The 115,343-nt window shown below is 37.7% G+C and carries 105 protein-coding genes and 2 tRNA genes (2 of these 107 only partly in view); 51 read left to right on the plus strand and 56 right to left on the minus strand.

Going from position 1 to position 115,343, the window contains the following annotated elements; genetic code table 11:
* Positions 1-245, plus strand: partial view of a sensor histidine kinase gene (locus KIM67_RS00735; RefSeq protein ID WP_213829465.1) — the end only. 880 nt of this gene lie to the left of the window's left edge; only the last 245 of its 1,125 coding nucleotides appear in the window; its start codon lies beyond the left edge, outside the window; its stop codon occupies positions 243-245.
* The gene (locus KIM67_RS00740; protein ID WP_213829466.1) at positions 242-970 is read left to right on the plus strand and encodes a LytTR family DNA-binding domain-containing protein; all 729 of its coding nucleotides are present in this window, start codon (positions 242-244) and stop codon (positions 968-970) included. The genes KIM67_RS00735 and KIM67_RS00740 overlap by 4 nt, the downstream gene beginning before the upstream one ends.
* A 733-nt stretch (positions 971-1,703) precedes the next feature.
* Here the strand turns inward: KIM67_RS00740 and KIM67_RS18545 are convergent.
* The 5 genes from KIM67_RS18545 to KIM67_RS00765 all read right to left on the minus strand — a co-directional run bounded on the left by KIM67_RS18545 (position 1,704) and on the right by KIM67_RS00765 (position 4,691).
* A complete protein-coding gene (locus tag KIM67_RS18545; RefSeq protein WP_250149109.1) occupies positions 1,704-2,378 on the minus strand; it encodes a YIP1 family protein in 675 nt (224 codons plus the stop codon).
* A gap of 174 nt (positions 2,379-2,552) precedes the next feature.
* Positions 2,553-2,954 carry a JAB domain-containing protein gene (locus tag KIM67_RS00750; protein WP_213829468.1) on the minus strand — a complete coding sequence of 134 codons (402 nt, stop codon included), beginning with the start codon at positions 2,952-2,954 and terminating at the stop codon, positions 2,553-2,555.
* A 3-nt stretch (positions 2,955-2,957) separates the two neighbouring features.
* On the minus strand, positions 2,958-3,104 hold the full coding sequence (locus tag KIM67_RS00755) for a hypothetical protein (protein ID WP_213829469.1): 147 nt from the start codon (positions 3,102-3,104) through the stop codon (positions 2,958-2,960).
* A gap of 107 nt (positions 3,105-3,211) precedes the next feature.
* A complete protein-coding gene (locus tag KIM67_RS00760; protein ID WP_213829470.1) occupies positions 3,212-3,652 on the minus strand; it encodes a hypothetical protein in 441 nt (146 codons plus the stop codon).
* A 418-nt stretch (positions 3,653-4,070) separates the two neighbouring features.
* Entirely contained in the window at positions 4,071-4,691 is a 621-nt protein-coding gene (locus KIM67_RS00765) for a TetR/AcrR family transcriptional regulator (RefSeq protein ID WP_213829471.1), read from the minus strand.
* A gap of 108 nt (positions 4,692-4,799) precedes the next feature.
* On the opposite strand from KIM67_RS00765, the gene KIM67_RS00770 reads away from it, so the two are divergent.
* The 7 genes from KIM67_RS00770 to KIM67_RS00800 all read left to right on the plus strand — a co-directional run bounded on the left by KIM67_RS00770 (position 4,800) and on the right by KIM67_RS00800 (position 12,163).
* Positions 4,800-5,576 (plus strand): sterol desaturase family protein, encoded by a 777-nt coding sequence (locus KIM67_RS00770; protein ID WP_213829472.1) that lies wholly within the window; start codon positions 4,800-4,802, stop codon positions 5,574-5,576.
* A 64-nt stretch (positions 5,577-5,640) separates the two neighbouring features.
* Complete coding sequence (locus KIM67_RS00775) at positions 5,641-6,198, plus strand: hypothetical protein (RefSeq protein WP_213829473.1); 558 nt, start codon at positions 5,641-5,643, stop codon at positions 6,196-6,198.
* A gap of 134 nt (positions 6,199-6,332) precedes the next feature.
* Entirely contained in the window at positions 6,333-6,881 is a 549-nt protein-coding gene (locus KIM67_RS00780; protein WP_213829474.1) for a hypothetical protein, read from the plus strand.
* Between the two features lie 94 nt (positions 6,882-6,975).
* The gene (locus tag KIM67_RS00785; RefSeq protein ID WP_213829475.1) at positions 6,976-9,381 is read left to right on the plus strand and encodes a TonB-dependent receptor; all 2,406 of its coding nucleotides are present in this window, start codon (positions 6,976-6,978) and stop codon (positions 9,379-9,381) included.
* Positions 9,382-9,446: 65 nt separating this feature from the next.
* Positions 9,447-10,085 carry a class I SAM-dependent methyltransferase gene (locus KIM67_RS00790; RefSeq protein WP_213829476.1) on the plus strand — a complete coding sequence of 213 codons (639 nt, stop codon included), beginning with the start codon at positions 9,447-9,449 and terminating at the stop codon, positions 10,083-10,085.
* Positions 10,086-10,106: 21 nt separating this feature from the next.
* The gene (locus tag KIM67_RS00795; RefSeq protein ID WP_213829477.1) at positions 10,107-11,024 is read left to right on the plus strand and encodes a phosphate/phosphite/phosphonate ABC transporter substrate-binding protein; all 918 of its coding nucleotides are present in this window, start codon (positions 10,107-10,109) and stop codon (positions 11,022-11,024) included.
* An 11-nt stretch (positions 11,025-11,035) separates the two neighbouring features.
* Positions 11,036-12,163: a DUF5700 domain-containing putative Zn-dependent protease gene (locus KIM67_RS00800; RefSeq protein ID WP_213829478.1), complete on the plus strand. Its 1,128-nt coding sequence runs from the start codon at positions 11,036-11,038 to the stop codon at positions 12,161-12,163.
* Positions 12,164-12,357: 194 nt separating this feature from the next.
* On the opposite strand, the gene KIM67_RS00805 is transcribed toward KIM67_RS00800, so the two are convergent.
* Positions 12,358-12,439 (minus strand) — tRNA-Leu (locus KIM67_RS00805).
* A 110-nt stretch (positions 12,440-12,549) separates the two neighbouring features.
* On the opposite strand from KIM67_RS00805, the gene KIM67_RS00810 reads away from it, so the two are divergent.
* From KIM67_RS00810 to KIM67_RS00830, 5 genes are all read left to right on the plus strand, one after another.
* Positions 12,550-13,944, plus strand: a complete 1,395-nt coding sequence (locus KIM67_RS00810; RefSeq protein ID WP_213829479.1) for a dipeptidase — start codon at positions 12,550-12,552, stop codon at positions 13,942-13,944.
* A gap of 22 nt (positions 13,945-13,966) precedes the next feature.
* Positions 13,967-14,443, plus strand: coding sequence for a hypothetical protein (locus tag KIM67_RS00815; RefSeq protein ID WP_213829480.1), 477 nt, complete (start codon positions 13,967-13,969; stop codon positions 14,441-14,443).
* A gap of 151 nt (positions 14,444-14,594) precedes the next feature.
* On the plus strand, positions 14,595-14,960 hold the full coding sequence (locus KIM67_RS00820) for a BlaI/MecI/CopY family transcriptional regulator (protein WP_213829481.1): 366 nt from the start codon (positions 14,595-14,597) through the stop codon (positions 14,958-14,960).
* Positions 14,961-14,962: 2 nt separating this feature from the next.
* On the plus strand, positions 14,963-16,693 hold the full coding sequence (locus KIM67_RS00825) for a M56 family metallopeptidase (RefSeq protein ID WP_213829482.1): 1,731 nt from the start codon (positions 14,963-14,965) through the stop codon (positions 16,691-16,693).
* Positions 16,694-16,835: 142 nt separating this feature from the next.
* On the plus strand, positions 16,836-17,936 hold the full coding sequence (locus KIM67_RS00830; RefSeq protein WP_213829483.1) for a DUF4407 domain-containing protein: 1,101 nt from the start codon (positions 16,836-16,838) through the stop codon (positions 17,934-17,936).
* Positions 17,937-17,994: 58 nt separating this feature from the next.
* Here the strand turns inward: KIM67_RS00830 and KIM67_RS00835 are convergent, their stop codons facing one another.
* The 5 genes from KIM67_RS00835 to rfbB all read right to left on the minus strand — a co-directional run bounded on the left by KIM67_RS00835 (position 17,995) and on the right by rfbB (position 21,675).
* Complete coding sequence (locus tag KIM67_RS00835; protein WP_163416619.1) at positions 17,995-18,132, minus strand: hypothetical protein; 138 nt, start codon at positions 18,130-18,132, stop codon at positions 17,995-17,997.
* Positions 18,133-18,293: 161 nt separating this feature from the next.
* Complete coding sequence (gene rfbD / locus KIM67_RS00840; RefSeq protein WP_213829484.1) at positions 18,294-19,166, minus strand: dTDP-4-dehydrorhamnose reductase; 873 nt, start codon at positions 19,164-19,166, stop codon at positions 18,294-18,296.
* Between the two features lie 15 nt (positions 19,167-19,181).
* Complete coding sequence (gene rfbC / locus KIM67_RS00845; RefSeq protein WP_213829485.1) at positions 19,182-19,730, minus strand: dTDP-4-dehydrorhamnose 3,5-epimerase; 549 nt, start codon at positions 19,728-19,730, stop codon at positions 19,182-19,184.
* 3 nt (positions 19,731-19,733) lie between these two features.
* Positions 19,734-20,594, minus strand: coding sequence for a glucose-1-phosphate thymidylyltransferase RfbA (rfbA, locus tag KIM67_RS00850; RefSeq protein ID WP_163416622.1), 861 nt, complete (start codon positions 20,592-20,594; stop codon positions 19,734-19,736).
* 40 nt (positions 20,595-20,634) lie between these two features.
* A complete protein-coding gene (gene rfbB / locus KIM67_RS00855; protein WP_213829486.1) occupies positions 20,635-21,675 on the minus strand; it encodes a dTDP-glucose 4,6-dehydratase in 1,041 nt (346 codons plus the stop codon).
* Positions 21,676-21,896: 221 nt separating this feature from the next.
* On the opposite strand from rfbB, the gene KIM67_RS00860 reads away from it, so the two are divergent.
* Positions 21,897-23,030, plus strand: a complete 1,134-nt coding sequence (locus KIM67_RS00860; RefSeq protein ID WP_213829487.1) for a hybrid sensor histidine kinase/response regulator — start codon at positions 21,897-21,899, stop codon at positions 23,028-23,030.
* Here the strand turns inward: KIM67_RS00860 and KIM67_RS00865 are convergent.
* The 32 genes from KIM67_RS00865 to KIM67_RS01020 form a co-directional block, all read right to left on the minus strand.
* The gene (locus tag KIM67_RS00865; protein ID WP_213829488.1) at positions 23,027-24,235 is read right to left on the minus strand and encodes a glycosyltransferase family 2 protein; all 1,209 of its coding nucleotides are present in this window, start codon (positions 24,233-24,235) and stop codon (positions 23,027-23,029) included. The genes KIM67_RS00860 and KIM67_RS00865 overlap by 4 nt on opposite strands.
* A gap of 26 nt (positions 24,236-24,261) precedes the next feature.
* Positions 24,262-24,900: a DapH/DapD/GlmU-related protein gene (locus tag KIM67_RS18675; RefSeq protein ID WP_213829489.1), complete on the minus strand. Its 639-nt coding sequence runs from the start codon at positions 24,898-24,900 to the stop codon at positions 24,262-24,264.
* A 10-nt stretch (positions 24,901-24,910) separates the two neighbouring features.
* Entirely contained in the window at positions 24,911-26,104 is a 1,194-nt protein-coding gene (locus tag KIM67_RS00875) for a glycosyltransferase (protein WP_213829490.1), read from the minus strand.
* Position 26,105: 1 nt separating this feature from the next.
* The gene (locus KIM67_RS00880) at positions 26,106-27,263 is read right to left on the minus strand and encodes a glycosyltransferase family 1 protein (RefSeq protein ID WP_213829491.1); all 1,158 of its coding nucleotides are present in this window, start codon (positions 27,261-27,263) and stop codon (positions 26,106-26,108) included.
* 9 nt (positions 27,264-27,272) lie between these two features.
* Positions 27,273-28,478 (minus strand): glycosyltransferase family 2 protein, encoded by a 1,206-nt coding sequence (locus tag KIM67_RS00885; protein WP_213829492.1) that lies wholly within the window; start codon positions 28,476-28,478, stop codon positions 27,273-27,275.
* A 20-nt stretch (positions 28,479-28,498) separates the two neighbouring features.
* Positions 28,499-29,467 carry a UDP-glucuronic acid decarboxylase family protein gene (locus KIM67_RS00890; protein ID WP_213829493.1) on the minus strand — a complete coding sequence of 323 codons (969 nt, stop codon included), beginning with the start codon at positions 29,465-29,467 and terminating at the stop codon, positions 28,499-28,501.
* Positions 29,468-29,475: 8 nt separating this feature from the next.
* Positions 29,476-30,828, minus strand: coding sequence for a UDP-glucose/GDP-mannose dehydrogenase family protein (locus tag KIM67_RS00895; RefSeq protein ID WP_213829494.1), 1,353 nt, complete (start codon positions 30,826-30,828; stop codon positions 29,476-29,478).
* 315 nt (positions 30,829-31,143) lie between these two features.
* Entirely contained in the window at positions 31,144-32,034 is an 891-nt protein-coding gene (locus tag KIM67_RS00900) for a glycosyltransferase family 2 protein (RefSeq protein ID WP_213829495.1), read from the minus strand.
* Between the two features lie 17 nt (positions 32,035-32,051).
* Positions 32,052-33,527: an O-antigen ligase gene (locus tag KIM67_RS00905; protein WP_213829496.1), complete on the minus strand. Its 1,476-nt coding sequence runs from the start codon at positions 33,525-33,527 to the stop codon at positions 32,052-32,054.
* The gene (locus tag KIM67_RS00910; protein ID WP_213829497.1) at positions 33,527-34,870 is read right to left on the minus strand and encodes an oligosaccharide flippase family protein; all 1,344 of its coding nucleotides are present in this window, start codon (positions 34,868-34,870) and stop codon (positions 33,527-33,529) included. The genes KIM67_RS00905 and KIM67_RS00910 overlap by 1 nt, the downstream gene beginning before the upstream one ends.
* Positions 34,870-37,038 (minus strand): hypothetical protein, encoded by a 2,169-nt coding sequence (locus tag KIM67_RS00915; RefSeq protein ID WP_213829498.1) that lies wholly within the window; start codon positions 37,036-37,038, stop codon positions 34,870-34,872. The genes KIM67_RS00910 and KIM67_RS00915 overlap by 1 nt, the downstream gene beginning before the upstream one ends.
* Before the next feature lie 65 nt (positions 37,039-37,103).
* Entirely contained in the window at positions 37,104-37,844 is a 741-nt protein-coding gene (locus tag KIM67_RS00920) for a TolC family protein (protein ID WP_163416636.1), read from the minus strand.
* The gene (locus tag KIM67_RS00925; RefSeq protein WP_213829499.1) at positions 37,844-39,040 is read right to left on the minus strand and encodes a sugar transferase; all 1,197 of its coding nucleotides are present in this window, start codon (positions 39,038-39,040) and stop codon (positions 37,844-37,846) included. Before KIM67_RS00925 ends, KIM67_RS00920 begins: the two co-directional genes overlap by 1 nt.
* Before the next feature lie 4 nt (positions 39,041-39,044).
* Positions 39,045-39,410: a response regulator transcription factor gene (locus KIM67_RS00930; RefSeq protein WP_213829500.1), complete on the minus strand. Its 366-nt coding sequence runs from the start codon at positions 39,408-39,410 to the stop codon at positions 39,045-39,047.
* Positions 39,411-39,692: 282 nt separating this feature from the next.
* Positions 39,693-40,538, minus strand: a complete 846-nt coding sequence (locus KIM67_RS00935; RefSeq protein WP_213829501.1) for a glycosyltransferase family 2 protein — start codon at positions 40,536-40,538, stop codon at positions 39,693-39,695.
* Between the two features lie 25 nt (positions 40,539-40,563).
* On the minus strand, positions 40,564-40,866 hold the full coding sequence (locus KIM67_RS00940) for an STAS domain-containing protein (RefSeq protein WP_213829502.1): 303 nt from the start codon (positions 40,864-40,866) through the stop codon (positions 40,564-40,566).
* A 106-nt stretch (positions 40,867-40,972) separates the two neighbouring features.
* On the minus strand, positions 40,973-41,683 hold the full coding sequence (locus KIM67_RS00945; RefSeq protein WP_213829503.1) for a LytTR family DNA-binding domain-containing protein: 711 nt from the start codon (positions 41,681-41,683) through the stop codon (positions 40,973-40,975).
* Position 41,684: 1 nt separating this feature from the next.
* Positions 41,685-42,008 (minus strand): Hpt domain-containing protein, encoded by a 324-nt coding sequence (locus KIM67_RS00950; protein WP_163416642.1) that lies wholly within the window; start codon positions 42,006-42,008, stop codon positions 41,685-41,687.
* Positions 42,001-42,972: an ATP-binding protein gene (locus KIM67_RS00955; protein ID WP_250149110.1), complete on the minus strand. Its 972-nt coding sequence runs from the start codon at positions 42,970-42,972 to the stop codon at positions 42,001-42,003. Before KIM67_RS00955 ends, KIM67_RS00950 begins: the two co-directional genes overlap by 8 nt.
* A gap of 78 nt (positions 42,973-43,050) precedes the next feature.
* Complete coding sequence (locus KIM67_RS00960) at positions 43,051-45,468, minus strand: PAS domain-containing sensor histidine kinase (RefSeq protein WP_213829505.1); 2,418 nt, start codon at positions 45,466-45,468, stop codon at positions 43,051-43,053.
* Positions 45,422-45,964: a heme NO-binding domain-containing protein gene (locus KIM67_RS00965; RefSeq protein ID WP_213829506.1), complete on the minus strand. Its 543-nt coding sequence runs from the start codon at positions 45,962-45,964 to the stop codon at positions 45,422-45,424. The genes KIM67_RS00960 and KIM67_RS00965 overlap by 47 nt, the downstream gene beginning before the upstream one ends.
* Before the next feature lie 76 nt (positions 45,965-46,040).
* Positions 46,041-46,439 (minus strand): response regulator, encoded by a 399-nt coding sequence (locus KIM67_RS00970; protein ID WP_163416646.1) that lies wholly within the window; start codon positions 46,437-46,439, stop codon positions 46,041-46,043.
* A 133-nt stretch (positions 46,440-46,572) separates the two neighbouring features.
* Positions 46,573-46,929, minus strand: coding sequence for an MmcQ/YjbR family DNA-binding protein (locus KIM67_RS00975; RefSeq protein ID WP_213829507.1), 357 nt, complete (start codon positions 46,927-46,929; stop codon positions 46,573-46,575).
* A gap of 1 nt (position 46,930) precedes the next feature.
* Positions 46,931-47,329 (minus strand): Dabb family protein, encoded by a 399-nt coding sequence (locus KIM67_RS00980; RefSeq protein WP_213829508.1) that lies wholly within the window; start codon positions 47,327-47,329, stop codon positions 46,931-46,933.
* Between the two features lie 7 nt (positions 47,330-47,336).
* The gene (locus KIM67_RS00985; protein ID WP_213829509.1) at positions 47,337-47,960 is read right to left on the minus strand and encodes a DUF4230 domain-containing protein; all 624 of its coding nucleotides are present in this window, start codon (positions 47,958-47,960) and stop codon (positions 47,337-47,339) included.
* Positions 47,961-47,992: 32 nt separating this feature from the next.
* Positions 47,993-48,742, minus strand: coding sequence for a cyclase family protein (locus KIM67_RS00990; RefSeq protein WP_213829510.1), 750 nt, complete (start codon positions 48,740-48,742; stop codon positions 47,993-47,995).
* Entirely contained in the window at positions 48,739-49,875 is a 1,137-nt protein-coding gene (gene hemW, locus KIM67_RS00995) for a radical SAM family heme chaperone HemW (protein WP_213829511.1), read from the minus strand. The genes KIM67_RS00990 and hemW overlap by 4 nt, the downstream gene beginning before the upstream one ends.
* Positions 49,876-49,919: 44 nt before the next feature.
* The gene (locus tag KIM67_RS01000; RefSeq protein ID WP_213829512.1) at positions 49,920-50,273 is read right to left on the minus strand and encodes a four helix bundle protein; all 354 of its coding nucleotides are present in this window, start codon (positions 50,271-50,273) and stop codon (positions 49,920-49,922) included.
* Between the two features lie 136 nt (positions 50,274-50,409).
* Positions 50,410-50,961 (minus strand): crossover junction endodeoxyribonuclease RuvC, encoded by a 552-nt coding sequence (gene ruvC / locus KIM67_RS01005; protein ID WP_213829629.1) that lies wholly within the window; start codon positions 50,959-50,961, stop codon positions 50,410-50,412.
* 5 nt (positions 50,962-50,966) lie between these two features.
* Positions 50,967-51,443 (minus strand): hypothetical protein, encoded by a 477-nt coding sequence (locus tag KIM67_RS01010; RefSeq protein ID WP_213829513.1) that lies wholly within the window; start codon positions 51,441-51,443, stop codon positions 50,967-50,969.
* Positions 51,444-51,579: 136 nt separating this feature from the next.
* Positions 51,580-53,052, minus strand: coding sequence for a M56 family metallopeptidase (locus KIM67_RS01015; protein ID WP_213829514.1), 1,473 nt, complete (start codon positions 53,050-53,052; stop codon positions 51,580-51,582).
* Positions 53,049-53,411, minus strand: a complete 363-nt coding sequence (locus KIM67_RS01020; protein WP_213829515.1) for a BlaI/MecI/CopY family transcriptional regulator — start codon at positions 53,409-53,411, stop codon at positions 53,049-53,051. The genes KIM67_RS01015 and KIM67_RS01020 overlap by 4 nt, the downstream gene beginning before the upstream one ends.
* A 145-nt stretch (positions 53,412-53,556) precedes the next feature.
* On the opposite strand from KIM67_RS01020, the gene KIM67_RS01025 reads away from it, so the two are divergent.
* Positions 53,557-54,066 (plus strand): DUF456 domain-containing protein, encoded by a 510-nt coding sequence (locus KIM67_RS01025; RefSeq protein ID WP_213829516.1) that lies wholly within the window; start codon positions 53,557-53,559, stop codon positions 54,064-54,066.
* A gap of 131 nt (positions 54,067-54,197) precedes the next feature.
* Positions 54,198-55,235 (plus strand): hypothetical protein, encoded by a 1,038-nt coding sequence (locus KIM67_RS01030; protein WP_213829517.1) that lies wholly within the window; start codon positions 54,198-54,200, stop codon positions 55,233-55,235.
* Between the two features lie 58 nt (positions 55,236-55,293).
* On the opposite strand, the gene KIM67_RS01035 is transcribed toward KIM67_RS01030, so the two are convergent.
* On the minus strand, positions 55,294-55,845 hold the full coding sequence (locus tag KIM67_RS01035) for a nitroreductase (RefSeq protein WP_213829518.1): 552 nt from the start codon (positions 55,843-55,845) through the stop codon (positions 55,294-55,296).
* A 50-nt stretch (positions 55,846-55,895) separates the two neighbouring features.
* Positions 55,896-56,783: a LysR family transcriptional regulator gene (locus tag KIM67_RS01040; protein WP_213829519.1), complete on the minus strand. Its 888-nt coding sequence runs from the start codon at positions 56,781-56,783 to the stop codon at positions 55,896-55,898.
* 78 nt (positions 56,784-56,861) lie between these two features.
* On the opposite strand from KIM67_RS01040, the gene hutH reads away from it, so the two are divergent.
* Genes hutH through hutG form a run of 4 tightly spaced genes read left to right on the plus strand, consistent with a single transcriptional unit; the run spans position 56,862 to position 62,667 of the window.
* The gene (hutH, locus tag KIM67_RS01045; RefSeq protein ID WP_213829520.1) at positions 56,862-58,439 is read left to right on the plus strand and encodes a histidine ammonia-lyase; all 1,578 of its coding nucleotides are present in this window, start codon (positions 56,862-56,864) and stop codon (positions 58,437-58,439) included.
* A gap of 3 nt (positions 58,440-58,442) precedes the next feature.
* Positions 58,443-59,678 (plus strand): imidazolonepropionase, encoded by a 1,236-nt coding sequence (gene hutI, locus KIM67_RS01050; RefSeq protein WP_213829521.1) that lies wholly within the window; start codon positions 58,443-58,445, stop codon positions 59,676-59,678.
* A 1-nt stretch (position 59,679) separates the two neighbouring features.
* Complete coding sequence (locus tag KIM67_RS01055) at positions 59,680-61,689, plus strand: urocanate hydratase (protein ID WP_213829522.1); 2,010 nt, start codon at positions 59,680-59,682, stop codon at positions 61,687-61,689.
* A gap of 6 nt (positions 61,690-61,695) precedes the next feature.
* The gene (gene hutG, locus KIM67_RS01060; RefSeq protein WP_213829523.1) at positions 61,696-62,667 is read left to right on the plus strand and encodes a formimidoylglutamase; all 972 of its coding nucleotides are present in this window, start codon (positions 61,696-61,698) and stop codon (positions 62,665-62,667) included.
* A gap of 166 nt (positions 62,668-62,833) precedes the next feature.
* Here hutG and KIM67_RS01065 read toward each other — a convergent pair whose 3' ends face one another.
* Positions 62,834-63,283, minus strand: coding sequence for a LexA family transcriptional regulator (locus KIM67_RS01065; RefSeq protein ID WP_213829524.1), 450 nt, complete (start codon positions 63,281-63,283; stop codon positions 62,834-62,836).
* Entirely contained in the window at positions 63,280-64,536 is a 1,257-nt protein-coding gene (locus KIM67_RS01070) for a Y-family DNA polymerase (protein WP_213829525.1), read from the minus strand. Before KIM67_RS01070 ends, KIM67_RS01065 begins: the two co-directional genes overlap by 4 nt.
* An 83-nt stretch (positions 64,537-64,619) precedes the next feature.
* Here KIM67_RS01070 and KIM67_RS01075 point away from each other — a divergent pair, with 83 nt between their 5' ends.
* Positions 64,620-64,865: a hypothetical protein gene (locus KIM67_RS01075; protein WP_213829526.1), complete on the plus strand. Its 246-nt coding sequence runs from the start codon at positions 64,620-64,622 to the stop codon at positions 64,863-64,865.
* The gene (locus tag KIM67_RS01080; protein ID WP_213829527.1) at positions 64,855-65,124 is read left to right on the plus strand and encodes a hypothetical protein; all 270 of its coding nucleotides are present in this window, start codon (positions 64,855-64,857) and stop codon (positions 65,122-65,124) included. The genes KIM67_RS01075 and KIM67_RS01080 overlap by 11 nt, the downstream gene beginning before the upstream one ends.
* 25 nt (positions 65,125-65,149) lie before the next feature.
* Here the strand turns inward: KIM67_RS01080 and KIM67_RS01085 are convergent, their stop codons facing one another.
* Positions 65,150-66,427, minus strand: a complete 1,278-nt coding sequence (locus tag KIM67_RS01085; protein WP_213829528.1) for an aminotransferase class V-fold PLP-dependent enzyme — start codon at positions 66,425-66,427, stop codon at positions 65,150-65,152.
* Positions 66,428-66,652: 225 nt separating this feature from the next.
* On the opposite strand from KIM67_RS01085, the gene KIM67_RS01090 reads away from it, so the two are divergent.
* Positions 66,653-68,038: a hypothetical protein gene (locus tag KIM67_RS01090; protein ID WP_213829529.1), complete on the plus strand. Its 1,386-nt coding sequence runs from the start codon at positions 66,653-66,655 to the stop codon at positions 68,036-68,038.
* A 17-nt stretch (positions 68,039-68,055) separates the two neighbouring features.
* On the opposite strand, the gene KIM67_RS01095 is transcribed toward KIM67_RS01090, so the two are convergent.
* Genes KIM67_RS01095 through KIM67_RS01110 form a run of 4 tightly spaced genes read right to left on the minus strand, consistent with a single transcriptional unit; the run spans position 68,056 to position 71,169 of the window.
* On the minus strand, positions 68,056-69,234 hold the full coding sequence (locus KIM67_RS01095; RefSeq protein ID WP_213829530.1) for an acyl-CoA dehydrogenase family protein: 1,179 nt from the start codon (positions 69,232-69,234) through the stop codon (positions 68,056-68,058).
* 55 nt (positions 69,235-69,289) lie between these two features.
* Entirely contained in the window at positions 69,290-70,003 is a 714-nt protein-coding gene (locus KIM67_RS01100; protein WP_213829531.1) for a tRNA1(Val) (adenine(37)-N6)-methyltransferase, read from the minus strand.
* A gap of 3 nt (positions 70,004-70,006) precedes the next feature.
* On the minus strand, positions 70,007-70,534 hold the full coding sequence (gene rimM / locus KIM67_RS01105) for a ribosome maturation factor RimM (protein ID WP_213829532.1): 528 nt from the start codon (positions 70,532-70,534) through the stop codon (positions 70,007-70,009).
* 11 nt (positions 70,535-70,545) lie between these two features.
* The gene (locus KIM67_RS01110) at positions 70,546-71,169 is read right to left on the minus strand and encodes a 30S ribosomal protein S16 (RefSeq protein ID WP_213829533.1); all 624 of its coding nucleotides are present in this window, start codon (positions 71,167-71,169) and stop codon (positions 70,546-70,548) included.
* 265 nt (positions 71,170-71,434) lie between these two features.
* Here KIM67_RS01110 and KIM67_RS01115 point away from each other — a divergent pair, with 265 nt between their 5' ends.
* From KIM67_RS01115 to KIM67_RS01165, 11 genes are all read left to right on the plus strand, one after another.
* The gene (locus KIM67_RS01115) at positions 71,435-71,890 is read left to right on the plus strand and encodes a PA2169 family four-helix-bundle protein (RefSeq protein ID WP_213829534.1); all 456 of its coding nucleotides are present in this window, start codon (positions 71,435-71,437) and stop codon (positions 71,888-71,890) included.
* Positions 71,891-72,053: 163 nt separating this feature from the next.
* Positions 72,054-76,439, plus strand: a complete 4,386-nt coding sequence (gene dnaE / locus KIM67_RS01120) for a DNA polymerase III subunit alpha (RefSeq protein ID WP_213829535.1) — start codon at positions 72,054-72,056, stop codon at positions 76,437-76,439.
* Between the two features lies 1 nt (position 76,440).
* Positions 76,441-76,959: a hypothetical protein gene (locus tag KIM67_RS01125; RefSeq protein ID WP_213829536.1), complete on the plus strand. Its 519-nt coding sequence runs from the start codon at positions 76,441-76,443 to the stop codon at positions 76,957-76,959.
* A gap of 94 nt (positions 76,960-77,053) precedes the next feature.
* Positions 77,054-77,371: a thioredoxin gene (trxA, locus tag KIM67_RS01130; protein ID WP_213829537.1), complete on the plus strand. Its 318-nt coding sequence runs from the start codon at positions 77,054-77,056 to the stop codon at positions 77,369-77,371.
* 75 nt (positions 77,372-77,446) lie between these two features.
* Positions 77,447-78,376 carry a DUF58 domain-containing protein gene (locus KIM67_RS01135; RefSeq protein ID WP_213829538.1) on the plus strand — a complete coding sequence of 310 codons (930 nt, stop codon included), beginning with the start codon at positions 77,447-77,449 and terminating at the stop codon, positions 78,374-78,376.
* Between the two features lie 135 nt (positions 78,377-78,511).
* Positions 78,512-78,585: transfer RNA gene (locus KIM67_RS01140), tRNA-Asp, on the plus strand.
* Between the two features lie 253 nt (positions 78,586-78,838).
* The gene (locus KIM67_RS01145; RefSeq protein WP_213829539.1) at positions 78,839-80,074 is read left to right on the plus strand and encodes a site-specific integrase; all 1,236 of its coding nucleotides are present in this window, start codon (positions 78,839-78,841) and stop codon (positions 80,072-80,074) included.
* Positions 80,075-80,490: 416 nt separating this feature from the next.
* Positions 80,491-81,600 (plus strand): Fic family protein, encoded by a 1,110-nt coding sequence (locus tag KIM67_RS01150; RefSeq protein WP_213829540.1) that lies wholly within the window; start codon positions 80,491-80,493, stop codon positions 81,598-81,600.
* Between the two features lie 509 nt (positions 81,601-82,109).
* Entirely contained in the window at positions 82,110-83,177 is a 1,068-nt protein-coding gene (locus tag KIM67_RS01155) for a DNA cytosine methyltransferase (protein WP_213829541.1), read from the plus strand.
* Positions 83,167-86,070, plus strand: coding sequence for an ATP-binding protein (locus tag KIM67_RS01160; protein WP_213829542.1), 2,904 nt, complete (start codon positions 83,167-83,169; stop codon positions 86,068-86,070). The genes KIM67_RS01155 and KIM67_RS01160 overlap by 11 nt, the downstream gene beginning before the upstream one ends.
* Positions 86,063-87,754: a response regulator receiver domain gene (locus tag KIM67_RS01165; protein ID WP_213829543.1), complete on the plus strand. Its 1,692-nt coding sequence runs from the start codon at positions 86,063-86,065 to the stop codon at positions 87,752-87,754. Before KIM67_RS01160 ends, KIM67_RS01165 begins: the two co-directional genes overlap by 8 nt.
* A 308-nt stretch (positions 87,755-88,062) precedes the next feature.
* Here the strand turns inward: KIM67_RS01165 and KIM67_RS01170 are convergent, their stop codons facing one another.
* Entirely contained in the window at positions 88,063-88,410 is a 348-nt protein-coding gene (locus tag KIM67_RS01170; protein ID WP_213829544.1) for a hypothetical protein, read from the minus strand.
* Between the two features lie 9 nt (positions 88,411-88,419).
* Positions 88,420-89,631 (minus strand): HEPN domain-containing protein, encoded by a 1,212-nt coding sequence (locus KIM67_RS01175; RefSeq protein ID WP_213829545.1) that lies wholly within the window; start codon positions 89,629-89,631, stop codon positions 88,420-88,422.
* 144 nt (positions 89,632-89,775) lie between these two features.
* Between KIM67_RS01175 and KIM67_RS01180 the strand changes: the two genes are divergently transcribed.
* A complete protein-coding gene (locus tag KIM67_RS01180) occupies positions 89,776-90,162 on the plus strand; it encodes a helix-turn-helix domain-containing protein (RefSeq protein WP_213829546.1) in 387 nt (128 codons plus the stop codon).
* Positions 90,163-90,176: 14 nt separating this feature from the next.
* Here KIM67_RS01180 and KIM67_RS01185 read toward each other — a convergent pair whose 3' ends face one another.
* Together KIM67_RS01185 and KIM67_RS01190 are read right to left on the minus strand one after the other, a co-directional pair.
* Entirely contained in the window at positions 90,177-91,784 is a 1,608-nt protein-coding gene (locus KIM67_RS01185; protein ID WP_213829547.1) for a caspase family protein, read from the minus strand.
* Between the two features lie 274 nt (positions 91,785-92,058).
* Positions 92,059-92,628: a BfmA/BtgA family mobilization protein gene (locus tag KIM67_RS01190; protein WP_213829548.1), complete on the minus strand. Its 570-nt coding sequence runs from the start codon at positions 92,626-92,628 to the stop codon at positions 92,059-92,061.
* An 890-nt stretch (positions 92,629-93,518) separates the two neighbouring features.
* On the opposite strand from KIM67_RS01190, the gene KIM67_RS01195 reads away from it, so the two are divergent.
* The 15 genes from KIM67_RS01195 to KIM67_RS01260 all read left to right on the plus strand — a co-directional run.
* A complete protein-coding gene (locus tag KIM67_RS01195; protein ID WP_213829549.1) occupies positions 93,519-93,776 on the plus strand; it encodes a VOC family protein in 258 nt (85 codons plus the stop codon).
* 376 nt (positions 93,777-94,152) lie between these two features.
* Complete coding sequence (locus tag KIM67_RS01200) at positions 94,153-94,878, plus strand: DUF5677 domain-containing protein (RefSeq protein WP_213829550.1); 726 nt, start codon at positions 94,153-94,155, stop codon at positions 94,876-94,878.
* 156 nt (positions 94,879-95,034) lie between these two features.
* The gene (locus KIM67_RS01205; RefSeq protein ID WP_213829551.1) at positions 95,035-95,730 is read left to right on the plus strand and encodes a hypothetical protein; all 696 of its coding nucleotides are present in this window, start codon (positions 95,035-95,037) and stop codon (positions 95,728-95,730) included.
* A gap of 866 nt (positions 95,731-96,596) precedes the next feature.
* A complete protein-coding gene (locus KIM67_RS01210; RefSeq protein ID WP_140591903.1) occupies positions 96,597-97,841 on the plus strand; it encodes a site-specific integrase in 1,245 nt (414 codons plus the stop codon).
* Positions 97,842-98,013: 172 nt separating this feature from the next.
* Positions 98,014-99,258 (plus strand): SEC-C metal-binding domain-containing protein, encoded by a 1,245-nt coding sequence (locus KIM67_RS01215; RefSeq protein ID WP_213829552.1) that lies wholly within the window; start codon positions 98,014-98,016, stop codon positions 99,256-99,258.
* A gap of 115 nt (positions 99,259-99,373) precedes the next feature.
* Positions 99,374-99,793 (plus strand): hypothetical protein, encoded by a 420-nt coding sequence (locus KIM67_RS01220; RefSeq protein ID WP_213829553.1) that lies wholly within the window; start codon positions 99,374-99,376, stop codon positions 99,791-99,793.
* A 119-nt stretch (positions 99,794-99,912) separates the two neighbouring features.
* Positions 99,913-103,659 carry an efflux RND transporter permease subunit gene (locus KIM67_RS01225; protein WP_213829554.1) on the plus strand — a complete coding sequence of 1,249 codons (3,747 nt, stop codon included), beginning with the start codon at positions 99,913-99,915 and terminating at the stop codon, positions 103,657-103,659.
* Positions 103,656-104,876, plus strand: a complete 1,221-nt coding sequence (locus tag KIM67_RS01230) for a TolC family protein (protein ID WP_213829555.1) — start codon at positions 103,656-103,658, stop codon at positions 104,874-104,876. The genes KIM67_RS01225 and KIM67_RS01230 overlap by 4 nt, the downstream gene beginning before the upstream one ends.
* A gap of 15 nt (positions 104,877-104,891) precedes the next feature.
* Positions 104,892-105,407: a DUF3347 domain-containing protein gene (locus KIM67_RS01235; RefSeq protein ID WP_213829556.1), complete on the plus strand. Its 516-nt coding sequence runs from the start codon at positions 104,892-104,894 to the stop codon at positions 105,405-105,407.
* A gap of 7 nt (positions 105,408-105,414) precedes the next feature.
* Positions 105,415-107,916 carry a heavy metal translocating P-type ATPase gene (locus KIM67_RS01240; RefSeq protein WP_213829557.1) on the plus strand — a complete coding sequence of 834 codons (2,502 nt, stop codon included), beginning with the start codon at positions 105,415-105,417 and terminating at the stop codon, positions 107,914-107,916.
* Between the two features lie 23 nt (positions 107,917-107,939).
* The gene (locus KIM67_RS01245) at positions 107,940-108,407 is read left to right on the plus strand and encodes a DUF305 domain-containing protein (RefSeq protein ID WP_213829558.1); all 468 of its coding nucleotides are present in this window, start codon (positions 107,940-107,942) and stop codon (positions 108,405-108,407) included.
* 6 nt (positions 108,408-108,413) lie between these two features.
* Positions 108,414-110,186, plus strand: coding sequence for an efflux RND transporter periplasmic adaptor subunit (locus KIM67_RS01250; protein ID WP_213829559.1), 1,773 nt, complete (start codon positions 108,414-108,416; stop codon positions 110,184-110,186).
* A 44-nt stretch (positions 110,187-110,230) separates the two neighbouring features.
* A complete protein-coding gene (locus KIM67_RS18740; protein WP_313788416.1) occupies positions 110,231-110,539 on the plus strand; it encodes a DUF6660 family protein in 309 nt (102 codons plus the stop codon).
* A 124-nt stretch (positions 110,540-110,663) separates the two neighbouring features.
* A complete protein-coding gene (locus tag KIM67_RS01255; protein ID WP_213829560.1) occupies positions 110,664-115,007 on the plus strand; it encodes a CusA/CzcA family heavy metal efflux RND transporter in 4,344 nt (1,447 codons plus the stop codon).
* A protein-coding gene (locus KIM67_RS01260) for an efflux RND transporter periplasmic adaptor subunit (protein ID WP_213829561.1) crosses the window boundary here: on the plus strand, positions 115,007-115,343 show its beginning. Its footprint extends 863 nt past the window's final position; 337 of the gene's 1,200 nt are visible here — the first part of the coding sequence; the start codon lies at positions 115,007-115,009; its stop codon lies beyond the right edge, outside the window. The genes KIM67_RS01255 and KIM67_RS01260 overlap by 1 nt, the downstream gene beginning before the upstream one ends.

A 115,343-nucleotide genomic window follows, 5' to 3' on the forward strand; every position in this document is an offset into this window, starting at 1 on the left:
TTTTAGAAGATGGAAAATTACAATTTGTACTAGAGAACAGTGCAAATTTTGAGTTACGGCATACTTTACCAAATGGAGTGGCGTACGGAGGATTGGGGTTACAAAACGTAAAACGACGATTGGCAATTATCTACCCCAACGAACATATTCTTATCATCACCAAGACAAAGGATACACATACCATAAAACTACAGTTGCAATTGGAAGAAGAAACATCCATATCATTAACAAAAGTAAGCGGATGATGAACTGTATCGTTATAGATGATGAACCGTTGGCACGAGAGTGCATTGTCAATTATATTGACCAAGTTGATTTTATGCAATGTGTTGGCACTGGTATTTCTGCACTTGATATTCCTCAATTATTAGGAAGTTTCGAGGTCGATGTATTATTTTTGGATGTGCAGATGCCCATGATGAACGGGCTAGAGTATTTAAGGTCCAATCCTAAACCTCCAACGACCATCTTGACCACCGCTTTCCCCAATTATGCCATTCAGGGGTTTGATTTAAATGTATTGGACTATCTACTCAAACCCATTTCGTTCAGTCGTTTTTTTACAGCAGCGACCAAGGCCAAACAGCAAATGGAACTCTTGCAAAAGCAGCAAACTACCATAATCAAAGAAGAGGAGCGCACCTGTTTTTTTGTTAAGTGTGATGGGAAATATGAAAAGATCTATCATAATGCCATTCTTTTTGTGCAGGCCTTGCAAAACTATGTAATCATCCAGACAGATAAACGAAAATATATAAGCTTGTTATCCCTCAAAAACGTAATCGAAAGGTTAGACCCCAATGCCTTTTTACAGGTACACAAATCGTACATTATTGCTTTGGATAAAATTGAAGGAGTAGCCCAACATGAGATACAAATCAGGTCACATAAAATTCCTTTAAGTCGTAATTACAAGAAAGAAGTGCTCCCTAAGATTTTGGGCGACAATTTGTGGAACGGTAAGGTTTAATATAATTCTCCCAAGAAGTCATGTGCCAATTATCAAAATGATTTTATGAGCTAAAATTGTCCTAACTCTTAATTGATGACTAAGCTTCTTTCATAGTCGTTTTTTTGAACTATTGGGTTAAGAATTCAATTCATCTGACAATAAAATTATCAACTCCTCTACATCTTCCCTCTCTAAAACTATAAAATCGGGATGATTTCGTATAGCACTCCGATGTATGAGTTTTAAAAATGAATGTTCAAGGGGCAGCGCCGTATTTATTATTTATATGGCCGTAATTTCCCGCTTAAACCTTTTTCCAAAAAAAAATTATGTTAGGTGACTCTTGATAGATGGGTTATTTATGGAAACGATACTATTCCATTTTCGGGTTATCTAAAGGAAGTCATTGATCAGCAACTCACAAATGTTAAAAAAGCCACCCACCGAGGTACGATCCCGGTGAAATGAATTCTTAACGTTTCCGGTTACGATGGGTGTGCTGATTTTTGTTTAAGGATAAAGGGTGAATTCTTGGATTTAACTCTTCTTTATCTCATCTAATCAGACACCATCAGATTGATAAGGTCACATATTTCTTAAAAAAAATCAATTCTTTCAATTATACTATTTAAACCGGGTTTGAGCTCGTAAAGTTTAGCTTTATTTCATTGGAATTGATGGATATGCCATATCTTAGAATTTGAGGTATTGGATATCGTTTATTTGAACTTTATTATCTGTTTTCATATTACTAATCTTTCATAAATATTCTTACCAACAAATAAGAGACCGAAATTAAAGGTAATAATGAAATCAAAAGATATACGATATATTGATTCCGACTTGCACTTTTCGTTTTTCGCAGCCCCCTATTTATTAGAATTGTATTCCAAACGTAAAGTGGAGTTATTCCAAAAAGCATAAAACCAGCAATCATTTGAAACATTACACTAGGAGCGGTCAATTGCCCCAAATAAAATATCGCCCTGCCAAGTAATATTATCATTAAAACAGATAGAGAAGCTATGAGCAGGGGCGCTGATGACCAGGTCAATACTTTAATGACCTCACTCCAACTAAAATTTCTATTTGATAGTTTTCCATACATTTTCATAAGACATGCTAATACAAAACAAATAGTGATTCCCATTGATCCCCCAACACCTAATACTAAACCTAAAGTTAGTAGCATTTCATTAGTGCTCGAAAACTTAAACAAATGCATTTTTCTTAATATAAATGCACATGGGACTATCCCACTGCTAATGAAGAATAGCAATGTCCATTTCCAATTGTTCTTTTTCTTAAGAACTGATTCAAAAGTACTGTCTGGATATCGCCAAATAGTTTGTATATGCTTCAATAGAAAGTTGAATTTGTTTATATGAATGTGAGAACACCGCTCATCCTTTATTTGAACTTTCATGTATCCATCTTAGGATCTCTATAAGATTCGATCAAAAGTTTAAAATCAACAATGTTGTTGTAAACTACTTGTCCTGGAATGGATTTCAGCAAATTTCCTAATTCATTCTTCATATGCCTATAGTTCTCAGAGCAATCGTTTAATTATACTTTATGATTTTAGGCTTTTTTAATATTAAATAACCTCAAATGAGTCTTGGCCTAATATGATGTGCTCTCTTACTACAATATCCAAAAGCCCACCAGCTTTTATCATACTGTTAGTAAATTCAATATCCGCTTTACTTGGCTTTGGGTCGCCCGATGGGTGATTATGGCACAAAACGATTTCATCACAATCTTTGGCTATTGCCATTCTGAAGAGTTGTGGGGGTCTAATTATGTTCCTATTTGCTATTCCTATAGTAACCAATTCTATGTAAGCAATGTTATTCTGCTTATCAAACCCAATTGACCAAAAATATTCCTTAGCCCTGCTTATCTTGTTATTGCGAAACAATATTTTTTGCATAATTCGGGCTATGTCGTAAGTGTCCGACACATGCTTGTCCTCATCTTTTGGCAATCTAATAATCATCGTTTAATTATATTTTAGTTCTAATATTGCTAAGTTGGTTTTTACTTCTTCATTAATTACTCCACCATGATAGTCAACAAAAAAATATTTACCGTCCAATTGTTCATTTATAGCTTGTTTAATAAGGTTTTCTAATTCATCACTCATCATCTTTACCTGTAAAGTTAAATAAGTAAACTTTCTGGTTTGGTTTATCACAAGGTAGTTATGTTTCCAATAGTTCTATATCCATCCTTTATTTGAACTCTTCCATTTTACTATTCTTCATTGAAGAGATTCTTCTGTTGGATGACGTCGACTCGGATAATTTTTCCAGTTTCATCAAAAGTAAAAATCTCAACAACTGAACTACCTTCTTTTATTTTTGGAGCAAGCCAAACGATGTCATGCATGATTAACCTATTGTCAATTTCTGCAAGGTGCTGAATTTCATTCCTCACCTGAGGATGATTCTTAAGGTGAGCTTCTCGGTTCTTGAACAATGCTTTTTTGCCATCGACGCGAAGAACAAAGCTTCCATCTTCCTCATACATATATACTTTCACACTATCGCTGAAATTTTCGACGTACTGTTTGGGATTCTTTTTGTTCACGGCATCCACTATACTTTTTGCCCTATCAGATTTTGATACTTCTTGGGAAGCGGCGAGCAATGGCAAAACTGAAATCAAGGCAATAAATAAATACTTTTTCTTCATAATCGTTCACTTAAACCTTCACTAGATAACTTATACTTCTAAAAATAAACTAATAGATTACACCAAAAAAATGAACTTGTTAAGAATTGTAAAGGGAGAAATACGAAAGTTCAAATAAACGATAGTTGAAATGTCGCTAGATTTCGAGTTTTAGAAGAAATCTAGCGTGCTTTCATAAGCATTTTAAAACCAGAATTATAAATTTCAAATAAATAGTGTGTTTTGAATGAATTTGGTGTTTTTTGAACCATTGTTGTACCTGCAATGGTAATCAATGGTTTCAAAAGTTTACCAGAAAATGTTAATTTCCGAAACTACCAAAAAGGACTGCATTTAGAACTCAAGTAGAAAATCGTAATAAAATTCATCTGATTGTCTTGCAATCGGACAATTGTAAGAACTTATTAAATAATGGAAATCAAACAGTTCCTTTTGGCTCAAAAATAAGTTGGAAGTAATTTTTCAAGTGCCTCAAATGGTCTGCAGTAAGATCCCTACCTTTCAAAGCTTTGGAAACAACAAAGGCACCTTCAAAAATAACTACGGTATGGTCGGCCAGTGATTGTAGGTCGATATCAATCTTGGTATCATATTCCTTGAGAACATCATTGATCAAGCTCTCCATTGTGTTCCTCCACGTTAAAATAGTTTCCGAGATATGTTGTAAAGTTTCTTTATCGAACTGACTGGGTTCATAGGTATAGGATGCATACAGACAACTGTAAGGCTCCGATAGACCAGACATCATATCGATAAACTCCTGTATAAACTGTAAAAGTCGCTTTAGGGCATCACCCTTCAACTCCTGAGTTTTGCTCAAGGCCTCATTCATATGGGCGATATCTTCTTTGGCAAATTCTTCGATCAAGGCGTGGGCCAGTACGTTTTTTGTCTTGAAGTGATAAAAAAATGCACCTTTCGTAATACCAGTCCTAGCCAATATCTGATCAATGCTGGTCCCCGAAAATCCATTTTCAAATATTAAGGTTTTCGACTCTGCCAGTATTTTGTCCCGTGTTGGTTTTCCATCTCTTCCCATATGTTAAAGATATAAAATTTAAACAAACTAGTTGGTACAATAAAATATAATTATATATTTGCACCGTCTAGTCTGTATAGATTAGTAGTCATTAATAAAATATTACCTATGGAAAATTTCTTATTACAGTTACCCACCCCATTTGAATTGATTTTTGATCCAATATCCTACATCATCTTCGCCATGTATGGTGGATTGATGCTATGGGAATCTCTGTTACCAGCTCGAAAGCTGCCCCATGTAAAGTTTTGGAAACTACGGGGCCTATTAGCATTTGTTCTTTTCTTTTTTCTTTCTTCCTACCTTCCGATAATATGGGATGGGTTCTTTGCCGACTACCAAGTTTTCGATTTGACAAGTCTCGGCACCTTTTGGGGAGCTATGGTAGGAGTACTTGTCTATGAATTTGGTGAATATGTGTGGCACAGAACCATGCACAATAGTAATTTCCTGTGGAGGGGAATGCATCAAATGCACCATAGTGCAGAGCGTTTGGACAGTTATGGAGCCTTTTATTTTAGCCCTCTGGATATGGTTGGGTGGATTATCTTAAGCAGTGTCTGTCTTGTTCTAGTAGCAGGGTTTACCCCTGAAGCCACTACGGTCATTATCCTGACCACTACTTTTCTATCCATTTTTCAACATGCTAACATTAAGACCCCAACTTGGATCGGATATCTTATACAAAGGCCCGAATCCCATACCATTCATCATGCAAAGGGCATACATGCGTATAACTATTCTGGTATTGCCTTATTCGATATTCTCTTCGGAACCTTTAAAAACCCTAAAGATTATACCCATGAGACCGGTTTTTATCATGGTGCATCCTCAAGAATAAAGGATATGCTTCTCTTCAAGGACATATTAAAGAACAAGAAATAAAGTATTACGGGAAAACCATTTACAACCAATTCCATACAAACATCAATCATCAAATTCAAACATCATGAACAGTAGCCAGAGTATCATTCTAAAAATCATTTCCTTGTTCATTTTCGCATGTAGCAACGGTGACATCAATGAAGAGGCAGTAGCGCCTGAACAAATACAATTGAAGGTAATAGGTCGAGGCACTTCTGTTGGCCAGCCCAAAACCATTGTGCATCCGACAACCGGGGAAAATTTACGACCTAATTGTTTCTTAATGGACCTAGTACACCCAGAAACCGGAGCAATTATGGGAACACTTCAAGACTGTATCGTTGATATGCACATACCTAGTGACGGCACCATAACTTCAACAGTGATCACTTCCATAAATATCCATGGGAGAGGAACGATCCAGGCAGAAAATATCGTATTCCATGAAATACGACCGCCTGTAAACGAGCTCAATTTCGACACCTCGTTCATACCGATTGAAAATAACGTCATAGACACGACCCATGAATTTGAAAATATGGAAGGTACCGTTTCTTTGGAAGGTGAGGTGAGCTTTGCCGAATTCGACAAGGGTATTCTCATATTTAATTCCCTGTTCACGATCAATCTGCAATCGGACTAGGCAAAGCATAGGTTTCCATTTTTTTAGTCATATAGCCACTACCCATCCCTTGATGGGCAGTGCACTGTTGTTCGCCCTAACAGTGGAAAATTCACATTTACCATAACAATCATTTAATAATTAAATCTTTTATCATGAAAATTATCAAGAACACCTTTTTAGTATTAATGACTGTCCTATTCTTTGCTTGCGACAGTGATGATTATTCCGGCGACGCACCTGATCCCGTACAGACCCAGTTAAAAGTAATAGGTAGGGGAACGGCGGTCGCCCAATTAAAAACAATTACGAATCCGGATAATGGCCAACCCGTTGAAGCCTTCTGCTTTTTAATGGATTTGGTTGATTCGAAGACCGGTGAAATCATCGGAACCCTAGAGGACTGTGACATGGGAACTACAGAAAACCCTGATGATACCCTTATCTCCAAAATAGTAACCAAGTTCAATTTCACGGGAAAAGGTTCTATCACTTCAAGAGGCGACGTTTTGCAAAGACCAATAGGTGATGGAAAGTTTTCTACGGAATTCACACCGACAGAAAACAATATAGTGGCCGTTACCGATGATTTTCTAGGGCAGGAAGGAAAAACGACCCTTGTTGGAGAAGTTGACCTTACGCGATTTGACCAGGACATCATCATCTTCAACTGCAATTTCACTATCGATCTAAAATCCAAGTAACCAATAATGACTACGTAGTTTTTTAGTGCTTGGTGCCCACGGTTTCCGTGAAATACGTGGGCACTTTTTTTTAAGCTACACACGACGGCCTAACATGAAAGCATTCTTCCATCTTATTAAGCGCATGGCACAGACAATCTTTTTGTGCTTTCCCCTTTTGGGCTTGGGACAAGACCATGCTGTTGAAGGACAGGTAATAGACAGTCTTAAAAATCCTATACGTCTAGTCCATGTTATGATATTCAATGCCGATACTTTTCTCGCCGGGGCCATAACGGATATGGACGGGAATTTTCGAATAAATGATTTGAAACCTGCTTCGTACATATTGAAGATTGAAGCTCTTGGCTTTAAAGACTTCCTTAAAAAATTTGCCCATCAAGATGGCCCAACTGATTTGGGAGGCTTACGATTGGACATGGCATCAATAGAACTGGACGGCGTTGAATTGGTAGCCAAGAGAAGACTATATGACAAAAATCCCAATAGTGTCATCATCAATATTGGGCAAATTGTTGCGAATTCAGGAGGTTCGGCATTCGATGTATTGCGGAATACCGCGGGGGTCTCTGTAAATCAACAAAACGGGACACTAACATTGCAGGGAAACGGCAAAGTAACGATCATGGTCAACGGTAAAGCCAGTCGTATTGATGGGCAGGCCCTTATCGGTCTGTTAAAAAGCATTCCGGCCACAAATATTGAAAATCTGGAGATCTTTAATAATCCTCCATCCAAATATGAAGCCAACGGCTCGGGTGGAATGATCGATATTACCACAACGGTCAAAAATGCTGAAGGGCAGGGAGGATCATTATCTCTGACAAGTGGCTATGGAAAAGCCGAAAAAACAGGAGTTTCTTCAAGTTTTCATAGTCAAAACGGCAAGTTTGGTTTTTACGGAAGCTATTCATTTGACAGAAACCGGTCTCATGAAAAGTGGGGGCTGGAGAGCGAATTTGACAATCCAATGAGCCAAAAAAGGATATCGGTCGTTAGTAATAGGAAACCAGTAACCACTTCACACAACTACAGTTTTGGAACGAGTTATTCTGTTCTAAAAAACACATCCTTAAGCGGTACTGTAAGTGGTTACAACAGCAAGTGGGACATGCTTGCTTCTGATGAAGTACTAAGGAACGATAATTCAAATGTACAAGAAGCCCTCAATATCGAGACCAACGAAATCAATCAATGGAACCACATTTCGCCCAACGTCCAGATCGAACAGTCTATTGGAAAATCACACTCGCTGATTTTTGACTACAACCATCTTTACTACAAGGATGACAATCCAAGTGATTACCAGATCGATTCGCAAATGGCCGGTTGCTTTATTGAAATTCAAAAGACAACTCCGATTACTTTCGATGTGTACAATCTTGATTACAGGGGAAAAATATCGGAAAAACTACAACTTGAAGCAGGGGTCAAGACCGTTTCATCCAACTTCAATAACGATATCACGGTAAGTTCCAACATCCAGGATCAAACATTCGTTGACAACGGCCTTTCCAACAACACTGTGATGAAAGAGCATATTAGGGCCATATATGCCTCGTTCCAATGGAAGTTGAATGGTAAAACGAGCTTAACATCTGGTCTTCGCTTTGAAGATACCAATAACGAGCTCGAAGTTGATAGCGAACCGAATCGTGTTACCAGAAAGTATGGAAATCTATTCCCTACGGCGAGTATTACCCATCAAATAAAGGATGGGAGTAGTTTACAGGCCAATTTTAGTCGCCGTATCAATAGGCCGTCTTTCAACCAATTGGCACCCTTCGCTCTCTTTTTGGGGCCAGATGCCCTATACTCGGGAAATTCCAATCTTCAACCTGCATTAGTCAACAAATATGGAGTTGAATGGAGTTGGATAGGAAAGCGTTTAACCGTGCAATACTTGACCGCAAAAGAGGCCATCGTCGAATTCCAACCTAGACTTTCGGATAATGGTCAGCAATATATTTTCAAGGCAGAGAATATGGACATGAGGAACACCCTCAGTATTTCACTGGGTCTACCCATACGTGTTGCATGGTGGTGGCAAATGGAAAACAATATCTCCGTTCAACATGAGTCACTGAAATTTGACTTTCAGGGAACGATCTACGAAAGAAACAAAGGCAGTCTTAGGACCACTATCTCGCAACAATTTGTACTTGGCAGAAAAATAGATCTGGAACTGGCCGGGTACTATCAATCTCCAACCTTGTTCGGAATAAGCACGTTTGGTAGTAGGGGCGCTCTCAACCTAGGAATGCGATACCAACTTGATAAACAACATGGAACATTGAAACTATCTTTTAGCAATATGTTGGCCTCGGATAATTGGAACATCGAAACCAATACCCTTCAGCCTTTTGTCAATACCACAGAGACCTATTTCCCTGAACCAAGGGTTTTAATGGTGACCTATATCAAGAGTTTCGGAGGAGGCAAAAAAGAAAACAAATATAAGCGCAATGGTGCGGAGCAAGAAAAGAAGAGGTTACAATGAAAATCGTTACCAACACTTTTTTGAAGTTATACATTCTACATTTTGAACCAATTAAAAAAAATATAATGAGCAACAATTTTAAAAACAATGCCGTTCGAGGGCCTATCAACTCGTGGTTTTTTTATTTCATCTCCGGCTACATGAACATTCTATGGGGGAAATCGAAAAGAAGATTGTTTCAAAATCATCCTGATACTGTCGTTGAAATAGGCCCAGGTGCAGGGGCGAACATGAGGTATTTGAAAAAAGGGACCAAGCTTATTGCCATAGAGCCAAATATCCATATGCATGCCAACCTGAGAAAAAGTGCCAAAAAGTACGGTATCGATCTCAATATTAAATCCGTGACCGGTGAAACAATCGATCTTCCCGACAACTCCTGTGATTTCGTTATGAGCACTTTGGTGCTTTGCACGGTTGAAAATCCATTGCAATGTGTGCATCAAATAAAGAGAATATTGAAGCCTTCGGGTGAATTTGTCTTTATTGAACATGTGAACGCACGGGAAAATTCAATTCTTGGTTTCATACAGAACCTGATACACAAACCATGGCATTGGTTTTTTGAAGGTTGTCACACTAATAGAGATACGGCGTCCTTATTGGAGAGAAGTGGATTCAGTAGGTTGGAACTGGAGCGCTATAATTTGTATTCCCCATTCGTTCCCATAATCCCACAGATAAGGGGGAAGGCCATTAAATAATTGAACTTAAACTATCAAAATATGAACAGAACGCGAATCATAATAGGGCTTCTAATCAACATTTCCTTATTTCAAACAGGGTGCAAAAAAAGTACTGAAACCCTAAGGGTGGCAACGTACACGTACGCCACTAATGATAGAATAGACAATCTAAGGCCATTATCGAAAAAATTGGAGGAACTCCTAGAAAGACCGGTCGAGACCATAAGCTATCCAGATGTGACATCTTTTGTAAAAGGGATAGAATCCAATGATGTAGATGTGGCACTGATTAACACACTAGGGTATTTGGAGCTCAGTCTAAGAACCAATACCATGGAGCCCATTGCAGCTTTGATGGTAAAAAAGAATGCAGTGGACAATTACAAGACAGTGCTATTGACCAACAATACTGGTGCAAAGGATTTGACCGTTTTAAAAAACGATGCCGATAGTATATCAATAATGTTCGTGAACAAAGAATCCACATCGGGTAATTTGGTGCCCAGACTTCTATTAAGTTCAATCGGTATTAAATCTCCGGAAATTACGTTCAAAGAAGTGAAATATGGAGGCAATCACAGCTCGACCTTCAATAAATTGCTAAAAAAGGAAACTGATGTTTGTGCCATAGGCAGTAATGAATATTACAAACAGATTGAAGATAATACAGCACTATTGGAACAAACAAAGATTCTATGGATTTCCGAGGAAATTCCTTTAGGCCCTGTTTTGATAAACAGTGAACTATCTGCTAGAGAAAAGAAAAAGATTACCGACCTGCTACTAAACCTTCACGAAGAAAATCCCAATGCGCTGGAATCCATTAAAAAAGGATGGTCCGAAGCAAAACAAGCCGATAGGTTCCATCCCGTTACGGATAGTTATTATGACGATTTCAGGAAAATCAATAATAACAGCACAGATCTTTTGGACATCTTGGAATTGCTCAAACAATAAGGACTTCGACAATGAAAAAAATCATCTTCATATCATTTTTTTGTCTTTCTCTTAATACGCCAAACGGGTTTGCCCAGAAAGTGGAGACGGACATCACAGCTTGCACAGGTATGTTGACAGTATTGGAGCAATTACAGTCAGACCTTCCGAAACAAGCCATAGAAAAGACATTGGATAGCGTCTTGCTCACAAGACCATACAAGGTCATGTTTGAACATTATAACAGGGATTGGAGACCAAACCATTTACCGAAGGAAATTTTTAAGCGAATGATACTCTCATTAAAGTTTCCAAGTCAGTATAAATTAGGTGATAATCAAAGGGCAGATGCAATGTTTCCATACTGGAAAAACGCATTTGACAACATTGAAACATTCAAGAAGAATCTTTCCATGTTGGAAGAAGCAGCGCTTGATGAGATGATTCAAGAGGGAGTATCCAATGCCCAAAAGTGGTTGCCAAAGTCCATGAAGATTCCAGACTTTTACTTTTTCGTACATCCCAATGGGGGCAGCAACGCATTTGCCATCAATGGCAATCAAGGCTATGATTTTTTTCAGTTAAAAACTGATGTGAACGGCAATATTGACATACAATCATTGGTAGACTTGATAGCACACGAATCCCATCACTTGGGGTTAAAGGTTTCAGCACCTGAATTCAAAAACCCCAAGGACTCTTTGGGATATTCATTTTTGCAAATATTTGTAGCCGAGGGTACGGCAAGCAAATTTGTGGATAATATGCCAGGAGGTTTTGTGGATAAAATCAGCGAAGGGCGCTCCAAAAATACTGATGCTGAAATTATGGAAATCTGGCGTGGTTATACACTAAAAGAAAGTGAATTGTTTAACGCTTTTGAAGGTGATATGAAAGCTATTTATGATGGCACATATTCCCAGAAAGATGTCAGGGAGCGCATGCTCACTTTTTGGCTCCAAGGAAAAAAGGGAAGAGCCTATTTTTTGGGTGCAGAATTGTTTGGAGCGATATACAAAGCTTTTGGAAAAAGGGAGCTCTTTTATGTCATGGAGCACCCAAGGTTCTTATTAAAATACTACAATAAAGCTGTTCGGCAACTCAATGAAAGAACTGACGGCAAAATATTGCTGAGTGATTGGCTTATGGAAATTCTATAACTTCTTCCTAAAGTTTATTAAATGAATTTTTTAAAGGCTTCACAGCCACTTTTACATTATGTCGATATAATTTGGTTCAGTTTAAATACAATTGTATCCAATCAATACTAGCATACGAAGAAGGTAAAATGCTATACCGATGTTGTACCCAAACAAAAAAGCCAAGATTAAAAATCTCGGCTCTTCTCTTGTAGTGCGGGCGGGGAGACTCGAACTCCCACACCTCGCGGCACCAGATCCTAAGTCTGGCGTGTCTACCAATTCCACCACGCCCGCTTGTTGACCCGAATAATCGGGCTGCAAATATAAATCAATTTTTCATTTCTCAAATACACTCTTTTTAAAAAGTTCTTTTTGTAATTTTAAACTCCTTTTAAAAAAACCATATGGATCAGATAAAAAATTACATTTCCCAACATAAAGATAGATTTATCAACGAGCTTTTAGAGCTATTACGAAAACCATCAATAAGTGCTGATTCCGCATTTTCGCAAGATGTAATCGAGACTGCAAACATGGTAGAACAATCCTTAAAAGATGCTGGTTGCGATTCAACAGAAATATGTGAAACCAAAGGATATCCCGTAGTATATGGTGAAAAAATAATCGACCCTAAATTACCAACCGTGCTGGTCTATGGACATTATGATGTGCAACCGCCCGATCCTATGGAATTATGGACTTCTCCGCCATTTGAGCCAGTCATCAAGCAAACTGAACTACACCCTGAGGGAGCAATTTTTGCCAGAGGTGCTTGTGATGACAAAGGTCAAATGTATATGCACGTGAAAGCTGCAGAATTTATGATCAAAAACGAGGTGTTGCCTTGCAACATCAAATTTATGATAGAAGGGGAAGAGGAAGTGGGAAGCGATAGCTTGGCGGACTTCCTGGAAGGCCATAAAGAAAAGCTCTCCAATGATATCATTTTGATTTCCGATACGGGAATGATGGCCAATGATGTACCTTCCATTACTACAGGGCTAAGAGGATTAAGTTATGTTGAAGTAGAAGTTACCGGCCCAAATCGAGATTTGCATTCAGGAATATACGGCGGGGCGGTACCCAATCCAATAAACGTGCTCAACAAGATGATTGCATCACTACATGACGAGAACAACCATATTACTATTCCCAATTTCTACGATAAGGTGGAAGAGGTTTCCGATATGGAACGTGCGGAAATGGCAAAAGCTCCTTTTGATATAGAAGCCTATAAAAAAGCACTGGATATTGGGGATGTCCATGGAGAAAGTGGGTACACCACTTCTGAGCGATATTCGATAAGACCAACGTTAGATGTTAATGGCATTTGGGGAGGCTATACCGGTGAAGGTGCAAAAACTGTTATTGCCAGTAAGGCCTATGCGAAAATTTCAATGCGTTTGGTACCCCATCAAGAACCAGATGAAATTACCGAGTTGTTTAAAAAACATTTTGAAGCTATTGCTCCAGAAGGTGTTAAGGTCAAGGTCACACCACATCACGGAGGTTTGCCCTATGTTACCAATATGGACAGCATTGGTTATCAGGCAGCAGCCAAGGCTTATGAAACTACGTTTGGAAAAACACCCATACCAGAACGTACCGGTGGTAGTATTCCCATTGTTGCGCTATTTGAACAGGTCTTAAAAAGTAAAACGATTCTAATGGGCTTTGGACTGGATAGTGACGCTATTCATTCACCCAACGAACATTTTGGTGTATGGAATTATTTAAAGGGTATTGAAACCATTCCATATTTCTATAAGTACTTTGCCGAATTAAACAGCGGTCAATAAAATTTTTCCAGAGTTCCTTAACATGTCGAAAGCATTTCTTTTTGCACTGCTCAACGGTCTGGCAGCGGTTGCCTACAATTACTATTGGTATGGCTATTTTGAGTTTTCGAACTTAATTGTAATTCTGGTGACCGGCTTTTTGGTCATGTTTTTTTCGAGTTTTATTTTTTGGAAGCTATTTGATAGCATCCCGAATAACTCTATTTATTTTACACCTATTTTGGCAGGTTTGCCGGTCGGATTATCGGCCCCTTTTTTCTGGCAAGCCCTTACAATGTTAGGAAATCGTTTGTGTTACCTCTGGTTTGGTGAGTGTATCCCTATATATGAAGATGCTCCCCCACCCTTCACGCTTAAGGGTGTTTTAGATGTACTAATGTTTCGTTTTTTTCCACTCGTCTTCTCTGCAATCTACGCTGCAATAGGCACAGTGCTCATTGGTATTCTGGTCAATATTATGATGAAAAAAACAAAGACAACGGGCATTCAAGATACGTAACCTAATCATCTAAGCTTTCATTCTAGGATTGCTGATATAGGTACTACTAAATCAAAAACTTCCCTACTCAATTTAAAAAAGACAACCTCTACATTTGTAGAAAATGATATTTTATTCTATATTTGTAGAGCTATTTCTAATAGTGTAGAAAATGAAGCTAACAAAATCGGAAGAAGAACTCATGAATATTTTATGGAAGCACAAAAAAGCTTTTATGAAAGATTTACTTGATGCTTATCCAGAGCCCAAGCCTGCCACCACCACAGTGGCAACATTGTTAAAACGGATGACCGACAAAGGCTTTGTGACCTATAAAAGTTATGGACGCTCGCGTGAATACGTTCCTTTAGTAAAGAAGAAAGACTATTTCTCAAAACATGTGAACGGTCTCATTAAAAATTTCTTTAATAACAGCCCAGGACAATTTGCTTCTTTCTTTACTCAAGAAACCAACCTTAGCAAATCTGAACTTGAAGAACTGAAGAAGTTGATCGATAGCGAAATCAAAAAGAAGTAACGATGTTAGCATATCTTATAAAATCTGGTGCCTGCATGGCAATTCTCCTATTCTTTTACAAACTTCTATTGGAAAAAGAAAACATGCATGTATTTAAGCGGTTCTATCTACTAGGGGCACTAGTGTTCTCTCTTATAGTCCCAAGTATTGTTTTTGTAGAGTATGTAGATCCCATAACAGCTTCGATAGCTGTTCAACCCATAAATGGCACAGCAACGGTTGTTGAAGCACCTTTGCCCAATGATATGAACACTATCAATTGGTCTTTAGTTTGGTGGTCTGTGTATAGTATTGGGTTACTTGGTTTTGTATTTCGCTTTTTCAGGAATCTTTTTCAAATTTTAAATCGAATTAGTAATAATCCCAAAGTAAAACAACACTTCACTATCAATGTATTGCTGCTGGAGAAATTTACACCGCATACATTTTTCAATTATATTTTTTTGAACAAGCTGGATTTTGAGTCAAAAACAATTCCCAGTGAAGTATTGTTACATGAAGAAATCCATGCAAAACAAAAACATAGTATAGACGTCCTCCTTATCGAAATCCTACATGTTCTGTTTTGGTTCAATCCACTATTATATTTCTTTAAAAAATCTATAAAACTGAATCATGAATTCTTGGCAGATAGTGCTGTATTAAAAAAGAATAGTTCAACCAACGAGTATCAAAACACACTGCTATCGTACTTATCAAACGATAGTCTGCACAAATATCAGTCAGTCAAAATGGCAAATGCCATCAATTATTCATCAATCAAAAAACGATTTAAAATCATGAAAACACACACGTCCAAAAAATCAATTTTAATTAGAGTTTTGCTAATCGTACCCCTTACAACGCTTTTGCTTTATGGTTTTAGCGAAAAAAAGACCTTGGCTCCACCAAATACTAATGAAGAAATCATCTTGGGAACCCGACCAGATTCGGGAAAAACATATAAAAGATTTGAGATCAAGGGGCAAATTTATGGTATTTCCAATCAGAAGTCACAACAAAGTGCTTCTAGAGCGCAAATGGCCGAATACAATAAACTGGCAAAGAAATACAATACTATGCCCAAGGATAATATGCATATTAAAACAAAAGAGGTTGACCGACTGAAGTATATATATAATTTAATGTCGGACAAACAACGTGAGGATGCAGAGCCTTTTCCAGAATTTCCTGAGCCTCCCAGCCCTCCAAAGGCGCCTGATCATATAGATATCGAAGAAGACGTCATTGAGAAGCATGTACAGAAAACCATAAAGAACCAAGAAACCTACAGCGTTGTGGTCAAAGATGGAGAAACCATAACGGAGACTGTGATGCAACAAACAACATCCACGGCAAGCAATGCCCAAAAAGAAGAACTGGAAGCTGCATTAAAACAACAAGAACTCGCTTTGAAGGAACAGGAAAAAGCTTTGGAAGAACAGGAGCTTGCAATGAAAGAGCATGAAAAGGCCATGAGAGCTCACGAAAAAGCACTAAAAGAACAAGAAATTGCTATAAGAGCACATGAAAAAGCTATGGAGCCACCAATGCCTCCTTTACCACCAGAGCCAAAAACCCCTTTAAAGCACGCCACCGAAATGGCAGAGCAAGGTGCCATCTTTTTTTACAAAGGGAAAAAAGTAACTTCTGATGAAGCTATCAAAATCTTAAAAAAGGAAAAGAATCTAAGTATCAGTATTGAAAAAACCGATAACAAAACCCCTATTGTTAAAATTGACACTCATTTTTGATGCTGCACGCCTAAATCAATCACAAATCACTGTTAAAGCCTTCATTTAGAAGGCTTTTTTGTAACAAATCAACAGCATTTGCGTTCTAATAGTCAATCAGTCCCAAGCGTAGTCGAGGGATCAAACCAAAACGAGCACTATCATGTTACAACAATTCTTTATCTTCTGTTCAGGGGCGGACACTGATATCCTGAAAACTTGTTCCAATGGGGAACGCAACAAATATGCAGGCATAGGAGCAACTGTTTTTTTTACTGCAGTCATGGCATTTATCGCCAGCGGCTATGCACTATACACTGTTTTTGACAACATCTACACCGCTGTTTTTTTCGGGTTATTATGGGGGCTTCTCATTTTTAATCTTGATAGGTACATTGTGTCAACCATAAAGAAAAGGGATAATCTTAAAAGTGAACTCTTTCAGGCAGCTCCGAGAATAATTCTTGCGCTGATTATTGCCGTCGTTATTTCCAAGCCGCTGGAAATGAAAATCTTCGAAAAAGAAATCAATCAGGTCTTGTTGGAGGAGAAAAATGAAATGACACTGGCCAATCAAGAACAAATTGCTTTACAGTACAATCCAAAAATCGAAAATCTGAATCAAGAGATTGCCAGTTTAAAAAATGAAATAGCAACTAAAGAAGCTGAAACCAATGCATTGTACGACACTTATATTTCAGAAGCTGAAGGTACAGCAGGAACAGGTTTATTGGGCAAAGGTCCTGTATATAAAGAAAAGCGTGAAAAGCACGACGCATATCTTAAGGAGCTTTCTCAACTTAAGGAGACCAATCAACAAAAAATCATCAGCTTAGAAAATGAGATTGCGAGTTTAGGAACAGATTACAAAGCGGCAGTGGACAGTTCGCAACCCACAATCGATGGCTTTGATGGACTTATGGCTCGTATAAATGCTTTGGAAAAGCTGCCGTGGTTACCTTCTTTTTTTATTTTCCTCCTGTTTTTGGCCATAGAAACGACACCAATTATTGTGAAACTTCTAGCTCAAAAAGGGGAGTATGACTATAAATTTGAAGAACAGGAAAGTGTGGTCGCCACTTGGGTTTCCCAGAAAGTGGCCCAACGTAAATTATTGTTCGCTACCGATGGTGAACTCAATCAAAAGGTTTACGAGGATATTAAAACCGAGGAAGAACTATATCGGTATAAAAAAGAAAAAGCCGAGGAATTGCTCAAGTTACAGGCCGATTCTTTTCATAAAGTTCAAGTAAAAGGCCTTTAAAACTTCTTTGATGTGCCTTTAACACAAGTACTTTAGAATGTAAGCTGATTGTAGTTGATTATAGCACTATTGGAGTGTGTAGATTGATTACCATTTCTTCTTTTTCGAGCTGTATATCGCAAAGTTGGTAGGAGTCGGTTTTAAAGTCCAATTTTGCGAATCCGAAATAAACTATGCGGCCTTTCTTATTTTTCATGATGTCAGATTTTGGGGTTATGCTTTGATTTATACTTCAAATGTATAGTACAGGCATCAAATGGAAAAAGAGGTAAAGACGAGCAAGCAAAAACTATCGTCGAATTTTAAAAATCATACGTTAAAAAAGAGAATGTTTTTTTGAAGGGCTAAAACAAGGTCTTAAGAATGATTCATCACGTCTTTTTTGGACAGGGCCACTTTTAAACTATCCTTCCAGTGTGGAATTGCCAAACCAAAAGTGTTTTTTATTCTGGATTTATCCAATACCGTAAATTTTGGGCGTTCTGCAGGAGACGGATAATCTTTGGAGAGAATCGGTTTTAATTCAATATCAATTTTAGCGGTATCGAATATGGCCTTGGCAAAATCATACCAGCTGGCCACACCTTCGTTACTATAGTTATAAACCCCGTAGTCGATACTATGGGCCTTGATGATGTGAAGTACAACTTTTGCCAAATCCAAAGCATATGTTGGTGTTCCCACTTGGTCATAGACAACGGATAGTTCTTTTCGTTCATTCCCCAATCTAACCATAGTCTTCAAGAAATTATTCCCAAATTCTGAATACAGCCAGGAGGTTCTTATGATAAAGTGTTCTTCTAAATTGCCGATAACCGCTCTTTCGCCCTTATACTTTGTATCACCATAAAACCCAATGGGCCTGGCAATATCATCTTCTGCATAAGGGGTGCTCAAAAATCCATCAAAAACAAAATCCGTGGAAATATGGATCAAAACCGTCTTGCTCTCATTACAGTTTATTGCCAAGTTTCGAGCTCCGGTCACATTGACGCTATAGGCCAAATCCGTCTCAACCTCTGCTTTATCTACATTTGTGAATGCTGCACAGTTAATGCAATAGGAATAATCCGAAGAAAGCAATTCTTCCCTAACCGCTTCAAAATCTGTAACATCCAGGTCTTGGGAGGATTTAAGTACAAAATCAAGATTCTTGGTGTGCCCCTCAGCAATGAGCGATTTAAAGGTACTTCCTAATTGACCAGTTGCTCCTGTAACCAATATCTTCATAATGCGTATCTAAAATTAATGGGAAACTGCTTCTTTAAAAACAGGTAAAAATTTATCTTTTTCTGAGATGATCAAATCTTCCTCTGCTAAAATCCAATCTATATTGAACGTTGGGTCGTTATAAATAATTCCACTTTCCGATGCAGCGTTATAAAAATTATCGCATTTATAAGAAAACTTGGCGGTATCGCTTATCGTTACAAACCCATGGGCACATCCCCTAGGAATGAACATTTGCTTTTTATTGTTCGATGATAACAACGTGGAAACTACATTCCCGAACGAAGTGGAGTTGGGTCTTATATCTACGGCAACATCCAAAACCTCTCCGTCCAGAACACGTACTAGCTTAGCCTGTGCATGTTCTCCTTTTTGAAAATGAAGCCCTCTTAATACGCCCTTAGAAGAGAAAGATTCATTGTCCTGTACAAAAAATGGTTTTGAACCGGTCAATGATTCAAATGTCATTTGGTTGTAGCTTTCAAAGAAATACCCTCGTTTATCCTCGAAAACCTTGGGTTCAATGATAAAGCATCCTTCTATTGCTGTTTTAAATACTTCCATAGTCTATACCAAAGCTTCTAGCAATCGTTTACTGTAACCACTTTTCAAAAATGGTTCGGTTAATTTTTTAAACTGACTTTTTGTGATAAACCCCATCTTGTATGCAGATGACTCTATAGCACCGATTTTTAATCCTTGTCTTTCTTCTATGACCTGTACAAACTGGGAAGCCTGCATTAACGATTGAAAGGTTCCTGTATCCAGCCAAGCTGTACCCCTATCCATTATGCTCACTTTCAGCTTTCCTCTTTTAAGGTATTCTTGGTTGATATCCGTTATTTCCAATTCGCCCCGTTTACTGGGTTGAATATTCTTTGCTATCTCTACCACATCATTATCATAAAAATAAATTCCGGGAACAGCATAATTGGATTTTGGCTTTTTTGGCTTTTCCTCAATGGATGTCACCTTGCCTGAATCATCAAATTCAACCACACCATACCGCTCTGGGTCAGTTACGTGATAAGCGTAAATAATACCTCCATCTGGGTCGTTATTGGATTGCAACAGGTTTTCCAAACCTGTTCCATAAAAAATATTATCCCCAAGTATCAAAGCTACTTTGTCGTTCTCTATAAAATCCTCTCCAATGATGAAAGCTTCTGCCAATCCGTTGGGCTGCTCTTGAACTGCATATTCAAATTTACAGCCATATTTTCTCCCGTCTCCCAACAATCGCTGAAACATGGGTAAATCGTGAGGTGTTGAAATGATCAATATTTCCCAAATACCTGATTCGATAAGCGTCGAAAGAGGATAGTATATCATTGGTTTATCATACACTGGCATCAACTGTTTACTGACCGCCAATGTTATAGGGTGTAGTCTTGTTCCAGAGCCTCCTGCTAAAATTATTCCTTTCATCTTTCTTGGTTTAAAACCTATACGGATATGGTGTCCAAAATTACTGGACTAAACTTTTTGTCTTGTTTACATCAAACTTCTTTAGATACCAATCTATTGTTTTATCGATACCTGTTTCAAAATTTTCATCTGCCATCCAGCCTAAATCATTTTCAATTTTAGATGCATCTATGGCATATCTAAAATCATGTCCGGCCCTATCTTTAACATACGTTATCAGGTCTTTATAAGAGGTGTCTTTTCCTCTTGGGTATTTTCTGTCTAGTATGTTACAAACGGTTTGGGCTATATAGAGATTGTCTCGTTCGTTCCTACCACCAATATTATATGTTTCTCCTGATGCACCTTTGTCATAGGCTAAGGCAATTCCTTTACAATGATCCAAAACATACAACCAGTCCCTTATATTAGATCCATCCCCATAAATGGGTATAGGTTCTTCTGCCAAGGCTTTTCGTATGATGGTCGGAATTAATTTTTCATCATGTTGCTTTGGACCATAATTATTGGAACAATTGGTTGTTACCACATTCATACCATAGGTATGGTAGTAGCTTCTGATGATAAAATCCGAGGAAGCCTTTGAAGCGCTATACGGACTATTTGGAGCATAAGGAGTAGATTCCATAAAAAGACCTTCTTTTCCCAACGTACCGTATACCTCATCTGTAGAAACATGATGAAACCTTGAGTGTTTATATGCCCCCTTATATACCCCAGGACTTATCATCCAATATTTTTTGGCCACATCTATCAAATTAAATGTACCCAAAATGTTTGTCTGCATAAAAGCATCTGGATTGGTTATGGAATTATCTACATGGGATTCGGCCGCAAAGTGAATCACACCTTGGATGTCGTACTTTTCGAAAATCTTTTCCAAAAGCTTTCTATCACATATGTCCCCTTTAATAAAAGTGTATCGATCATGCCCATCGACCTCATGCAGATTATCAAGATTACCGGCATAGGTGAGGGCATCAATATTGACCAAATGGATTTCCGCATTTAATTCTAAGAAATAAGGAATAAAGTTGGAGCCTATAAATCCCGCTCCCCCAGTAACCAAAACATGTATCATGGATATTATTTTCGTATTACTTACTTTGTAAATATAATCTTACTTTTTAGGTTGGGTCAATTATTGTTGTGAACGGTCGGTTTTTGTTGGTAGAACACATAATATAGGTTTTAAAACAACACCAACCAATTTATTGGCCTTTCTAGAAGCAATCTGAAAGTAAATACTTAATTTTAATAAAAACTTTTTCCTACTCTTAAAAACAATCGTCCCTAGTTTAAATGAAAAACCAAGTTACGGAAAAACCCTATATCCTTGCTGTAGATGACGAGCAGTTGAATTTAGAACTGCTCCGGTTTATTTTAGAGCGAAATAATTACATATTTGAAGGTACCAGCGATGACGACTATTTCTTTGAAAGCCTTAAAAAAAGAAAGCCAGATCTTATCCTTCTCGATATTATCATGCCTAGAATTGAAGGTTTTGAACTGTGTGAAAAAGTCAAAAAAATTCCTGCTTATAAGGATATTCCCATCATATTTCTAACCGGAAAAGTCAATGTAACGGATAAAATAAAAGGGTTTGAGGTTGGAGGAGTGGATTATGTGACCAAACCTTTTAACGAGAAAGAACTTATTGCACGAATACAAACCCATGTTGAACTGATACGTGCCAAAAACCAAATTGCAGAACAAGCTAAAAACCTAAAACAATCCAACGAACTAAAAGATAGAATGTTCTCCATTATTGGACATGATCTACGTTCCCCACTAAGTGCAGCCAAATTAAAAATGGACTTTATCATGCGGGGAATTATAAACCCTAAGGACGAGAACTTCTTGGATGAAACTGTCTTTGACCTTTTAAAAACGATGGATGAAGCATTGAACCTGCTTCAGAACTTGTTGGGTTGGGCGAAATCTGAAAGCAACCAGATTCAAATGATTCCAGAGAAACTGAACTTGAACAATTTGGTAGACCAAACCATTCGGCTTTTGAAATTGGGCAGTGATCATAAAAGAATCAAAATACAAAATAACGTTTCTGAAGAAATCCACTCATTTTCGGATAACAATATGATCAAGACCGTATTGCGAAACATACTTTCCAATGCCATAAAGTTTACGCCTGTAGATGGTATCATTAAAATCAATTCAAAATTGGTCAAAGACAACGTTGTTATAGAAATTGAGGACAACGGCAACGGAATTCCAAAAGAAGACATTGATAAAATCCTAAACCCAAATGAGCACTTTAGCAAATTGGGTACGGAAAAAGAACCTGGCACTGGTCTAGGTCTTGTGCTATGCCAAAGCTTTGTGGAAAAAAATCACGGGACACTGAGAATTCGTAGTGAAGTTGGAAAAGGAAGTACATTTTATTTTGACCTTCCCCTTTATGAAGAACAGGGTTAAGCAACCGCTTCTGCCTGGGCACTTCTCTTGGCGCGCTCCCAATTTACAGATTGATTTCCCTTGATATACCTTCCAAAGCCTAGAAAAACAGAAAGGTTCATGATAAAAAAGTAGTACGGTATAAAAAGAACCTTTAGACGAATTTGTCTGTTTTCCAGAAACCAACCTAACAGTGCTGCTGCGTAGAACAATACTTGTCCCCAAAATAATGTACTGAACAAACCAAATGTGAACAACCCTTCACTTTGTGCCAAAACAAAATTTATAGGAATAATCAAAAAAAGTAACAGTGGGGAAAGTGTCCAACGCAATACACGGTGCGATATGTATTGAAAAGATAATGTTCCGTATTTGAAGAAATTAAGCAACGCCCTTAATCTGACTACAGATTGTATGCCTCCGGCAGAAATCCTTACTTTTCGTTTTAGTTCTTCCTTTACATTGGCAGAAGCAGTTTCTATGGCATACGCCTCTGGATTATATTGAATGGTATAACCGGACATGGCAACACGCAATGAGATCATAAAATCGTCCAATAATGTATCTTTTTCCACTTCTTGCCAAAGTGCCGTTCTAATGGCAAAAAGTTCTCCTGCCGCACCAACGACGGAATATAGTTCTGCATCCCATTTTTTTAGCTGCGATTCATATTTCCAATATAACCCCTCTCCTGCACCCGCAGCACTATCAACATCTTTGGAATAAATACGTTTTTCTCCAGAAACACAACCTACTTTTGGATTTCTGAACAAGCGTACTATTTCTTGTATGGAATCTTTGCCCAAGTCTGTATTGGCATCGGAAAAGATGACTATTGGAGTTTTTACAAATTTCACTCCTCGGTTCATAGCAGCAATTTTCCCAGCTCTGCCATCTTTGTGGTATACTTCAACCCCATCATATTTCTTTAATAAATCTGGAGTTCCGTCATCAGATCCATCCGTAACCCAAATTTGGGTTACTTTATCTTGGGGGTAATTAAGACTTTTTGAATTTTTTACTTTTTGCTCTAAATAATCCTTTTCATTAAAAGCGCTTACAAAGAGCGTTACTTCGGGTTCATAATCATCATTACCTTCAAATTTTTTGGATAATCCAAAGATCCTTCTAAGTTTAATGATAATGAACAGTAGTATTCCATACCCCAAATAAGCATAAAAAATGATAAAAAGTGAAACCCAGAAAAATACTTTTAAAAACTCCATTATTACTTTTTTAATTCATGACCCAACTATACTGCGATCAAATTCTTGTTTACCGCTCTCTGCCATTCGCCAGTATCGTGATTGTATGTTTTAACCACCCTTGCCGGGTTCCCAACAGCCACAGAATACGCTGGAATATCTTTGGTGACCACGCTTCCGCCGGCAATAATACAGTGTTTCCCTATAGTAACACCTGCTACAACTACACAGTTTGCCCCTATCCAAGTTTCTTCTTCTACCGTAATTATCGCTGTGGAAACCCCTTGTTCATGAATGGGCATTGAAACATCTTCGTAGTTATGATTAAGTCCTGAAAGCACTACATTTTGTGCCAATCTAACGTCGTTCCCTATGGTTACGGGACCTATAATCGTATTACCGAGACCTATCCTGGTTCTGCTACCTATTCTAACGGCACCTACGCCATTGTTCACAGTAGAGAAATCTTCTATTGTGGAATTTGTACCTAATTCAAAAATGTTCCACGGCAATACATCCATGCGGGTCCTTCGACAAATGGTAGCGCCTCTTCCTTTTTTATGATAGAAAGGATTTACAAACCATTTTACCCATAAACGAGGTCTTGCCTGATTTTTAGGCACCAATAGCCAGTAGATAAATTTTTTAAGTCTCTCACTGCCTCTAATTCTATCCTTTACGTCCATAACTTTTGATTTATGCTGATTTTTTAATGGCATCATAAATGGCCTTAACATTATTCTCCCACGTATGGCTCTTCGCAAATGCTATTCGTTCTTCAACTAATTCTGAATTATTTTCTGCCAAAGCCCTTTCTGCCAATTGAATGTATTCTTCTTTAGTGCTTCCTAAATAGACGTGTTCTTCAAACATTTCCATGGCCTTCGTTTTCGTAGCCAGGGTAGGTTTTCCCATCGCCAAATACTCATCAATTTTTCTAGGATAGTTCCCTATGGTCCAATCGTTTACTACTTGCGGGTTCATGGCAACATCAAACCCTTTAACATAAGCGGGTAGTTCGGAAGCATCTTTGCTTCCTAGAAAGAATACGTTCTTCAACCCATGCAATTTTGATTGTTTAAAGTCTTCATCCTCGGGCCCTACCAAAACAATACTCCAGTTTCTTCTTGTTTTGGCCATATATTCCAAAAGTTCAATGTCCAATCGCATACTTGTTAAATATCCTACATAACCCATAATGGGCCTTGGAATGGATTCAAATTCTTTGGGTACAGGTATCGTATCGTTTTCATCATTGAACAAGGACACATCGCAACCCTGCCCCACCATAAAACTATTGGGATTGAATTTAGAGCCATACTCCGTATAGAGTGTAGAATTGTTTACAACGGTATCGGCCTGTTCGATAAGTTGTGGTTCTATACGCTCTCCATGCTTTCCCCAATAGGGCACTTTAATCAAATAATCCCGCATGTAATACGTGTAACTTTTAGGGGATAGGTATTCTTTAAGATGTAGCCCCAAAAACATGGAACTATCATTAAATAAGAATACATCCTTAAAGTTTAGCTGATGCATGGCAGCTATAATATCATTCGAAAAAAGCTTTGAATTTCTTTTATTAAGCAGTTTAAATATGGAGTGAAAGGAAATCCAATTAATAGACTCTATTAACGTTTTGGGATAAAGGTTCCAAAGGTTTTCCCCAATTTGCACAAGACCTGTTTCTTCCCCATTTTTTATTTTAATCCTCTTTTGAACTTTTTCTGTAGCCCTTTCCCGCTTTAATGTTGCCCTGTCCAATGGAGGATTTACATAAAGTACTCGGTTTTGTTTGGCAAACTCGGTGGCAATATTTTTACAGTTACTGCCAATTTCAATATCCCATGCTTGTATCCCTACAACTATGATATCTTGACCTTTGATCATGTTAGCTGTTTTTAAGTTCGTTATGGACATCCTCATACAGTTCTAAAACATTTTTCGCCATGGTTTCCCATGAAAAGTGTTGTGCTCTTTTGATGCCCTTTTCGACCAAAACTTGGGCCAACATTTTATCCTCTACCAACGTCTGCATCGCAGTTGTAATTTCTATTGGATTAAAGGGATCTATTATCAAAGCAGTATCCTTTCCGGCCACCTCTGGCATTGATGACGTATTTGAAGTGATCACCGGCACTCCGCAGGCCATCCCTTCTAAAATTGGAATGCCAAAACTTTCTCGTAAGGAGGGATACAGGAATATAGCGCATTGGCTTATAATAGCTGGCAAATCGGTATTTGGAACGTATCCCGTTAAATGAATCAATGGTCTAATTTCCTCTACTTCTATAGAAGCCAAAAGCTTTTGAAGTTCGGCTTCATCGTAATCCAACATCACCAACTTGTACTGATTGGGATATATTTTATTGAACTCTGAAAATGCTTTTAATACGCCCTTGGTATTTTTTTTGGGGTCTGTATTCCCTAGAAAGAAAAAGAAATTATCCGGTAGCGCATACTTGTTCTGGATAGTTTTTAACTGATCTAGATCGGTTACTTTTTTAAAGTGGGAACCAACACCATTATATATGGCCGTCAATCGGTTGTCCTTAAAACCAAAGTAATTACTGATGCGCTCTTTCTCATAATTGGAGACCGTAATGACCTTTTTGCTTTTTCTAATCACTGGTGGCACAAAATACCTTCGGTACATGTTTCCCAGTTTTTGATACCATGTTCCTCCTTTTTTTAATACGCTTATGCTCTCTAAATAGATAATATCGTGCAAGGTGGTAATTAGCGGTACTTTAGAAAACAAAGGGCCTGTATTACTTGTACAATGCAAAACATCACAGCCCTCTTTAAAAGCCGCTTTGGGCAATGCAATTTGTTCCCATCCCGGGTAACCCCATTTTGAATTTAGCTCTACAACTTTAAAATTAGGTGCATTGGGAATACAGGTGTCATCAAAATCTGGTTTTACAAAAATTACATACTCATTTTCACCATCGATTTTTTGAAGATTTTTAATAAGCTCCAAAGCGACCATGTCCATGCCATGTTTCTTTTTTCTAAAAAGTCGTTGTCCTTCTATGCCTATCTTCATATGTTGCTATTAACTATTGATCGTACCATGTTCCGTGTGAATAAACTTTTTGTTAGCACCTTTCAATTTAAACAGTGATAGGAACATGAGCAGAAATGCCTTTGGAAGTGTAAGCAAAGCTTTAAGCGTTTGCAGGCTATAAAACTTTTTGGGTACTGCGAAAGAAAATGCTACTACTGTCAATAGCAGGACAGCATACCAAAAGATAGCGGGAATTATTAAGAAATTGATTGGGAAAAACAAGGTTGTCATAAAGTACAAAAAGGTGATAATCACTACCAATCCCAGCAATAATACCCTTGGAGGCGATACCATTTGATAGACTTTGTCAAAGAAATCCACATTGCCCCGAACAAACAACTCTTGTAAACCAGATGCAAAATAATTTCTAAAATAAATGAACTGTGCAGAAAGCCAACGCTTGCGCTGATTGGAAAACACCTCTGATTTTTGGACTTTCTCGTCCAAGACCAAAGCATCGTCTAGATACTCAATCTTTGTTCCGTCCTTTAATAATTTTAATTCCAATTCTTTATCAAACCCGCCAACTGCATTAACATTGGCCATGGTATTTTTAAAAAAATGGTAGTCAAAGGCCATCCCAGAACCAATCAATGCAGAGGATAATCCTAATACGCGGTGTCCTTTTCTAAAAATATGATTATTGATTTCTTCACTTATGGCATCCAGAATCGCAAAAGGCGTATTTGTATTCTTGGCTATTCTATGTCCTTGCACCACGGAATATCCTTCGTCAAAGGCATCATTGATTTTTTCAATGAAATCCTCTTCCATAATGTTATCGGCATCCAAAACCAAGGCCACATCATATTCATCACCGATTACCTTCATTGCCTGGTTAAGGGCTTTGGATTTTGTGCTTTTTTCAAAGGAGACCTCAACAACACTTACAGGAAATTCTTCAAGCGCTTCCAAAGTGCTTTTCTGAAAAGAATCGGCAATGATAATAACTTCAAAAAACTCCTTTGAATAGCTCTGTTCAAGAGCCTTTTTAGCTACTTCGACAATTACGTTGTCTTCTTTATATCCTGGAATCAGGACAGCAAATCTTCGTTGTCTATTAGAACTTTTGTCTTGTTTCTTACGTTTAAAAAGACCTGCAAACGAAAAAATAAAGATGTAAATGGATGCAAATCCAAAATATCCAAATAAAAGGATTTCCAGAGCATGAATTAAAATTCTTATGACATCCATTTATCTATTTTTTACGGTGATTATCCTTCTATCAATTCTTTAATAGATTGCTCTTTGAGCAGATTATCAAAGTAGGCAATGGTTTTTTCAAGACCGGTTCTCAAATCGATTTCTGGCTTCCAATCCTTCAGTTTTTCTTGCGCCAAAGAGATATCCGGCTTTCGTTGCATAGGATCATCGGCAGGTAAGGGCAAGTGTATTATCCTAGATTTTGAACCTGTTAGGTCAATAATATTCTCAGCTAGTTCCAACATGGTGAATTCTCCTGGATTGCCAATGTTGATGGGGCCAATAAAATCATCTTCGGTATCCATCATTTTTATCATTCCATCTACCAAATCACTAACATATTGAAAACTTCTCGTCTGTGTTCCATCCCCAAAAATGGTAATGTCCCTTCCTTGGAGTGCTTGTATAATAAAATTGGATACTACCCTTCCATCATCAGGTTCCATACGAGGTCCGTAGGTATTGAAGATTCTTATAATCTTCACCAAGACATCATTGGAATTGTGATAGTTCACAAAAAGTGACTCTGCACAACGTTTGCCTTCATCATAACATGAGCGAACTCCTATAGGATTAACATGACCCCAATAGTCCTCCGGTTGGGGATGCAATTCTGGGTCTCCATAGACTTCACTTGTGGAAGCTTGAAGAATTTTTGCCTTAATCCGTTTGGCCAATCCCAACATATTGATTGCCCCCAAAACCGATGTTTTTATGGTCTTAATCGGATTATGTTGGTAATGTACTGGTGAGGCAGGACATGCCAAATTATAAATTTCATCTACCTCAAGAAAATAAGGCAAGGTTACATCATGTCTGATTACCTCAAAGTAAGGGTTGTCCATTAAATGTACTATTTTACTTTTCCTTCCAGTAAAATAGTTGTCCATGCTCACCACTTCATTGCCTTCGTTTAGGAGTCTTTCACATAAATGGGAGCCCACAAAACCTGCACCCCCTGTTACCAATATTCGTTTCATAATCTTGTTTAAAGGTTTACGGTTTCTATTTCTGTGCTTTTCACAACTTCCCTACCAATGCTGTAATAGGTGAACTCTTGTTCTTTTAATTCTTCTGGATCGTATACATTTCGACCATCGAATATGGTTTTGCTGTTCATGAGCTTTTCCAATATTCTAAAGTTGGGCATTTTAAATTCAGACCACTCGGTCACCAAGATGAGTGCATCGGCATCAATAATGGCGTCGTATTCATCTTTGGCATATTCGATACTATCACCTAAAATCCGTTTGGTCTCTTCCATCGCAACCGGGTCATAAGCTCTTACCGTAGCACCAAGGGCTTTCAATTGTTCTATAATCACCAATGATGGAGCTTCCCTCATGTCATCCGTTTTTGGCTTAAATGCCAATCCCCAAAGTCCAAATTGCTTGCCTTTAAGATTCTTTCCAAAATGACTTTTTATTTTTTCCACCAAAACTGATTTTTGACGGTAGTTGACACTTTCCACAGCTTTCAATACTTCCAAAGAATGTCCATATTCATCTGCTGTTCGTACCAGTGCCTGAACGTCTTTTGGAAAGCAACTGCCCCCATAACCAGTTCCGGGGTAAATGAATTTATTTCCTATTCTAGAATCGGAACCTATTCCTTTTCTTACCAAATCCACATTAGCTCCCACAAGCTCACATAGATTGGCAATGTCGTTCATAAAACTAATTTTTGTCGCCAGCATGGAATTGGCCGCGTATTTGGTCATTTCCGAAGAGAAAATATCCATGAACAATAGTGGGTGTCCGTTCATTAAATAAGGCTTGTACAATCTACGCATCACTTTTTCGGCACGCTTGCTTTCAATTCCTACTACGATGCGGTCTGGCTTTAAAAAATCATCTACGGCGCTACCTTCTTTTAAAAATTCTGGATTGGATGCCACGTCAAACGAAAGGTTAGCATCTCTTTTTACCAATTCCTCTTCAACGGCAGCTTTTACCTTGTAAGAAGTTCCTACGGGAACAGTACTTTTAGTAATAATTACCTTATAATCTTCCATATGTTGCCCTATTTCCCTGGCAACACCCAGTACATATTTTAAATCTGCACTACCATCCTCATCTGGCGGTGTTCCCACAGCTATAAAGATGGCATCGCTATTCTTTATTCCTTTTTCCAAACTTGTTGTAAAAGAAATCCTGCCCTTGTCCAAGTTGCGTTCCAAAAGGCTATCTAGGCCCGGTTCATAAATGGGAACTTCACCATTGCGCAGTTTTTCAATTTTCTTTTCATCAATGTCCACGCAAACAACGTTGATTCCCGTCTCTGCAAAGCAGGTACCGGTTACCAAGCCAACGTAGCCTGTACCTATTACTGTTATATTCATAATTTTAAAGTATATTAAGTTTGATTTGTTCCAGATAATCATTAACCTCGAATGAATTATTCTCATCCATTGTTGTTGAATCTTCAACTAGCGAATCAAGGTCATTTTCGCTGACGCAAGCACAATGACATAGGATAATTGAAAACTTGAAGGATTTAATCATTCTAGTAGGTTTAATGATTTTGTAAATATTACCTTACATTTATGGAAAGAAAATTAATTGTTGTGAAATACTTTCTTGGTGTTGTCAACTAGTTAGAATCTAGGTGGTAAGAATACCCTAAAATCAATTAACTCAATCTGCAAGTCGTATTATCATCCAATTGTAGCACTGTTTTTCAAATTCCAAAAAATTGCCTTCCAGAACGCTTTTAAGTGCTCATTTTGGCGTTTTACAATAAACATGAAACTGTTTTTGGGAATGGAAACAAAGCATTGAAACAGTAAACTTATCCATAGTTGAAACGGCTTAAAATTTCTTCTGGCGAAGAGAATCCTGTTTCGGGAAATATAATAGGTCTTCAATGGACTGAACTTTCCGGTTGAAACCGATTCTTTATGCAGTATATATGATTTTGGTTGGTAGTATATTTTATAGCCTGCCCGTTTTATCATTTCGGCCCAATCGTGTTCTTCGTAATACAGAAAGTAAATTTCGGTCATCATACCTACTTTTTCCACAATACTTTTTGGAACCATCATTGCCGCTCCGTGTATGGACTGTGTTTCTCCCTCAGCATCAAAATCTCCATTATCTTTTTGATGGTATCCAATACTGTTATTCCTAATTGTCCAATGACTCATGGGCGTATAACCGGCATACTGAATAAGTGTAGGATCCCAATGGAACTTAATTTTTGGGCTTACCATTCCAATAGTCTCATCATCTTGAAGTGTTTGTACCAAGGATTCGATAAAATCTTTTGGAACAATGGTATCATTATTTATAAATAACAAGTAATCACCTTTTGCTTGTTTAACCCCAAGATTGTTGCCTCCTGCGAAACCCAGATTTTCCTTGCTCTTGATTAGGGTTATTTCTGGGTATTTTTCTTTTATCTTATCTGGATTGTCATTTGGCGAAGCGTTATCGACCACAATGATTTCATAATTTGGATAGGTAAGCGTTCTAATAGATTGCAATAAATCCAAAGTGACTTCGGATTCATTATAATTAATGGTTATTATTGATACGAGTGGTTTCATGTTTTTTGTGGGTTATTTCAGGATGTTGCTTTCAATTCCAATTCAGCTTCTTTTTCTTCCATGATCTTCTTGTCCAGTTTTGGAGCTATGAACATGAACACCATCCCTGCATACATCAATATACAGGTTGGAAACTGTCCAAAAATCCCATTTCCGTAGGAAGCCGCCATAATGCCAAACATACCGCATACCAACGCTGCAATCTGTCCTTTTAGCCAGCCGTCCCGTATTTTGTACATTACATTGTAGGCGCCGGTAATCAGTACAAAAAAGAGTATGAACAAATGTAAATAGAGACCTACGATACCTGTGTCCGCCCATACTGCCACAAACCAACTATCTGTTGCTGTGTTCGCCAGAAAAGTATTTGGCGAAAAACGTTTCCCCCAGTTCCCTGTAGAGCCTATACCACCTCCAAAAGGTCTAGAAGCCAGATATCCTTTTAACTTGGCCTGGTTCTCCAATCGTACTTGTAACGAGGCATCGTTAGGGTCGAACGCAGTTCGCATTCTTCTTATTTGATCGTTATCGTTACCTATAGTGGTATATTTAAAGAAAACAAAAACGCTTATTCCCACGAGCGCTCCGAGGACTATGCTTGGAATATGTTTTCGAATGATCAGGAACATCACACCGCCGGCAGCGGGAACAGCAATTGCTCCACGAGTTCCAGAAATCATCATACCTAAAAGACCTGCCAAACAAACTATTACGCAAAAAATCTGAAATCTTCTGTTTTTTGCAAATAAGGTAAGTACACCGAAAACAACACCTGTATGGCCCTGTGCAGCACCAAACTGACCTGCATCCGAGTAAAAGGAAAATATCCTGAGTTTTCCAAAGAGTATATGGGTAACATTGCCACCAGCATCCAACCATGCCTGTTCAAAGGGATCAACACCAAAAATTAATTGTTGCATACCCTTGGTAGTTGCCAAAAGCGACAAAACGCCCCAAATAATAAAAAACAACTGGAGGTCTTTTGGTTTGTTGAAAAGAATAAAAACAAGCGGTATAAACAACCACATGTACAACGACAACCCCCGCATGGCATAAAACCAAGCGGCCACACTAACAGCCTCTGGATTAACAATCTGAAAAATGGCATACCCAAACCAAAGCGATGCTAAAACGGTAAGTTGGGAACTCGCTCTGCTCCAAGGCACTTTTATTCTGAAAGCCTTAAAAAAAAGAGCGAGATACATGAGCACCATTAGACCGTCCATGAGCAATCCCCATGTCATTGGCACATATCTTCCTATGCCCAATACAAAAAAATTGAAAATGAGTACGGTTATCACTCCTATTCTTGGGTTTACAAAGAGGGCGCCCAAATACACTATTGCAAATGGAAGAACCATTACCCCAATACCTGCCACTAGTCCTTTTGTCGCTGTAAGGTGAGCCGTAGTAATTACTACTGATAAGAGCACCAAAACAGGAAGTGGTTTTTTTAAGTAGTCCGATCCATATGTTTTATTGAACGGATTCATTAGCCCAAATGCGTTTTTAGGTTTTTGAGAAATGATAAACTTTCAGAAACTATTTGCGTGCTTTTAATTTGAATTTCTCTTTTTAAATAATAGAACCCAAGAAATATTCCCACTGCTGTAAAAAGTACCGTACCTATTGCCACGGCCACCAAGCTTTTAAATACGAACACGGCCAATATGTTTAAAACAATATTGGCAAAAGTCATTACCAATACCTTGTACAAATTAAGTTTGGGTCGGTTGATACTATCCAGTAACACCCCTGTAAAACGATCTATGGGCAAGAGCATAATATATACCGTAAATACCCTGAAAATTAAAGTAAGTAAGGGCAATGAATCCATATATTCCTTTCCTCCAAGGAAGAGAACCATATATTCAGCAAATGCAAAACTTACTAAGGCCACAGGAAAAAATAATAGCGTAATAATGCCCACATACGAATAGAAAATCTTCTTTACTCCACCCAAATCCCCTTCTATGGACTTTTTGGACATTCTGGGATATGCAGTCATGGCAAAGCTGTGCAAAGGTATTCCCAAAAGATCCGTCAACTTTAACGGAATGGCATACATGGCGATACCGGCAGAACCTAAAAATGGACTCATTCCAATGATAAACGTATCCGAACTTTTTAAAAGACTAGAACTCACCAAAGTTCCCATGGAGTACTTTCCAAAATTCACCAATTCTTTTTCAATGGATTTTTTAGTCTGTCCCACATAACATAATCCATCCCAATATTTAACGGAACACCAAATACTCGAAATGGCGTTGACCAAAATATTTATCCAAACAATTTCCAAAAGTCCAAGATTCAGCCAGAATTGATTTAAAACAAGAAAAAGGCAAAACAGTCCTACATTGGAAAGCCTTACCAACATCATCCGCTTGAAATTTTGCTCTGACTGAAAGAGGGCCATTGCATTGTTCCAACTTAGATTGGAGAGCGCCAAAAAAGGATAGTATAAAAGAAATAATCCGTAGCCATTGTTTACTTCGATACCATTGAACTCAAAAATTCCCAAAATTGACCAGCATAAAAATGTCAATATTCCTAAAAGGACAAGATTTATTTTGAAGGTTGCCGCGAGTATTGTTTTGCGTTTGTTAGTGTCGGCTCCGGAAAGTAATCGCACAGAAGATGTTCGGGTCAATCCAAAACGTAAGAGATCTACAAAGGTGGCCAAGGTTATAAATAATACCCACTCTCCAAACAGTTCTTTGTTCAATTGCCGGGTCAATAGCATAAAACTCAACAATCCTAAAAACGCAACGCTCACGTTGGCCATTAAGGAGGATAGATTCTTTTCTTTGCCAATATGTTTCAATCTTCCCAACATTAGGCCACGGATTTTTTATTAAAAAAACGAAACTGTACCATCTTTTTGATCCAGCTACGAATCAACGATCTTTTCTTAGGAAGTTCCCCTACAACGGTTTCCATTTCCAACACTTTTACTCCATTGAGAATAATGGTCGGTTCGGGTCCTGTAGTTGCCTCTTTGAAAAGATTTAATGCATTCTTATCAGCTTCTCCCCATGCCCTATTTGCTCTTGTCACCAAAAACATATAATCCATGGTAGAAGCCAGTTTTACAGGAAAAGGGTTTTTTATAATACTTGGGATTTCCAATATGATAAAGTCAAAACTGCTAAAGTCTTCGATGCTTTTGTCAACATCAAAATCTTGGACATTGGAAATCTTATAAAGCTGATCGCTCACGCCATAAAGGATTTTATGGTAGCATTCGCCCATCAATCCCAAATCCTCATCATCATAGGTAACATGTAATGTTCTATAATCGAGCTCGCACAATTTAGCGATCAAATGTTTGCAAATAAACGTTTTCCCTTCATTCTCCTGCGTTGAAAAAAGCATATTGATTACTGGCTCACTTTCCTTTTCTTTCTTATACTGATTCAGAATAATATTCCTGGAAATTGCATTAACAGCTTTATTTTGGAGGTACTCGTAGTCTATTTTATTGTTTTTATCGCTGATGACCGGAAAGATTGATGAAACCTTTAATTCTATCTTATCTGCGGCACGTGTTGCCGTATTGATGTTTCCGTCCAAAAGTTCCAGGACAAGTATCGTTGCTGCTACCAAAACAAAACCTACCATTCCCGCCACAATGACGAGAAGCATTCGTTTACTTGGTTTTGGACTTATAGGAAAAAATGGAACTTCAGTAAGTTTAATATTGGATTTGAGCTCCACATTTTGTTGCCTTAGTTTTGCCAGCCCTAGACTATGCAACAGACTCAAATATTCCCGCTCGGCTATATCTATTTTACGCTCCAAACGCTTCATTGTAGCCCCTAAAGGGGAAAACTCTTGATATAATTTTTCAAACTCTTTGCGCTTTTCGTCCATGACTTTTAATTGCGCCTTAGTTCCTTCGTATCCTATTGTGTTTTGCAACCAATCTGCTAAAACACTGGTCGATGCCAAACTTTTATTGTCATAATCCGTAACGTAGATAGTATCTATGTTTTCAACCATTTGTTGCTCTATTTCGGCTATCCTTTTCATTTTTAGGGCCGCTTCTTTCGCCTTTTTATTTTGGATAGTGGAATCGGCTTCTATTCCCAATGTCAACATGGATACATCAAAACTTAGGCTAGATAATTCTTTCCGCAATCCCATTACACGCTCACTGGACACTCGCTTTAGTTCATGCGTTTTTAGTTTTGATTCTAAAATATCCAGAACTGCCTTAGCTGCATTGTGCTGTCTAAACACCTCTAAATACTTTATCTCAAATTCCTCCTTCTCCGCAGCTATATGTTTGGTCTGCTCGTAGTAATTGATAATGTTATTGCTTTGGTTAAATTGTAGCAGCTCATCTTCTGCCCCTCTCAAACTAATCGTGGATTTTCCCAATTGACCTTGAAAGTATTTTACAACGGCATCAGACTGATTGACCTTTATATCCGCATTAAGCTCCACAAAGACTTCACATAGAATGAGTAAGGTATTTTGGCATATTCCTGGATCTTCGGATTCAAATTCGATATCCACAAAATCACTGTTTGAAATTCGCCTTAATCCAACACGACCATTGATTTTTTCAATGCTATAATCTGGATGGTCAAGATTAATAAGCTGATAGATGTAATTGGTATGATTGGACTCCTTCAGTTTTACAAAGTTTTCAAAAGTCTTTTCGACATCGCCCTTGACCACTAAATCTTTCACTTCTTCGGGAACGGATTCCATCAATCTTTGATATTTTTCCCTCGAAATAATTTTAATGTCCGCACTGTCCAACACCATATGTTGGGTAAACAATTTTAGTCCTACAATTTCTATTGTCGTTCTTGCCTTGATAAGGTTGAGCAAATTATCATAGGCCGTATTGGTGGCCCTAAAATCTATTTTCGTGTTTTCCAGCTCTATATTAGACCCTGTTGCTATACCTGTATATACACGCGCTTTGGAATTATAGACCTTTGGTTCGTCTTGTGTCAAATAAAATACCAGGGAAGCCAGAATGATTGGCATAGCAATCAATAAGCCTGCATGCCTTAATAAAAGGCGAACAAAAAATAAGAGGTTAAACTTCATTATTAAATATTCAAATCTGCTCCAATAACACTCTCCAATGCCATTACCGAAGAAATAAACTCTGAACGCTGTAGTTCAAAGTTCATGGTCGCCTGGTTCATCATCTGCTGTAAACGGGTATATTCGGTAACGTTTATAATACCGCTTGCAAAATCCTTCTCGGCACGTATGGATTGAACCCTGAAATTATCCACAATAGAACCTGAAATAAAAAAGAGTCGATGTGTTTTGAGCAAGTCATTGTACAACTCCACCACTTTTTGCTCCAATTCCACCTCAGCTACCTGAGTCTCAAATCGTGCCTTTTTCGCTTCCCCTTTTGCACTTTTTATCCTCGCCTTTCTATTGACCAATGCAGATAAGGGCATACGCAGTGAGACCCCAACATTATACCTACTTTGTTCTGTGGAGAAAAGGGTTTGACTTTGAGGATCGCCTGCAATTTGCTGGTTGCTAAGGTTGTCAAAGATGCCATAGTTATAACCTGCTTCAAGATTTATGTATTCCAACCAAGCCCTTTGCTCTGCGGATACGACTCCATCCCTATATTCCTGCTCTGATACGGTAACCTTTATAAAAGGGGAATAATCCTTGGCCATTGCTATAAGGCTGTCTATGGAAGGTAAGCTTTTACTGATGTCATTCTCCTTAAGCCCTTTTTCAATAAAATCATTTATGGCTTGACTATATGAAAAACCGCAAAGTAACACTGCCAATGTAAAGATGAACTTACTCCTTCGCATTATACATTCTCTTTTTGAAATACCGCCCTGAATGTTCTAAGTACTATCCACATATCTATCAAAAAAGCATTTTTGCTATTCGCGTATTCCACATATTTTATGTCCAATGTTTTTCGTTCTTCAGGCGACATTTTAGAACTCCTGCCCCTAGCTTCAACTTGCCACAGGCCTGTTATTCCCGCAGGTCCATTAAACCTATCTGTCCATTCGTCTGTCGTTAACATTTCTGCTTCGTATAAAGGCAGTGGTCTGTTACCTACAATGGACATATCTCCTTTTAACACGTTTATCAATTGTGGTAGTTCATCAATACTAAGTTTTCTAATGATTTTTCCCACCTTGGTTATTCTAGGGTCATTGTCAAATTTTACGAAAGCACTTTTAGCATTTTCTTTTCTCTTGTTGTTGTGAAGATTTTCATCCACTTCGGTATCATCGCCAAAAAGCACCGTCCCTTTGAATTCATAATTGCTCTCAGCTATATTTGCTGCTTCGGATTGGACCTCATCTTCATGTACATATTGGTTTAGATGCTGAAATTCTTTTAGCCGTTTATCTGCATCGGGGTACATGGACCGTAGTTTGTAGAAATCGAAAATCTTATATCCCGTTCCCACCCTTTTTGAAATATAGTAGACCTTTCCTTTTGACTCTAATCGAATCGCTATAATGAACAATAACAAAAAAGGAGACCCTAGAAGTAGTGCAGTCCCTGCTACGGCAATGTCGAAGGTCCGTTTCCAAAAACCTATCTTGTATTCCTTTATCGACCCTTTTGGAATCAAGATTTTCTCTTTGTTAAGGTTGGCCTTAAGTTCTTTTAAAAACTGGACCCTATCCAAAATATTTGAAGTAGAAATCGGTTGTACGTAAAAATCATCTATTCCATTTTTAACGGCCTCGGACAAGTCTGTCTTGTCGCGATTTTCGGCCACAAGAATAAATGGAATGGAAGGCTGCTCCACAAATTTTTCACGTAACGCGTTGTGAAATGCTATACCTGACTGCCCTGGAATCTGTTTCTCACAAATAACGGCATCCACTTCTTTGTTTTTCTCTAACCAATTTATTGCCAAAACAGCATTCTTGGCTACATGAAAATCTACTTTATCACTGCATTCCAAAAATTGATCGACCATTTTCTGGTTTGCTCCCACGTAAAGAAGACAAAGTTTTTTATCAGATACAACTTCCATAATATTAAGCTCGTATAAGCAGTTTTTCTACACGTATTAAAAGCTCTTCTGGATTAAAAGGTTTTACCAGATAGTCATCAGCTCCTAATTTTAGGCATTGAATGCGATCTGCACTACTGTCCCTACAGCTCAATACAATAATTGGGATGTTGGAGAAGTAACCGCTTTCCTTTACTTTTTTAATGAGTTCAAAACCATCCATGTTGGGCATCTCCAAATCTGTGATTATTAGATCCGGAATGTTTCCTTCTTGCATCCATGACAATGCGGCCAAACCATCTTCCATCGTAGTTACATCATATGATTGACCCAGAAATTGTGATACCAAATCACTTAGTGATTGTTTATCGTCTACTACCAGTATTTTCATATATATTTCTTTTAAAGTATTGTAATCTTAAACATATCCGAAAAGTAGGTTAAATATTACGTATTAATAATTCATTGTTGTAAAACAAGAGGAGGGTGTTGTAAGTTGTTGTTTATTGTAAGTAATGCCTTGCAAGAAGAGTTGTGTATGATTGTTTGCTAAAAACCAAGGTGCAAGTACCCTTTTAAAAGGAATGTATACATTGTAACTTTCCAATCAAGGTGTATGGAAAGTACTCTTGTAGCAGAAAGAAATGATCGTTATGCCCAGCTACTAAAAAATCTATTCGGATACTCCTTCAACTTGAAGTTCCTCATAAGTTTTTTGTATTGCTTTTTTACTCGGCATGTATTTTAGATTGCAAAATGGAAACGGTTTTGCAGGTTCTCTTTTAGGAGGCAAAGCGGTATAAACATCTACCGGTACAAATTGGAATTGACCTGATTGGTACAGTTTTATGGCCAACATCCCATCATCGCAACCAGATACTGCACGTAAATCTGTTTCATATCCTATAGGAAGAACGGCATCTCTTCTCATGGCCATACATACCGCCCTTATATGTTTTATTTTCAACACAAATCCTTGTGATAACTTCCATCTAAAATAGAAGTTCTTCAAAGAGTTCCTAAGTTTCATTCTTAGGGATAACTGAAAATCATTTTCATAGCTTTTGGATACGGAGTAGCATAGCACCAGATTTTTGTTCCTGAAAAATGGAAGTACCATTTTATCTATATAGTAGGGGTCATAGATAGAATCTGGATCCATACTGCAAATGATCTCACCTTTGGCTTCTTCCAATCCTTTCTGTCGTGCAAACGTTATTCCTTGTTTTTCTTGGCTTATAACCTTGGCGCCGAGCTGTTCTAAAATTGACAAAGTTTCCTTATCTGCATTGTTTTCCACGAATATAACTTCGTAGGGAATGATGGTCTTTAGATTAGCCAAGGAAAGTATATGTGCTACTAATGTTTCCTTTGCCCTATAGACGGGCACTACCAAGCTTACCGTTGGTTTTTGTACAGCATCCAATAACTCAAAATATGAAATCAGTTTATTGAAATCAGTATCATTCAAGTGTTTTGGTTCAATTCCAAAATAAGGGCTATACGCAGTTACTTTCATTTTTGAGTTTTGGAAGATTATAATATTATACGCGATCCTTACTAAGAATATAATTGGTTTGTGTAATATTCATTATCTCTTGAATATTCATATTTTGTCTACCGATCAACGAAACGACTTTGTTCTGTTTTACCGACTTTAAGTAAAGTTTTTCAAAGAAGTGGGCTGCCGCGGAATCTAAGAGCGTTATATTTTCCAGACTGATTACAATACTCTCGTGTTTTTCTAGAATTGAATCAAAATAAGAATTGAGAGCACCTATATGCTGTGTGGTCACTTTACCAAAAATTTCAAAAATCCCTCTGTTTTCCTTTATTTCTAATGACATATGCTAAGTAGGTTAATATGTTACCAATATCTTTTTAGCATTTTCAAAAAGCGTCTATCTATACTAACGTGTAAGAATCAAAATATTGTAGTATTTTTCTTTCTTTCTATAAAAGGTTAAGGCGTTGCATCAATTCTGGTCTGTTAGACCTGCTAATGGGTATTACACTTTTTTCTATGAGAACACTGTTATCCTGTATGTCGATTATCTGTGTAAAATTGATGATATAAGATCGATGAATTTGAAGAAATCTTGATTCTGGCAGTTTCTCTTTTATCTTTTTAAGTGTAGAGTGCACTCTAAAGCGTTTGTTCTGGGCCAGTATTTCTATGTAATCTCCTTTGGCCTCTATCAATAGAATGTCCTTAAATTTTAATTTGATAAGTCGTCTGTCTATATTTATGAACAAATCTTCTTCTTCGCTTTGAGCAGCATTAATTTCCAATTGTTCCTGTTTGGATTTTTTAAGGGCATTTTCCAATTTAACGGCGCATTTTTGAAACCGTTCATAGGTTATGGGCTTTACCAAATAGTCTACGATGAACTCATACCCATAGGCTTCGATAGCAAAATCTTTATCGGATGTTGTAAGTACGATTTTAGGTGGATCGTTAACGGTCTCGATAAAATCGACGCCAGTAAGTTTTGGCATATGAATATCCAGAAAAATTAAATCTACCTGTGTATGCTTTAAGAACTTTAAGGCCTCTAAAGCATTTGGGAGTTCAGCAACAACTTCCATTTTTGGAATTGTTTTACAAAGAGCCGTAACTATGGCCCTTGCACTTGCTTCGTCATCTACAATTATACATTTCACCTTACGCCAGTTTTAAAACAAAATCTTCAACTACTTGTAATACTTCGTCAAACTCTTCTTTGAGTTGTATATCTCCACGCTTTAGGTCTTCTTCATACTTTACTGCTAATCTATAGCTAGTGTTAAGTCCTAGAATACCCAATTTGTGTTTTATCTTATGTATGATTTTTGCAGATTCTTCTAGATTGTCCACTTTTAAAAAATCTAGATATTCCTGCTTCTCTTTTGGAAACTCTGTTTGTATAATGGTCAAAAATTTCTTTTCAAACTCTTCGTTTCCTCCAGAGATTTCTTTTATATAGTCAAGGTTGGGTTGTTCAGTCATTATGGGGGTTTTTAATAGTAAAAAAGAACGTACTGCCCATTCCTTCTTTTGAGGAGAGCCAGATATCACCTTTGTAATAATTGATTATTTTCTTAACCAGAGCCAGTCCAATACCAGTTGTATCGGCATTGTTTTCCAGTTTTTTGAACATGTTAAAAATTCCGGCCTGCAAGTGTTTTGGTATTCCCTTACCATTATCGGTTACACTGAACAACCATCCGTCATCTTGTTCTTTGACATCTATGATCACTTGTCCGTATTTGCGGTCTTCCGTGGCAGCTATGGCATTGGTAATAAGATTTTTGAATAGCTGTTCCAGTCTGTATTTCCCTGTATACAACTTGGGCAGATCCTTACTTTTCTTTATGGATATGTTCTTTGGCACGAAGATGGTCTCTTGTATCTCATCCATCAAATGATTTAGGTCGATTACCTTGGCACTTTCCTCAATGGAATCTATTGTTGAGTGCCTCAAAATACCATCTATCAAGCTATCCATTTTAGTCAGGTTCTTAAAAATAAGCTGCACATTTTCACTATGGTGCTCTTTGAATTCATTTTGGGCGTCTTCAAAAACCCAGCTTACCAACGAGTGCACATTTCGTATTGGAGATTTTAAATCATGTGAGACCATATGCGCATAATTGTTCAGGGATTCGTTCTGCTGTTCAAGATTTTTTACTAGTGCATCTTTTTCTGCCGTGACCTTTGCTACCTTGTAGGTTTGTTTTTCTATATCCGTAACAAGTTTTTTAATATCAAGATCCTGTTCTATTTTGATTTTCCCATTCTTCTTATGCTGTATCGTTACAATTGCTTTTTTTAATGTTTCAGCTATTTCATGTTGGCTTTTGGCTTCTTTGCTCAATCGTTCATCATACTGCGCATATGATTGGCTAACTGCATCGATAAATGCTTCCATTCCCGGATGTTCTTTTAGGTCTTTGGAGAGAAGCTTTTTCATTTGTTTTTTTAATAAAGAATGCATTTATCTATTCAATGGGTTAAAAGGTAATTTTAGGTTCCTTTGTGTTTTTTTATATTATTTCTTAATGTTAAGCTCTTTCTTTAAAGTGAAGAAAAACGTTGTTCCTTCTCCTATTTCACTTTCCAACCAAACATTTCCATTATATCTGTCAATAATTTTTTTAACTATGGACAATCCTATTCCGGTCGACCTTTCGTTATTTCCAATAGACTGAAAAATTTGAAAAATCTTTTCATGATACTCTTTTGGTATACCTACTCCATTATCTTTTATGCTGAATTCCCAATACTTGGAGTGTTCCTTACAATCTACCTCCACCAGGCCTTTCTTTTTATCGATATTGACCACAGCGTTACTCAAAAAGTTCTGGAACAGTTGGTGAATCTTGGTCTTGTCCGCTTTAATTAGCGGTAACTTCTTTTTGGTTTTAATCGTAACGTTCTCAGGGATGTAAATGATTTCCTTTATTTCTTGGATTACTTCGTTTACGTCAACTTCGGTATGGTCCAAAACGTCATTATTAACCGTAGAATATTTTAAAATCCCACTGATGAGTTTGTCCATTCCTTCAATTTTCTCCTGCATCATCTTTAGATTGTAACGTCCGCTTTCGTCCAAAGAGTCTTTATAATCATCATAAAGCCATGTGGCCAGTGCGCTTACGCTTCGCAATGGTGATTTTAAGTCATGTGAAACAATATGCGCATACTCCTGTAGTCCTTTGTTACTGGATTCCAGTTCGCGTAACAAACTCTCTTTTTGAAGCTCTAGGTTTTTTTGATCAGTGATATCCAAATGAACTCCAATAGAGCCTATTACATTACCGGCATCATCGTATCTTGGAGCTCCACTTACCAACCAAAACCGCTTTTCCCCATTACCTACTTTTACAGCTATTTCATAAGAGTCAGAAATACCTCCCTCATGATTTTTGTTATGCAATTTTAGTTCCTCTGTTTCATCATCCACAAGAGGTACGGCCTTGTTAAAATTCTTCCCGATTAATTGACCGGCGGAATAGCCCACCATATCACTAAAACTTTGATTGACCATTAGGATGTTGCCATTGCTATCAACTTCAACCAGACCTAAGTTCATATTTGCAATAATACTCCCGTACTTCTCTTTCTGAACTTCTAGGTTCTTTCTATAGTTTTTTCGCAACGTTACGTCACTGTAACTCCATAAGTGTCCTTGATACTCTCCATTATTGAACAACGGAATATAATCACGCTCGAATGTTCTTCCGTCCAAAAGCTCCATCTCGTCAGCAGTTACCGCTTCCTTTTTATCTATGACATAGTTTATACGTCGGATGGCGGTATCTGGCTCTAAGAATAGTTTTTTATACTTATGGATGGATTTCTCACCATTGAGTCCCTTTAACACATGTGGTGAAACTGGAATATCAAAAAGGTTGCAGAATTTTTGATTGGCCAAAACTATTTTCCTATTCTGATCTTCCAATAAAATTCCTGTTTGTAGGTTTTTTATCAAACTCATCAATCTTTCTTCTGAAGCTCTTACCTTTTCTTCCGAAATTTTCTCATAGGTGATATCCTCTATCATGGCAACACTATATTCTATGTCCCCATTTGCATCCAATACGGAACTCATGGATGTTTTTCCATAAAGTGTCTCACCGTTCTTCTTATAGAATTTTCTAACTATGGAGAATTTTTTGGTATCGCTTTCCAAGCTTTTCTGTAGCAAGTCCTTATAAAGGCTACTGTCCTCCAATGATGAAATATCGTTGATAGTCATCTTTTTCAACTCTACTTCTGAATACCCCAAAAGGTCAATGAATGATTTATTGGCTTTTATGATTCTTTCTTTGACGATCAATAATATTCCCAAAGAAGAATTCTCAACAATAATGTCTTGTTGCTTTTTCTGGTTTTCTAGAAGTTTTCTTATCTCTACTTCTTGGGTAATATCTCTTATAACACCTTGAGCAGCTATTGGATTTCCATCTTTATTATAAACAAGACTTGCGTTGATATTTACAAATTTTTCTTCTTGGGACTTTGTCAGTATTTTGGCAGTATAATTTTTTAAGATTCCGACCTGCATAAGCGTCTGAAACGATTCTGCGGTATATTCCAGATAGTCTTGATGAACCAAGTCTTGAAGACATATTTTTTCCTTGGTATGATCATATCCAAGAAATTCCTTTGCAGAAGTGTTCATATTTATGACATTGGACATCATATCCATCACCACATATGGGTCAATAATATTAACAAAGGCATTGTCTATACGTGTACCTCCATCATTCAATAAAGTTTCTAAACGACTGTTCGCTTCTTTTAAGTGCAAAGAAGCATCATAGAGTTCTTTTGCTTTACTTTCCAGCAAACTCTCAGCAGTTTTACGGGCTTTCTTCTCCCGTACAAGTGCACGCTTTAATATGGAAAGTTCGTTACTATCCGTGTTGGACAATCGCAAACTTGACTTCTGTTCCGTTTTCATTCATTAGTTTATAATCAACCTTTACTATTTTTTCAAAGTGTTCAAATGTTCTCACAATAAGTCCATGCGCCAGTGCATAAAGGCCTCTGGATGAACTATAAATCATTTCCAGGGAATTGTCTGTTTTTGAAAGCACCTTGAATTGAGGGAGTTCAGCGTCTGGATAGAGCTTTTTTACATGGATATGAATATGATCTTCTATGCTATTAAGAAGTCCCAATGGCGTTCTGTAGCTCGAGACCACATCTGGATGTGCTTCCACTAGACCAACAAAAAGGTGATGCCCAAAGGAATACAATAGATTCTCTTGGGAAATTTCTTTTACTGTACTTAATTCAGCGATTAAGCTTACCATTTCATTAAAATCGTAAGTTCCTACAGAAGTATAGGCCCCACCAGAGGGAAGATCACAATTCTCCAACAGGGAATCAACGGTCTCCAATCCATAAATAGATTCGACCATTTCCAAGAATTCGGTGAATACAATTCCTTTCATAACAAGATATTATGACCTAAAAGTAGGAATTACACTACCTGATATTAAAAATTATGTTGTGAAATCAGTTTTTTTGTTAGGCTTTGATTAGTTCGCTAATCTCCCAATAATCAAAAACTTTTCTGAGTTTTGACTCGTAATCCTCATATTTTAAAGGTTTTATGATATATCCTGCGATTCCAATCTCAAAACACTTTAACAAATCCACACGATTTTCCGATGTGGTAAGGATTATAATAGGAAGGAACTTGAGTTTGTCATCAGCTTTTAAAATGGAAAGAAATTCTATTCCGCTCATTCTTGGCATATTAAGATCAAGCAAAACGATATCAGGTAAGCTACCTGTCTTTAATAAAGCTAAGGCTTCTTCTCCATTTTTAGCCTCAACGATTTTGTGCTTAGACTGAAACTTAGAAATCGCACGCTGCAATTTCATGGTTTCTATCATATCATCTTCTATGAACAGAACATTCATAACTTTTATCGTTTAGTATACAAAAATCCAAAAACACATTAAGAAAAAGATTACAATTGCGTTAAATTAGGAAAAACTATCGGTGAATGGTATACATCATACGATAAATAATTGATTTTTTGATCAAATCTATCTATAAAGTAGCCAATTGTTCTTTTAAATTCTTGGTCAATTTTGAAACTACCAAATCGTAGGAATGATCTACTAATTCCATAATCAAGTTTGGTGGCAGGTTATTCAATAGTAACGTATTCCAATGTTTTTTGCTCATGTGGTATCCTGGAATTATATCCCCATCATACTCTTCCCTTAGTGTTATTGCCTTTTCCGGATCACATTTTAAATTACATTGGGGAGGCATTCTTTCCAATGCCATCAAAGCGAACATTTTGCCCATTACCTTAAAAACCAAAGTAATCTCATCAAAAGGAAACTCTTCTGTCACCCCTTTCTTTTGAATACAATAATCTCTTAGTTCTTCTATATTCATTTTAAATACCTTGAGAATCGTATACAATAACTTTCTCCCAAAGGTCCTTGCATTCTTCAATAAAAATAAGATGTGCTTTTTCTTTCTGATATCCTTCTTGAGCTTCAGCAGACTCAAAGGTTACGATCAATGAATACGTAAATGAACCATCAACGACATCTCTTGTGGCAGTAGGTGGCGTACCTATAAAATTTGTCTTAGCATACTTAGAGTTTTGAAGGAACGTTTTCAAAGACGTTTCAAACTGCGCCTTGTCTTTACTACTTTCTGGATTTTTAAGCCAAAAAAAGACGGTATGGGAAAAGGCAGGGTCAAATGTTCTCATAGTATCTTCAACTTGAGCAAAACTGGTTGCCATAAAGCTTATCATCAGTAATATAGTAATAATTCCTCTTTTCATAATGTTTCTATTCTTCAATTGATTGTTTTTCTCTGTTTGTGATTTCCAAAGCTGAGTAATCCAATGTCCAATCTATGGTCTCTACAATTTTCTCCACCAATAATACAGCTTGCAATGCTTCTTTTTTTGCAGTTTCCATCAATCCACTTTCTGGTATTTTCTGCTTTATGTGGTCTTTTGCTTCCAAATTTAATTTAGTAAGATCATCTGGGGAGAAACTATTAAAGAGTCCATTTTTTATATCGTAAAATTGGAGGTCGGGCTCAATGGATAAAACTTCGGGTTCTGGAAAATTAGCAAGAATGATTCTCTTGTTCTTATTATCAGCTTTTAGGTCCAATTTCTTTAGGTCATACCCAATATGCGCTTTTGCTTTCACGACTATCAAAGCCTTTTTCTTACTGCTCAAAAGACTCATAAAACGTTCTTTGGTATTCTCGTAATGATAGATTTCAGCAAAATCCCCTTCTACGGAAACCAATTTGCAAACACTTTTTATCTTATCCAATAACACTGTAGACTGCTGTTCCGTGATTTCTTTGTTCTTTTTCTTTCTAAAAATAGAAAACAACCAATACATAAGTATTGCTCCCAGAACCAACCCTAAAAAAGCTTCTATTATGCTATCCATTTTTTAAATATATGAAGATTGCCGTTAACTTTTTATTCCATAATCTTATATAATACAGGCCTACTTGGACTGGCATCGTTTTCAAAAGGTGCCACTTGAAGGTTTAGAAAATAGCAACCATCATCTATACTATTGGGAACAAATATGAATTCTGTAATTGTGGCATTCTGCCTTGGTTGTTCCTTTATATTCCAAAATGCATGATGTGCCAGAAGTGCTCCTCCATCTTTTTCTTTGTCAACCGACGGAAGGTCTATGAGCAAATGCATGATTCCTTTTTTGACTAAAAAATGTATCGCTTCCTCTAACAGATACGGAGGATTTGTATTGGAATACTGCATAGAACGCTTGTTTTCCAAATTTGGAATGGTCCTTATGATCAAAGCTTCCCTTTTTTTGTTCCCCAAAGCATATTTGAGCTGTTTTTCCGATATCACCATATCATCCCCTAATTTTTCTGGAGCGACCGTAATTACTTCTGCCAAGAAAAAAAATTGCTTTAGGTTTTGATTTACGGAATGAAAGTCGGCAGTAATATGGCCCAGACATTCGGTATGCGTCACATGTGAGTGGGGGTTAAACCAAATGTTATTAAAATTAACGGCTGCCCCTTCGGAAACTTTTCCGATAAAATCATCTTCTTGATGTGGTTCAATTTTAGGGGGAGGCAGATACCAAGCATTTACATTGGCATCCGTACCAATTAACGGAATTGAAATATCCAATGGTTTGGATAGATCTATCTTAAAATTTCTGGAACCATGTTTTATGTTTGCAATCATGATTCCAAATTAATCATAAATAAATCAGAGGCAATCCCATCGACCAGAAACTTTCCTTTTTTAGTAGCGATTAGTTTTTTCCCGTCCATAAAAAGTAAGTGCTTTGCTATATATTTTTCGGATTGTTGGTTCAGGTATTCTAGATATTTGATTCCAAAATCTTCCTGCACTCTATTTAAAGAAACACCCCAAATAGTTCGCAAACCTGTCATTACATATTCGTTATACCGATCTTTTTTGGTAAGCGTCTCAATCTCTAACGGAAGTTCCCCTTGCTGTAGGGCTTTTATATATTTTATGTTATTTCTGATGTTCCAACCTCTCCTTTTCCCATCAAAAGAGTGTGCCGATGGGCCTATTCCAATATATTTTTTCCCTTTCCAATATGAGGTATTGTTTTTGGAAAAGAAACCCTCCTTACCAAAATTGGAAATCTCATAATTGACAAAATCATGCGCTTCTAGAGTATCTGCCAAAATATGAAACTGTTCCTGTGCTTGATTATCATCTACAGCATCCACAATTCCTTTTTCTATAAACTTTTTTAATGCAGTTCTGGGTTCTACGGTTAATGCATAACTGGAAATATGGGGAAGCCCAAAAGAGAGGGCTTTGTCGATACTTGCCTGCCATCTTTTGTTGTCCATACCCGGAATTCCGTAAATCAAATCAATGGAAATATTCTTAAAATAACGTGTTGCCCTAGACAATGATTGAATTGCCTCGTTAGATGAATGCGCTCTGTTCATCAATTTTAAATCCTCATCAAAAAAGGACTGAATTCCAATACTCAATCTATTAATTGGGCTTTGGTTCAATTCTAGAATTTTGTCCTCCGTTAAGTCGTCTGGGTTTGCCTCTAAAGTAATTTCTGGGTTTTCAACCACGGTATAGTTCGCATATACCGTTTTTATCAAATCATTTATCTCAACCATTGTAAGAACAGAAGGGGTACCACCTCCAAAATAAATGGTCTCTACCAATTCATTCTTAAACTCATCCTTGCGTAATTCCATTTCTTTCTGAAGTGCCTTGACCATTGCTTCTTTCTTTCTCATTTGAGTGGAGAAATGAAAGTCACAATAGTGGCACGCCTGTTTGCAGAAAGGGATATGGATGTAGATTCCGCTCATTCTCAATTATCAATGTGCAATTATCAATTAACAAAGGGAAGTTATCATTTTCCAATTCTTGTTGTCTTGAGTATCGAAAACATAATTTTTGATAGCTCGTCCGCTTCAATTATAAGTTGATTTGCTTTTTCTTTAGGTATATATCCTGAATCTCGAAGTAACGACAACCAATACTTAGTTTCTAAACTTTCCTTGTAGGCAATAGATATCTTTGCGGAAAAATCAGCTTTTGAAATTGCTCCATTGCCTTCAGAAATATTCGCACCGATTGAAGTGCCCGATTTCAATAACTGTCTGGATAATACGTATTCCTTTTTATCGGCAACAAGATTTTTATACAATCTCACGATTTTCAAGGCAAATTCATAAGATTTCTGCGCAAGTGGGTTATCCTTCATTACTTACTCGCATCGTTCATTAATAAATAAGTGATTGTTCATTGCTCATTGTTCATTGCTCATTGTTCATTGCTCATTGCTCATTGCTCATTGTTCATTGTTCATTGCTCATTGCTCATTGTTCATTGCTCATTGCTCATTGTACCTTCTTCGGATTCTGCTTCACGAAAGCATCCCATCCAGTATAATGTTTGCCAACTTCAACCCTTCCTTCATTATAAAAATGACAGACTGCAGCGGCAAGTCCATCCGTGCTATCCAGATTTTTGGGCAATGTTTTCAACTTTAGCATACTTTGAAGCATTTTGGCCACCTGTTCTTTGGTTGCATTTCCATTTCCTGTAATGGCCATTTTGATCTTTTTTGGCATGTATTCCGTTATAGGAACCTGTCTAGAGAGTCCTGCGGCCATGGCCACGCCTTGTGCACGACCCAATTTGAGCATGGACTGTACATTTTTTCCGTAAAAAGGGGCTTCAATGGCAATCTCATCTGGATGGAATGTATCGATAAGTTCCAAGGTCCGCTCAAAGATCAGTTTTAACTTAGTATAGGGATCGCTATACTTTTTGAGCATTAATTCGTTCATCTGAACAAAATGCATCTGTTTGTTGACTACCTTGATAATCCCAAAACCCATAACCGTCGTACCTGGGTCAATTCCTAAAATAATCTTTTCTGTGGCCAAATTTTTCAATTGGTATTTAGAACTATGGGAAGCCTAAATTTTAACGCAACGGGTATCCCTCTTTTTAATGCTGGAGCTACGGTCGTTAAATCATTTAACCTGTTGGATACTTTTGTATTAAAATCACCTATTTCATTAAGTATTTCCGTGTTTTCCTCAACATTCAATATCGTGATAAATCCATGTTCATCGATTAAAAAGTCAATATAGGTCGTATCGTTCAAGTCCCTTTCTACTTGAAATTGAAGTCCATCCATGGCCTTGGTAAAATACTCCATCATCACACTTTGGAAACAATCTCTTTGTACTTGCTTTGTTGCGGTTTCATCACACTTTTCAAAAAGTGGATACTGGTCAACATCGTTCCAGTCGATTTCCAAGAGTTCTTTATTGACAATCTCTTGGGTCTTATCTTCTTTTGAGGTAAACAGTTCGCAAGAGGCAAGCAAACCAAAAAAACATAACACTAAAAACTTCCGCATACAGCCCCAAATATTTGGCTGAAATTACGATTTTTTGAAGAATCCGCCTTCAAAGTAAAACGTAAAACCCAAAGAGTACTCTTTGGGTTTGATTCAAAATTGCCACCAAACAGAATATATGTTTCCTGTAAAGGTGTTACTGTAGCTTAAACGTTACGGGAATGGAAAAAGGGACACTTACATGCTGTCCATTACTCTTTCCTGGTTGCATTCTTGGTAATTTCGAAATAATATCCGTAACCACATCCTCTAGTATTTTATCGGGACCTCTTGTTCTTATGTCTTCAACAAAGCCTTCTTCCGTTATTGTAAAAATAACATGAACACGCCCTTCGACACCTTTATTTTGTGCTTCTTCCGGGTAATAAAAGTACTTCTTAATATGCGTTTGTATTTTTTCCATAAAACATAATCTCGTATCCGTAGCTCCTTCACATCCCCTAAATATTGGGACTTCATCAATTTCCCCAAATGGAACCGAACTTTTAGAAGTTTGAGATGCGCGCATTGTAGCATCATCTTTTTCTACCTCCATTTTCTGTATCTTACCTTCATCTATATAAATCTTTACGGAATTACTACCATCTTCCGCTATTAAGGTTTGCGCAACATTCGTTTTCATCAATTCATCTGTCAGTTCCTCTTGCCTATTCTTTTCGTCTTCGGTCATTGCATTTAAATCTTCCACCACCAGAAAGGTCTCATTGCCTTTCTTTTCAATTGAGCTTTCAATACTGTTCTTTTCACCTGTCCCGTTTTCACATGAGGTATATAACAACATTCCCATAATAATAGGTAGCAAAAACAGATACTTTAACTGATAAATTCGTTTTGATTTTGATTTTTGTAACATGACTATTCGCTTTTTGATTAATGATTTTTTAAAAAATTGATTGACAAAACTGATGTTTTGGGTTTGAAACACTTCAGATAACAATATTTGGTACTGCTCTTTTTTATTGTGCTTGGATACTTCTGAATCGGCAATGAACTCATGCAGTTCAGCAATTCTTTTTTGATAGAGATACACCAAGGGATTGAACCAAGAAATAATACGCATCAATTCAAAGAACAGTAAATCCAACGAATGCTTCTGCTCAATATGAACAAGTTCATGGGCAATAATGGTTGGGGTGTTTTCTTTAGAAACTTTTGCTCCTAAAAAAATGTACTTGAAGAAGGAAAAGGCAAGTTCACTTTTGTCCACCACAACTTTAGTGTAATTCGTATGATAGCTAACCGCTCCTGTTTGTCGCAAACGATATAAACGAAATAGTTTAAATCCGAACCAAAATGTCATAAACAAGACCCCTATAAAGAAAATAAGATATCCCCATTCTGCTGGAGAGAGAAAAGCAGCTTCAGTATCAGTTGTTCCTACTTGTATCTCATTAAGTTGAAATACAAATTGTGTGTAATTTGAAAATTCCTCAGGAACGGTTGTTTTAAATGCCTCGATCGTAATCCAAGGCAACACAATCGATAGCACATACGTAGCTATCAAATACACCCTGTTCCATTGAAAAAAAGTTTCCCATTTTAAAAACAGGTCATAGATCAACAAAAAAACCAATTGAAATACCAAACACTCTAAAAAATACTGTATCATTCTTCCCCGTCCTTTATTTGTTTCATAATACTTTCCAATTCAGATAGACTAATGTCATTTTTCTGCATAAAAAAGGAAACCATACTTTTAAAAGAACCTTGAAAATAGCCATCTACCAGTTTATTGATGGATTGATTGCTGTAATCGGACTTCTTTACTAAAGGAAAATACAAATGGCCTTTTCCAACTTTTTCATGATCTACAAATCCCTTGTCCTCCAATATCCGCACTATGGTGGATACCGTATTGTATGCTGGTTTGGGTTCTGGCAATTCATCGATTATAGCGGCTACGTTACATTTTTCCAATCGCCACAACAGCTGCATTACTTCCTCTTCTGCTTTAGTAAGCTGTTTCATTATTGAACTAAGTTTTTAGTTTTATATAAAACAAATATAACTAAAATTTTAGTTTAAACTATTTTTTTAGTTAAAAACTAAATTTATTTTAAATATTCCTTGTAACATTAGATCCTTAATTTTGTCTTATTGGTAAATCTGGATTATGGATATTGCTTTACTTGTTCTGGGGTTTGTTTTCATGCTTGTCGGCATACTGGGCAGTTTTCTGCCCGTATTACCTGGACCGCCCATAAGCTGGGTCGGTCTATTATTACTCTATCTTACCAAAGCAGTTCCTGATGATTGGTGGGTTTTGGGCATTACTGCTGCTGTAGCAGTTTTGGTATTTATATTAGATTACATCATCCCAGCGATGGGCACCAAAAAATTTGGTGGTAGCAAGGCAGGGATGATAGGTACGGTAATTGGCTTGTTGGTAGCTATCTTTTTTCCAGTTTTGGGCATATTTGGTATTATCATCTGGCCTTTTGTAGGCGCACTGGTTGGTGAACTCATCAATAAAGCCGATAAGAAAACTGCACTAAAAGCTGCGTTTGGTTCATTTATTGGGTTTCTCACGGGCACCTTTCTAAAATTTATGTTGGCTGTAATTTACTTGGGGATTTTTGTGGTAAAGGTTTGGGAGTACAGAACTCCTCTATTTACTTTTTAAATGACCACTCAGTCTATGGAGTAGTAACGAGTTGAAAGAACTACACATATGCTTTCGGCAAAAATTATACTTTAAAAAACGTAACAATACTATTTTTCATTTGTCTTTAGATGCAACTGACAAACCAACAAATGAAAAACACTAAGCTAGTTTTACTACTAATAACTATATTATTTTCCTGCACACAACAAAAAGAAAAATCCTTTAACATAGGTCAAAAATCAATAACGTATGTGGACGAATCAAGAAACAGACCGTTACTAACGGAAATATGGTATCCCACTTTGGATACATTGACCAAAAAAGAACCAAAAGAAAACCGAAAAGAGCTTTTTAAAACTATCAGAACAATTCCGAACGCAACGATTCCCAATGAGAAGTTTCCGTTACTATTGGTTTCGCACGGAACGGGAGGCAACAGGTTTTCATTGACTTGGTTCATAGAAAGAATGGTAAAAGAGGGGTATATTGTTGTTTCACTAGACCACTACGGGAATTCAACTTTCAATAAAATACCCCGAGAATTCGTAAAATGGTGGGAAAGAGCTATTGATGTTCAATTTGTGCTGACAAACATTCTTGAAGACCGAGAAATTGGAACAAAAATAGACACTTCGCGAATAGGGGGAGTTGGTTTTTCCTTAGGGGGCTATACAAATATCGCGTTGGCAGGTGGTTATGTAGATAGAACAGTTAGAGAAGATGAAAACTCCGAGGAAAGGGAAATGCCTGCCGAATTTCCAAAAACGGACGAAATCATAGATTTTGAAAATGACAGTCTTATCGTTTCATCTTACAATAAATACAGAAACCTAGTAAAAGATGATAGAATCAAGGCTTTTTTTGTAATGGCGCCAGCAATTGGTTTTGGGTTCCATTCCACAGCGCAAACAGAAAAAATTACAGCACCTATTTTTATCGTAGCAGGAAAAGGCGATACAAACACACCCATAAAAAACAATGCCGAAAAGTACAATCGGTTAATCAAAACCAGCCAAATACATCTATTCAATGAAGATGTAAATCATTATGTGTTTTTGAATGAGCCTACAACATTTGGGAAAGATATAGCACCAGAAATAACGATTGACAAACCTACCGTCAGCAGAAAGAAAATACACGAAGAAACGTTGAAACTAGCACTGGATTTTTTTAAAAATTCGTTATGAACTACAACCTAGACTTCAGTTAATCTTAGATAAACACTTCTGTAAAACCACAAAAAGATCACAACCACTCCACCTTATCTTCAATCGGGGTTCGGCTTGAAGGAGGTATGGCATCATCATAATACCCCATATATAAAAATCCAAGACATTTTTCCCCATCGTTTAAATCAAAGAATTCATCCATATACGTAATGAGGCCAGGAGAACTCCAATAGCATCCCAAGCCCATTTCTGTGCAGCACAGCCACATATTCTGTACGGCCATGGCAGTGGCGGCCAACTCTTCCCATTCTGGCAAACTTTCATTAGGGTCACGCTGCATACAAATGGCAATTACCGCACCCGATCGAGCTGGGTTTTCTTGTAGTTTTCTTATTTTTATCTGCTTTGGTTTTGAATCTATTTCTTGGTATTTATCCGACAGAAATTTTCCTAATGCCACCTTTTTCTCTCTCATTACAACCTTGAACCGCCATGGTTCGGTTTTTTTATGGGTAGGTGCCCAATTTGCAGCCTCCAAAAGTCGCTCAACAGTTTCCTTTTCGATAGGTCTATCGTTATATTGTGCTGGAAAAACACTTCGTCTCTTCTTAATTAAATCAAATATCATAACCCTACTTTTATACGTCTCTCAAAGTTACATCTTGAAACGTTTTCGTGCTACAACTTTAATAGTAAATCCATGCAATTTTTCAATGCTGGGTTTCGATTGTCCTCTTTCCATACCATTGATAAAACAGCCCGCTGCTCAATCTGCTCCAATTCAATAAACTTAACCTTCATTTGAAACCCATATTGCAAGGCCGTAGGAACTATGGCTATACCCAACTTGTTTTCCACCAATTTAAAAACAGTTTGTGCATGAACCGATTTATGGGAAACATTGGGCGTGAAACCAGCATCTTCACAAATGCTCAAAACTGTATCATAATATTGCGGACTATAGTCTTGTGAGAAAAGAATAAAATCGTCCGTTGCAACTTGACCAATATTTTTAAATCCTTTCATGTCTAATGGATGGTCTTTAGGCAGAACCAACGAAAAAGTATCCTCAAAAACAGGTTTTAGTTTTAGTCCTTTTGGCACTCTTGACAATCGTACAAACCCTAAATCCAATTTGTCGCTAAGAATTGCAGGTATCTGTGCCCTGTTCGAGAGCTCTTCAAGGCTGGTATGTATAAAGGGAAAATTTTCTTTTAAGTCCAACAGTAAATTTGGAATGACATTTTGCATTGCAGAACCCAAAAATCCAATTCTAATCTCACCTAAATGCCCTTCGCCAATAAGTTTTAATTGTTTTTTGGTCTGCTCCAAATGGTTCAGTATAAACTCTACTTCTCCTTTTAAAAATTCCCCTGCTGGTGTTAGCCTAACTTTTTTCTTATCTCTAATGAATAGTTGTGTTTGGAGGATTCCTTCCATCTGTTTGATCTGCGTGCTTACCCCAGGTTGGGATATAAATAGTCTTTCTGCTGCCTTACGATAATGCAATTCTTCCGCCACGGCCAAAAAATAAATGAAATGTCTTAATTCTATTTGATAATTCATAGTTATTAAATACTACAAAAATAAGTATTAGTAATTATTAATAACACATGCTACCTTTATAAATCTCAAGTTAAGTTTATGGAACTACCCAAAACATTTCATTTTGGCGAACATTATCTAACAGCGAGCATTGCTTTAGGCATTGCCAAAGGTTCGGTCAAAGGAATACTATCCGCAGATTATCTCAAGAAAATAGAAGAGAGTAATCTTCGGGTTCAAAATATTGTTGCCAAGGGAGACACCGTTTATGGAATCAATACGGGATTTGGACCTCTATGTAATACCAAGATTTCCAAGGAGGATACTAAAATTCTTCAGTCCAATATTTTACAAAGCCATAGTGTTGGAGTTGGCAAGCCCATATCCAAAGTACTTGCCAAACTAATGCTCATCTTAAAAATCCATGCGCTAGCTAAAGGATATTCCGGTATTGCAGTTGCTACAATTAATCGAATGCTCTGGCATTTGGAGCATGATGCCATTCCGGTAGTTCCATCACAAGGTTCTGTGGGAGCATCTGGAGACTTGGCTCCTCTTTCTCATTTATTTCTTCCACTAATAGGACTGGGCAAGGTAAATTACAACGGTGAAACCATCACCACGGAGCAATTATTCAAAAAAACTGGGCTTCAACCTTTGGAACTTGGGCCAAAGGAGGGCTTGGCGTTAATAAATGGCACACAATTCATTGCTGCACATGGTGTAATGGTCTTGCAAAAACTTCAATATTGTCTTAGACATGCCGATATTATTGGGGCTATGATGTTGGAAGGACTTCAAGGTTCCATGAGACCTTTCCATGAGGAATTGCATGCACTTCGACCTTTTAAAGGAAACCAACATGTGGCCGGGAGAATACGAACACTGCTCCAAGGTTCCGAAATTTTGGAAGACCATATCGACTGTGAACGTGTTCAAGATCCTTATTCGCTTCGTTGTATGCCTCAAGTGCATGGCGCATCTAGAAATACATGGTTGCACTTAAAAGAATTGTTGGAAGTTGAGCTAAACTCCGTTACCGACAACCCAGTAATCATTAATGATGAATTAACCATTAGCGGTGGCAATTTTCACGGACAGCCCTTGGCCATGGCTTTGGACTACGCTGCACTGGCAGCTTCAGAATTAGGGAGCATTTCGGACCGAAGAATCTATTTGGCACTGGAAGGAAATAGTCCAGGAGTACCCAAATTATTAATGGAAGATACCGGAATCAATTCTGGATACATGATTTTACAGTACACTACAGCAGCATTAGCCAGTGAAAATAAAAGTCTGTGTTTTCCGGCGAGCGCGGATAGTATCCCAACCTCTTTAGGACAAGAAGACCATGTGAGCATGGGATCAATAAGTGGGAGAAAAGCACTTCAGATTATTGAAAATGTGGAGAAGATATTGGCTATTGAACTATTGACTGCCGCGCAAGCCTTTGAATTTAGAAAACCTTTAAAATCAGGTATTGTATTGGATGAAATTCATAAATTCATAAGAACCAAAGTTTCCTTCGCAGATAGTGACCGCGTTTTTGCTGATGATATTGAAAAAGGAATAGAAACTATCCAAAAAGGTGAAATTATTGCGCTAGTGGAAAAAACCATGACAGCAAAAAACCTTCAATGGAACACCCCTTATCTAGAAGAATTTGAAACATACTAACTCATGAGCAAACCACTATTAATAGGTCCATTTACACAACTGCTTCCAATGTCAGGTTTACCACTTAAAGGAGCTCTATCAGATGACCAATTGGTCATCATTGAGCAAGGAGGCATTCTTGTTTCCGAAGAAAAAATCAAAGCTGTTGGTAATTTTGAGGATTTAAAGTCCGATGCGGTCGACACCCACCATATTGAAGGACAACATGTTTGCCTTCCGGGATTTGTAGATTCCCATACACATATCTGTTTTGGTGGTTCGCGAGCTAGAGATTATGCTTATAGAAATTCTGGAAAGACTTATCTGGAAATTGCCAAAGCCGGAGGCGGCATATGGGACACTGTGACACAAACTCGCAAAGCTTCTCAAGAGGATTTGATTGAAGGCATTATCTCAAGAAGCAAAACCCATTTAGAAAATGGTACAACAACGATAGAAGTAAAAAGTGGTTATGGCCTTTCTATTGATGAAGAACTCAAAATGCTAAGGGCCATCAAACAAGCAGAGAAAAAAACACAAGCAGATCTAATAGCAACATGTTTGGCCGCCCATATGAAACCAAAAGATTGGAATAGCAACAAAAATTACCTAGAGGAAATTGCCACACAACTGTTCCCCATTTTAAAATCTGAAGGGCTTAGCAATCGGATTGACGCCTTTATTGAGGAAAGTGCATTCTCAGCATTGGAGATAGCCCCCTATTTTAGGAAAGCAAAGGCAATGGGGTTTGATATAACGGTACATGCGGATCAATTTACGACTAGTGGAAGTGAAGTAGCCATACATTTTGGTGCCATAAGCGCTGATCATTTGGAAGCCAGCACCGAAAATGAAATTCAGTTGTTGGCCAACAGCAATGTTATTTCTACAGCATTACCCGGAGCTTCCTTAGGTTTAGGATGCGCCTTTACCCCTGCCCGAAAGCTATTAGATGCAGGAGGAGCTTTGGCCATTGCTAGCGACCATAATCCTGGTTCGGCACCAATGGGGCATTTGTTCACCCAAGCAAGTATTCTAGGGACCTTTGAAAAACTCTCAAATGCGGAAGTACTGGCCGGGATTACTTTTAGGGCAAGTGCTGCTTTGAATTTGACAGACCGAGGTGCTTTGGAAACAAACAAGCTTGCTGATTTTGTTGTTTTTCCAACCGATAACTATCAGGAAATAACCTATCATCAAGGACAGCTAAAACCCAGTATGGTCTGGAAAAATGGGAAACAAGTTTTTGAAAGAAATTAATATGGAACTTCAAGAATTCAAATCGCAAGTCCTTCAGGGAATACCTGAACAGCTTCCAACGCCAAGGCCCTATCCCAAAAACGGCAATCCAGCTCCCAAACGAAAGGATATTTTATCAAAAGATGAGAAAAAGCTGGCCGTTCAAAATGCATTGCGCTACTTTCCAAAGGATTGGCATGTAGAATTGGCCAAAGAGTTTGCCAATGAACTTAATAGTTATGGAAGAATTTATATGCATCGATTTAAACCAAACTACAAGCTATACGCTAGGCCTATTTCTGAATATCCAGCAAAAACAAAACAGGCCGCTGCAATTATGCTAATGATTCAGAACAATCTTGACCCCGCTGTGGCGCAACATCCTGAGGAACTCATTACCTATGGGGGTAACGGAGCCGTATTTCAAAACTGGGCGCAGTACTTGTTGACCATGAAATATTTGGGTGAGATGACGGAGGAACAAACCTTGCATATCTATTCGGGGCATCCCATGGGATTATTCCCCTCTTCCAAAGAAGCGCCAAGAGTCATCGTTACCAATGGCATGATGATTCCCAATTACTCCAAACCTGACGATTGGGAAAAATTCAATGCTCTAGGGGTTACACAATACGGACAAATGACAGCAGGCTCCTATATGTATATTGGACCGCAAGGTATTGTTCACGGTACCGCCATTACCGTAATGAACGCTTTTAGAAAAGTATTGAAAAAAGATGAATCCCCCAACGGAAAAGTGTTCTTAACGGCAGGTTTAGGTGGCATGAGTGGCGCCCAACCCAAAGCTGGCAATATTGCAGGTTGCATTACTATTTGCGCCGAAGTGAACCCAGAAGCGGCTAAAAAAAGACACCAACAAGGTTGGGTGGATGAGTTGTTGACCGATATATCTGAGCTAGTTAAAAGAACCAAAGAAGCCATTGCTAAACATGAAGTAGTGTCATTGGCCTACATAGGTAATATTGTTGAAGTTTGGGAAGAATTTTATGAAGAGGATATTTTTGTTCACTTGGGATCAGACCAAACTTCCTTGCACAATCCTTGGGCCGGAGGGTATTATCCGGTTGGCCTGTCCTTTGAAAAGGCTAATGAAATGATGGTTGAGAATCCATCCGAATTTAAAAACCAAGTGCAGGAGTCTTTACGAAGACAAATAAATGCCATCAACAAGCACACAAAAAAAGGCACCTACTTTTTTGATTATGGCAATGCTTTTTTATTGGAAGTTTCCCGTGCTAATGGGGAAGTAATGGCTGAGAACAATATCGATTTCAAATATCCATCTTACGTTCAGGATATTTTAGGGCCAATGTGTTTTGACTATGGTTTTGGCCCATTTAGATGGGTCTGCGCTTCTGGCAATCCCAAAGATTTACAGCGAACCGATGCTATTGCTTTGGAAGTCATGAAAGAAATCAAGACTACTGCACCCGAAGAAATTCAGCAGCAAATGCAAGACAATATTATATGGATTGAAGAGGCGGAACAGAACAAATTGGTAGTCGGTTCGCAAGCTCGAATTTTATACGCCGATGCCGAAGGCCGAGCCAAGATTGCAGACGCTTTTAATACCGCTATTTCCAAAGGTGATATTTCGGCTCCAGTGGTCTTGGGACGTGATCATCACGATGTAAGTGGCACCGACTCTCCCTTTAGAGAAACCAGTAATATATATGATGGTAGTAAATTTACTGCAGATATGGCCATTCATAATGTAATTGGCGATAGCTTTAGAGGCGCTACTTGGGTCTCCATCCATAATGGTGGTGGTGTTGGCTGGGGCGAAGTCATGAACGGAGGTTTTGGGATGGTCCTGGATGGTTCGAAAGAGGCTTCCCGTAAATTGAAAAGCATGTTGTTTTATGATGTAAATAATGGTATTTCGAGAAGAAGTTGGGCCAGAAACAAAGAGGCTATATTTGCCATAAAACGTGAAATGGTACGTACTCCTAATTTAAGGGTAACTTTACCTAATCTAGTCGAACCCGATATATTGGAACATCTTTTTTAATGTATAATGAAATACTATACAAATCCAAATAAGGACATTTGGCATGGGCGGGTCAGCAATAAGTACCTGTACCTACATGAAAAAGTACGGTGTGTTCCTTTACTTGAGATTTCTGAACCCTCAAAAAAATCCATTGCATTATTGGGATATGCCTGTGATGAGGGCGTAAAAAGAAATCAAGGTAGAATAGGAGCCGCACAAGGTCCCGAAGTCATTAAAAGAAGTTTGGGAAAGTTTCCAAATCATCTCGCTAGTACTGTGTTATTACATGATGCTGGCACGATAAGCTGTGAAGACGAAAATATGGAAGCCGCTCAAGAGACCCTTTCAAAAGCTGTTGCTTCACTTCTGGAAAAGAAACAATTCCCTATTGTTTTGGGTGGCGGTCACGATATGGCTTATGGTCATTACCATGGCATAAAAAACTTTTTAGATTCAGAGAATAACAAACAGACTATCGGTATCATAAACTTTGATGCCCATTTTGACCTCCGTCAGAATACAATCAACAATAACTCTGGCACTCCCTTTTATCAAATCGCAAAAGAGTCTAAAAGAGAGGATATTCCATTCAATTATTTGTGCCTTGGGATTAGGAAAGATGCTAACGACCGTACGCTTTTTCAAACAGCAAAAGACTTGAATGTAACTTATATTCTTTCAGATACTTTTCAGATGCAGTTTTTGGATGAAATCAATACGTGGATAGAAGCCTTTATTAAAAATGTGGACAAGGTTTACGTAACCATAGATTTAGATGGATTTTCTTCCGCTTATGCACCGGGAGTAAGCGCGCCATCCCCCATGGGGTTTACACCAGAGATTGTACTGGAATGTCTTAAAACTATTATTGGTTCAGGGAAATTGATAAGTCTGGACATTGCAGAAATGAATCCAAAGTTTGATATTGATGGCCAAACTGCAAAACTGGCCGCATCTCTTCTGCATTACATGATGCACGCGCTCTGGGGAAATTGATGGTCACTAACAAAAAAAGCCTTCCTTATGGAAAGCCTTTCATTGGTGAGCATCGTTTGATGCTTCAACCTGATTTCAATCAAATATAGATTGAAATCCAACACAACGTGGCAAAGATAGCAAAGTATTTGGATGTATCAACTTGTTTGGATGATATCACAACTAGTTAGACTGCTTTGATAACGTAGGTTACTATCCCCCAAATCAACAAATCGCTCCCTTTGGGAACTTTGATGGGTTTATATTTTTTATTTTCAGGCATTAGCGTAATAGAATCCTTTTCTATTTGAAGTCGCTTTACCGTGAATTCACCATCAAAAAAACAAACCGCTATTTTACCGTTCTCAGCCTCTAGGCTTCTATCTATCACCAATAAATCCCCATCATCAAGACCTGCTCCAATCATGGACCTACCACTTACCCTGGCAAAAAATGTAGCTTCTTTATTATGAATTAAACTAGTATCTAAGCTGATACGTTTCTCCTTAAAATCTTCGGCAGGGGAAGGAAATCCTGCAGAGACAGTATTATTGGATATTGGAATATTTATATTTTTACCTTTATCTGGAGTGAAAAAAGTCAATACATTGGTCTCACCTACTTTTCTTGAACTCATTTCACCCTAATAATGTCGTTAATATTGGTCGTGTACTTTGGGGAAAGGTGCTCTTGTCGCATTTTCCATGTACGTTCTAAATCTTGGTTTGCAATTTTAACTTTATGTCCATACTTATCGTTCACACTATCCATTACTTTCATGATTTCGTGGTGTTTGGGGTCTTCAGATAAAAACAAATCCAATTGTCTTTCATTTGTAGGAACCAGGCCAGAAACGACTACTCCTGCTTTTTTATATTTTATACCCTGCTTATAAATTGAGCGTACTGCTTCTATTGCATAGGAGCTTATCGTTAAGCTTGAATCTGTAGCATAGGGTAAGGTAATGATAGCACTATTTCTATGTTGTGGCTCATCTTTCTTATGCTTATTACTCCTAAGAAAAACAACAATATGGTTACAACTACTATTCTGGCTTCTTAATTTTTCTGCACAGCTACCTGCAAAAGTAGATATCCGCTCCTTGATATTCTCAATATCAGAGTACGTGTATTCAAAACTCCGTGTCGTAGCTATTGCTTTTCTATCTCTAGTATCATCATCCAGCTCAAGTGTTGGAATTCCTTCTAAATCCTTTTTTAAACGTAATCCAATGATTGCCATTTGCTTTTTGACCCAATCATCTGACAATTGAGTAAAATCGTAAGCTGTCTTTACATTTTTGGATTTTAACCGCTTCAGGTTTCCGTGACCAACTCCCCAAACGGTTTCTATCTTCGTCCATTTTAATGCTTTTACACGTTCTTCATTAGTATTGATCACAAATACCCCATTTGTCCTTGACCTGAATTTTTTAGCTATTTTATTTGCGACTTTGCCCAGCGCTTTTGTAGGTGCCATTCCTATACTGATCGGGATTCCTGTGCTTTTTTGCACTTTATGCTGAATTTCTCTTCCGTACACATCAAAATCATAGTCATCAAATCCCTCAAACTTCAAAAAAGCCTCATCAATGCTATACACTTCCACGTCTGGAGTAAACGTACTTAAAATATTCATTACTCTTTTACTCATATCACCGTATAAGGGATAATTGGATGAGAAGACCTTTATACCATTGTCCTCACAAAACCTACGATACTTAAATGCTGGAGCAGCCATGGGCAACCCAAGTTTTTTGGCTTCATCACTACGAGAGATAAAGCAACCATCATTATTGGATAAAACGGCTATGGGAACATTGTTGTATTGGGGCTGAAAAGCCCGTTCACAAGAGGCATAGAAGTTATTGCAATCAACTAAAGCAAACATGCTCTAATGTAATGGATTTTTACTTTTTTAAAAGCAATCTTGGCTATAAAATTATATTTTTGTATATATAAAATATATATTTTATGAAAAGAGTTCGAAAATTAATTGATCTTGATGAGAATGCGCTAAGTGTTTTGGAAGCTGAAGCAAAAAAACAAAAACGCTCCTTGAAGAGTTTCCTGGAATATACTATTGAAGAAACTGCGAGAAGGCTAGAATCACCATCAGAAGAATATACAATCATGATGGATGACATGCTTTCCCGTTTGGAAAAAGGAGAAGTCCAATTCAACCCCATCGAAGAGATAGAAAAAAAGTATGGACTATAAAGTCGATATTTCAAAGGAAGCACAGATTGAACTTGGTTTTGCAGATTGCTTTTTTAGAACAAAAAATCTGGAAAGAGAGTTTCTGAAGGGTTTTGGAAAGCAACTCCAGTTTTTAAAAACTACCCCTCAATCCTTTCAAATTAAATATCAAAGTATTCGAATACTACAATTTGAAAAATTCAATTACGCTATTCATTATGTCATTAAAAATAACAATGTCTTGATATTAAGAATATTAAATCAACGTAAAAGCTTTTAAAATGGTTGAAGTAAAGCAATCAAAACTAACTTACTGCAAGTTCCTCAAGTGCGTTCACCAAATAATCAATGTCTTTTTTGGTAGTGTAAATGGCAAAAGAGAGCCGTAGTGCGTTTAAACCGTGACTCGACATAGGCCTACAATCGATTCCATAAGTATCCCAAAGTTTTTCCTTAATGTCCTTAACGTCCTTTCCATTTACCTCTACCACCTGAATCGCCGCAGAAAGGCGATCAAGTACTGGACTTTTTATGGTAAAATGATCATTGTTCTCGATTTTGGAGCGGAAATATGCTTTAAGCTCGTAGCTACGTTTATGAATTGCCTCAGCGCCTATCGTATTATGAAAATCTATTGATGCACCCAAACCTAAAACTTCGGGTAGATTGCGGGTGTTGTAATTTTCCAATCTCCGAATACTTTCATCTGTATGACCCCTCGCCACCATAAGAGGTTTTAAGTGGTGTTGACTTTCTTTTTTTGCGTAAAAGATTCCCACTCCTTTTGGAGAAAACAGCCATTTATGGGAGCTAGCTGCATAAAAATCACAGCCCAACTCATTCAGGTCTATATTAAACATTCCTGCAGACTGTGCTCCATCAACAGCGACCAAAATACCGTTATCATGTGCTATTTTAGAGACCTCTTTTACGGGCAACATCATACCATTGGTATTTACCATATGGCACATAGATATTACTTTAGTCTTGGAAGTAATTGCTTTTTTGTAAACATCGGTTAGTTCCGAAACCGTTTTAGGAAGAATCGGTAATTCTGGACGGACCAATTTTATTCCTTTCGTCTCCTGCCAAACTTCCCAAGGAATAGTACCGCTGGCATGTTCATGGTCTGCTAGAATTACTTCATCACCAGCTTGTAAATCAAAGCTGCGTGCAATAAGGTTCATTCCCTCGGTAGTGTTATGAATCAAGGCAATTTCCTCTTTATCCACCGAAAAGAGACTGGCAACATTTTTTCTGACTTGTTCTTTTTCTTCTTGCCATCCGCCCCACATGTATTTTGAAGGAAAACCATCTAACAGATTTCTAAATTCGAGCGTGGCCTGGCGTATTGAAGTGGCAGAAGCTCCAAGAGAAGCATTATTAAAATAATGAAGTCCTTCAGCCATGCTAAATTGGGATTTGACCAACTCCCAGTAGGCTTCCGAACTATAATCCCCTTCCATTAAGCCTTCAGCTTTCCAATATTCGGACAGTGAATTGCCAAACATCGGTAAGGTTAAAGATCCCAGTGCTCCTTGACCGATACGTTTTAAAAATACCCTTCGATTTTTACTACTCATATCATTTCTCTTAAAAGCATATCATTGTTGAAATAACACTAGTCCAATATAAGGATTTCACCCCATCCCAATTAAGAAATTGAGTTGAACCTAAAATCTATTTGAAGATATAAGTAGCTGGCATCAAAAAAATAATTTTCTCATAACTATACAGGAAGATTTTGAACTTTAGATTTTACTATCTTGTACAAAACCAAATGACCTACCTCTTTAATAGATAACCCCATGATGAAAGAATCGTTTCTCACCGCCCTTGCAATCCTTTACTTGGTAGCCATCCCCCACTTAAACGCTCAAAGCACCAATACGGATTTTGTTTACGCAGGAGTCGGTATCAGATTTGTTATGCAGATGGAGCGAGTAGACTACACGATTCTATTTAGAAAAGATGGTACTTTTTGTGAAGACCTCCATGAAAAAGATTGGCAAACCAAGGTAAATGGTCGTTATAAAGAGACCGAAAGTGAAATTATAATGGAATATGTGGACAATACTATAGAAAATGACACTATCACTTTTGAGGACAATAAGTTAATAGGCGATTTTTATGGTACTCAGGTTATTCGAATGGAACCGCCTAACAAAGTACCCTCGGGATATTATAGTTTTTCCAGTACCAGTAGTTCAGGAGGTATGGGAACGGGTATGGCCTATGTAGGCACACAGCATTATGAAGGATTTAATTTTTATGACGATGGTACATTCAACAAAAGTACCTCAGGAGCGGTTATTGTTAGCGGGAACAATGTTGCTGGAGGAACAAGTAGCGACAACGCCGAAAAAGGCAAGTACACCATAAAGAACGGCTTGTTGACTTTATCCTATGATAATGGAAAGGTTGAAAAAAGCAGTTTTTTTTATGATAGTAGCGAGACCGATGATTTCATGGTCGTTATTGATGGATACATCTATTTTTATGGAGATGAAGAAGAAAGTAACGCTGAGAATTCAACAGCAAACGAAAGTAGTTTTCACAATGAAAGTACTATAGCCACAAGAAAAGAAGATGATGCACTCAGTCTTCTTCGGAAAACAAAACAGGTCCATGGCGGTAAATATATTGATGCCATAAAAACGGTTAAAACCGAATTTGTAATATCTGGAATAGCATTCAAAGCTTTAATGGATGTGGAAAAATCATTTATACGCTTAGAGTCACTTGATGCTTCTTTCCCATATGTTGAACAACTGGAAGGTAATACAGGTTGGGTTTACAAAAACAGACGTAGTCAGCAAATGCCGAAAGAAAGAGTGGCAGAATTACAGTTTAGTTTTTCTTCAGGAATATTAGGATTACAGGAAAAAGTACTTCAACAAACCGTGGTCAAGGAAATCAAAGAGACTGATGATACTACCGTAATCGCTTTAGGTATTGGAGAAAACATTATAGGATATGCCATAAATAATGAAACCTATAGAATGCTCGGAACATTTAGCTTGAAAAATGGACAAAAAGAAATTACCACGATGTCCAATTTTAAAAAAACAGGGAATCTTTTACTTCCATTTACAGAAATGATCGAAACGCCCGAAGCTAATGTTGATGTTAAGTACAACAGCTATGAGATAAATACAATTTTAACCTCAAAAGATTGGGCTAAACCAAACTAATGTTTAATAAAGGCATCTTATTTAAAAGCAGGAAGCCCGGTAATGTCGGCTCCAGTAATCAACAAGTGAATATCGTGTGTACCTTCATAAGTAATGACACTTTCCAGGTTCATCATATGGCGCATGATGCTATATTCACCAGTAATTCCCATACCACCCAAAACCTGTCTGGCTTCACGGGCGATATTGATTGCCATATCCACATTGTTCCGTTTAGCCATAGAAATCTGTGCGGTTGTTGCTCTACCTTCGTTTTTAAGTTGCCCCAATCGGAATGCCAATAATTGTGCTTTGGTGATTTCGGTAATCATCTCCGCCAGTTTTTTCTGCTGTAGTTGCGTAGCAGCTATTGGTTTTCCAAATTGAACACGTTCTTTGGCATAACGTAGTGCAGTATCATAACAGTCCATTGCTGCGCCAATGGCTCCCCAAGCAATGCCGTAACGAGCAGAATCCAAACAACCTAAAGGGGCGCCCAATCCAGTTTTATTGGGCAATAAGTTTTCTTTGGGCACTTTAACATTATCAAAAATAAGTTCTCCGGTTGCCGAGGCACGTAACGACCATTTGTTATGGGTTTCGGGAGTGGAAAAACCTTCCATTCCACGTTCTACGATAAGCCCGTGTATTCTTCCCTCCTCATTTTTTGCCCAAACCACTGCAACATCAGCAAAAGGTGAATTGGAAATCCAAAGTTTGGCGCCATTTAATAAAAAATGGTCCCCCATATCTTTGTACTTGGTTTCCATACCACTAGGATTGGAACCATGATTGGGTTCTGTTAATCCAAAGCAGCCCATCCATTCTCCCGTCGCCAATTTTGGTAAATATTTCTTTCGCTGTTCTTCGGTACCATATGCAAAAATTGGGTACATCACCAAAGAGGATTGTACCGAAGCCGTTGAACGCACTCCACTATCACCTCTTTCAATTTCCTGCATAATCAAACCGTAGCTGATTTGATCTAAGCCTGCTCCTCCATACTCTTCTGGAATGTAAGGCCCAAATGCTCCAATCTCCGCCAAACCACTCAAAATCTGATTTGGAAATTCCGCCTTCTGGGCGTATTCCTCAATAATTGGTGAAATGTCACGCTTTACCCATTGGCGGGCGGCATCACGCACCAACTTATGTTCTTCAGAAAGTAAATCATCAAGATTATAGTAATCCGGGGCTTCAAATAAATCAGGTTTCATTCAGCAAAGTTTTATCAAATGTACTAATGAAATATAACAATACCAGAAGCTTCTGTTACATTTTTAAATAGAATGCTTTGGTCAAATCAATATATTCTTGAGAATATTGATGTCGCTCTAATTCGATAACAAGTTCATCGATTTTTGGTTCTACTTCAGAGAAGCTAAATTCGAGTAAACTTCGTTTTACCTCTGCTTTGGGGTTTCCTTTCACCCACATAATTCTATTTGGAAAGAGACCGAAACTTTCTGCCATAAAAATAAAATCGCTTTCTTCCTTAAAAGGTATAATTACAGATAAGATTCCCTTTTTGGAAAGGAGCTTTGCCGCTGCACTCAACAATTCGTTAAAAGGTAAAGAACCGTTTTGGCGCGCATTATCTCGTGAAGTATTTCCACTTGCAACATTCTCTGAGTAAAACGGTGGATTGGAAACGATCAAATCGAACTGATCTTCAATCTCATCAACAAACTCATCCAAGCCTGCATGATAGCAAAACAATCTATCCGCCCATGACGAGGCTTCGAAGTTTTCCACACATTGTTCATAGGCATTTTCGTCCAACTCAATAGCATCGATTGTTTCTGCATTGGACCGTTGTGCCAATTGTAATGAGATTACCCCTGTTCCTGCACCTATATCCAATATACTGCTTGGATGATGCCCCAGCCATGTCCATGCACCCAATAAAACTCCATCGGTACCAATTTTCATGGCACAGCGGTCTTGATGAACGGTAAATTGTTTGAATTGAAATGGCTTTGACATACCTTAATTTAGGTATAAATCTACAAGCCCTTCCGGTGTTTTCACATGAATCTCCTTATTATGGCGATCTACTTTAGTAATGATATCATCGTTGATAGGGATCAGTAACTCTTTTCCACCTTTCTCCGCTTCAAAAAGCTCTTGGGATGCACTGTCGTTTACCGCTTTTATAATTCCAATATCACCATGTATCTCATCTATTAATGTAAACCCAATAACTTCATGGAAATAAAATTTATCTCCTGTTAAAGGAGGGAGCATATCCAACGGTAGATATAGTTCGGCTCCTATCATTTTATCAGCAGTTGGCTCATCTTTGACTTCTTCAAAATCGATACGGAGCAATGCCGATTTATGCAATCGACAACGGTCAATAAAAAATGGAATCAGATTGTTTCCTATTGAAACAAATACTGATTCCATGTTTTCGTAAATATCGGGTTCATCGGTATCTAATTTCACCAATAACTCACCCTTAAAACTATATTTTGAAACGACTTTGCCTAGGTAGAAACAATCTTCCTTGCGCATCGTACGAGTATTTACTCTTCTTCTTTGCTAGCTTCAGCAGGAGCAGACTCCTCAGCTTTAGCTTCTGGCTCAGTAGCTTCTTCTTTAACTGGCTCTTCAACAGCTGGAGTTTCTTCGGCAACGGTTTCAGTTGCTTCTACCGCTTCTTCAGCAGGAGCAGTTTCTTCAGCAACCTCTTCTTCTACTTCTGGCAATGCAGCGGCAGCACGTTTATCACTGAATTCTTTTTCAGCTTCCAATGCTTTGGCCTTAGCGTCTGCTTTTGCTTTATCCAAGCCACCAACTTTATTGGCAATAGCTTTTTCTTTTTCTTCGACCCATGCCTTGAATTTTTCTTCGGCTTGTTCTTCGGTTAACGCTCCTTTACGTACACCACCCAATAAATGGTGTTTTAAAAGCACACCTTTGTACGATAGAATCGCTCTAGCAGTATCAGTAGGTTGCGCACCATTGCTTAACCATTTTACAGACCCATCAACATCTAAATTGATTGTAGCTGGATTGGTATTGGGATTGTAAGTTCCCAACTTTTCCAAATATTTACCATCTCTTTTTGATCTTGAATCTGCAGCAACCACCCAATAGAATGGCTTACCTTTTTTACCGTGTCTCTGAAGTCTAATTTTTACTGGCATATCACATTAATTTGTAGGGTGCCCGACCCTGGTTATTAATTCTTTTTAATCGCTTTCTAGTTAAGCGGGTGCAAATATACGTTTATTTTATATTGTTGCAACCATCCCTTTGAATAAAGTTAAATCCTTTAACATTCATCCAAAATATCGTTAAAACGATGCTAAACCGCTGTAAATTCTTGGATTTACGACATATTCCTGTAAATTGTGTAGTGTAGTTGTTGAAAGTCAATAACACATATAAATTAAAAATGATAAGAGATTAATGAAGTACACAGTAGAAATTTCAAAAAAGTTAAATGAATTATTAGAAAGAACCTATGATGCTGAAAAAGGTTTTAAGCAAGTTGCTGAAAAAGCCAATAATGAAGCAATCAAGGAATTCTTCGAAAATAGAGCCAAACAACGATACGATTTTGGACATGAATTGAAAAAGGAGATAAAGGCTTTTGGGCAGGATCCTGATAAAGATGGAAGCACGGAAGGAACCCTACACAGAACTTGGATCAACTTTAAGTCCCTATTCTCATCAAATGACGATGAAGCCATATTGGAAGAGGTAAGACGTGGTGAGAATGAAGCCATTGAAACCTATAATGATATCTTGAACGACAAAGATTTTGTATTACCACCATCCACAGAAAATATGTTGATGAGACAGCGTACTATGATAAGGGAAACATTGAAAACAGCGGATTTATACGAAAACGCCATATCATAATCGACATTAACATACTAAAATGAAAGAGCTGGACTTGTGTCCAGCTCTTTTTAGTTAATAACTCCTCACAACTCTATTTTTGGAAAATCCAGTATTTCTATAATTTTATTCATTGCTTTTTATTCAGCTATTGAACGTCTGAACCTTTTAGAATCTTATTCCTATGTACCTAATCTTCGATACCGAAACCACGGGTCTTCCCAAACGTTGGGACGCCCTTATCACTGACACCGACAATTGGCCGAGATGTATCCAGATTGCCTGGCAATTGCACGACGATATGGGCAAGTGTATCGAGCATCAAGATTATTTGGTTCAACCTGAAGGATTCAATATCCCTTATGAGGCGGAACAGATTCACGGAATTTCAACCGCACTGGCCGAACAAGAGGGTGTTCCATTAAATGAAGTGCTCGAACGTTTTAATGAGGCACTTTCAAAAGCAAAATTTGTTGTTGGACAAAATATAGGGTTCGATGTAAACATCATGGGAGCGGAATTCCATCGTGAAAATGTGGAGAACCCATTACAAGAGCTTCCTGTTTTGGACACCTGTACGGAAGCAACCGCCGAACTTTGCAAAATTCCAGGGGGACGTGGCGGTAAATTTAAATTGCCCACGTTAACAGAACTACACGAACATCTTTTTGGAGAACCTTTTGCGGAAGCACATAATGCAACCGCCGATGTGGAAGCCACGACAAGATGTTTTTTGGAGTTGGTCCGAAAGAAGCATTATTCTACTAATGAACTGGATGTACAGCCCGATTATTTTGAACATTTTTCAGAAGCCAATCCACAGTTATTTGAACTTATTGGCCTAAAACATATCAATCTCAAAAAAGCATCTAAAAAAATTGCAGATGCGCTTTGGGAAAAAGATACAAATGAGATTTCCGAAGCCGAAATCAATGAAAATGTAGAGAACTTAGCTGATGCGCCTTTTTCTCACCTTCACAACCATTCCCAGTTTTCCGTGCTTCAATCTACGATCAATATTAAAGATTTGGTAAAAGCCACCGCAGAAAACGGAATGCCTGCCGTAGCATTGACGGACCATGCAAACATGATGGGCGCTTTTCACTTTGTGAAAGAAGTAAAAGCATACAACAGAACTGCAAAGGAAAAAAATGAAGAATCCATTGCTAACGGTGAGTCTCCGACCGAAAAAGAAATCAAACCGATTGTTGGCTGCGAATTTTTTGTCTGTGAGGACCATACCAACAAGAATGTAAAAGATTACGGTTACCAAATCGTGTTACTCGCCAAAAATAAAAATGGGTATTTAAATTTGGCGAAAATGTCTTCCATCGCTTACACAGATGGATTCTATTACGTACCAAGAATCGACAAAAAAGTAATTGAACAATACAAGGAAGATGTAATTGCGCTCACCGGAAACCTTTATGGGGAAGTACCCAATAAAATATTGAATGTTGGGGAAAATCAGGCTGAAGAAGCGTTGTTATGGTGGAAAGAGCAGTTTGGCGATGATTTGTATATAGAGCTGATGCGCCACGGTCAAGAAGATGAAGACCGTGTAAACCAAGTTTTGATTCCACTCGCCAAAAAACATCAGGTTAAATTGGTCGCTACGAACAATACCTATTATTGTGATAAAAAAGACGCCGATGCCCATGACATTCTGTTATGTGTTAAGGATGGTGAAAAACAGGCTACCCCTATAGGACGTGGGCGAGGATATCGCTACGGATTGCCAAATCAGGAATACTATTTTAAGTCTTCGGATGAGATGAAGACATTGTTCAAAGACGCTCCCGAGGCCATCTTGAACGTACAGGAAATTGTTGATAAAGTGGAACCTTTCGACTTGGCTAGGGACGTTTTGCTTCCAAAATTTGATATTCCAGAAGAATTCAAGGTAAAAGAGGATGAAACAGATGGTGGAAAACGAGGGGAAAACTCCTATTTAAAGCACATTACTTACGAAGGTGCCAAAAAAAGATACAACGAGATTACCGATGAGATTACGGAACGGATTGATTTTGAACTAAAGACCATTGAAAATTCTGGATACCCGGGATATTTTTTAATTGTTGAGGATTTTATACGCGAAGCCCGAAAAATGGATGTATCCGTAGGCCCGGGTCGTGGTTCTGCCGCAGGCTCTGTTGTCGCTTATTGTTTGGGCATCACCAATATCGACCCCTTAAAGTACGACCTGCTTTTTGAGCGTTTCCTAAATCCCGATAGGGTTTCCATGCCCGATATCGATATTGATTTTGATGATGAGGGCCGTGGCAGGGTAATGGATTATGTCATCAATAAATATGGAGCCAACCAAGTTGCGCAGATTATCACTTACGGTACCATGGCAGCAAAATCTTCAATTCGTGATACCGCACGGGTTTTGGATTTACCGTTAAATGATGCCGACCGGATTGCAAAGCTCATCCCGAATATGTCCAAACTGAACAAAATCTTTGGGGTAGCGGAATCCGACCTAAAGAAAAAGTTCCGTTCAGACGATTTGGAAAAAGTAAATGAACTTCTGAATATTTCTGAAGGGGACGATTTGGAAGGGCAAACCGTAAAAATGGCTCGTGTGCTAGAGGGATCTCTGCGCAATACGGGAATCCATGCCTGTGGCGTAATCATTACACCTGATGATATTACCAATTTTGTACCCGTAGCTACAGCCAAAGACTCAGATTTATATGTAACTCAGTTTGACAACTCAGTTGTGGAGAGCGCAGGCCTCTTGAAAATGGATTTCTTGGGACTAAAAACGCTGACGCTCATAAAGGACACCGTAAAAATTGTAAAAGCACGAACCGGAACAGAATTGGTTCCTGATGACTTTCCATTAGATGACGAAAAAACGTACGAGCTGTTCCAACGAGGAGATACCGTAGGGATTTTCCAGTATGAATCTCCTGGGATGCAAAAGCACATGAAAAACCTGAAGCCTACGGTTTTTGATGATCTTATTGCCATGAATGCCCTATACCGTCCTGGGCCAATGGAATACATTCCTAGTTTTATTGCCCGTAAACACGGGGATGAGGAAATCACCTATGATCTTCCGGACATGGAGGAATACCTAAAGGAAACTTACGGGATAACGGTATACCAAGAACAGGTAATGCTACTTTCCCAAAAGTTAGCGGGTTTCTCTAAAGGTGATGCAGATGTTTTACGAAAAGCAATGGGGAAAAAGATTTTTGCATTGCTACAAAAATTAAAGCCCCAATTTTTGGATGGCGGGGAAAAGAACGGGCACCCAAGGGACGTTCTTGAAAAAATATGGAAAGACTGGGAAGCCTTTGCCTCCTATGCTTTCAACAAAAGCCATTCCACGTGCTACGCATTTATTGCGTATCAAACCGCTTATTTAAAAGCCCACTACCCTGCCGAGTATATGGCGGCGGTATTGTCCAACAACATGAACGATATAAAACAGGTTACTTTCTTTATGGAAGAGTGCAAACGTATGGGATTAGAGGTATTGGGACCAGATGTAAACGAATCTTATTACAAGTTTGCCGTAAACCAAGACAATGCTGTTCGTTTTGGTATGGGCGCCATAAAAGGTGTTGGTCGTTCCGCAGTGGAAACCATTGTGGAAAATAGAAAAGAAGATGGTCCATACAAATCGGTCTTTGATCTGGCCAAGCGTGTAGAATTACGTTCAGCCAATAAAAAATCTTTTGAAAACCTAGCTCTTGCCGGGGGGTTCGATTCTTTCGGAGATACACATCGCGCACAATACTTTCATACCGAAGGCGACAACATTACGTTCTTGGAAAAGGTAATCAAATCAGCGGCAAAATATCAAGAGAACAAAAACTCCAGCCAAATGGACATGTTTGGGGGCATCAGTGAAGCACAAATACCTGAACCCGATGTACCGCCCTGCGAAGAATGGGGAACCATGGAAAAGCTTCGGCGAGAGAAAGAAGTCGTTGGTATTTATATTTCCGGACATCCTTTAGATGATTTCAAAAAAGAGATTGGTGCATTTTGCAATAGTAGCGTATCGGCCTTTACCAATTTGGAGCATTATGTGAACCGAGAATTAACGGTTGCCGGAGTGATTACAGATATACAGCATCGAATTTCAAAGAATGGAAAGGGATGGGGTCTTTTTACGCTAGAAGACTACACGGATACGCATGAGTTCCGAATTTTTGGGGAAGAGTACCTCAAATTCAGACATTTTCTCATGATCAATTCTTTTGTTCACATGAAAGCTTTTGTACGCGAGGGATGGATAAATCGGGAAACTGGCAAAAAAGGTGACCCAAGGCTACAGTTCAATGACTTTAAACAATTACAGGACGTAATGGATGCCTATGCCAAGAAATTGACCATTAAACTCAATATCGATGCGCTTCAGGAAAAGCGAATACAAGTTTTGAAAGATACGCTCATTTCGCATAAGGGAGACCATCAGTTAAACTTTGTGGTATATGAAATGCAGGATGAGATAAAACTAAACCTATCCAGCAGAAAGCAAAAGGTCAATATTTCAAGTGAGCTACTAAACACACTTGAAGAGCAAGAGATCCATTATAAGTTGAATTGACATGGATACGTCTTTAGTTTATGATTTAATTTTTAACTGGCTTCGATTCGAAGACAAAACAATTAAAGGACCAAACTCTAACAAGGGAATCTTTTTTATGCCTGAACTCCATTTTGTATTTGAAGTGGGTAAACTATTGAAAATATTTGAGTTAGAAGTATTTGGAAAGCCCGTAGAGTGGCTTCGGGAACAGAGTTTTGATAATAGCGGCCCCATAGATTTACTTTTTCGGGATGAAGAAACAGAAGAATACATCATTTTTGAATTTAAGATAGCCACCACTTGGCACGCTTATTTTAAGGATATTGAAAAATTAAAGACTTTGAAGGATTTGAATATGTCTAAAATAAAATCAAAATATTTTATTGCCTTAACAGATGTATTTTCGTCACAATTACAAAATGACCCACGAGTTCAAAAATTGAAAAAAAAAGGTATTGAAATACATGAATCATTAAAATCTTTTGAAATTGATAAAAAAATATCTGCCTTATTATTCTTATGTAAAGTGGTCCAATAAGTTTTACCAATAGATCAATAATTAATTCGTATATGGTATCCGTAAGGAAAGTGATTGATATTTGACTAAATTTGCAAACAATAAAACAAATAAAATGGCACTAGAAATAACAGATGCAACTTTTGATGAAGTAGTACTTAAAAGCGACAAACCTGTCGTTGTAGATTTTTGGGCGGCTTGGTGCGGTCCTTGTAGAATGGTAGGTCCCATTATTGATGAAGTGAGTACTGAATATGAAGGAAAGGCGGTTGTTGGAAAAGTGGACGTAGATGCCAACCAACAATTTGCAGCTAAGTATGGTGTGCGTAACATTCCTACAGTACTTGTCTTTAAAGATGGTGAAATCGTAAACCGTCAAGTTGGTGTATCTCCAAAAAAAGTATACACAGATGCAATAGAGGCTGTATTATAAATTTTAGCTTTATAAACGAGTTTTAAAAAAGGTTTGGCATATGCCAAACCTTTTTTGTTTTATATTGAACCCAGAATGGATATAAGGTCTGAACTTCATAAATCCCAGCTTTTTCAAAATCTAGAACTTTTGGCAAACCAGATTGTCGAAGGTTTTATAAGTGGTATCCATAAAAGTCCGTTCCATGGATTCTCCGCCGAATTTGCAGAACATAGGATTTACAATCCAGGTGAAAGCACAAAACATATAGATTGGAAACTTTTTGCCAAAACGGATAGGCTCTATACTAAAAGGTATGAGGACGAGACGAACCTGAGATGCCATATGATTTTGGATAATTCCGCATCGATGTATTATCCTGAAATAGAGCGACTGTCCATTGAAAAACTCAATAAAATAGGTTTTGGAGTTTTGTCCATAGCCGCACTTATGCAAGTGCTCAAGAAACAGCGTGACGCAGTTGGGCTAAGCATTTATTCCAACACTTATAGCTTCTATGCCTCTGAAAAAAGTAGTGAGCGCCATTTTCAGATGTTGTATTCCAAACTGAACGAGGTTTCAAAAGACAAGAGTGTTTCCCAAACAACAAAAACATATACCTATTTACATCAAATTGCAGAAAAAATACACCGTCGTAGTTTAATTCTTTTGTTCTCGGATATGTTCCAGACAGAAACCGAGGAAGCGCAATTATTTGAAGCACTTCGCCATTTAAAATACAATAAGCACGCTGTAGTCCTTTTTCATTTATTGGACTATACACATGAACTTCAGTTTGATTTTGAAAATACGCCCAAACGTTTTGTTGATGTAGAAACTGGTTCCCATATCAATTTATATGCGAATAACATTAAGAACGCTTATAGCGAAAAGGTAAAAAAGTACCAAGAAAATCTTAAATTAAAGTGCGCACAATACGATATAAAGTACGTTGGCGTGGATATTGGCTCCAATTTTTCACAAGTCTTGAACGCCTTTATGATTGAACGGCAAACGTTTATATAGCCTTATATTTTATTTTTTAAATTTCTTTTGTTGAATCAATTTGGAGAATGTATATTTGCACTCGCTTTGCAAAAAGCAATTGTAACAAGATTTGAATCTGACTGTTGTCAGAGTCTTGAAAGGGATAAAATCATTGGTCTGGTAGTTCAGTTGGTTAGAATACCTGCCTGTCACGCAGGGGGTCGCGGGTTCGAGTCCCGTCCAGACCGCTTGGAATATTTCCAAATTTATGCAAAAGCCTGTAAATGAAATGTTTACAGGCTTTTTTCATTTCCATTGGCACCAAAAAACATCAAAAAACACCATATAAAAGGTGAGCAATTCGGTGCGCATTTCATCATCAAAAAAATGCTCACCGCCATCGCTGTAATTGACTGTTTTATAATTTATTGCAAGGATTTGTTAACATTTATTTAAGACCCCTTTTTGTACCTTCAAAGTGTTAAATCAAAACCTTTTGCCATGTTCACCACAATCAATGTCATTTTTTACCCCAAAAAAAGAAAATCAAGCAACAATAAATTAGTGCCTATTTATGCCCGTATTACATTGGACAGTAAACGTGCAGAGTTCAGTACAGGCAAACAAGTCGACCCCTTAAAGTGGGATGCCAATACCGGTAGATTACGAGGGAAAACTCCAGAAACACTGGTATTGAACCGATTCTTCGATGCCTTGAAAGCCAAGTGTGTTTCCATCTATGACGAGTTGGTTCGCAATGAAGAATACGTGGATGCCGATGCCGTGAAGAACATCTTTTTGGGCAAGGGCCAAAAACAATATATGATCTTGGAAATATTCCAAAATCACAATGATGAAATGGAAAGTTTGGTTGGCAAGGAATATTCCGCAGGAACACTCCAACGATATAAAGCCGCTAAATCACATATCTCCGATTACATAGTACACAAGTACCAAAAAAAGGATTTCCCTCTTAAAAAGCTCGATTATGAGTTTATAACGGGCTTTGATTACTTTTTAAAGAGCAAAAAAAACTGCTCTCACAATACAGCGACCAAATATATCGTCAATTTCAAGAAAATTGTTCGTATCGCATATGCCAATCAATGGATTGATCGAGACCCTTTCTTCCATTGGTCTGCAAGTTGGAAACAAAAAGAGCGGGAGTTTCTAACACACGAGGAACTGGAATCGATGCTAAAGCAAGAATTTGAATTTGAAAGATTGGACACAGTACGGGATATGTTTTTATTCTGCTGTTATACCGGACTGGCTTTTGCCGATATTGAAAAATTGACAAAGGATGATCTGGTCAAGGACATCAAAGGAAACAAATGGATCAAGACCAAAAGGAAAAAGACCAAGGTTTTGAGCAGTATTCCATTGTTGAGCATTCCAGAGGCCATAATCGATAAGTACAAAGATCATCCCAGAGTGATTGAAAAAAAGACATTGCTACCTGTATACACCAATCAGCGAACCAATTCCTATCTAAAGGAAATTGCCACAGCATGTAAAATCAAAAAGACATTGACCACACATTTGGCCAGACACACATTTGCGACGACCGTGACCCTTTCCAATGGGGTGCCGATTGAATCCGTGAGCAAAATGCTGGGGCATACCTCTTTGAAGACGACCCAGATCTATGCCAAGGTATTGGACAGCAAAATTTCGGACGACATGGAAAAATTGAAAAATGACCCAGCCCTATTGGAGTTCGCCAAGTCCATTTGAAACTTTTTTATTCGCTTGCCCACAAGTTGTTCTGATTTGGGACACTTCAATTTAATTTGATACAGTTTGGAAAAATCAAAAAGTAGAAATTTAGAACTTTCCTTGTTTAATAATTGTTTTATCTAGTTTATATATGTTTTATATAAGGTACCAGTGCTTGTCCACAGCTTGTCTCGATTTTGGTACAGTTTCGGTACAAAGCTTGTCCCAATTCTAAACTAGTTGACTTCATTTGTTTTGATGTGATTTGGTTGTCTTCGCCGTTCTCCCCAAGTTATCTACAAACAAATATTCTTACTACCTAACTCCTCAATAAAGACTACAAAATGAGTTTTTACCTGTTTTGGGCTATAAAATTGTAATTTATAGCTCAATTTTTAGTTATTTTTGAGCTATAAAAGTTAAGTATATAGCTCATGACAGCATTTAAATGGAACTGGCAGCAAAAGGGTTGGCCCAATTTTACCTATGATGAGGCAGCTTTGAAGGACTTGGAATATCAGTTTGTGCAAACAAGTGGTGTTGCTCTTGGTTCCATAAAACATATTGATGCAGATGACAAGAATGAGCTTTTGATTGAGGTTTTGTCGGATGAGGCCCTTACTACCTCGGCCATAGAAGGGGAATATCTTGATCGCGGGAGCATACAGGAATCCATAAAAAAGAATCTAGGCCTTGAAACCGAAAGAAAAAAACTTCCACAAGCTGAATATGGTATATCTGAAATGATGGTCAACCTCTACCGAACATATGCAGAACCTTTGTCCCATGAGCACCTTTTTGAATGGCACCGAATGCTTACCTCCGGTAGAAGGGATCTATTGGGTATTGGAAAATATCGTTCCCATGATGACCCTATGCAAGTTGTTTCAGGGCGTTTGGATAAACCAACCGTCCATTATGAAGCTCCTCCCTCAGCACAAATGACAAAGGAAATGGAAACTTTTGTTTCTTGGTTCAATGAAATTCATAGTGAAAATAATTCCAAGATGCTTCCATTGGCCAAGTCCGGGATAGCACATTATTATTTTTTAGCTATTCATCCCTTTGAAGATGGCAATGGACGTATAGCCAGAGGACTTTCTGAAAAATCAGTGTCCATGGATTTGGGGAGATCAGCACTTATTTCATTGTCACAAACTATTGAGTCCAATAAAAAGGGTTACTATTCTGCTTTGGAAGCCCATAATTTCAAATTAGATCTCACCGAATGGCTTGTGTACTTTGGAGAAACCATAATTGCCGCTCAACAACATACGGTAAGAACTATTGATTTTTTGATTCAAAAAGCAAGATTTTTTGACCGTTTCTCACCATTAATGAATGACCGTCAACTTAAAGTGGTACAACGTATGTTCAAAGCTGGATATACAGGTTTTAATGGTGGACTCAGCGCGGATAACTATATTAGTATTGCCCGTACTTCTGCATCAACAGCCACCCGTGACCTAAAGGATTTGGCAGACAAATCCATACTTATTAAAACAGGAGAACTCAAAGGCACCCGGTATTCACTAAACTTATGAATTAGGTAAGAAAGAGTCCATAAAAATATTTAAGTGGAATTGGTAGTCATGTCAAATCTTCACGATTTCCCCCTAAACCTAATGTTCTTCACGGCAAACGCAATCCTTTAAGATTAAATAGCTGATTTTAAATATTTTACACGATAAATTCAGGTCAGTTAACCGAATTCTGAACCGTTTTCAAATCGGTACATACAGAGACAAAACTTATGGATGTTTTACACCACTAATTTAGTCAAAATATTTCAGCCATATAAAATGGGCTTCCCCAAATTATAAAATAACTGAGTAACTGTAAAACTAAATGAACAAGGAATTCACTGCTATAGAAAAACTTGCTTCCTTCCCTTTGGCTAATCGTAACAAGATTATTTTAACTTTGTGTAAGTCTATTCTTTAAATTTAAGGTATATCTCATTACTGCAAGTCAATGACCACATACCAAATTTGTTATTGAATAATGATTAGGATTTAAGTATATTGGCAACAAAGCTTATTATATAATACATATGACCAAATTACCAAAACTAAAAGCAGTTGATTTTTTTTGTTCAGGAGGAGGCATGAGTTTTGGGATGCAAGAAGCTGGCATCAAAATTCTTGCTGGAATTGATTTTGATATTAGTTGTAAAGAGACATATGAATCTAACATAACAGGAGCTGATTTTATCCATGCTGATGTTTTTGATTTAAGTGAAGACTATTTAACACAAAGACTCTCCCTAAAAAAAAATGACGATGAGCTTGTTTTAATTGGTTGTAGTCCATGCCAATTTTGGAGTATTATCCAAACCGATAAATCCAAATCTTCAAAATCCAAAAACTTACTCAAAGAATTTAGACGTTTTGTAGAACATCTCAATCCTGGTTATGTCGTGGTTGAAAATGTACCTGGGGTTTTAAGAAAAAAAAGGGCAAGTGGTTTGTCTGGATTTGTAAGGTTGCTTAAAGCAAATGGATATAAAGTCCACTTTGATGTTCACGAAGTAAGTGAGTACGGTGTTCCACAGCATCGTAGAAGATTTACTCTTATTGCAAATAGAGTTACCCCAATAGAAGTTGCACCTATTCCATTAAGTGGCAATAAAGTAACGGTTAGAGATGTTTTAGGAGAACATAATGGATTTCCTAAAGTACCCCAAGGGCATAAAGATGACACACCTTTCTTACATCGCGTTGCTGGATTAGAAAAAATAAACTTAGAAAGACTTGCTATGACCCCTAAAGATGGAGGTACTAGATTAGCATATGTTGATAATGAGGAATTGGCACCAAAATGCCATAAAGGCAAAAAAGATAGTTTTAAAGATATATATGGAAGAATGTGGTGGGATCGTCCCGCTCCTACCATTACAACTAAATTTTTTAGTTTGTCCAACGGACGATTTGGTCATCCCGAGGAAGATAGGGCAATTTCTTTGAGAGAAGGTGCAATCCTTCAATCCTTCCCAATAGATTATGTTTTTAAAACCAACAGCATTGCCAATACTGCCAGAATGATTGGTAACGCTGTTCCGCCGAAGTATGCAACTGCTATAGGTAAAGCGATAATTGAAAATCATTACAATGCAGTTTAGGACAAAAGCTAGAGCAGTAGACTTATTGGGTAAGGGACAAATAGCAGATTTACCCACTGCTATTACAGAATTATGGAAGAACGGTTATGATGCTTACGCTGATAACTTAAAAGCCGAATTATTTAAAGTGGGATTTCAGGGTCTCTCCCAATCCTATTTTAAAATTTCCGATGATGGAAAAGGAATGTCAAACTCCGACATTTTAGATAAATGGCTGGTATTAGGCACAGATTCAAAATCAAGGGCCAAAATAGAGGACGAATCAGAAGAGACTTTATGGAAGTCCCCCCGTATTAAGGCTGGAGAAAAAGGAATAGGACGTTTGTCCGTTGCTTACTTAGGGAATCCAATGTTGATGCTAACTAAGAAATTGGGGCACTCAATGCAAGCTGTATATTTTGACTGGAGATTATTGGAAAACTATAATCTATTCTTGGATGACATAGTAATCCCATTGAAACCAGTGGAAGATTTAAATTGTTTACAGGATATTTTCAAAAGCTTAAAAAGCGACTTTTTATCAAATTTTGAAAAAGAAGTAGATTTAAACAATGAGCCAATCTGGGAAGAAGGGCAAAATGAATTAAAATCAGATATCATTTTAGATACGGAGGAGGCAGTTTTAGAAAATCCTATCCTTAATAGTATTTCATCTTTCTATAACACAAATGATTCCCATGGTACCTTTTTTTTAATCTTTAATCCCATTTCTCAAATTGTTGAACTTTCGGAAAGGGATGAAGATAATATGGAAGACAAGAATTTTGTCACATCCAGTTTGACTGGTTTTACCAATCCTTTTTTAGAAAAGCCGCTAAAAATTAATACTTCTTTTGATATTCATAGTGAATCAGAGACCTACGATTTACTACAATCCCGAGGTGAATTTTTTAATCATTCTGATTTTAAGTTGGCCGATGTTTATATCAAAGGAGAATTTGATGGCAAAGGAACTTTTATTGGAAAGATTAGGATATTTGATAAGACAATCGACTATTCTTACACAAATCCAAGAAAAAAAGATAAACGTTCATTTTATGGTAAAATCCCAATTGAACTTGGCTATTCACAAGGAGAAGAAAAATCTTCTACATTATCAGATGTTCAATTCAATAAAATTTCAAATAAGGCAAAGGAATACGGTGGGTTGTATGTATATCGAGATAATTTTAGGGTATTACCATATGGTAGAGAAAATGCAGATTTCTTAAATTTTGAATTAAGAAGATCTAAAAGAGCAGGTACGTATTATTTTTCTTATCGTCGAATGTACGGCTACTTGGATATAACCCGGGAAAGAAATCCAGATTTAAAGGATAAATCAAGTAGAGAAGGGTTAATTAACAATACAAAATATCGTGCATTTACAAGTGATGCAATTAACATGTTTGTTGCGTTAGCACAAGACTTTTTCGCAACTAATCCAAAACAATCTGTTTTTAGGGACAAACTAAAAGAAAATCAAGATCAAAATGAAGCTTTAAAAGCAGATAAGGCGCGAGAAAAAAGTGAAAAAATTGCTTTTACACGTTCCTTGAATGAGTATCCTGAAAAACTAAAACTGCATCAAAAAAAATACGAGGAACTTCTAAATATACTTGACAAAAAATTAAATCAAATACATTTAGGCTATTCTGAAGTCGAAAATATTTTGGAACAGCTTCAAAAATTAGACTTGGAACTCCAAAACCTGATTCCAAAAGTACCCAAAAGATACAAGCCTACTGATACTCAAACAGAGCGATTGTACAAATTTGAAAATAAGCTCAACGGCTATATTGAAAAAGTAGCTCCGAAAAGGGATGTATTGATAGAAAAAGCACAAGATCGTCTGGAAATCAAAGATTTGCAGATTGATTTAACAAAAAGATACAATAACTATATTTCTTCTTTGGAAGAATTGCTCCAAAAACACAGCCAAAAACTCAAAGTTAAATTTAACAGCCTATTAGAGGATTATGGCGAACGGTCTAAACTACTATTAAATGTACTTGGCGAGGGCAAGAATACAATAATAAATCAAATAACTTCCAAAGAACAAGTCGCCCAATGCGCAAAGGAAATTGAGAAAAAATACATCAAAGTATTAGAAAAAGCCGAGAATACATTATTCCCGTTAACAAATCATATTGAACGTTTATCCATTGACATTGATGAAGAGTTAGTTCAAGGTGCTTATAAGGCCCAGTATGACCAAATGAAATATCAGTGGGAACAAACTAGAGATACTGCACAATTAGGAATTGCGGTGGAAATCATTGATCACGAGTTTAATCAACTTTATGCAAAAATTAATACCCAATTAAAAATACTAAGTACAAATAATGTAGTAAAATCGATTAAAGAGTTTAATTATCTAGAAACGAATTTCAAACAATTGGAGGACAAATATGCCTTGTTATCACCATTATATCGGATATCCGGAGCTCTAGCCAAGGATGTATCCTGTCAATCTATCTACAGCTATTTATTAGAATTTTTTGAAAATCAAATTGATGAATACAACATCATAATTGATGTCACAGATAGTTTCAAAAAGCATCATATTACTATTAAAGAACCTATTATTTATACGGTTTTCATTAACATAATAAATAATGCAATTTATTGGATGAGAAACAAAGATTCTCGACGAATAAAATTAGATTATTGGCCAGAAACGAATGAGATACTTTTAATAAATTCTGGTGAGAAAATACCTGAATATAAACTAAAAAGAATCTTTGAATTATTTTACTCGCAACGCCCAAATGGAAGAGGGATTGGACTTTACTTGTCGAAGCAAAGTCTAAACGAAGCAGGTTATGATATTTATGCTACAAATGATGAAAAATTTAATTCGTTGAACGGAGCTTGTTTCGTTATTAACCAAATAAACAAAGGGGATGTATAGTCAAAAAGCATATGACATATTGGACTCATCTATAAATTCTGCCGTATTTATTGATGAAAAAGCAAAAGATTTTTTTTCAGAAACTGCCATTGATACCAATATACCAGAAGAAAAATTATCTGTGGATCTATTCAAAACTTTTAAAGAAAATGGTAAAAACTTAGCAATACATAAGTTCGAGGTATCTACTCTAGAGAATTCAAAAACTTTAGATTATTTATTCAATGGAAGAGATTTAATTCTTTTGGATTGGGAACTTGCTGATGTTGCAGGGCAAGAACATTCACTGAAACTGTTGAATAAAGTTATTGGCACACCATGCATTAATTTTTGCTGTATTTATTCAAGCTCGGCAAATTTTAATCAAATTCCACTTTTTCTAGAAGCCTATTTTTCTGGGGTGACTAAAGCAGAATATGATTCTATTAAGGAAACATATGGACATGTTGAAATAAAGGAAGTAGAAGAAATTTGGGGCAAGAGCATTGGAGAAATAGAAGCTTTTTTTAATGAAAACAAGATTGAAAGACAAGGTTTCCCAATCGAAAGGCTGCGAAAAAAGCCTATAGATTTGATACTGCGCCATTTATATGTTTCTCTAGTCAGTGACAAAGTTATTATTCCCGAGCAGGCACAAAAGGAATATGAAGTATTGAATACTGGAAATGATTCTTTTATTATCAATAATACTTTTGTTCTGACCTTAAAAAAAGATGTCTCTGAGGATTCGGATTACAAAAAATTACTTAAAAGAATTTCCGATACTATTATAAAAAATAATGGCAGTTTTTTTCAGTTGTTGGGTATGGAAATGCAGTCCGTTTTTAATTCAAACGAACGATTCATCGATGATACCATTCTGAAATCTTCCACAGAAGCTCTTTTTCAATTTAGAAATCATATTCGAGACGACAAGACATTTGGCATTATTATCAAAAAACTACTAATTGAGCAAGCAACTCTTAAACTGAGAACGGCTAAACTAAAATTATTAGAAACCGAATTCTTAGACTACAAAAGTGGAGAACTTAATGACAAAGTACCTAACCTCGAGGATCTTTTTCAGTTAAATGTATTTTATAATTCCGTTTCTGTTAAGAGTCTGCACCCAAATGATATACCAAACTTGAATTTTGGGGATGTTTTTAAAGATTCAAATGATGAATACTACCTATGCATAACCGCCTTATGTGATTGTTACTATCCAAATAAAATTCAGCATAATTTTTATTTTGCCAAAGGCAACGAATTTAGGGATAAAGAATTGGCTTTAAAATTGGGGGATACTGCTTTTATAAGCTTTTTACCTAATAACAAAGTTGTCCATTGGGGAGATATCGAATATGTTAGAAAAGAAAAGATAAAAAAAGGTGATAACGAATCAGAAGATGAATTCAAAAATCGAAAATGTAATAATGAGCTAGAAGCTTATAAAGTATTTCTTTATAAGCCTTTTTATATAAAACCTAAAGTTTACAATGTTGAAAACAATAAGTTGGAAGATAATAAGATTAGAATTTGGGATATAACAAACAAAATCACAAAACAAGGTAACGAGCACAATTTAAACTATTTTCATGTTGAATACATAACCACTCTTAGGGAAGATTATACACAAAGAATTGCCAATCATGCTTTTGGCCACCCCTCAAGAGTAGGCGTTGATTTTGTAAAAATCAAATAGCTTCTATTGCTGACAATTTCAGGAATTATTTAATTGCTAGAAAGGATTACTATTATCCTTTACAAAACTACTGAATCATTAATCTTACAGCCTCTGAAGGCTCCCCTGTTTTCCTGAACATCGTCCAAACCCAGTTCGGGGTCAAGTATACTCATAGGGAGGCATAGAAATGCACGTACCGTCAACAGCAAATCTGCATGACCGTCCACATTAAAAAAGAAGGGTCGGAGTATGGTAGTTCCTGTGGAGTCTCAAATTCTTTATAAGCTTTTCTTCGTTCGGGTTCATGGATTCATAATTTTATAGTATTACTTATCTTCAAGTTCCAATAGCCTTTCGTCCAGTTTGTCCATAAAGTACATTTGGCTATCGGGAAGGATGGACAGTACCAGTTCCAATACCTGTGTGACACTGTCCTCCTTTGATGCATTCCTGTTTGCAGGTGACATCATCATCCCCTCCCCATCAAGGGCGAACACACAGACCTCCAAAAGACTTATTATCTGTGCCAACAAATGGTTATTGTCCCTGACCTCGAAGGATACATAGTTTCCTTTAGCATCACCGGACTTTTTGTTTCCCAAAAGTCCCGAAAGATTGTTCCTGAGCTGTTGTATATCCTCTAGGGTCCTTAGCCTTTTCCTCTTTGATTTCATATTGTTGTTTTAATCGGTTGTGCTGGTCTGTTGTTCCGATAACAGTTTCCCGATCTTGTCAAGGAATTCCATTTCCTCATGCGGCACTAAGTCCAGAACGTACCCCAGTACCTCCCGTACATTATGTTCAGGCTGTTGGACAGACCTGTTTGGGAAGTTTTCCACTTCCAGTGCTGTGATACAGACCTTGATCAGGTTGGTAATCATAAACGAGGTGTCCAGATAGCCATCGGTCAACAGATCGATACTGTAGGTTCCCCTCTCCGGGCTATAGGGCTTTAAGGTGTAAAAGTGTTCCTCCTTCAGATCCTTTAGTTTTTCCAAGAGGGATTTTCCCTGTCCGTCATTTTCATTGTTCTTTTCAGGGAGGGTTTCGTCTCTGGTATCCGGCTCCTTGCCCTCGATTCGTTCCTTACAGTAAGCAAGGTGACGTTGGAAAATGGACTGCACCTCTTGGATGAATCCTATTAGTTCTGTTTGGATAGTTTTGGCCTGATTTTTTGTAATCTCAAATTCGCTGCCGTAACGCGCCACACTGTATGCATGCTCCAAGAGGAGCAGCAGTTCGTTGTTGTCCATTTTGGAGGTTTCCGAAAAGGGATGCAACGTTGGAAAGAAAGGCATGCAATAATTGATATGGCTGATAATGCTATGGGTCACCTTGCTCTTTCCGATGCACATCTGTTCGATGAAACGGAACGCAAGCTCAAAGGCTTGATGCATGTTGAACGTGGCTATGGCATGGTTACCTTCCCCTATCAATATGTTCGCTGTGTTCGCAAAGGCTTTTATCTTTCCCATTTCAGAATCAAAATAACGGGTGGCCCTGTAGATGAGTGTCTTGTGCACTATTTCGGAATAGTCCATGATGTTCTCCCCCTCGGGATGGGCAAAGATGTTCTCCCCGAGACAGCAATGTTCCAAGAAATACAACGACCCCCTTTCAAGGCCAATTTCGGACTGGTTCTCCGTGTAGATCCTTATCCTGAAATCGGGATGCTCCTTTCCCTTTTTGGTCACAAGGGAACGGATTTCGTTGGGAAGTGGGTCGTTGTTGACATCAACAAAGAGGGTTATGATATGATATTCAATATCGCCCTCTTTCTGTGGTCTGGACAGAAAGACCCTATCGATGGTAATGATGTTCAGGATGCCATCGAGCAAATTAGAGAGTTCTTCCGCTCTTTCAAAGTTTTCCGGTATGTTTGTGCCATGTGTCATGAGATCGTGGTTTAAAAGGTTCGAGAATCACTGACCATATTAAGCCCACATTGCCAAGTACCCCACCATGTGCACTTGTATTTTATCGGAACTGTTTTGTATTTTACAATCGGATTATTGTGGGAAACACCCTATATTTGAAGTATGCAGACAAAGACCAAGAACAACCATATAGGTAGAAAAATCGGTAGGATCAGGGAACTCCGTGGGATGAAGCAGGAGACCTTGGCCGAAGAACTGGGCATCAGCCAACAGGCCGTTTCCAATATCGAGAACAGCGAGAAGGTGGATGATGCGAAACTGGAAGAGATTGCTTCAGTTTTAGGAGTGACCAAAGAAGGTATTGAGAATTTCTCGGAAGAAGCAGTATTTAATATTATCAACAATACTTTTAAAGATAATAGCTCCAACAACAATAATTATCTCTGTACTATAAATCCAATTGAAAAAATTATTGAATTATACGAGCGTCTTGTACAGGCAGAAAAGCAAAAGGTAGCATCCTTAGAAAAACGGTTGAGCAAAGACTAATTTTGTCTTATAGTTTAATTTCGCACAAAACCTAAGGGTGTTTTTTCATCAAAGTCTCCATAAACCACTGGATTCTGACTATTATTAGTGTAAATTTTAACTTTTTCCGTGACGTATTTCACGACTTCATCAATTGTTAAAATCTTATCAGAGTTATAATCCGCTGAACCGGACAACGCTTCTATTAGATAGTAGGAAAAAATACCCCTTCTTATTCCCTTTATCTCCGTCGAAATCTCATCTGCTTTTGATGATAAAAACAACAAACTCCCACCCTTAGAATCTTTGAAGGCTTGATAATATGAGCCAATACCATCTATATTACTTTTTGATTGGTTTATTATACTACCAGAATGGCATGCGTCGGCGATACAAATTTTAGTCTTGGCAAGACTTTTTTCAAAGATTTTCTTTATCTCATTATGAGAGACTAAATATCCGTTTGAGGAATCTTTGTCATATCCAACAAAACTTCCTTTAGCCCCATGTCCAGAAAAATAAAACAAAATCAAATCATTAGAATCGGCCTTTTCAGCAATGTAATTAAGACTTTTTAAGATCTTACTTTTGGTTGCATCTTCATCAATCAGTCTAAATATTCTGTCCTTGTGAACCGCACCCCCTTCTGGACTTCTTAAAAATGAATATAAATCTTGGGCATCATCATCAGCATAATTCAAACTCCTTTGATTTTCATATTTGGCAACTCCTATTACCACAGCATACGTATTTATATTTTCATCAGTTGAAAAATTTGACTGTGATTGATCTAGTGACATCATTCCATCAATTTCTTGACTTTCCAATTCTTGGTCAATATCAACACTTACAGTTAGAAAGCTTTCCCCACCATATACCACTTTTGAAATCAACTTGTTATGATCATGGGAATAGCTGAAAATATCATAAGGTGAGCTAAACATTTCAAGTTTATACTTGGATGTTTTTACACTTCTGGGAAAACCACTTGCTATCCATGTTCCATTCTCATAAAATAAAGACTTAAGCCGTTTAATACCTCCCACATTCTTTATTGCTTGATCAATATTAACATCCAAAGAATAAGAAAAATAAGATGCTGGGAATTCATTGGACATGACCACATACCAATATCCATCAATAAAGCAAACTGAATTAATACTCATATTTTTTAAATTGGAATCTATATTTGCTCTAGGAAATATTCTTGCGCTAAACAGCTCTTGATCATAGTCTGCTCCTTTTCTTTCAAAAAGAATTCTTATTGTTTGATAATCCCTGTCGTACTCCAAATCAATTACAAAAAAACCAAGCTGTTTATTATAATTAATTGTTCTATTTAAAGCCTCGCTTTTAACCGACATCAATTTCTGTTCCCCTCTGTTGTTGTGGATATCATTATAATGCCCAACAACCCATCCTTCAGGGCCTTGCTCTATATCCCATACAAAATATCCAGCATCACGGACATCATTCATCAACAAATCTAAATCATATCCTATTCTATAATTAGATCTGCACAAATAAGGATCGTTGCAAAACAAGCCAATCCATGGTTTGGACTGTCCATATAAGGAGGAGAAATTGGTATACAAGAACAGAAATAAGCTAAAAAAACAAATAAGTTGATTCTTTAAATACATATAGTGCTGGTTTAGTGTTCATTATAAAATTACAATATTATCATAACAAATGGTTTGTTAAATCTGACCACAATATTTTAATTTGTTGACAGTGGAAAACAATACAACTTATGTCAATAGGCTAAGAAATATTGTCCTCGGTTATTAATTTTCATTTTTATAAGTTTAAAAAGCGAGCGAAACCATGTTTCGCGCTGCAAGCGTCCCAAAACCTTACCCTTAATCTAATACTACTGAGCGAGGCAACTTCATCTATTTATCGGCTATATTCTTCTCATCGTGTATGAGAATCCAAAGGTCTGTTGGTTTCATGTCTATATCTTTCCAACCGCCCTTCCGTTATCTCAAGCTTCAGGTAGCCTTTCCCAAAACTGCTCTTGACCACCTTGACATTTTCAAGGATGCTCTTTAAATCTGCTTGAAGTGAGGCCGCCTTTTCCTCCAAACGGTCATACTTGATTCTGGGAATCATCGTTTCACCATCAAACACAGGTACTCGCTTTGGGGGATTCTTCTCGGTCATGTCCTCAATAAAATCAAATTCATCCTCTTCATTATCCAGTTCCTGATTGAACAAAGCCTGCATCATGCCAATGGTGGGAAGTGTCTGGTTCTTTTCAATGTCCCTGATAATCGCAATAACTGCATCTGTCCGTTTTCTATTCTTGCGAATCTCCTGACCGATACTTTTTTCAAACCTTTCTGAAGGTAGGAACCCATGCCACTCAAAAAAATCCATGACCATATCCAAGGTATGGGAATAACTCTTACCCATTTTTCTTGAAAAGCTCTTAAATCTGGATAGGGTCTTTTTCTTTAACCTAACTGCTCTAAAATCATCCATAATACTTGTTTTAAGGTCACAATTGTTACAATTCTGTTCAGTGTTTACAGGTATTAATAGCTTTATTGCAACAATCCACATTAAACTTCCTAAAATCAACCATTTCCAAAAACCCTAACAAACAGGGCTTTTCCGAAGGAAAATGCATCAGCAGCGTCGCTTTAGCGCGCTACCCTCTTGCTCTTCATTGTCCCGCAAGCGGGACAGAACAAAGACAACCTGATTTGAAAATCAGTTGCCCTCACTATTATTATTAATCTGGTTTGTACGGACTTTGGGAAAGTCAAATCAAAAATGAAAGACCGCACTATGAATATTATTCTACAACAAATTAAAGATACAATTTTTGGTACAAGAAAGGGTTGCACTGTTCTCGAAGGAAAATGAATTTGCAATTCGAGTGAATCTAAGTAACTGCCCCTGTAAATTCTTAATGTTCTCAGTGTCTATGATATTGCACTGTCCCAGTGACTTTCTAAGAATTCCCCTTTAAAAAAATATATTCAACTGTCTATTAGACTTTAATAGAAAGAACACCGCCTTGGTGTATTGTCGTCTTGCTCAACCATTTTTCCAAAAAAATGAAAAACCGCTAAGACCTGTGTCCTTTGACCACAGTATTTAAGGTAAATAATTCATTTTTGAAATTTATAAGAGCTGCTAAATTCTAGGACATTGGGCTGTCCCATCAAATTTTGCTGAAATCCCCTAATCTTTTTTTTGTACAGCTTCTCAATTGTCCCATCGTAATCGGACAATTAGAAAATAATCAAAAAGATTTTATTAATTCGACTTTCGGCGTTTATAAGCATTCTTCTCCTTTACCAACACCCTTTCTAAGGTTAATCGTAAATCCCTGAATTTATGAAGTTTTAAATAGAGGATTTTTAATGTTCAATAAAATTGCCCATATCTCTTTGGTTGTAAAAGATTATGATAAAGCTATCGATTCTTACGCTCAAAAGCTGGATTTCGTTCATATTAAGGATACTAGAATTGATGAATCCAAAAGATGGGTGATTATTGCACCAACAGGAGCAAAAGAATGCTGCTTGCTTCTCGCTAAAGTTACCAACGAGAAACAATTTGCCAGTATTGGAAACCAAACAGGAAGTCGGTCGGGTTGGATTTTTCCTTTTCACCGATGATTTCATTAGAGACTACAACAAACTTGTGAATCGTGGGGTAACACTTGTAAGATCACCTAAAAAAGGAACCCTACGGGGTTGTGGGCGTGTTTCAAAATCTTTATAGTAATTTGTGGAACCTATTGGAGCCTAATGAGAAAAATAAGGGGCTATCATATAATAGAAATATAAGTTCAAATGAGCGATGGGAACTAAACTGAATGAAATATAATAAAACTTGGGTATAGCCATCTCGAATGGAAGTACATGCCAAATCAAATTCAGCATATAAATCCCGTTGTGCACAATTTGTAGAAACTTTATGCCAACAAAAGAATTTAGGAAATCCTTCAGGGAAACAATCGATTCGCTTCACGTGTCAATATGTGAATTGACTTTGATTGAAGACACTAATTTCTATCAATTGCTTAGAGCATATTATACATTTATCCATAATCGAACCCAAACTCTATTTTTACTTGTTCAAAACGATTGTCTATGGGATGCAGATATTATTCTTAGACCTATTGCAGAATGTACTGTGAAATTTGCTTTTATTTCATCATTTGACAATCCAGAACGAAATGAAAAAGTAAGAGAATTTTGGGAAGATTTAGCTGAAATAAATAGACTGAAACAATCCAAACAAGCTAAGCAAATAATTGAATTGACTAACATTGATTCTAAATTTTTGTCGGACATTATCTTGGAAGAAAACGAACATCGCATTTTATCTGAAAAATGGACAAAATCCAATAGACAAAGAACTGAACAACTTTGGTCTTACAACGAAATGATTAAAACTATTTCAACGAATTACGATTTTAAAGAAATACTTGGTTTAGCTAGAAATTTCACTCAATCAAGCCATCTAATTCACGCTGATGAGACAGCTTTAGGAGTGATAAATGATAGAGAACAAAGAACGGAAGAACAACGAGAAGCATTGATGAATTTTCACGAGATTAGACTGCTAAGTGATTGTGTCCAATTATATCTTTGGTTAGTAAAAGTTTGTTCTAAATTGTCTGATAAAGAATTGGACTCTGAGCTAATTAAAAAAGTAGAGGAGTTTGAAAATGGAAAAGAAATATTTAAACCTCTGAATAAAATAATTGAATAAAAACTGAGTATAGCATATATTATAATTGATTGCACGTTCACACCTACTTAAGAAAATCCGTGCTGATTTTCAGTTTGTTGCGTACTTGCAAAGTTAATCACATAAAGACTCACAGCCGAAACCGTTAACGGTAATTTATAACTCACAATACAAACATTGAGCAGAAGTTTTGGAATAGTTGAAAATAAAGTGAATGAAACGGCTTTTTTCTTGGAGAAGATTAGAGAAGAAGAAAGTACGTATCGCTTGGACGTTCCTCAATTTTATTTAAGTGCCTTCCTATCAGCGTGCAGAAGTATAACTTTTGCGCTTCAATCTTCATTATCCGATTTGGACGGATTTATCGAATGGTATGAACTAAAGCAGAAAGAACTTAAAAGCAATAAACTCGCAAAGTTTTTTCTCATTTCTAGAAACGAATCTCAAAAGATTGGTTTTCTTCAAATTGGAAGTGGTTCGTCATTTATAGACCTAGAAGGAAATCGTAAAATGAAGTTATACTTTCAAAGACTTGCACCAACTCAAAATGATTATATTCCAGAAGCCGACGTTGTCACTGTATGTGAAACACATTTCAAGACAATTCTAAATTTGGTGCTGGAAGTTTTTATAAAATTTGGAAATCACATTGACTCTCAACAATTCTTCACAATTGAGAATATGAAAAAATTGAATTTAACGATTGAGGATTTAGAGGAACAGGCTGGGTATCCTCGCGGTTGGCTGAATATTGGATATGGAACCTTAGAAGAAAAAGTAAATTTGCTAAGAAAATCGCAATCGCCTCCCTATATTGACAGGATTTTCATACGGTATTTGGGTAAGAACAGATTTGGAGAAAAAATAGACTAAATAAAACTATCGCTAACATCGTGTCCTACGAAAAGTATTAGGGAGTAGTCCCAAAGATAGCAAATATGTTCTTTTTCCCTTATATATAACTTACTCCGCATCCTATGTGTAATACTCCTGAATTTGGGTTCACCGGCATCTGTGTGATCGTAAGCCATAAAACCCTGCACTTGTTATAAATATGTGACCCGCTCCAAGTTGTTCTGTTATTCGGGTCTTGTATTCCTCTGTGGTTCCTTTTCTTTATTGTACCACAACTATCTCTTAGGGAGTGTGCGTTTTTATCACTGCCAAAATCCTGCTGAAGCCTTCAAAACAAGCGGAATTACTAAAGCAGCGATAAACTGAAAATTAACCCGTACTGACGGGTATGTTAGATAGTTAAAATTCAAATTAGCAATCAAAAAAGTCTACTACAAAAAAATAAGGTGCAAATACTTATTTATAACATTAAACAATCCTATTAGTCAATATTAAAGTTATATATCGAAATTTGATTAAAAATCAACATTTTTTATGTTAAAAAAGTTAAATTTTGTTAAAAGGTGAGCAATTCGGTGCCTCTTGATTTTGACCCTTTCGGAAACCCTAAAGAATGGGCAAAAAACACGAAAAGTTCGAGTCCCGTCCAGACCGCTTAAAGGGTTAACAAAACCCCTCAAAACCTTGTAAATCCTATGATTTACAAGGTTTTCTTTTTTTAGAGCAATCATATAATTTGATATCATTTGCATCTAAAAGGTCACAAATCGTCAACATATCTTCTTTATCAAAATTATGTTGACAGAATAACGTAACTTACTCATAGTTAATATAGTTGATTTGACTTTCGTCCAGTAATGTTTAACCATTAAAAGACGACAACTATGCGAACTTCATCAACATTTTCAGTACTGTTTTGGGTGTACGGTAAACGTGCTGTAAACAACAAGGCAAACATCTACGTTCGACTTACCCAAAATGGTAAGCGCGTGAACATCAGCCTTAAAAAGAAAATTGAAATTACCACTTGGGATGAGAAAACCCAAAGGGCTAATGGAACCGGTAAAGATTCACGTATTCTCAATCTTTATTTGAACGAGGTGCAATCAAAGATTTATCGAATATACGAGGACTTCAAAAAGGCAGAAAAACCATTTACTTCCCAAATGGTCAAGGCTAGATTTTTGGGCGAAGACAAAAAGCGCTTTTCTTTTCAAAACCTTATTGATTATTACAATGAAAAAATGCAGCATAAACTGCATAAAAATACGATGGGTCAATATAAAACTAGCCAAAGATATATGCTAGAGTATATCTTAAAAGAGTATGAGGAAACTGATATTTTTATTTCTGAACTAGATTATAGTTTTGTTATTGGCTTTGAGGATTTTCTGCGCTCTTATGTTCCCAAACCAGGACAAAGTAAAATCGGCAACAATACAGCTATGAAACATATAAAACGTCTTCGTAGAATGGTAACCCTTGCCTATCGAATGGAATGGTTGGATAGAGACCCTTTTATTAATTTTAAAATGAAGATTGAAAAGAAAGAGCGTGAGTTTTTGACTAGTGAAGAGTTGCAGAGTATCGAAGACTTGAACTCTTCGATTGAGCGTCTTCTGGTTGTCAAAGATTTGTTCGTTTTTAGCTGTTATACCGGTATCTCATATAGTGATATTATAGAGTTGACTAGCGACAATATTGTAATTGGTATAGATGGTAATCCGTGGATAATGGCAGATAGGATTAAAACAGGCACACCATTTAAAATTCCATTATTAAATCAAGCACAAGTCTTAGTCGATAAGTACAAAGACCACCTTAGAACCCATAATAGTAGTAACCTTCTTCCGAAACTTTCAAACCAAAAACTAAATAGCTATTTAAAGGAAATAGCTGACCTGTGTGGCATCAAAAAGAACCTAACCTTCCATATGGCAAGACATACGTTTGCAACAACTGTTACTTTAAGTAATGGTGTTCCTATCGAAACTGTTTCAAAATTGTTAGGTCATACCAAATTATCCACTACTCAAATTTATGCAAGAGTTGTAGAAAAAAAGGTTAGTGATGATATGGCGCTTTTAAGGGATAAAATGGGTCAGCGAAAAATGGAAAGAGCTGTTTGAAGAAATTTAACAATATCGTCATTGTAAACGTGCCTTATTTAGATAAAGAATTGTTTTCTAAATACCATTAATACTTGTCCTAGAATTATGCATTTGATTTAATAGATATTGTAACATTAATTTTAACTATTTTGAACACAATTAAATTGTGTAGAAAAATGAGATTATAATTATGTCAATACCTATAGTACTGGATAAATCAACATTTCAAGGCCTAAATTATGATGATATAGTTGAACTTCATAAATATTATATTGTTAACATCACACCTCTACTGGTTTCAGAAATTCTGGGTGACCTTGCAAAAGAAGAAAAAGAAGGAAAGAAACCACCTAAAGACCAAGTTACAGATTTAGCAAAAAAAATGTTTCCATATAACGCCTATGTTAATATGGATTATAAATTGCTAGTTGAAAAATCTTTAACTGGTGAATTTACAACTGCCCATAACAGACCATTTCTAAGCGCTCAAAAATCTATAAATACTCCTACGAAAAAAGGGATGACTTTCGTTGAGACAGAAGAAGAACTATCTATAAAGCGCTGGAAAAGAGGTGAGTTCGACACTATGGATGAAATTATTGCCAATGTATGGCGAACAGAATCCAAGGATGAAGCCGTGGTGAAAACATTCAAAGAAAAATTTGACCATCTTAAAGACATCAAAATAAGAGACCATAAACCTTCAAATGAAGAAAAGTTTTCAAGCTTGAAGGAAAGGCTGAAAGAACGCCTTTACATCGAAATTGAGCCAGTTGATACTTTAAATCTTGTGATGGAATATTTTGACATAAATCCTGATTTAAAAAATTCTATTGAATCCAGATGGAAAAATGAATCGCATCCAGATTTACAGAGTTTGGCAGAATATGCAATCTATTGTTATGAAGTGGTCTGTCTATACTATATTGGAATTAATAATTCGTTATGCGGTGAGCGATTGACAAATCTTTTGGATTTGAAATACTTGTTTTATGCGCCATTTGCAAGAGTGTTTAGTACCAACGACAGATTTCTAAGAAATTTGTTTTTTGCGGTAGACCCTAATGATACATTCTTTGTCACATTACCAGAATTAAAAGAAGATTTCAAAAAATTTCAAGCCTTAAATAAAGAAGGGGAAGTATTTAATGAACCACCTAACAAAGATTCAGAAACATATCGAATTTGGGATAGTGTTTTCAATATGGAACTTACCCGAAGACTTAAACCTTCCGTAGCGGAAATAAAAAGAAAAGAAGCTGAGGTAGAAGAAATTCTCAATATTGCCGAAACCGGAAAGGAAGGTGATTTTGAGGGGGAACCAGATTTTGTTACAAAAGAAACTTTTATATCTCCAGATGACCCTTGTCCTTGTAAAAGCGGTATTGCTTTCAAAGATTGTCACTTAGCAAAGGCTCAAAACAGGACCAACTAATTGTGAATAATATTGATAGAATTATTTAGATATAAGGCTTGGAAAAGCTGTGTTTTCAAAATTAAAGTTCTGTTAATCCCAATAAAAACTGTTAAATTTTTGTAATTTTGCATTAATGAAAAAGGTTTTCCATAAAATATTATCTGTTTTAATGGCTTTTGTAGTATTGTTTACTACAATGTCCTTTACGGTTAATATACACTATTGTGGGGATTCTTTGGTTGATTTTTCGGTTTTCAAAAGCGCAGAGACTTGTGGTATGGAAAAGGCACAGCCAGTCAAAAGCTGTGAAAATCCAACAATGACCGAAAAAGATTGTTGTACTGACCAACAATTTGTAAAAGAAGGCAATCAAGACTTAAAAACGTCTTTCGATAAACTTACATTCGAGCAACAAACTTTTGTTGCAACATTTTTCTACACATATATCAATCGCTTTGAAGGACTTGATGAAAACATCGTTCCTTTCAAGGATTATTCGCCCCCCTTTGTCGAACGGGACATCCAGACCCTTTACGAGACATATCTAATTTGATTTTTAGACAGTAACCTTTTCGCCCTGCGGTATTTCCGTTTTGGGCTTGTTTTGTTGTGGTCTTTTTTCAGAACTACATCAAGACCAACTTTTGTATAACTGTCTAATTATCATTCTATATGCTCAATAAAAGCATAAAATTTTTAATCGAGAACAAACTTGTTGCGGTACTAATGCTCGCCCTATTTGTGGGTTGGGGTATTGTAAATGCACCTTTTGGTTGGGATACTGGCATTCTGTCAAGTAATCCTGTGGCCGTGGATGCCATACCTGATATTGGCGAAAATCAGCAAATCGTCTTTACCAAATGGCAAGGACGTTCGCCACAGGATATTGAAGACCAAATTACCTATCCGCTTACCACTTCCTTATTGGGAATACCAGGGGTAAAAACCATTAGAAGTTCCTCAATGTTCGGGTTTTCGAGCATCTATATCATTTTTGAAGAAGATATAGAATTCTACTGGTCACGAAGTCGAATTCTTGAAAAACTCAACTCACTTCCAAGCGGTCTATTGCCAGATGGTGTTAACCCAGCTTTAGGACCAGATGCCACGGGATTGGGACAGATTTTCTGGTACACATTAGAAGGCCGTGATAAGGATGGCAATGTTACAGGTGGATGGGACTTACAGGAACTTCGTAGCATCCAAGATTATTACGTGAAATATGCTTTGTCATCTGCAAGCGGTGTTTCAGAAGTTGCCTCTATTGGTGGTTATGTTCAAGAATATCAAGTGGACGTGAATCCAGAATTGATGCGCCAGTACAACATTGGGCTATCTGATATTGTAAAAGCCGTTAAACATAGTAATCAGGATATCGGTGCTCAGACTTTGGAAATGAACCAAGCTGAATATCTGGTTCGTGGTCTAGGTTATGTAAAGTCCATAGAAGATATAGAAAACGCGGTAGTTACCTCTAAAGAATTCACTTCTATCAGGATAAAGGATGTGGGCAAAGTCCATTTAGGTCCAGCTACAAGACGCGGTATTCTTGACAAAGAGGGTGCTGAAGTTGTCGGCGGTGTGGTTGTGGCTCGATATGGTGCAAATCCTATGGAAGTCATTAACAACGTTAAAGACCAAATCAACGATTTAAGTGCTGGACTACCTTCTAAAGAATTGGCCGATGGTCGCACTTCGCAAGTTACCATAGTTCCGTTTTATGACCGTACCGAACTCATTCAAGAAACATTAGGCACGCTGAATGAAGCCTTAACGCTAGAAATTTTAATTACCATTCTAGTTATCATCATAATGGTCTTTAACCTTAGAGCGTCTGTTCTGATTTCCGGACTATTACCTGTTGCGGTATTGATGGTTTTTATTGCGATGAAACTTTTCAATATAGATGCGAACATTGTAGCACTTTCTGGAATCGCCATTGCCATAGGTACAATGGTCGATGTAGGTGTAATTCTGTCCGAAAATATTATTAGGCATTTGGATATGGAAAACACCGATTCTGAAGGAAATAAGCTGCCTATAAATACAGTCGTTTATAATGCGACCACAGAAGTTTCAGGTGCAATTCTTACGGCTGTACTAACCACCATTATTAGCTTTGTTCCAGTCTTTACAATGGTAGGTGCTGAAGGGAAATTATTCCGCCCGTTAGCCTTTACCAAGACAATGGCACTTACAGCGTCTATTATTGTCGCTCTATTTTTAATCCCACCATTTGCAGCTTTTTTATTCCGAAAGAAAAGCCTCAAAAACCCATTCAAATACATACTTAATATTTCTTTGATAATTGCGGGGATAATCGCAATGATATATGGGTTCTGGTTAGGTCTCATATTGATTGCCTTTGGTGCTTCGGGAATCGCTGGACTACAAGGAAAGCTGACCGAAAAGAAAGCTAATTTGGTCAATATCATCATTTCATCGGTAGCCATTGTTTTCTTATTGGCTGAATACTGGCGACCATTAGGTTTTGACCGAAGTATTGCAATGAACCTCATTTTTGTAAGTATCGTGTGCTTTGGATTGCTTGGTACATTTTGGGTCTTCCGCAAATATTATACAAGAATTTTAAGATGGGCTTTACGGAATAAATTTCTATTTCTTTCCGTACCAACGGCTATAATCATATTCGGTGTTCTTATAATGCAGAATACAGGTAAGGAATTTATGCCTTCATTAAACGAGGGTTCGTTCCTGTTAATGCCAACATCTTTACCACACGCAGGGGTTGAAGAAAACAAACGAATTCTACAACAATTGGATATGGCAGTCGCCACTATCCCTGAAATAAAAACAGTCGTTGGTAAGTCTGGACGAACGGAATCTGCTCTAGACCCTGCACCGCTATCGATGTATGAAAATATCATTCAGTACAAGTCTGAATATATGATGAATTCGGAAGGAAAACATCAACGTTACAAAGTCAATGATGATGGTCTTTTTGTTCTCAAAAATGGTAGGTTAATTATCAATCCAAATAATGAAATAGAGGAAGGTGAAAACTATGAAGCGTCCCAATTACAGACAACAGTTACACGAGATGAATTGATTATTGACGATGATGGTGAGTACTATCGAAATTGGCGTCCTGAAATCAAAAGTCCAGATGATATCTGGAATGAAATCGTTCGGGTCACAAAACTACCCGGCATTACTTCAGCACCAAAGTTACAGCCCATTGAAACTAGATTAGTGATGTTACAGACAGGAATGCGAGCGCCGATGGGTATTAAAGTCAAAGGCCAGAATTTGAGCGAAATCGAAGATTTTGGTCTTCAGCTTGAAGCAGTTCTTAAACAGGCTGAAGGGGTCAAAGAACAAGCTGTATTTGCAGACAGAATCGTAGGTAAGCCTTATTTGCTAATTGATATTGACAGAGAGCAACTGGCCCGGTACGGTATTTCAATAATGCAGGTTCAGGAAATTTTGCAAGTAGCCGTTGGCGGAATGCCTCTAACTCAAACCGTGGAAGGTCGGGAACGTTATGCGGTACGTGTACGCTATCCTCGGGAATTGCGAGAAAACCCCACGGACTTGAAGAATATTTACGTACCTGTGGAAAAAGGAAATCCTGTTCCTCTGGGTGAGTTGGTAGATATTCGTTACGAACAAGGCCCACAGGTTATAAAAAGTGAAGATACCTTTTTAGTGGGTTATGTCCTTTTTGATAAACTGGACGGTTTTGCCGAAGTAGATGTCGTAGAAAATGCCCAAGCGTTAATAAAAGCAAAAATCGATAATGGCGAATTAACCGTTCCAAAAGGTATCAACTACCAGTTTACGGGAACGTATGAAAATCAATTACGCGCAGAGAAAACATTATCCGTGGTTGTTCCATTGGCACTTGTCATTATCTTTTTGATTCTTTATTTCCAATTCCGTTCGGTAGCTACATCTTTAATGGTATTTACGGGAATTGCGGTTGCCTTCGCAGGTGGTTTCTTAATGATATGGTTCTATGGTCAAGACTGGTTTTTAAACTTCAATTTCTTTGGCGAAAATCTGCGGGACTTGTTTCAGATGCAAACTATAAATCTAAGTGTAGCAGTATGGGTAGGATTCATTGCGCTGTTTGGTATTGCTACTGATGATGGTGTTGTGATGGCGACCTACCTCACACAAACGTTTGACCGAAATACACCTGAAAACAAGAATGAAATTCGTGATTCCATTGTAGAAGCTGGCGAAAAACGAATTCGTCCTTGCCTAATGACCACAGCAACGACCATATTGGCATTGCTACCCATTTTGACATCCACTGGTCGAGGAAGCGATATAATGATACCGATGGCCATACCAAGTTTCGGTGGGATGCTTATAGCATTGATTACGCTGTTTGTTGTTCCTGTGCTATTCAGTATGAAAAAAGAATTTCAATTAAAACGAGCGAGCAAATGAAAAATATAATAATCATAGTATGTCTTTTGCTTGTTTCCTCTTTCGCGAAAGCACAAGAATTACAGTCTTACATTCAGGAAGCAGAGGCGAACAATCCAGAGATTCAAGCCTATGAATTGCGGTATAATATTGCCCAAGAAAGGATAAATGAGGTTAACACATTGCCAAACACTACCGTTAGTGCAGGCTACTTTGTGAGCGAACCAGAAACGAGAACAGGTGCTCAGCGTGCACGATTTTCAATATCTCAAATGTTGCCTTGGTTCGGAACAATTACAGCAAGGGAAAATTATGCCAGTTCAATGGCTGAAACCGAATTTGTGGAAATTGCTATTGCCAAACGAAAATTGGCGCTTTCCGTCGCCCAATCGTATTACACTTTGTATTCCAACAAGAAAAAACAAAATGTGCTGGACGATAATATTCAATTATTGCAGACATACGAGCGTTTGGCATTAACATCAGTCGAAGTCGGGAAAGCCTCAGCCGTAGATGTATTGCGTTTGCAAATTCGACAAAACGAACTGCAACAACAAAAGGAAGTTTTGCAAGAAGAATATATCGCAGAACAAACCGTGTTCAATAATCTGCTGAATCGTGAGGAAGATATTGTCGTTGATGTTGTTCCAGAAATGATGATTCCATCGGAAGACCCTGTTTTTAGCGATGAAGGATTGTCCCTCAATCCTGAACTGCTTAAATACGACAAGCTCTACAAATCCGTAGAGCAATCAGAACTTTTAAATCAAAAAGAAAGTGCGCCAAATCTAGGATTTGGGCTAGACTATGTTCCCGTGGCAGAGCGACCAGCGATGAACTTTAACGATAACGGAAAGGATATAGTGATGCCAATGGTTACACTTTCCATACCCATTTTCAACAATAAGTATAATTCTGTTTCCAAGCAAAACAAGTTGCGACAACAGGAAATAGAATCTCAAAAAAATGAGCGATTAAATTCGTTGGAAACGGCTTTCGCAAAAGCAAAATCACAACGTAATCAAGCACGGATAAAATTCAATACTCAGGAAAAAAATCTTAACCAAGCCAAGAATGCTGAAGAAATTCTGATAAAGAATTACGAAACGGGGACAATAGATTTTAACGATGTACTAGACATTCAAGAATTACAACTAAAATTTCAAATTAATCAAATCGTGTCGGTGCAAATGTACTATGTGCAATCTGCCGTCATCAATTATTTAATAAATCAATAATCTAAAATTATAACAATGAAAACACTATTTAAGACAACAGTATTAATGCTTGCTATCGCAAGTTTGGTTTCGTGTAAAAATGAAACAAAAAATGACAACAAAAATTCAGATTCCGTTACTGAGACTGCCAAGACAGCTGGATTAACCTTTAATGATGATAAGGTTGGAAAACAATTTCAACACTACATTCATTTAAAGACCGCATTGGTAAAATCAGATTTCAATGAGGCTCAATCTGGGGCAAAAATGTTAATGGAAAACACGGATGATGCAGATTTAAAAGGTATGCTCTCTAAAATTTCAGAAACAACTGATATTGAAGTACAACGTACTATATTTTCCGATGTTACGGAAAAGATGACTGATGTGGTAGCTGCATCACTTTCTAGTGGTGAGGTCTATAAACAATTTTGCCCAATGGCCTTTAACAATAAAGGCGGTTACTGGCTATCTAAAGATGAAGAAATTCGTAATCCCTATTATGGGAATAAGATGCTAAAATGTGGTCGCATTTCTGAAACTATTAATTAGATAGCAAATGAAACACACCTATCACATCCACGGAATGACCTGCAACGGTTGCAAAACTCACGTCGATAAAACACTTTCCAATGTGGAAGGTGTGACTAACGTATCCGTAGATTTGGAAAAAGCTGAAGCGGTCATCGAAATGGAATCCCATATTCCCATCGAGAAGTTTCAGGAAGCTTTGAAGCAAGATGGTGGTTCGTACAGTATTCACACTCTAGGCGAACATCATAAGGTTGTAGATAAAAAAGAGAAAGCAGCAAAAGGGCAAGGAACGGGAACGTTCTATTGCCCGATGCATTGCGAGGGTGACAAAACCTATGACAAGCCAGGTGATTGCCCTGTCTGCGGAATGGATTTAGTCGAAGAACAAAATTTGTCAACTTCTTCCGTAACGCAATATACGTGTCCCATGCATCCAAAAATCGTAAAGGATGAAGCTGGAAGCTGCCCAATTTGCGGGATGGATTTAGTACCAATGGAACCCGATATGTCCGCAGAGGAAAAGACCTATAGAAAACTACTTAAAAAGTTTTGGGTTGCCGTGGCATTTACATTGCCCATCTTTTTAATAGCAATGTCGGAAATGCTGACCAATAATCCATTATATGATATTCTGGAATTGAAGTATTGGAATTGGATTCAGTTTGTGCTTTCCATTCCAGTCGTGTTTTATGCTACTTGGATGTTCTTTGAACGTGCCTACCGCAGTATTAAAACTTGGAATCTCAATATGTTTACACTCATTGGAATCGGTGCTGGTGTAGCTTGGTTATTTAGTGTAATAGGTATGCTTATACCTGACTTTTTCCCAGACCAATTTAAGACCGAAGCAGGTACGGTTCACGTCTATTTTGAAGCTGCTACTGTAATCCTCACTTTAGTCCTTTTGGGGCAGTTACTTGAAGCTCGTGCTCACAGTAAGACCAATTCCGCGGTAAAAGAGCTATTGAAGCTAGCACCTAATAAAGCCATTAAAATAGTCGATGGCGAAGAAAAAGAAGTAAGTATCGATGATATTGAATTAGGCGACATTCTAAGAGTTAAGCCAGGCGATAAGATTCCTGTGGATGGTGTTTTGACCGAAGGGGAAACTTCCGTTGACGAATCGATGATTACAGGCGAACCGATTCCCGTAAACAAAATCGTAGACGATAAGGTCAGTAGCGGAACAATCAATGGAAATCAGTCCTTTTTAATGAAAGCTGAAAAAGTTGGTTCAGACACGCTATTATCCCAAATCATCCATATGGTAAACGATGCTAGTCGCAGCCGTGCGCCCATCCAGAATTTGGCAGATAAGGTTTCGGGATATTTTGTACCAGTTGTGGTCATAATTGCCCTGATAACCTTTGCGGTCTGGGCAATTTGGGGGCCAGAGCCAGCCTATGTTTATGCCTTGGTCAATGCCATCGCTGTATTAATAATCGCTTGTCCTTGTGCTTTGGGTCTTGCCACACCAATGTCCGTAATGGTAGGTGTTGGTAAAGGCGCACAAAATGGGGTGCTAATCAAAAACGCTGAAGCCCTCGAAAAGATGGACAAGGTAGATACACTCATAGTTGACAAAACGGGAACAATTACGGAAGGTAAACCTACAGTTGAAAAAGTGGGGTCTTTTGATAATGGCTTTACTGAAAATGAAGTACTACAATATATCGTTTCCCTGAACAGCCAAAGTGAGCATCCACTCGCTGAAGCAACAGTTAAATACGGAAGGGAACAACAAACTGAATTTCTAAAGGCAACTGGTTTCAATGCTGTAACTGGTAAGGGTGTTGAAGGAAAGGTCAATGGAAAAGAACTGTCTTTGGGCAATACTAAAATGATGGAAGTAGCAAATGCGAAACTTTCAGAGGCTATGGAAAATGAGGCACAAACCTATCAAAAGCAAGGCAAGACGGTTTCTTATCTGGCTATTGATGGCAAGACTGTTGGATATGTTGTTATAGGTGATAAAATCAAGAAAACAAGTGCCAAAGCTATCAAAGCATTGCAGGACAAAAATATTGATGTCATAATGCTTACAGGCGATAATCACGATACAGCCCAAGCCGTGGCAAAAGAGCTCAATCTTGCTGATTTCAAAGCAGGAATGTTACCTGAAAATAAATTACAGGAAGTTGAAAAACTACAAAAAAATGGACACGTAGTCGCAATGGCAGGTGATGGTATTAACGATGCGCCTGCATTGGCAAAAAGTGATGTTGGTATAGCAATGGGAACGGGAACAGATGTAGCGATTGAAAGTGCAGCACTTACATTGGTTAAGGGCGACTTACACGGTATTGTGAAAGCACGAAATCTAAGCGATGTTGTTATGAGGAACATCAAGCAGAATCTGTTCTTTGCCCTCATCTATAATACGTTGGGTATACCAATTGCAGCCGGTTTACTCTACCCATTTTTCGGAATCCTATTATCCCCAATGATTGCGGCTTTGGCAATGAGTTTCAGTTCCGTTTCGGTAATCGCCAATGCACTAAGATTAAGAACAAAATCAATTATATAATTCACACTAAAAACAAAAGGAATATGGAAGATTCAAACAAAGGAAACTATAAAACTTTTTACATAATGCTGGCGTGCTCATTTGTTGCAATGTACGTTACAATGTATCTAAATACCTACTCGTTAGACCACGTATTTTTTAGCTTGACCCGTTTTTATATGGTCTGTCTTGGCATTGCTACAATGGCAGTAATAATGTGGTTTTTTATGCGAAAAATGTATAACGATAAAAAGAAGAATATTGTAATTCTGGTAGGTAGTTTAGTTCTGTTTGTGGGTGCTCTCGGTTTAGTAAGAGTGCAAGCACCAATAGTAGGTGATATACTATGGATGAAAGCTATGATTCCACATCACTCTATTGCAATTTTAACGAGTGAACGTGCTGATATTAAAGACCCTGAAGTGAAGAAACTGGCAGAGGATATCATCAAGGCACAAAAAAAGGAAATTGAAGAAATGAAGCAGATGATTGAACGATTGGAAAATAAATAATTTGATATGAACAAAAACATTTTATACATCGGTATCGCAGCTGCCATAGGACTGTTTGGTGGGTGGCTCATTTTTGGTGGTAATTCTACCGAAAAAGACGGGGCGGCGATGACCGAAACACACGACCATTCAGATGAAAGTACTGAACAAATGTGGACGTGCTCGATGCACCCACAAATTATGCAACCAGAACCTGGTGACTGTCCTATTTGTGGTATGGATTTAATTCCAGCGGAATCAAGCGCAGATGGTTTAGCAATGAATGAAATAAAGATGACAAAAAATGCAATGGCATTGGCAAACATCCAAACGACTATTGTAGGCAATGCATCAGAAGACAGCGAGAATATGATTTCGCTTTCAGGCAAAATCAAAATGAATGAGGAAGAAAACGCCATTCAAGCTAGTTATTTCGACGGCAGGATTGAACGGCTCAATGTAAATTTTGAAGGTCAGGAAGTAAGAAAAGGGCAATTATTGGCCACTATTTATGCGCCAAATTTGGTAGCGGCTCAACAAGAATTGATTACCGCAGCTTCACTCAAAGTATCGCAACCATCTCTATACAAAGCGGTACGAAACAAACTAAAACTTTGGAAACTTTCGGAAAGCCAAATTAATAGTATCGAAGAATCAGGGAAGGTTAAAGAGAACTTTCCCATATACGCAACGGTTAGCGGTACGGTATCTGAAAAGATGGCTTCTGAAGGCGATTACGTAAAGCAAGGGCAACCCATCGTAAAGGTGAGCAATCTAAATTTGGTATGGGCAGAATTCGATGCTTATGAAAACCAAATTTCAGAATTCAAGAAAGGTCAGAAAATCAAGGTTACAACCAATGCTTATCCCAATGAAATATTTGATGCTACGGTTTCATTCATAGACCCCGTTCTGAATACTCAAACGAGAACTGTCGTGGTTCGAGCCAATTTGAAAAACAACAAAGGGATTTTTAAGCCAGGGATGTTCGTCACAGGCAAAATCAAAAGCAAATCAACTAGTTCAGAAGTACAACTTCGCATTCCAGCGAGTGCGGTAATGTGGACAGGCGAACGCTCATTAGTTTACATCAAGACAAATCCAAATGAACCCATTTTTGAAATGCAGGAAGTAACGCTTGGCAATCGAGTTGGTGATATTTTTATGGTCGCTTCCGGATTACAAGAAGGCGATGAAATAGTAACTAATGGGACTTTCACAGTTGATGCAGCTGCACAATTACAGGGTAAGAAGTCAATGATGAATAAATCAGGTGGAAAAACAATGACAGGACACGAAGGACACTTAGGTATGCAGAATACAGGTAACGAAACCACTAGTAGTTCAACAATGAAAATGGAACTACCAAAGACAGTTCAAATTGCGTTTCAGTCTGCTTTAACGCCATATCTTAAAATGAAAGATGTCTTTGTAGCTGGTGATGCTCAAAAAGTTTCGTCTTTCTCACAGGAAACCTTAGAAATATTAGAGCCAGTTTCTGATTCGGATTTGGGTAAAATGGAACAAGCCCACATTTCCAAAATCAAAAAAATGTTGAAGTCAATAAACGAAAGTGATAACATCGAAAATCAGCGTAGCCATTTTGTGGTTTTGAACCAAAATTTTATACCGATTGTAAAGACTATAAAAGGGTTGAACCCAAAGGTATATATTCAGAAATGCCCAATGGCAAATAACAACAGAGGGGCGTTTTGGATAAGTAAAGATAAAGTCATCAGTAACCCTTATTATGGCGAACAGATGCTTACTTGTGGAAGTGTAGTTGATTCATTGAAATAATACTTTGCAACACAGTTGCACGAAAATCTTTTTATCTTTGTAGCTTGAAATATTTTACACTCATATTAGCAATTTACTTCTTAGCACTTAATGGTGTGCCCTGTAGCGATACAGGAAACATTAATGAAGATTCCCAAGTAGTTTCCTTAATTGACTATGATAGTGAGCACGACCAAGATTGTGAATTATGTTCGCCCTTTTGTCATTGTCATTGTTGCCACGTTCACACTATAGATTTTGGCATAACTTCATTCGAACCGTATCAACCTAAGATTTCACAAGAGTACTTCGACCATTTCGATGGTTTTGAAAACAACTTTTTTCATTCCCTTTTACAGCCCCCACAGGTATAATTCAGTTTTCATAGGATAGCTATATCCTGTTTTGACGTGTCCTTATTTTGGATATGTCAAAATAGTGCATTGCATTTCTGTAATGTGCCCACAGAGAATTTAAACTGAATTAACACCCATATCTATGATTAATAAAATCATTGATTTTTCAATCAATAACAAATTTATTATTGGTCTGCTCACACTTGCATTAATTGGTGCAGGTATCTATAGTATGACCCAAGTTCCTATTGATGCCGTGCCAGATATTACCAATAATCAGGTACAGGTCATTACACAATCGCCCAATCTGGGGACAGAGGATATTGAGCAATTTGTAACCTATCCTGTCGAGGTGGCAATGAGCAACCTGCCCAATGTCAGGGAAATTCGTTCGATTTCCCGCTTCGGACTCTCCGTAGTGACCATCGTCTTTGATGACGGTGTCGGAACGTATCTTCCCAGACAGCTTGTAGCAGAAAAACTGACAGAAGTACAAGAACAAATCCCTATGGGTTTTGGTGAGCCTTCTATGGGTCCCATTTCTACAGGGCTAGGCGAAATCTATCAATACACCCTAGAGGTTGAAGCCGAATACCAAAGTGAATATTCATCTACAGAACTGCGAACAATTCAAGATTGGATAGTACGTAGACAAATGGCAATGGTTCCTGGCGTCGTGGAAGTAAATGCCTTTGGTGGCAATAAAAAACAATATGAAGTTGCAGTAGACCCAAACGAACTTCGAGCTATTGGTATCACAATTACCGAAGTGTTCTCAGCTTTGGAAAACAACAATCAGAATACGGGCGGTGCTTATATCGAGCGTAATCATCAAGCTAATTTTATACGTGGCGAGGGTCTTGCAAGAACTGTATCGGATATAGAAAATATGGTCGTCAAGACGGTCAATGGTATTCCTATCAAGATTAAAGATGTTGGTAAGGTGAGTATAGGAAGTGCCGTCCGTTACGGTGCGCTGACAAAAGATGGCAAAGGCGAAGCTGTTGGCGGAATGATTTTGATGCTTAAAGGGGCTAATTCCAACGAAGTTATCGAAAACGTGACCCAACGTATGGAACAGATTCAGCAATCACTTCCTAAAGGTGTTAGTATAAAACCATTTCTTGACCGAAGTGAATTGATTGCGGAAACAACGGGAACGGTAACTGGAAACCTTTTGGAAGGTGGGCTTATCGTAATCTTTGTTTTGGTTTTGCTCTTGGGAAATTGGCGTGGTGGTCTTATAGTAGCATCCACTATTCCGCTATCGCTTTTGTTTGCATTCATACTAATGAACGTTTTTGACGTATGGGCGAACCTAATGAGTTTGGGGGCGATTGACTTTGGAATCATCGTGGACGGTGCGGTCATCATCGTAGAAAGTACTGTTTTCCTAATGTATTCTTATGTAGTTAAAAAGAAGGCCGTGAGTTCTGAAACGAGGGACGAAATCGCTGCAAAGGCTTCTAAAAAGATGATGAACGCCGCCTTCTTCGGCCAGCTTATAATTCTTATTGTCTTCCTACCCATTTTAGCTTTGGAAGGTGTCGAAGGCAAGATGTTTCAGCCTATGGCGCTGACCTTCATCTTTGCGATGATTGGTGCAATGTTGCTTTGTCTGACCTATGTTCCAATGATTTCAGCGTTATTCTTAAGACCGCCGAAATCCGAAAAAAAGTCTTACGGCGATAAGTTTGTCCATTGGATTGAAAGAAAATACGAGCCGCTGTTGACCAAATCGCTTACTAAAGGGAAGATGGTTATAGGTATCGCTATTGCTCTTTTTGCAGTTGCCATTTTTGCCTTTACCAGAATGGGCGGCGAATTTATCCCACAGTTGGATGAAGGCGATATTGCGTTTCACGCCATCCTGAAACCCGGAAGTTCCCTTTCAGAAACCATAGAAACAACCACAAAAATAGAGCAAATAGTTAAGGCGGAATTTCCAGAGGTGGAAACTATCATCAGCCGTATCGGTGTGGCCGATGTACCTACTGACCCGATGCCGATGGACATTGCCGATGTCTTCGTCATCCTTAAACCAAGTGATGAATGGACATCCGCCGAAAGCAAAGATGAACTGGTCGAAAAAATGAAGGATGCCATAAGCATCGTACCCGGGGTCAATTATGAATTTACCCAGCCTATAGAAATGCGTTTTAACGAACTACTTACGGGTGTACGTGAAGATGTTGCTATTAAACTGTTTGGGGAAGATTTGGACATACTGGCAAGCAAAGCGGAAGAAATGGGTAAAATCATTGCAACTGTTCCGGGTGTTGCGGATATGAAAGTAGAGGCTACCGATGGCCTTCCGCAAATTACGGTTAACTATAATCGTAACAAGCTCGCGCAATACGGTCTTGAAATCAACCAACTAAATAGTGTGTTACAAGCTGCATTTGCAGGTGGAAAAGCAGGCGTAATTTTCGAGGGGGAAAAGCGGTTCGATTTGGTAGTTCGCCTACAAAAAGAGAATCGGGAAAGCATTGCTGACATTAAAAACCTGTTCATAAACCTTCCAAATGGTTCACAAATTCCGCTACGTGAAATTGCAGAAGTGAGTTATGAGCCTGGTCCAATGCAAATAAGTAGAGACAATACAAATAGACGAACGTATGTAGGTATCAATATTCGTGACCGTGATGTTAAATCTGTAGTAGAAGAAATTCAGGATAAATTAGATGCCCAATTTGAATTACCACCTGGATATTACATTCGTTATGGTGGGGCTTTTGAAAACCTCGAACGTGCCAGCAATAGGTTACAGACTGTTGTGCCAATAGCTTTATTGCTCATATTCATTCTGATTTACTTTGCCCTAAAATCCTTTCCGCAAACCTTGATGATTTATGTAGCAATACCTATGGCGACCATAGGTGGCGTGTTCGCTCTATGGCTTCGGGATATGCCTTTTAGTATTTCGGCAGGGGTCGGTTTTATTGTGCTCTTTGGGGTAGCTGTACTGAATGGATTGGTAATGATAAGCGGTCTGAATGAACTGAAGGAAGAAGGCGTAACAAACTTAAAAGACAGGATTGTGGAAGGCACAAAACGTAGGATACGCCCGATTATGCTTACTGCCTTTACCGATATTCTTGGTTTTTTGCCTATGGCGATTTCAGCATCCGCAGGGGCTGAAGTGCAAAGACCCTTGGCTACCGTGGTTATTGGTGGATTGATAACTTCAACCCTTTTAACGCTGTTTATTCTGCCCATTTTTTATCAATGGGTCGAGAAACGTTCTGAACGAAAGGCAAAATTGAATCCAAAATTTGCTACCGCTATGGCAGTAGTTTGTTTGCTATTTACTTCTGCTTTCGCTAAAGCGCAGCAAGTTCCACAGAATGATTCGCTGCCGGTAATATTATTGGAAAAAGCGGTAGAAGTTTCTAAGGAAAATTATCCGCTCTTGAAAACGAAACAGTTGGAAATTCAAAGACAAACTGCATTAAAGGGGACTGCTTACGACTTTGGCAACACCCAAGTGTTTACGGGTGGCGAGGAAATATCGGATGGTCAGGGTATTTATACATTGGTTGGCTTAGGGCAACAGAATATCAACTTATTCGGCATAGGTGCGAAAAAGAGTCTGCAAAAGCAACGTATCACTTTGGCCGAAACAGCTCTTGACCTTTCTGAACTTCAAATAGAACAGGAAGTTAAAAAAGCTTGGTCGCAAGCCTATCAGCAAAGGCAAAAATTTGAACTGTACCAAGAACTGGATTCTATCTATTCACAATTTGAAAAAGCCATTGCGCTCAATTATGAGGTAGAAGCCATTTCACGCTTGGAATATTCATCAGCTACCAATCAAGCCTTGCAAATCCGCAACAAATTGCAACAGGCCGAAAGCGATTACGCCATTGCCCTTCAAAAACTAAACCTATGGTTGGTTTCAGACACTTTCTATACTGTACCTAAATCGCTTGACGAAAGTGAATTTGCCGTATTGGGCATACCCACAACAGTGGAAAATCATCCCAAACTGAAACTTTCGCAAAAGCAAATTGATGAAGCTGAGGCAAATTATGATGCGGCTCGTGCTGACTTGCTTCCCAAGTTTAATCTTCAGGGCGGACTTCAAACAGTGAACGGCAATAGCGGGTTTTACACTTATCAGGCCGGTATTTCCATTCCTTTATTTTCTGGTACGGAACGTAGCCAAGCCAAGGCCGCTAAAATTGACGGCGAAATTGCAAGAACTAATGCTGATTATACACAACGCCAATTGCAATCCGAATATCAGCAGGCCGTAAAGTCCTATCAAAAGTGGGAAACATCTTGGCAATTTTATAATAATAAAGCCTTACCCCTTGCCGAAGAGCAACGCAGAGGCGCACTACTTGCCTACAAGGAAGGTGCAGTGGACTATGCAGCATTTACACAAATAATAAGGGATGCCATAAATACCGAAATGGATGCACTGGATGCGCTCGACAATTATCTAAAATCAGTTTTCGAACTACAATATTTTAAACAATAATGAAAAATCTATCTAAATATACAGTCATCGGTTTATTGGTTATGCTCTTAGGGTTAACCTCTTGTGGTGATTCTAAATCAGAGTCAGCTGAAAACAATAAAGGAAATTCTGAAACGGAAGAAGCCCACACAGAAGGCGAAGCTGAGGAAGTGATGCTTACGGCCAAACAGTTCGATGCATTAGAAATGAAAATCGACACCTTACAAATGCGAAATATGAGCGGGTATGTGGAAGCGAACGGTCAACTGGAAGTCCCGCCCCAGAACGAGGCCACCATAACAACAGTTGTAGGTGCAAACGTGGTTTCCATCGAGGTTATCGAGGGTGATAAGGTCA

The sequence above is a fragment of the Flagellimonas sp. 389 genome, assembly GCF_018449435.1.
Lineage (GTDB): Bacteria > Bacteroidota > Bacteroidia > Flavobacteriales > Flavobacteriaceae > Flagellimonas.

Bases quoted from the DNA above. Each gene is read 5' to 3' on its own strand.
- KIM67_RS00740 (WP_213829466.1), top strand. From the start codon at position 242: ATGATGAACTGTATCGTTATAGATGATGAACCGTTGGCACGAGAGTGC.
- KIM67_RS18545 (WP_250149109.1), bottom strand. From the start codon at position 2,378: ATGAAAGTTCAAATAAAGGATGAGCGGTGTTCTCACATTCATATAAAC.
- KIM67_RS00750 (WP_213829468.1), bottom strand. From the start codon at position 2,954: ATGATTATTAGATTGCCAAAAGATGAGGACAAGCATGTGTCGGACACT.
- KIM67_RS00755 (WP_213829469.1), bottom strand. From the start codon at position 3,104: ATGATGAGTGATGAATTAGAAAACCTTATTAAACAAGCTATAAATGAA.
- KIM67_RS00760 (WP_213829470.1), bottom strand. From the start codon at position 3,652: ATGAAGAAAAAGTATTTATTTATTGCCTTGATTTCAGTTTTGCCATTG.
- KIM67_RS00765 (WP_213829471.1), bottom strand. From the start codon at position 4,691: ATGGGAAGAGATGGAAAACCAACACGGGACAAAATACTGGCAGAGTCG.
- KIM67_RS00770 (WP_213829472.1), top strand. From the start codon at position 4,800: ATGGAAAATTTCTTATTACAGTTACCCACCCCATTTGAATTGATTTTT.
- KIM67_RS00775 (WP_213829473.1), top strand. From the start codon at position 5,641: ATGAACAGTAGCCAGAGTATCATTCTAAAAATCATTTCCTTGTTCATT.
- KIM67_RS00780 (WP_213829474.1), top strand. From the start codon at position 6,333: ATGAAAATTATCAAGAACACCTTTTTAGTATTAATGACTGTCCTATTC.
- KIM67_RS00785 (WP_213829475.1), top strand. From the start codon at position 6,976: ATGAAAGCATTCTTCCATCTTATTAAGCGCATGGCACAGACAATCTTT.
- KIM67_RS00790 (WP_213829476.1), top strand. From the start codon at position 9,447: ATGAGCAACAATTTTAAAAACAATGCCGTTCGAGGGCCTATCAACTCG.
- KIM67_RS00795 (WP_213829477.1), top strand. From the start codon at position 10,107: ATGAACAGAACGCGAATCATAATAGGGCTTCTAATCAACATTTCCTTA.
- KIM67_RS00800 (WP_213829478.1), top strand. From the start codon at position 11,036: ATGAAAAAAATCATCTTCATATCATTTTTTTGTCTTTCTCTTAATACG.
- KIM67_RS00810 (WP_213829479.1), top strand. From the start codon at position 12,550: ATGGATCAGATAAAAAATTACATTTCCCAACATAAAGATAGATTTATC.
- KIM67_RS00815 (WP_213829480.1), top strand. From the start codon at position 13,967: ATGTCGAAAGCATTTCTTTTTGCACTGCTCAACGGTCTGGCAGCGGTT.
- KIM67_RS00820 (WP_213829481.1), top strand. From the start codon at position 14,595: ATGAAGCTAACAAAATCGGAAGAAGAACTCATGAATATTTTATGGAAG.
- KIM67_RS00825 (WP_213829482.1), top strand. From the start codon at position 14,963: ATGTTAGCATATCTTATAAAATCTGGTGCCTGCATGGCAATTCTCCTA.
- KIM67_RS00830 (WP_213829483.1), top strand. From the start codon at position 16,836: ATGTTACAACAATTCTTTATCTTCTGTTCAGGGGCGGACACTGATATC.
- KIM67_RS00835 (WP_163416619.1), bottom strand. From the start codon at position 18,132: ATGAAAAATAAGAAAGGCCGCATAGTTTATTTCGGATTCGCAAAATTG.
- rfbD (WP_213829484.1), bottom strand. From the start codon at position 19,166: ATGAAGATATTGGTTACAGGAGCAACTGGTCAATTAGGAAGTACCTTT.
- rfbC (WP_213829485.1), bottom strand. From the start codon at position 19,730: ATGGAAGTATTTAAAACAGCAATAGAAGGATGCTTTATCATTGAACCC.
- rfbA (WP_163416622.1), bottom strand. From the start codon at position 20,594: ATGAAAGGAATAATTTTAGCAGGAGGCTCTGGAACAAGACTACACCCT.
- rfbB (WP_213829486.1), bottom strand. From the start codon at position 21,675: ATGATACATGTTTTGGTTACTGGGGGAGCGGGATTTATAGGCTCCAAC.
- KIM67_RS00860 (WP_213829487.1), top strand. From the start codon at position 21,897: ATGAAAAACCAAGTTACGGAAAAACCCTATATCCTTGCTGTAGATGAC.
- KIM67_RS00865 (WP_213829488.1), bottom strand. From the start codon at position 24,235: ATGGAGTTTTTAAAAGTATTTTTCTGGGTTTCACTTTTTATCATTTTT.
- KIM67_RS18675 (WP_213829489.1), bottom strand. From the start codon at position 24,900: ATGGACGTAAAGGATAGAATTAGAGGCAGTGAGAGACTTAAAAAATTT.
- KIM67_RS00875 (WP_213829490.1), bottom strand. From the start codon at position 26,104: ATGATCAAAGGTCAAGATATCATAGTTGTAGGGATACAAGCATGGGAT.
- KIM67_RS00880 (WP_213829491.1), bottom strand. From the start codon at position 27,263: ATGAAGATAGGCATAGAAGGACAACGACTTTTTAGAAAAAAGAAACAT.
- KIM67_RS00885 (WP_213829492.1), bottom strand. From the start codon at position 28,478: ATGGATGTCATAAGAATTTTAATTCATGCTCTGGAAATCCTTTTATTT.
- KIM67_RS00890 (WP_213829493.1), bottom strand. From the start codon at position 29,467: ATGAAACGAATATTGGTAACAGGGGGTGCAGGTTTTGTGGGCTCCCAT.
- KIM67_RS00895 (WP_213829494.1), bottom strand. From the start codon at position 30,828: ATGAATATAACAGTAATAGGTACAGGCTACGTTGGCTTGGTAACCGGT.
- KIM67_RS00900 (WP_213829495.1), bottom strand. From the start codon at position 32,034: ATGAAACCACTCGTATCAATAATAACCATTAATTATAATGAATCCGAA.
- KIM67_RS00905 (WP_213829496.1), bottom strand. From the start codon at position 33,527: ATGAATCCGTTCAATAAAACATATGGATCGGACTACTTAAAAAAACCA.
- KIM67_RS00910 (WP_213829497.1), bottom strand. From the start codon at position 34,870: ATGTTGGGAAGATTGAAACATATTGGCAAAGAAAAGAATCTATCCTCC.
- KIM67_RS00915 (WP_213829498.1), bottom strand. From the start codon at position 37,038: ATGCCAATCATTCTGGCTTCCCTGGTATTTTATTTGACACAAGACGAA.
- KIM67_RS00920 (WP_163416636.1), bottom strand. From the start codon at position 37,844: ATGCGAAGGAGTAAGTTCATCTTTACATTGGCAGTGTTACTTTGCGGT.
- KIM67_RS00925 (WP_213829499.1), bottom strand. From the start codon at position 39,040: ATGGAAGTTGTATCTGATAAAAAACTTTGTCTTCTTTACGTGGGAGCA.
- KIM67_RS00930 (WP_213829500.1), bottom strand. From the start codon at position 39,410: ATGAAAATACTGGTAGTAGACGATAAACAATCACTAAGTGATTTGGTA.
- KIM67_RS00935 (WP_213829501.1), bottom strand. From the start codon at position 40,538: ATGAAAGTAACTGCGTATAGCCCTTATTTTGGAATTGAACCAAAACAC.
- KIM67_RS00940 (WP_213829502.1), bottom strand. From the start codon at position 40,866: ATGTCATTAGAAATAAAGGAAAACAGAGGGATTTTTGAAATTTTTGGT.
- KIM67_RS00950 (WP_163416642.1), bottom strand. From the start codon at position 42,008: ATGACTGAACAACCCAACCTTGACTATATAAAAGAAATCTCTGGAGGA.
- KIM67_RS00955 (WP_250149110.1), bottom strand. From the start codon at position 42,972: ATGAAAAAGCTTCTCTCCAAAGACCTAAAAGAACATCCGGGAATGGAA.
- KIM67_RS00960 (WP_213829505.1), bottom strand. From the start codon at position 45,468: ATGAAAACGGAACAGAAGTCAAGTTTGCGATTGTCCAACACGGATAGT.
- KIM67_RS00965 (WP_213829506.1), bottom strand. From the start codon at position 45,964: ATGAAAGGAATTGTATTCACCGAATTCTTGGAAATGGTCGAATCTATT.
- KIM67_RS00970 (WP_163416646.1), bottom strand. From the start codon at position 46,439: ATGAATGTTCTGTTCATAGAAGATGATATGATAGAAACCATGAAATTG.
- KIM67_RS00975 (WP_213829507.1), bottom strand. From the start codon at position 46,929: ATGAATATAGAAGAACTAAGAGATTATTGTATTCAAAAGAAAGGGGTG.
- KIM67_RS00980 (WP_213829508.1), bottom strand. From the start codon at position 47,329: ATGAAAAGAGGAATTATTACTATATTACTGATGATAAGCTTTATGGCA.
- KIM67_RS00985 (WP_213829509.1), bottom strand. From the start codon at position 47,960: ATGGATAGCATAATAGAAGCTTTTTTAGGGTTGGTTCTGGGAGCAATA.
- KIM67_RS00990 (WP_213829510.1), bottom strand. From the start codon at position 48,742: ATGATTGCAAACATAAAACATGGTTCCAGAAATTTTAAGATAGATCTA.
- hemW (WP_213829511.1), bottom strand. From the start codon at position 49,875: ATGAGCGGAATCTACATCCATATCCCTTTCTGCAAACAGGCGTGCCAC.
- KIM67_RS01000 (WP_213829512.1), bottom strand. From the start codon at position 50,273: ATGAAGGATAACCCACTTGCGCAGAAATCTTATGAATTTGCCTTGAAA.
- KIM67_RS01010 (WP_213829513.1), bottom strand. From the start codon at position 51,443: ATGCGGAAGTTTTTAGTGTTATGTTTTTTTGGTTTGCTTGCCTCTTGC.
- KIM67_RS01015 (WP_213829514.1), bottom strand. From the start codon at position 53,052: ATGATACAGTATTTTTTAGAGTGTTTGGTATTTCAATTGGTTTTTTTG.
- KIM67_RS01020 (WP_213829515.1), bottom strand. From the start codon at position 53,411: ATGAAACAGCTTACTAAAGCAGAAGAGGAAGTAATGCAGCTGTTGTGG.
- KIM67_RS01025 (WP_213829516.1), top strand. From the start codon at position 53,557: ATGGATATTGCTTTACTTGTTCTGGGGTTTGTTTTCATGCTTGTCGGC.
- KIM67_RS01030 (WP_213829517.1), top strand. From the start codon at position 54,198: ATGAAAAACACTAAGCTAGTTTTACTACTAATAACTATATTATTTTCC.
- KIM67_RS01035 (WP_213829518.1), bottom strand. From the start codon at position 55,845: ATGATATTTGATTTAATTAAGAAGAGACGAAGTGTTTTTCCAGCACAA.
- KIM67_RS01040 (WP_213829519.1), bottom strand. From the start codon at position 56,783: ATGAATTATCAAATAGAATTAAGACATTTCATTTATTTTTTGGCCGTG.
- hutH (WP_213829520.1), top strand. From the start codon at position 56,862: ATGGAACTACCCAAAACATTTCATTTTGGCGAACATTATCTAACAGCG.
- hutI (WP_213829521.1), top strand. From the start codon at position 58,443: ATGAGCAAACCACTATTAATAGGTCCATTTACACAACTGCTTCCAATG.
- KIM67_RS01055 (WP_213829522.1), top strand. From the start codon at position 59,680: ATGGAACTTCAAGAATTCAAATCGCAAGTCCTTCAGGGAATACCTGAA.
- hutG (WP_213829523.1), top strand. From the start codon at position 61,696: ATGAAATACTATACAAATCCAAATAAGGACATTTGGCATGGGCGGGTC.
- KIM67_RS01065 (WP_213829524.1), bottom strand. From the start codon at position 63,283: ATGAGTTCAAGAAAAGTAGGTGAGACCAATGTATTGACTTTTTTCACT.
- KIM67_RS01070 (WP_213829525.1), bottom strand. From the start codon at position 64,536: ATGTTTGCTTTAGTTGATTGCAATAACTTCTATGCCTCTTGTGAACGG.
- KIM67_RS01075 (WP_213829526.1), top strand. From the start codon at position 64,620: ATGAAAAGAGTTCGAAAATTAATTGATCTTGATGAGAATGCGCTAAGT.
- KIM67_RS01080 (WP_213829527.1), top strand. From the start codon at position 64,855: ATGGACTATAAAGTCGATATTTCAAAGGAAGCACAGATTGAACTTGGT.
- KIM67_RS01085 (WP_213829528.1), bottom strand. From the start codon at position 66,427: ATGAGTAGTAAAAATCGAAGGGTATTTTTAAAACGTATCGGTCAAGGA.
- KIM67_RS01090 (WP_213829529.1), top strand. From the start codon at position 66,653: ATGATGAAAGAATCGTTTCTCACCGCCCTTGCAATCCTTTACTTGGTA.
- KIM67_RS01095 (WP_213829530.1), bottom strand. From the start codon at position 69,234: ATGAAACCTGATTTATTTGAAGCCCCGGATTACTATAATCTTGATGAT.
- KIM67_RS01100 (WP_213829531.1), bottom strand. From the start codon at position 70,003: ATGTCAAAGCCATTTCAATTCAAACAATTTACCGTTCATCAAGACCGC.
- rimM (WP_213829532.1), bottom strand. From the start codon at position 70,534: ATGCGCAAGGAAGATTGTTTCTACCTAGGCAAAGTCGTTTCAAAATAT.
- KIM67_RS01110 (WP_213829533.1), bottom strand. From the start codon at position 71,169: ATGCCAGTAAAAATTAGACTTCAGAGACACGGTAAAAAAGGTAAGCCA.
- KIM67_RS01115 (WP_213829534.1), top strand. From the start codon at position 71,435: ATGAAGTACACAGTAGAAATTTCAAAAAAGTTAAATGAATTATTAGAA.
- dnaE (WP_213829535.1), top strand. From the start codon at position 72,054: ATGTACCTAATCTTCGATACCGAAACCACGGGTCTTCCCAAACGTTGG.
- KIM67_RS01125 (WP_213829536.1), top strand. From the start codon at position 76,441: ATGGATACGTCTTTAGTTTATGATTTAATTTTTAACTGGCTTCGATTC.
- trxA (WP_213829537.1), top strand. From the start codon at position 77,054: ATGGCACTAGAAATAACAGATGCAACTTTTGATGAAGTAGTACTTAAA.
- KIM67_RS01135 (WP_213829538.1), top strand. From the start codon at position 77,447: ATGGATATAAGGTCTGAACTTCATAAATCCCAGCTTTTTCAAAATCTA.
- KIM67_RS01145 (WP_213829539.1), top strand. From the start codon at position 78,839: ATGTTCACCACAATCAATGTCATTTTTTACCCCAAAAAAAGAAAATCA.
- KIM67_RS01150 (WP_213829540.1), top strand. From the start codon at position 80,491: ATGACAGCATTTAAATGGAACTGGCAGCAAAAGGGTTGGCCCAATTTT.
- KIM67_RS01155 (WP_213829541.1), top strand. From the start codon at position 82,110: ATGACCAAATTACCAAAACTAAAAGCAGTTGATTTTTTTTGTTCAGGA.
- KIM67_RS01160 (WP_213829542.1), top strand. From the start codon at position 83,167: ATGCAGTTTAGGACAAAAGCTAGAGCAGTAGACTTATTGGGTAAGGGA.
- KIM67_RS01165 (WP_213829543.1), top strand. From the start codon at position 86,063: ATGTATAGTCAAAAAGCATATGACATATTGGACTCATCTATAAATTCT.
- KIM67_RS01170 (WP_213829544.1), bottom strand. From the start codon at position 88,410: ATGAAATCAAAGAGGAAAAGGCTAAGGACCCTAGAGGATATACAACAG.
- KIM67_RS01175 (WP_213829545.1), bottom strand. From the start codon at position 89,631: ATGACACATGGCACAAACATACCGGAAAACTTTGAAAGAGCGGAAGAA.
- KIM67_RS01180 (WP_213829546.1), top strand. From the start codon at position 89,776: ATGCAGACAAAGACCAAGAACAACCATATAGGTAGAAAAATCGGTAGG.
- KIM67_RS01185 (WP_213829547.1), bottom strand. From the start codon at position 91,784: ATGTATTTAAAGAATCAACTTATTTGTTTTTTTAGCTTATTTCTGTTC.
- KIM67_RS01190 (WP_213829548.1), bottom strand. From the start codon at position 92,628: ATGGATGATTTTAGAGCAGTTAGGTTAAAGAAAAAGACCCTATCCAGA.
- KIM67_RS01195 (WP_213829549.1), top strand. From the start codon at position 93,519: ATGTTCAATAAAATTGCCCATATCTCTTTGGTTGTAAAAGATTATGAT.
- KIM67_RS01210 (WP_140591903.1), top strand. From the start codon at position 96,597: ATGCGAACTTCATCAACATTTTCAGTACTGTTTTGGGTGTACGGTAAA.
- KIM67_RS01215 (WP_213829552.1), top strand. From the start codon at position 98,014: ATGTCAATACCTATAGTACTGGATAAATCAACATTTCAAGGCCTAAAT.
- KIM67_RS01220 (WP_213829553.1), top strand. From the start codon at position 99,374: ATGAAAAAGGTTTTCCATAAAATATTATCTGTTTTAATGGCTTTTGTA.
- KIM67_RS01225 (WP_213829554.1), top strand. From the start codon at position 99,913: ATGCTCAATAAAAGCATAAAATTTTTAATCGAGAACAAACTTGTTGCG.
- KIM67_RS01230 (WP_213829555.1), top strand. From the start codon at position 103,656: ATGAAAAATATAATAATCATAGTATGTCTTTTGCTTGTTTCCTCTTTC.
- KIM67_RS01235 (WP_213829556.1), top strand. From the start codon at position 104,892: ATGAAAACACTATTTAAGACAACAGTATTAATGCTTGCTATCGCAAGT.
- KIM67_RS01240 (WP_213829557.1), top strand. From the start codon at position 105,415: ATGAAACACACCTATCACATCCACGGAATGACCTGCAACGGTTGCAAA.
- KIM67_RS01245 (WP_213829558.1), top strand. From the start codon at position 107,940: ATGGAAGATTCAAACAAAGGAAACTATAAAACTTTTTACATAATGCTG.
- KIM67_RS01250 (WP_213829559.1), top strand. From the start codon at position 108,414: ATGAACAAAAACATTTTATACATCGGTATCGCAGCTGCCATAGGACTG.
- KIM67_RS01255 (WP_213829560.1), top strand. From the start codon at position 110,664: ATGATTAATAAAATCATTGATTTTTCAATCAATAACAAATTTATTATT.